General features: G+C 30.6%; 112 protein-coding genes (2 of these 112 cut by a window edge). 91 read left to right on the top strand and 21 right to left on the bottom strand.

Annotated elements, in window-relative coordinates:
• The 3 genes from C820_RS00865 to C820_RS00855 form a co-directional block, all read left to right on the top strand.
• Positions 1-1,925: the 3' portion of a SpoIID/LytB domain-containing protein gene (locus tag C820_RS00865; RefSeq protein WP_004036186.1), read on the top strand. 517 nt of this gene lie to the left of the window's left edge; the window shows 1,925 of its 2,442 coding nt (coding positions 518-2,442); its start codon lies beyond the left edge, outside the window; the stop codon is at positions 1,923-1,925.
• Positions 1,926-2,075: 150 nt separating this feature from the next.
• Positions 2,076-2,345, top strand: coding sequence for an ACT domain-containing protein (locus C820_RS00860; protein WP_004036187.1), 270 nt, complete (start codon positions 2,076-2,078; stop codon positions 2,343-2,345).
• Positions 2,346-2,360: 15 nt separating this feature from the next.
• Entirely contained in the window at positions 2,361-3,719 is a 1,359-nt protein-coding gene (locus C820_RS00855; protein ID WP_004036188.1) for a PFL family protein, read from the top strand.
• Between the two features lie 80 nt (positions 3,720-3,799).
• Here the strand turns inward: C820_RS00855 and C820_RS00850 are convergent, their stop codons facing one another.
• Entirely contained in the window at positions 3,800-4,303 is a 504-nt protein-coding gene (locus C820_RS00850) for a helix-turn-helix domain-containing protein (RefSeq protein ID WP_004036190.1), read from the bottom strand.
• A 161-nt stretch (positions 4,304-4,464) separates the two neighbouring features.
• Here C820_RS00850 and C820_RS00845 point away from each other — a divergent pair, with 161 nt between their 5' ends.
• Positions 4,465-4,779, top strand: a complete 315-nt coding sequence (locus C820_RS00845) for a helix-turn-helix domain-containing protein (protein WP_004036192.1) — start codon at positions 4,465-4,467, stop codon at positions 4,777-4,779.
• 34 nt (positions 4,780-4,813) lie between these two features.
• Here C820_RS00845 and gpr read toward each other — a convergent pair whose 3' ends face one another.
• The gene (gene gpr / locus C820_RS00840) at positions 4,814-5,815 is read right to left on the bottom strand and encodes a GPR endopeptidase (RefSeq protein ID WP_004036193.1); all 1,002 of its coding nucleotides are present in this window, start codon (positions 5,813-5,815) and stop codon (positions 4,814-4,816) included.
• 230 nt (positions 5,816-6,045) lie between these two features.
• Between gpr and rpsT the strand changes: the two genes are divergently transcribed.
• Entirely contained in the window at positions 6,046-6,306 is a 261-nt protein-coding gene (gene rpsT / locus C820_RS00835) for a 30S ribosomal protein S20 (RefSeq protein WP_004036194.1), read from the top strand.
• 148 nt (positions 6,307-6,454) lie between these two features.
• Here the strand turns inward: rpsT and C820_RS00830 are convergent, their stop codons facing one another.
• Genes C820_RS00830 through C820_RS00810 form a run of 5 tightly spaced genes read right to left on the bottom strand, consistent with a single transcriptional unit; the run spans position 6,455 to position 9,032 of the window.
• Positions 6,455-6,754, bottom strand: a complete 300-nt coding sequence (locus C820_RS00830) for a helix-turn-helix domain-containing protein (RefSeq protein ID WP_004036195.1) — start codon at positions 6,752-6,754, stop codon at positions 6,455-6,457.
• Positions 6,755-6,780: 26 nt separating this feature from the next.
• Positions 6,781-7,260 (bottom strand): Cys-tRNA(Pro) deacylase, encoded by a 480-nt coding sequence (gene ybaK / locus C820_RS00825; RefSeq protein ID WP_004036197.1) that lies wholly within the window; start codon positions 7,258-7,260, stop codon positions 6,781-6,783.
• A gap of 14 nt (positions 7,261-7,274) precedes the next feature.
• A complete protein-coding gene (locus C820_RS00820) occupies positions 7,275-8,324 on the bottom strand; it encodes a hypothetical protein (protein ID WP_251855619.1) in 1,050 nt (349 codons plus the stop codon).
• Complete coding sequence (locus tag C820_RS00815) at positions 8,255-8,623, bottom strand: hypothetical protein (RefSeq protein ID WP_251855618.1); 369 nt, start codon at positions 8,621-8,623, stop codon at positions 8,255-8,257. Before C820_RS00815 ends, C820_RS00820 begins: the two co-directional genes overlap by 70 nt.
• On the bottom strand, positions 8,616-9,032 hold the full coding sequence (locus C820_RS00810) for a DUF6762 family protein (protein ID WP_004036199.1): 417 nt from the start codon (positions 9,030-9,032) through the stop codon (positions 8,616-8,618). Before C820_RS00810 ends, C820_RS00815 begins: the two co-directional genes overlap by 8 nt.
• Before the next feature lie 265 nt (positions 9,033-9,297).
• Between C820_RS00810 and C820_RS00805 the strand changes: the two genes are divergently transcribed.
• Together C820_RS00805 and C820_RS00800 are read left to right on the top strand one after the other, a co-directional pair.
• Complete coding sequence (locus tag C820_RS00805; protein ID WP_004036200.1) at positions 9,298-10,017, top strand: lysophospholipid acyltransferase family protein; 720 nt, start codon at positions 9,298-9,300, stop codon at positions 10,015-10,017.
• 1 nt (position 10,018) lies between these two features.
• Positions 10,019-11,152 carry a TlpA family protein disulfide reductase gene (locus C820_RS00800; protein WP_004036201.1) on the top strand — a complete coding sequence of 378 codons (1,134 nt, stop codon included), beginning with the start codon at positions 10,019-10,021 and terminating at the stop codon, positions 11,150-11,152.
• 142 nt (positions 11,153-11,294) lie between these two features.
• Here C820_RS00800 and spoIVA read toward each other — a convergent pair whose 3' ends face one another.
• Positions 11,295-12,776 (bottom strand): stage IV sporulation protein A, encoded by a 1,482-nt coding sequence (gene spoIVA, locus C820_RS00795; RefSeq protein WP_004036202.1) that lies wholly within the window; start codon positions 12,774-12,776, stop codon positions 11,295-11,297.
• A gap of 293 nt (positions 12,777-13,069) precedes the next feature.
• Here spoIVA and C820_RS00790 point away from each other — a divergent pair, with 293 nt between their 5' ends.
• The 15 genes from C820_RS00790 (at position 13,070) to C820_RS00720 (ending at position 29,952) form a co-directional block, all read left to right on the top strand.
• Positions 13,070-14,710: a biotin/lipoyl attachment domain-containing protein gene (locus C820_RS00790; RefSeq protein ID WP_004036204.1), complete on the top strand. Its 1,641-nt coding sequence runs from the start codon at positions 13,070-13,072 to the stop codon at positions 14,708-14,710.
• 26 nt (positions 14,711-14,736) lie between these two features.
• Entirely contained in the window at positions 14,737-15,438 is a 702-nt protein-coding gene (locus C820_RS00785) for a YggS family pyridoxal phosphate-dependent enzyme (RefSeq protein ID WP_004036208.1), read from the top strand.
• A 55-nt stretch (positions 15,439-15,493) separates the two neighbouring features.
• Complete coding sequence (locus C820_RS00780) at positions 15,494-16,030, top strand: cell division protein SepF (protein WP_004036210.1); 537 nt, start codon at positions 15,494-15,496, stop codon at positions 16,028-16,030.
• A 22-nt stretch (positions 16,031-16,052) separates the two neighbouring features.
• The gene (locus C820_RS00775) at positions 16,053-16,331 is read left to right on the top strand and encodes a YggT family protein (RefSeq protein ID WP_004036211.1); all 279 of its coding nucleotides are present in this window, start codon (positions 16,053-16,055) and stop codon (positions 16,329-16,331) included.
• Between the two features lie 20 nt (positions 16,332-16,351).
• Complete coding sequence (locus C820_RS00770) at positions 16,352-17,137, top strand: YlmH family RNA-binding protein (protein WP_004036212.1); 786 nt, start codon at positions 16,352-16,354, stop codon at positions 17,135-17,137.
• 35 nt (positions 17,138-17,172) lie between these two features.
• A complete protein-coding gene (locus C820_RS00765) occupies positions 17,173-17,757 on the top strand; it encodes a DivIVA domain-containing protein (protein ID WP_004036217.1) in 585 nt (194 codons plus the stop codon).
• Between the two features lie 78 nt (positions 17,758-17,835).
• Positions 17,836-18,921 (top strand): 3-dehydroquinate synthase, encoded by a 1,086-nt coding sequence (gene aroB, locus C820_RS00760; protein WP_004036219.1) that lies wholly within the window; start codon positions 17,836-17,838, stop codon positions 18,919-18,921.
• A complete protein-coding gene (lspA, locus tag C820_RS00755; protein ID WP_004036220.1) occupies positions 18,921-19,418 on the top strand; it encodes a signal peptidase II in 498 nt (165 codons plus the stop codon). Before aroB ends, lspA begins: the two co-directional genes overlap by 1 nt.
• Before the next feature lie 16 nt (positions 19,419-19,434).
• Positions 19,435-20,367 (top strand): RluA family pseudouridine synthase, encoded by a 933-nt coding sequence (locus C820_RS00750; RefSeq protein WP_004036221.1) that lies wholly within the window; start codon positions 19,435-19,437, stop codon positions 20,365-20,367.
• Between the two features lie 37 nt (positions 20,368-20,404).
• Complete coding sequence (locus C820_RS00745) at positions 20,405-21,331, top strand: aspartate carbamoyltransferase catalytic subunit (RefSeq protein ID WP_004036223.1); 927 nt, start codon at positions 20,405-20,407, stop codon at positions 21,329-21,331.
• Positions 21,328-22,599, top strand: a complete 1,272-nt coding sequence (locus C820_RS00740; protein ID WP_004036225.1) for a dihydroorotase — start codon at positions 21,328-21,330, stop codon at positions 22,597-22,599. Before C820_RS00745 ends, C820_RS00740 begins: the two co-directional genes overlap by 4 nt.
• Positions 22,600-22,625: 26 nt before the next feature.
• Positions 22,626-26,201: a chromosome segregation protein SMC gene (gene smc, locus C820_RS00735; RefSeq protein ID WP_004036227.1), complete on the top strand. Its 3,576-nt coding sequence runs from the start codon at positions 22,626-22,628 to the stop codon at positions 26,199-26,201.
• Between the two features lie 470 nt (positions 26,202-26,671).
• Positions 26,672-27,634: a signal recognition particle-docking protein FtsY gene (ftsY, locus tag C820_RS00730; RefSeq protein WP_035296520.1), complete on the top strand. Its 963-nt coding sequence runs from the start codon at positions 26,672-26,674 to the stop codon at positions 27,632-27,634.
• 168 nt (positions 27,635-27,802) lie between these two features.
• On the top strand, positions 27,803-28,528 hold the full coding sequence (locus tag C820_RS00725; protein WP_004036238.1) for a hypothetical protein: 726 nt from the start codon (positions 27,803-27,805) through the stop codon (positions 28,526-28,528).
• A gap of 32 nt (positions 28,529-28,560) precedes the next feature.
• Positions 28,561-29,952, top strand: coding sequence for a hypothetical protein (locus C820_RS00720; RefSeq protein WP_004036240.1), 1,392 nt, complete (start codon positions 28,561-28,563; stop codon positions 29,950-29,952).
• A 50-nt stretch (positions 29,953-30,002) separates the two neighbouring features.
• Here C820_RS00720 and C820_RS00715 read toward each other — a convergent pair whose 3' ends face one another.
• Positions 30,003-30,503 (bottom strand): hypothetical protein, encoded by a 501-nt coding sequence (locus C820_RS00715; RefSeq protein ID WP_004036242.1) that lies wholly within the window; start codon positions 30,501-30,503, stop codon positions 30,003-30,005.
• A 171-nt stretch (positions 30,504-30,674) separates the two neighbouring features.
• Here C820_RS00715 and ylxM point away from each other — a divergent pair, with 171 nt between their 5' ends.
• The 10 genes from ylxM (at position 30,675) to spoIVB (ending at position 37,411) form a co-directional block, all read left to right on the top strand.
• Positions 30,675-31,028 carry a YlxM family DNA-binding protein gene (gene ylxM / locus C820_RS00710; RefSeq protein ID WP_004036243.1) on the top strand — a complete coding sequence of 118 codons (354 nt, stop codon included), beginning with the start codon at positions 30,675-30,677 and terminating at the stop codon, positions 31,026-31,028.
• A 16-nt stretch (positions 31,029-31,044) separates the two neighbouring features.
• Complete coding sequence (gene ffh, locus C820_RS00705; protein ID WP_004036245.1) at positions 31,045-32,388, top strand: signal recognition particle protein; 1,344 nt, start codon at positions 31,045-31,047, stop codon at positions 32,386-32,388.
• A gap of 31 nt (positions 32,389-32,419) precedes the next feature.
• On the top strand, positions 32,420-32,668 hold the full coding sequence (gene rpsP, locus C820_RS00700) for a 30S ribosomal protein S16 (protein WP_004036247.1): 249 nt from the start codon (positions 32,420-32,422) through the stop codon (positions 32,666-32,668).
• Between the two features lie 16 nt (positions 32,669-32,684).
• Positions 32,685-32,912, top strand: a complete 228-nt coding sequence (locus tag C820_RS00695; protein WP_004036248.1) for a KH domain-containing protein — start codon at positions 32,685-32,687, stop codon at positions 32,910-32,912.
• A 186-nt stretch (positions 32,913-33,098) separates the two neighbouring features.
• Positions 33,099-33,605: a ribosome maturation factor RimM gene (rimM, locus tag C820_RS00690; RefSeq protein WP_004036250.1), complete on the top strand. Its 507-nt coding sequence runs from the start codon at positions 33,099-33,101 to the stop codon at positions 33,603-33,605.
• On the top strand, positions 33,605-34,279 hold the full coding sequence (gene trmD / locus C820_RS00685; protein ID WP_004036252.1) for a tRNA (guanosine(37)-N1)-methyltransferase TrmD: 675 nt from the start codon (positions 33,605-33,607) through the stop codon (positions 34,277-34,279). The genes rimM and trmD overlap by 1 nt, the downstream gene beginning before the upstream one ends.
• A gap of 37 nt (positions 34,280-34,316) precedes the next feature.
• The gene (locus C820_RS00680; protein WP_004036254.1) at positions 34,317-34,805 is read left to right on the top strand and encodes a ribonuclease FAU-1 family protein; all 489 of its coding nucleotides are present in this window, start codon (positions 34,317-34,319) and stop codon (positions 34,803-34,805) included.
• Positions 34,802-35,512, top strand: coding sequence for a JAB domain-containing protein (locus C820_RS00675; protein ID WP_004036256.1), 711 nt, complete (start codon positions 34,802-34,804; stop codon positions 35,510-35,512). The genes C820_RS00680 and C820_RS00675 overlap by 4 nt, the downstream gene beginning before the upstream one ends.
• A 19-nt stretch (positions 35,513-35,531) precedes the next feature.
• On the top strand, positions 35,532-35,759 hold the full coding sequence (locus C820_RS00670) for a PspC domain-containing protein (RefSeq protein WP_004036260.1): 228 nt from the start codon (positions 35,532-35,534) through the stop codon (positions 35,757-35,759).
• Between the two features lie 365 nt (positions 35,760-36,124).
• On the top strand, positions 36,125-37,411 hold the full coding sequence (gene spoIVB, locus C820_RS00665) for a SpoIVB peptidase (protein ID WP_004036262.1): 1,287 nt from the start codon (positions 36,125-36,127) through the stop codon (positions 37,409-37,411).
• A gap of 52 nt (positions 37,412-37,463) precedes the next feature.
• On the opposite strand, the gene C820_RS00660 is transcribed toward spoIVB, so the two are convergent.
• Both C820_RS00660 and C820_RS00655 read right to left on the bottom strand, forming a co-directional pair.
• On the bottom strand, positions 37,464-39,149 hold the full coding sequence (locus tag C820_RS00660; RefSeq protein ID WP_004036264.1) for a methyl-accepting chemotaxis protein: 1,686 nt from the start codon (positions 39,147-39,149) through the stop codon (positions 37,464-37,466).
• 753 nt (positions 39,150-39,902) lie between these two features.
• Positions 39,903-41,180, bottom strand: coding sequence for an amidohydrolase (locus C820_RS00655; protein ID WP_004036266.1), 1,278 nt, complete (start codon positions 41,178-41,180; stop codon positions 39,903-39,905).
• 562 nt (positions 41,181-41,742) lie between these two features.
• Here C820_RS00655 and spo0A point away from each other — a divergent pair.
• Positions 41,743-42,534 (top strand): sporulation transcription factor Spo0A, encoded by a 792-nt coding sequence (gene spo0A, locus C820_RS00650; protein ID WP_004036268.1) that lies wholly within the window; start codon positions 41,743-41,745, stop codon positions 42,532-42,534.
• A gap of 76 nt (positions 42,535-42,610) precedes the next feature.
• Here the strand turns inward: spo0A and C820_RS00645 are convergent, their stop codons facing one another.
• Entirely contained in the window at positions 42,611-44,377 is a 1,767-nt protein-coding gene (locus C820_RS00645) for an Rqc2 family fibronectin-binding protein (RefSeq protein WP_004036270.1), read from the bottom strand.
• Positions 44,378-44,661: 284 nt separating this feature from the next.
• Here C820_RS00645 and C820_RS00640 point away from each other — a divergent pair, with 284 nt between their 5' ends.
• The 17 genes from C820_RS00640 to C820_RS00560 all read left to right on the top strand — a co-directional run bounded on the left by C820_RS00640 (position 44,662) and on the right by C820_RS00560 (position 60,166).
• The gene (locus C820_RS00640; protein ID WP_004036272.1) at positions 44,662-45,540 is read left to right on the top strand and encodes a YicC/YloC family endoribonuclease; all 879 of its coding nucleotides are present in this window, start codon (positions 44,662-44,664) and stop codon (positions 45,538-45,540) included.
• An 11-nt stretch (positions 45,541-45,551) separates the two neighbouring features.
• Entirely contained in the window at positions 45,552-45,839 is a 288-nt protein-coding gene (locus C820_RS00635) for a DUF370 domain-containing protein (RefSeq protein ID WP_004036274.1), read from the top strand.
• Positions 45,836-46,435: a guanylate kinase gene (gmk, locus tag C820_RS00630; protein WP_004036276.1), complete on the top strand. Its 600-nt coding sequence runs from the start codon at positions 45,836-45,838 to the stop codon at positions 46,433-46,435. Before C820_RS00635 ends, gmk begins: the two co-directional genes overlap by 4 nt.
• A gap of 15 nt (positions 46,436-46,450) precedes the next feature.
• Positions 46,451-46,723, top strand: a complete 273-nt coding sequence (gene rpoZ, locus C820_RS00625; protein WP_004036278.1) for a DNA-directed RNA polymerase subunit omega — start codon at positions 46,451-46,453, stop codon at positions 46,721-46,723.
• 161 nt (positions 46,724-46,884) lie between these two features.
• Complete coding sequence (gene priA / locus C820_RS00620; protein ID WP_004036280.1) at positions 46,885-49,332, top strand: primosomal protein N'; 2,448 nt, start codon at positions 46,885-46,887, stop codon at positions 49,330-49,332.
• A gap of 28 nt (positions 49,333-49,360) precedes the next feature.
• Positions 49,361-49,720: a hypothetical protein gene (locus C820_RS00615; RefSeq protein WP_004036281.1), complete on the top strand. Its 360-nt coding sequence runs from the start codon at positions 49,361-49,363 to the stop codon at positions 49,718-49,720.
• Positions 49,721-49,744: 24 nt separating this feature from the next.
• A complete protein-coding gene (gene def, locus C820_RS00610; RefSeq protein WP_004036283.1) occupies positions 49,745-50,215 on the top strand; it encodes a peptide deformylase in 471 nt (156 codons plus the stop codon).
• Positions 50,212-51,135, top strand: coding sequence for a methionyl-tRNA formyltransferase (gene fmt, locus C820_RS00605; protein ID WP_004036284.1), 924 nt, complete (start codon positions 50,212-50,214; stop codon positions 51,133-51,135). The genes def and fmt overlap by 4 nt, the downstream gene beginning before the upstream one ends.
• Positions 51,136-51,204: 69 nt before the next feature.
• The gene (locus C820_RS00600; RefSeq protein ID WP_004036286.1) at positions 51,205-51,915 is read left to right on the top strand and encodes a zinc metallopeptidase; all 711 of its coding nucleotides are present in this window, start codon (positions 51,205-51,207) and stop codon (positions 51,913-51,915) included.
• Between the two features lie 189 nt (positions 51,916-52,104).
• Positions 52,105-53,460, top strand: coding sequence for a 16S rRNA (cytosine(967)-C(5))-methyltransferase RsmB (gene rsmB / locus C820_RS00595; RefSeq protein WP_004036288.1), 1,356 nt, complete (start codon positions 52,105-52,107; stop codon positions 53,458-53,460).
• 5 nt (positions 53,461-53,465) lie between these two features.
• Positions 53,466-54,509, top strand: coding sequence for a dual-specificity RNA methyltransferase RlmN (gene rlmN, locus C820_RS00590; RefSeq protein WP_004036290.1), 1,044 nt, complete (start codon positions 53,466-53,468; stop codon positions 54,507-54,509).
• A 50-nt stretch (positions 54,510-54,559) separates the two neighbouring features.
• Positions 54,560-55,267: a Stp1/IreP family PP2C-type Ser/Thr phosphatase gene (locus tag C820_RS00585; RefSeq protein ID WP_004036293.1), complete on the top strand. Its 708-nt coding sequence runs from the start codon at positions 54,560-54,562 to the stop codon at positions 55,265-55,267.
• Positions 55,268-55,281: 14 nt separating this feature from the next.
• Entirely contained in the window at positions 55,282-57,522 is a 2,241-nt protein-coding gene (gene pknB / locus C820_RS00580; RefSeq protein WP_004036295.1) for a Stk1 family PASTA domain-containing Ser/Thr kinase, read from the top strand.
• A 169-nt stretch (positions 57,523-57,691) separates the two neighbouring features.
• Positions 57,692-58,570 (top strand): ribosome small subunit-dependent GTPase A, encoded by an 879-nt coding sequence (gene rsgA / locus C820_RS00575; RefSeq protein WP_004036297.1) that lies wholly within the window; start codon positions 57,692-57,694, stop codon positions 58,568-58,570.
• A 1-nt stretch (position 58,571) separates the two neighbouring features.
• Positions 58,572-59,240 carry a ribulose-phosphate 3-epimerase gene (gene rpe, locus C820_RS00570; RefSeq protein ID WP_004036298.1) on the top strand — a complete coding sequence of 223 codons (669 nt, stop codon included), beginning with the start codon at positions 58,572-58,574 and terminating at the stop codon, positions 59,238-59,240.
• Positions 59,237-59,875: a thiamine diphosphokinase gene (locus C820_RS00565; protein WP_004036299.1), complete on the top strand. Its 639-nt coding sequence runs from the start codon at positions 59,237-59,239 to the stop codon at positions 59,873-59,875. The genes rpe and C820_RS00565 overlap by 4 nt, the downstream gene beginning before the upstream one ends.
• Before the next feature lie 126 nt (positions 59,876-60,001).
• Positions 60,002-60,166 carry a hypothetical protein gene (locus C820_RS00560; protein ID WP_004036300.1) on the top strand — a complete coding sequence of 55 codons (165 nt, stop codon included), beginning with the start codon at positions 60,002-60,004 and terminating at the stop codon, positions 60,164-60,166.
• Positions 60,167-60,215: 49 nt separating this feature from the next.
• Here the strand turns inward: C820_RS00560 and rpmB are convergent, their stop codons facing one another.
• Positions 60,216-60,416, bottom strand: coding sequence for a 50S ribosomal protein L28 (rpmB, locus tag C820_RS00555; RefSeq protein ID WP_004036301.1), 201 nt, complete (start codon positions 60,414-60,416; stop codon positions 60,216-60,218).
• A 260-nt stretch (positions 60,417-60,676) separates the two neighbouring features.
• Between rpmB and C820_RS00550 the strand changes: the two genes are divergently transcribed.
• The 6 genes from C820_RS00550 to C820_RS00525 all read left to right on the top strand — a co-directional run bounded on the left by C820_RS00550 (position 60,677) and on the right by C820_RS00525 (position 66,537).
• Complete coding sequence (locus C820_RS00550) at positions 60,677-61,033, top strand: Asp23/Gls24 family envelope stress response protein (protein ID WP_004036302.1); 357 nt, start codon at positions 60,677-60,679, stop codon at positions 61,031-61,033.
• Between the two features lie 18 nt (positions 61,034-61,051).
• Positions 61,052-62,710, top strand: a complete 1,659-nt coding sequence (locus C820_RS00545) for a DAK2 domain-containing protein (protein WP_004036304.1) — start codon at positions 61,052-61,054, stop codon at positions 62,708-62,710.
• 79 nt (positions 62,711-62,789) lie between these two features.
• Positions 62,790-64,829 (top strand): ATP-dependent DNA helicase RecG, encoded by a 2,040-nt coding sequence (recG, locus tag C820_RS00540; RefSeq protein WP_004036306.1) that lies wholly within the window; start codon positions 62,790-62,792, stop codon positions 64,827-64,829.
• Positions 64,830-64,985: 156 nt separating this feature from the next.
• Positions 64,986-65,546 (top strand): 16S rRNA (guanine(966)-N(2))-methyltransferase RsmD, encoded by a 561-nt coding sequence (rsmD, locus tag C820_RS00535; protein ID WP_004036308.1) that lies wholly within the window; start codon positions 64,986-64,988, stop codon positions 65,544-65,546.
• Positions 65,543-66,022 (top strand): pantetheine-phosphate adenylyltransferase, encoded by a 480-nt coding sequence (coaD, locus tag C820_RS00530; RefSeq protein ID WP_004036314.1) that lies wholly within the window; start codon positions 65,543-65,545, stop codon positions 66,020-66,022. The genes rsmD and coaD overlap by 4 nt, the downstream gene beginning before the upstream one ends.
• Before the next feature lie 11 nt (positions 66,023-66,033).
• On the top strand, positions 66,034-66,537 hold the full coding sequence (locus C820_RS00525; RefSeq protein WP_004036315.1) for a hypothetical protein: 504 nt from the start codon (positions 66,034-66,036) through the stop codon (positions 66,535-66,537).
• Positions 66,538-66,540: 3 nt separating this feature from the next.
• Here the strand turns inward: C820_RS00525 and C820_RS00520 are convergent, their stop codons facing one another.
• Both C820_RS00520 and C820_RS00515 read right to left on the bottom strand, forming a co-directional pair.
• Positions 66,541-67,668 carry a nucleoside recognition domain-containing protein gene (locus C820_RS00520; protein ID WP_004036316.1) on the bottom strand — a complete coding sequence of 376 codons (1,128 nt, stop codon included), beginning with the start codon at positions 67,666-67,668 and terminating at the stop codon, positions 66,541-66,543.
• Positions 67,669-67,714: 46 nt separating this feature from the next.
• The gene (locus tag C820_RS00515; protein ID WP_004036317.1) at positions 67,715-68,959 is read right to left on the bottom strand and encodes a nucleotidyltransferase; all 1,245 of its coding nucleotides are present in this window, start codon (positions 68,957-68,959) and stop codon (positions 67,715-67,717) included.
• A 352-nt stretch (positions 68,960-69,311) separates the two neighbouring features.
• Here C820_RS00515 and C820_RS00510 point away from each other — a divergent pair, with 352 nt between their 5' ends.
• From C820_RS00510 to C820_RS00400, 23 genes are all read left to right on the top strand, one after another.
• Positions 69,312-70,355 (top strand): ATP-binding protein, encoded by a 1,044-nt coding sequence (locus tag C820_RS00510; protein ID WP_004036318.1) that lies wholly within the window; start codon positions 69,312-69,314, stop codon positions 70,353-70,355.
• A gap of 217 nt (positions 70,356-70,572) precedes the next feature.
• Complete coding sequence (pta, locus tag C820_RS00505; protein ID WP_004036320.1) at positions 70,573-71,568, top strand: phosphate acetyltransferase; 996 nt, start codon at positions 70,573-70,575, stop codon at positions 71,566-71,568.
• A gap of 46 nt (positions 71,569-71,614) precedes the next feature.
• Positions 71,615-72,811: an acetate kinase gene (locus C820_RS00500; protein WP_035296188.1), complete on the top strand. Its 1,197-nt coding sequence runs from the start codon at positions 71,615-71,617 to the stop codon at positions 72,809-72,811.
• A 45-nt stretch (positions 72,812-72,856) separates the two neighbouring features.
• Entirely contained in the window at positions 72,857-73,375 is a 519-nt protein-coding gene (locus C820_RS00495) for a YceD family protein (protein ID WP_051057755.1), read from the top strand.
• Between the two features lie 2 nt (positions 73,376-73,377).
• Positions 73,378-73,557 carry a 50S ribosomal protein L32 gene (gene rpmF, locus C820_RS00490; protein ID WP_004036323.1) on the top strand — a complete coding sequence of 60 codons (180 nt, stop codon included), beginning with the start codon at positions 73,378-73,380 and terminating at the stop codon, positions 73,555-73,557.
• An 82-nt stretch (positions 73,558-73,639) separates the two neighbouring features.
• A complete protein-coding gene (gene plsX, locus C820_RS00485) occupies positions 73,640-74,617 on the top strand; it encodes a phosphate acyltransferase PlsX (protein ID WP_180313411.1) in 978 nt (325 codons plus the stop codon).
• Between the two features lie 332 nt (positions 74,618-74,949).
• Positions 74,950-75,180, top strand: a complete 231-nt coding sequence (gene acpP / locus C820_RS00480) for an acyl carrier protein (RefSeq protein WP_004036325.1) — start codon at positions 74,950-74,952, stop codon at positions 75,178-75,180.
• Position 75,181: 1 nt separating this feature from the next.
• The gene (rnc, locus tag C820_RS00475; RefSeq protein WP_004036327.1) at positions 75,182-75,877 is read left to right on the top strand and encodes a ribonuclease III; all 696 of its coding nucleotides are present in this window, start codon (positions 75,182-75,184) and stop codon (positions 75,875-75,877) included.
• Between the two features lie 706 nt (positions 75,878-76,583).
• Positions 76,584-80,684 carry an S-layer homology domain-containing protein gene (locus tag C820_RS00470; protein WP_251855617.1) on the top strand — a complete coding sequence of 1,367 codons (4,101 nt, stop codon included), beginning with the start codon at positions 76,584-76,586 and terminating at the stop codon, positions 80,682-80,684.
• A 662-nt stretch (positions 80,685-81,346) separates the two neighbouring features.
• The gene (uvrB, locus tag C820_RS00465; protein WP_004036333.1) at positions 81,347-83,323 is read left to right on the top strand and encodes an excinuclease ABC subunit UvrB; all 1,977 of its coding nucleotides are present in this window, start codon (positions 81,347-81,349) and stop codon (positions 83,321-83,323) included.
• A gap of 25 nt (positions 83,324-83,348) precedes the next feature.
• The gene (uvrA, locus tag C820_RS00460; protein ID WP_004036334.1) at positions 83,349-86,192 is read left to right on the top strand and encodes an excinuclease ABC subunit UvrA; all 2,844 of its coding nucleotides are present in this window, start codon (positions 83,349-83,351) and stop codon (positions 86,190-86,192) included.
• A 219-nt stretch (positions 86,193-86,411) separates the two neighbouring features.
• On the top strand, positions 86,412-86,717 hold the full coding sequence (locus C820_RS00455; RefSeq protein WP_004036336.1) for a hypothetical protein: 306 nt from the start codon (positions 86,412-86,414) through the stop codon (positions 86,715-86,717).
• A 221-nt stretch (positions 86,718-86,938) separates the two neighbouring features.
• Positions 86,939-87,553, top strand: a complete 615-nt coding sequence (locus C820_RS00450) for a UDP-N-acetylmuramoyl-tripeptide--D-alanyl-D-alanine ligase (protein ID WP_004036337.1) — start codon at positions 86,939-86,941, stop codon at positions 87,551-87,553.
• A gap of 199 nt (positions 87,554-87,752) precedes the next feature.
• Positions 87,753-88,418 carry a single-stranded DNA-binding protein gene (locus C820_RS00445; protein ID WP_004036339.1) on the top strand — a complete coding sequence of 222 codons (666 nt, stop codon included), beginning with the start codon at positions 87,753-87,755 and terminating at the stop codon, positions 88,416-88,418.
• A gap of 79 nt (positions 88,419-88,497) precedes the next feature.
• Positions 88,498-88,704, top strand: a complete 207-nt coding sequence (locus C820_RS00440) for a DUF6465 family protein (protein WP_004036341.1) — start codon at positions 88,498-88,500, stop codon at positions 88,702-88,704.
• 59 nt (positions 88,705-88,763) lie between these two features.
• A complete protein-coding gene (locus C820_RS00435; RefSeq protein WP_004036343.1) occupies positions 88,764-89,258 on the top strand; it encodes a cob(I)yrinic acid a,c-diamide adenosyltransferase in 495 nt (164 codons plus the stop codon).
• Between the two features lie 157 nt (positions 89,259-89,415).
• Positions 89,416-90,390, top strand: coding sequence for a serine hydrolase family protein (locus C820_RS00430; RefSeq protein ID WP_004036345.1), 975 nt, complete (start codon positions 89,416-89,418; stop codon positions 90,388-90,390).
• Between the two features lie 218 nt (positions 90,391-90,608).
• Positions 90,609-92,450, top strand: coding sequence for a TIGR03960 family B12-binding radical SAM protein (locus C820_RS00425; RefSeq protein ID WP_004036346.1), 1,842 nt, complete (start codon positions 90,609-90,611; stop codon positions 92,448-92,450).
• Positions 92,443-93,216, top strand: coding sequence for a TIGR03936 family radical SAM-associated protein (locus tag C820_RS00420; RefSeq protein WP_004036348.1), 774 nt, complete (start codon positions 92,443-92,445; stop codon positions 93,214-93,216). Before C820_RS00425 ends, C820_RS00420 begins: the two co-directional genes overlap by 8 nt.
• Before the next feature lies 1 nt (position 93,217).
• Complete coding sequence (locus C820_RS00415; protein ID WP_004036350.1) at positions 93,218-94,669, top strand: Rne/Rng family ribonuclease; 1,452 nt, start codon at positions 93,218-93,220, stop codon at positions 94,667-94,669.
• Positions 94,666-95,247, top strand: coding sequence for an SUKH-3 domain-containing protein (locus C820_RS00410; protein WP_004036352.1), 582 nt, complete (start codon positions 94,666-94,668; stop codon positions 95,245-95,247). The genes C820_RS00415 and C820_RS00410 overlap by 4 nt, the downstream gene beginning before the upstream one ends.
• A gap of 225 nt (positions 95,248-95,472) precedes the next feature.
• Positions 95,473-97,047 (top strand): ribonuclease Y, encoded by a 1,575-nt coding sequence (gene rny / locus C820_RS00405; RefSeq protein ID WP_051057756.1) that lies wholly within the window; start codon positions 95,473-95,475, stop codon positions 97,045-97,047.
• 74 nt (positions 97,048-97,121) lie between these two features.
• Positions 97,122-97,643, top strand: coding sequence for a hypothetical protein (locus C820_RS00400; RefSeq protein WP_004036356.1), 522 nt, complete (start codon positions 97,122-97,124; stop codon positions 97,641-97,643).
• A 61-nt stretch (positions 97,644-97,704) separates the two neighbouring features.
• Here the strand turns inward: C820_RS00400 and C820_RS00395 are convergent, their stop codons facing one another.
• On the bottom strand, positions 97,705-99,954 hold the full coding sequence (locus C820_RS00395) for an alpha-galactosidase (protein ID WP_004036357.1): 2,250 nt from the start codon (positions 99,952-99,954) through the stop codon (positions 97,705-97,707).
• A gap of 316 nt (positions 99,955-100,270) precedes the next feature.
• On the opposite strand from C820_RS00395, the gene C820_RS00390 reads away from it, so the two are divergent.
• The 4 genes from C820_RS00390 (at position 100,271) to xerD (ending at position 103,736) form a co-directional block, all read left to right on the top strand.
• Positions 100,271-101,467: a pyridoxal phosphate-dependent aminotransferase gene (locus tag C820_RS00390; RefSeq protein ID WP_004036359.1), complete on the top strand. Its 1,197-nt coding sequence runs from the start codon at positions 100,271-100,273 to the stop codon at positions 101,465-101,467.
• Positions 101,468-101,483: 16 nt separating this feature from the next.
• Complete coding sequence (locus C820_RS00385; RefSeq protein ID WP_004036361.1) at positions 101,484-102,014, top strand: NUDIX domain-containing protein; 531 nt, start codon at positions 101,484-101,486, stop codon at positions 102,012-102,014.
• Between the two features lie 104 nt (positions 102,015-102,118).
• A complete protein-coding gene (locus tag C820_RS00380) occupies positions 102,119-102,730 on the top strand; it encodes a stage II sporulation protein M (RefSeq protein WP_004036362.1) in 612 nt (203 codons plus the stop codon).
• Between the two features lie 97 nt (positions 102,731-102,827).
• Positions 102,828-103,736 (top strand): site-specific tyrosine recombinase XerD, encoded by a 909-nt coding sequence (gene xerD / locus C820_RS00375; protein ID WP_004036364.1) that lies wholly within the window; start codon positions 102,828-102,830, stop codon positions 103,734-103,736.
• 49 nt (positions 103,737-103,785) lie between these two features.
• Here xerD and C820_RS00370 read toward each other — a convergent pair whose 3' ends face one another.
• Genes C820_RS00370 through C820_RS00360 form a run of 3 tightly spaced genes read right to left on the bottom strand, consistent with a single transcriptional unit; the run spans position 103,786 to position 106,058 of the window.
• Positions 103,786-104,148 carry a hypothetical protein gene (locus tag C820_RS00370; protein WP_004036366.1) on the bottom strand — a complete coding sequence of 121 codons (363 nt, stop codon included), beginning with the start codon at positions 104,146-104,148 and terminating at the stop codon, positions 103,786-103,788.
• A 27-nt stretch (positions 104,149-104,175) separates the two neighbouring features.
• Positions 104,176-105,198, bottom strand: a complete 1,023-nt coding sequence (locus C820_RS00365; RefSeq protein ID WP_004036367.1) for a glycosyltransferase family 2 protein — start codon at positions 105,196-105,198, stop codon at positions 104,176-104,178.
• 47 nt (positions 105,199-105,245) lie between these two features.
• A complete protein-coding gene (locus C820_RS00360; RefSeq protein ID WP_004036369.1) occupies positions 105,246-106,058 on the bottom strand; it encodes a purine-nucleoside phosphorylase in 813 nt (270 codons plus the stop codon).
• Positions 106,059-106,249: 191 nt separating this feature from the next.
• On the opposite strand from C820_RS00360, the gene C820_RS00355 reads away from it, so the two are divergent.
• Positions 106,250-106,825 (top strand): DJ-1/PfpI family protein, encoded by a 576-nt coding sequence (locus tag C820_RS00355; protein WP_004036376.1) that lies wholly within the window; start codon positions 106,250-106,252, stop codon positions 106,823-106,825.
• A 42-nt stretch (positions 106,826-106,867) separates the two neighbouring features.
• On the opposite strand, the gene C820_RS00350 is transcribed toward C820_RS00355, so the two are convergent.
• Entirely contained in the window at positions 106,868-107,356 is a 489-nt protein-coding gene (locus C820_RS00350; protein ID WP_004036377.1) for a helix-turn-helix domain-containing protein, read from the bottom strand.
• Positions 107,357-107,550: 194 nt separating this feature from the next.
• Between C820_RS00350 and C820_RS00345 the strand changes: the two genes are divergently transcribed.
• The 5 genes from C820_RS00345 (at position 107,551) to C820_RS00325 (ending at position 109,303) form a co-directional block, all read left to right on the top strand.
• Positions 107,551-107,871: a helix-turn-helix domain-containing protein gene (locus C820_RS00345; protein ID WP_004036378.1), complete on the top strand. Its 321-nt coding sequence runs from the start codon at positions 107,551-107,553 to the stop codon at positions 107,869-107,871.
• Positions 107,864-108,238 carry a helix-turn-helix domain-containing protein gene (locus tag C820_RS00340; RefSeq protein ID WP_004036379.1) on the top strand — a complete coding sequence of 125 codons (375 nt, stop codon included), beginning with the start codon at positions 107,864-107,866 and terminating at the stop codon, positions 108,236-108,238. Before C820_RS00345 ends, C820_RS00340 begins: the two co-directional genes overlap by 8 nt.
• 29 nt (positions 108,239-108,267) lie before the next feature.
• Positions 108,268-108,594 (top strand): helix-turn-helix domain-containing protein, encoded by a 327-nt coding sequence (locus tag C820_RS00335; RefSeq protein ID WP_004036380.1) that lies wholly within the window; start codon positions 108,268-108,270, stop codon positions 108,592-108,594.
• A 2-nt stretch (positions 108,595-108,596) separates the two neighbouring features.
• Positions 108,597-108,965, top strand: a complete 369-nt coding sequence (locus C820_RS00330) for a helix-turn-helix domain-containing protein (RefSeq protein ID WP_004036382.1) — start codon at positions 108,597-108,599, stop codon at positions 108,963-108,965.
• Positions 108,966-109,054: 89 nt separating this feature from the next.
• On the top strand, positions 109,055-109,303 hold the full coding sequence (locus tag C820_RS00325) for a helix-turn-helix domain-containing protein (protein ID WP_004036384.1): 249 nt from the start codon (positions 109,055-109,057) through the stop codon (positions 109,301-109,303).
• A gap of 43 nt (positions 109,304-109,346) precedes the next feature.
• Here C820_RS00325 and C820_RS00320 read toward each other — a convergent pair whose 3' ends face one another.
• Complete coding sequence (locus C820_RS00320) at positions 109,347-110,351, bottom strand: ABC transporter substrate-binding protein (RefSeq protein ID WP_004036386.1); 1,005 nt, start codon at positions 110,349-110,351, stop codon at positions 109,347-109,349.
• A gap of 1,323 nt (positions 110,352-111,674) precedes the next feature.
• Between C820_RS00320 and C820_RS00315 the strand changes: the two genes are divergently transcribed.
• Both C820_RS00315 and C820_RS00310 read left to right on the top strand, forming a co-directional pair.
• Positions 111,675-114,425, top strand: a complete 2,751-nt coding sequence (locus C820_RS00315; RefSeq protein ID WP_004036388.1) for a hypothetical protein — start codon at positions 111,675-111,677, stop codon at positions 114,423-114,425.
• Positions 114,426-114,430: 5 nt separating this feature from the next.
• Positions 114,431-115,343, top strand: the 5' portion of a protein-coding gene (locus tag C820_RS00310; RefSeq protein ID WP_004036390.1) for a hypothetical protein. It continues 854 nt past the right edge of the window; the window shows 913 of its 1,767 coding nt (coding positions 1-913); it begins with the start codon at positions 114,431-114,433; the stop codon falls past the right edge of the window.

Below are 115,343 nucleotides of genomic sequence, written 5' to 3'. Positions count from 1 at the left end.
CTTATGGTATACAACCTAGAGAGCAAGTTTTATTAGATACAGCAGATAATGGTACAATATTGTTAATGGAAGATGGCATATTTACAGCAACAGGAAGAGATTTAAAACCTTTAAGAAATAAAAAAATAAAAATATTAGAAAAAGATAGAGAAGTTGTTGCAATAGAAGAAATATTAGAAGAAAGTCCAATCATACAAAATGCTTATTTTACCACTACAAAAGATGGTGTGGAAATTGATACAGGAGATGGCATAAAATTATATGAATATGCAGATATAGAAAATTTGCCACAAAGTGGTATAGCAGATATACAAATAGAAGGAGATAGTGTTGTTTCTATCACACCATTAGAAAATGGTGGAAGTGATATAATTAAAAAGGCAACAAATAGTAGTATAGAATTGCAAAATCATGGTGTTTTAGAATGGGCAGAAAATGCAAAAATATATGAAGAAAATGATGGTGTTGTAACAAGAAGACCTATAACACGTTTGATTAGTGGTACAGATATAGCAGATTATTATTATAAAGATGGAAAAGTCGCAGCAGCTGTAATAACAAGAGAGGCAGTTCCAAATAATATTAGAGTACTTTTGAGCAATACAGGTTATACAGGTTATAATCAAAAAAATATTATATTGACAGCCGACAGGCCTTTTACATTGCAAGGAGGAGATGTTATAAAAACATTTCAAGCAGGAGAAGAAGTTACATTGACACCAGAGAATGATATGGGACTTTTTGAAAATAATAGAGTGTATGTTACAACAGAAGATGATGGACAATTTACAATAAAAAGTATTTCAAGAAATGGTGTTTCTCCACAATATAGGGGAACTTTAGAGTTAGAAAAAACAGCAGATGGATTTACAATAATAAATGAAGTACCTTTTGAAACTTATTTGAAGGGAGTAGTACCTTTTGAAATGCCTGTTAGTTTTGGATTAGAACCTTTAAAAGTACAAGCTGTTTCTGCAAGAAGTTATGCTTTTAATCAATTTTTTGCTAATCGCTATAGTGATTATGGTGCTCATGTAGATGACTCTACAAATAGCCAAGTGTATAATGGCAGTCAAACACAACAAATTTCAGATAGAGCTGTAGAAGAAACGGAAGGTATGGGAGTAACATATGGAGATAAAGTAGTAAATGCGAATTTTTATTCTACATCAGCGGGTGTTACAGCAAATTCGGGAGAAGTTTGGGCAGCAGATAATGGAAAAACATTTCCCTCTGAAAATAAAGGGTATTTAATTAGTAAAAAACAAGGATTAACAGAAGAAATAGGAGATTTAACAAAACAAGAAAATGCAGAGGCATTTTTTAAAAATTGGGAAGTGCAAAGTTATGACAGTGCTTCACCATGGTTTCGCTGGAAAACAACATTGCCAAAAGAGGTAATTGATGATATTAATGCAAGAATACAACAAGTATACCAGTCTAATCATAATTTGGTGGAAGTATTGCAACAAGATGGTACATGGAAAGTAGCAGACCCTTCTAATTTAGGAAAAATAAAAGATATTACTGTTTCACAAAGAGGAGAAGGAGGAAATGCTATGTTTTTGACAGTAACAGGCGAAAATGGTACTGCACGTATTAAAACAGAGTATGCTATTAGGAATATATTAAAGCCTGTAAAAGCAGGTGAAAATGATGTGATATTGCAGTTAAAAGATGGTAGTGAAAAAATAAACTATGCCATATTGCCAAGTGCTTTTATTGCTATAGAACAACAGAAAACACCAGAGAATGAATTAGAAAGTATTACAATATATGGTGCTGGTAATGGACATGGTGCAGGTATGAGCCAGTATGGTGCTATGGGTATGGCAGAACAAGGATTTGATTATAAACAGATATTAGAACATTATTTTGATGGTGCAAAAGTGCAAAGAATTATTAATGCAGAACAAGATTTGTAAAAAAAGGCCTTGAAAGTGTATACTTTCAAGGCTTTTTTAGAATTTTTATAAAAATAAAAAATCTTTTTTTGACTTTCTATTGCAAAAAAGTGATTTTATGTATACAATTATTTTGTAAAACTGATGTGATAAAAATAAAGGAGGATATACATGAAGGGTATTATTACAGTGTTAGGAAAAGACCATGTAGGCATTATAGGAACTGTTTGTACATATTTATCACGAAATAGTATTAATATTTTAGATATTTCTCAAACCATTGTAGGTGGTTATTTGAATATGATGATGATTGTAGATTTATCTGCGGCAAAAAAAGAATTTACTGTTTTATCAGATGAACTTGTAGAATTAGGCAAGGACATGAATGTTATAGCAAAAATGCAGCATGAAGACATTTTTAATTGTATGCATCGTGTTTAAGGAGGGAAATCTTTTGTGATTACAAGAAGTGAAGTTTTAGAAACAAATCAAATGATAGAAGAAGCAAATTTAGATGTGCGTACTATTACTATGGGTATTAATCTTATGGATTGTGCTGATGCTGATATTGATAAGTTTAATGAAAAAGTGTATCAAAAAATTACCACTTGTGCAAAAGACTTAGTAAAAGTAGGAGATGAATTAGCGAAACAATTTGGTATACCTGTAGTACATAAAAGAATTTCTGTGACACCAATTGCTATTGCAGCAGCAGGTTGTAAAACAGATAGTTATGTTAGTATAGCACATACTTTAGATAGAGCAGCAAAAGCAGTAGGAGTAAATTTTATAGGTGGATTTTCTGCATTAGTACAAAAAGGTTGTACAAAGTCAGATGAAATTTTAATTAATTCTATACCACAAGCATTAAAAGAAACAGATGTTGTTTGTTCTTCTATAAACATTGGTACTTCTAGAAATGGTTTAAATATGGATACTGTAAAAAAAATGGGAGAAATTATACTGCAAACAGCAGAATTGACAAAAGAACAGGACTGTTTAGGCTGTGCAAAATTGGTAGTATTTTGTAATGCAGTAGAGGATAATCCATTCATGGCAGGTGCTTTTCATGGAGTAGGAGAAAAAGATTGTGTCATTAATGTAGGAGTAAGTGGTCCTGGTGTAGTAAAAAAAGCATTAGAAGAAGTAAGAGAAGCTGATTTTGAAACACTTTGTGAAACAATAAAAAGAACAGCATTTAAAATTACAAGAGTAGGACAACTTATTGCACAAGAGGCAGCAAAAAGATTGAATGTACCTTTTGGTATTATAGATTTATCACTTGCACCAACACCATTAATTGGAGATAGTATTGCAGAAATTTTTCAAGAAATGGGATTACAAGAAGCAGGTGCACCAGGTACAACAGCAGCACTTGCTATATTAAATGATAATGTAAAAAAAGGTGGTGTTATGGCATCATCTTATGTAGGTGGATTAAGCGGTGCTTTTATTCCTGTCAGTGAAGATCATGGCATGATTGTTGCAGCAGAAAAAGGTGCCTTAACATTAGAGAAGTTAGAAGCTATGACTTGTGTTTGTTCTGTTGGTTTAGATATGATTGCTATACCAGGTGATACTTCAGCAGCAACGATTTCAGGTATTATTGCAGATGAAGCAGCCATTGGTATGATAAATAATAAAACGACAGCAGTGAGATTGATACCAGTAATAGGAAAAAAAGTAGGAGAAAAAGTAGAGTTTGGTGGACTTTTGGGTTATGCACCAATTATGCCTGTAAATACTTATAGCTGTGAAGGATTTATAAAAAGAGGCGGAAGAATACCAGCACCAATACACAGTTTTAAAAATTGATGTTATTATTTTAGCCTTGAGAGTATAACTTTCAAGGCTATTTTATATCACAATATATTTGACTAGATATTGATAAGTTACTATTGTAAATAAAATTGTTTTAATTCGTTTTGAATTTGTGTTAGTATAATTTTTCTGAAAGAATTATCTTTTAAAAAAATATAAAATCTTTTTGAAAATTCAACATAACATTGTTGTTCTGCATTGAGTAGTATTTTATTAATTTGTTCTTGATTTAGGTTTTTTGTGTGTAATGAACTTTTTGATGTATTATATAAAAAACAAATAATTAATTTGTCCATAAGTGTTAGCTCCATACCTTTTTCATACGTTTTTTTTGCAATATTTTCTTGTAGTATAGTATCTTGTGTCATGTAATGTTTTACATCAGAAATGCCTACTAAATAATCTAAAGATACACCAAAGATATTTGCTAAACGTATTAAATCATTTATTCTGGGTTGATTTCTGCCATTTTCATAATTTGCAATAGCAGTATAACCATAATGAAGTATAGAAGCAAGTTCTATTTGTGTTAAATTTTTTTCTTTTCTTAAGTTTTTTAATCTGTCTTTAAATTCCAAAATAATCACCCTTTCTGGTATAGATTTAGGAATGACTGTTATTTAATTTTATTATAAAATAAATAGATAAGAAACACAACTATAATTTAGTAAAAACTAAAACTTTAATTAGATTATAATTTGATGTAGTATATAGCATAATATTTATAGGGGTATATACTATGAATATTGCAAAAAGATTTCAAACAATAAGAGAACAAAAAAAGATTAGTGTTTACAGATTATCAATTCTTTCTGATATTTCAGAAACTCATATTCACAAAATAGAAAAAGGTATCAGTCAGCCAAGTATTTATATTCTAGAAAGACTTTTGAGCTGCATGGGAGTAACTTTAGTTGAATTTTTCAATAATGATACAGAAGTTTTTTATCTGAATGATATTGAAAAAGAACTTGTATACCATTTTCGTACATTAACAGAAAAACAAAGTTATATTGTATTAGAACTAATAAAACAAATGAATATTTCTAAATAATATTTTTTGTTTGTGTTTGTGTAATGTAAAATATTTAGTAAGTAAAGCGATTTATATCTTCCATAGTGATACCAGGTTGTAGTGCTATATTAATAGCATTTGCTATGATGTTTGCAAGACGGTCTACTACAGCGTCTACTTCTTTTGGTGTAACAAACATATTGCCTACGTATGGGTTTAATATTTCTACAATAAGTTTATATTTTTCATCTGTATCCATAGACTGAAGCATTTGATAAAAAGCACTGCCTTTTTCTGTTTGAATAATCATTTCTTCTAACATTCTGTCCATGGTATCGTTTATTAGTGTTGCAGCATCTACAACAGTAGGTACACCTAATGCTAAAACAGGAACACCAAGTGTCTGCTTGTTCAATGTCATTCGTTTATTTCCTACACCAGCACCAGGTGCGACACCAGTGTCAGACATTTGTATTGTGCTATTGATTCTGCTAAATTTACGAGCAGCTAAAGCATCTATAGCAATAACTAAATCAGGTTTTAATTTTTCAACAACACCTTTTATAATTTCACCTGTTTCAATTCCTGTAATGCCCATAACTCCTGGACTAAGTGCTGCAACACTTCTGACAGATTGTTGCAGTTCTTCTGGAAGTACACCTTCTAAATGACGTGTAACAAGTATTTTGTCAATTACTTTGGGCCCTAGTGCATCAGGAGTAATATTCCAATTTCCTAAACCAACAACAAGTATAGTAGATTTTTCATTTAGATTTGTTAAATCGTTGATATGGTTTGCAACAACTTTCATCATTTCTTCGTGACTTGTAATGTCATTTTCTTTTAATAATTCTGATTCTATTGTAATATAATTTCCTATAGGTTTTCCCATTGTTTCACTGCCTGTTTCATTTAGTATTTGAACATGAGTAATTTGACAGATGTCTGTCTGTTTTGTTTTTACTTTCACACCATCTATTTCTTGTGTATTTTGTTGTTCTTGCTGTGCAAGTTCTCTTGCTTCAATTGCTAAGTCTGTTCTAGGACTAAAATTCCATGCTATATTTTTTTCCATAATGCTGCCTCCTATATTAATTCCTTTTTGCCATTATTTTTACCTTGAATTTTAAATATATACATTGACTTATGGATTGCTTTGGGTTAAAATAGATGGTGTTGAATTAATCACAGATGTGTCGGAGCATAAAAAATTGCTTTTGTGGTTAATAGAAGTGTAAAAAGTGATATTCCCCAAAATATCCAAATTATTAAAAAAAAAATTATAAAAAATAGGAGGAACAAAAATTGGCAAATATTAAATCTGCGAAAAAAAGAATTAAAGTCATCACAAAAAAGACATTAAGAAATAAAATGATTAAATCTCAAACAAAAACAGCAATTAAAAAAGTATTAGTGGCTGTGAATGCAGGAGATAAAGAAACAGCAACAGCAACATTAAAAGGTGCTGTATCTGCTATTGATAAAGCATATTCAAAAGGTGTTTATCATAAAAATACAGCAGCTAGAAAAAAATCTAGTTTAACAAGAATGGTAAATGGATTGTAATATTAATAACACAATAATAAAAAAAGAATATCAAAAGATATTCTTTTTTTATTTAAAAATATAGTAAAAGTAATACTTTGTAATATTTCTATTATTGTGTGTTTTTTTCATACAAAAATACGTGTCAACAAAGCTGACACGTTGTTATTTAAAAATCAATTTGTTTTTGCAATGTAAATATATTTCTAACACCACCATCAGAACGTTTTTCTTGCTGCAATGATATATAACCACATTTTACAAGAAGCTGAAAGTGAGTGCGATAAACCTCTTCTGTCATATTTAAGTCTGCAATAATTTTGTCTTGAGGAGGAAAAAGAGAAGCTTTCCCTTCAGAAAAACTACAGAAATAGGCATAAATTGATTTTGAAAGGGCAGAAAGCCTTCTGTCTTCCATAATCAAACGAGGAATGTATCCATATCCCTTTTCATAAATATTGTGACGCATTATCAGCCCTCCTTTTTCATGAAATATTAATTTGTATCTTTTGTAATATCTGCTTGTTTTGCCTGTATAAAAGTAATTAATGTTTCTGGAGAAATCAGTATTTGCTGACCTCTAATGCCTGCACTAACTGCAATTTGTTCAAAAAGTATTGCAGTTTCATCAATATAGGTAATGTACTTTTTTTTCATACCAATAGGAGAACAGCCTCCTCTTATGTATCCTGTGAGTGGTAATAATTCTTTCATATGTGTCATTTCAACTTTTTTGTTACCTGAAACAGAAGCTGCTTTTTTTAAATCCAATTCTAAATGTACAGGTATGCAAAAAATAAGTATACCTGTTTTATCTCCTTTTGTAACAAGTGTTTTAAAAACTTGTTCCGGAGGTAATCCAATAGCTTTTGCAGCATGAACACCAGAGAGATTATTTTCATCGTATTCATATTTTGCTGTATCATAAGAGATATGATATTGCTCTAATAAACGCATAGCATTTGTTTTTGTCATAAATATTACTTCCTTTATTCATCTAATACAATAAATGTAGGTGCATTTTTGTTATTTAGCTGCATAGATTGTATAGCATCTGAAGCAGATTGTACTTTTTTAATGTCCCAATCATCATTTATTTTTTTGCCTAAATAATGTTCGTTGCCATAAAGTATAATATAACAATAATTAGTAGTGCCACAAATATAACGCACTTGACTTTGTTGCTCTATCATTTCATAAAAAACCATATTTTTTAATACATCTGAAAAATCTGCTTTCATATCGTTTTTATAAAAATATACATTATAAGGTGGTAATAAAGATAAATTAAAATCAGGTAATATACTGTTGACAGCAAAATATAAATTAGATTGTTTATCTAAATTATTAATTGCTACTTCCCAAAAACCATCTTTGTTAACTAATACATATTGTTTGATATTATTAGGAGCATTTTGAGTAGAGAATGTAACAACAGCATATTTTTTATCCATTCTAATATCTCTAACATAATATTTATCATAATTTCCTTCATAAACACGTATAAAATTTAATATTCTTTCGTATTCCTCCATTTCAGGAGAAAGTACATTTACACTACCATGATAAGCGTCATATTGCTTTAAAAGTCTGGAATAATCTTCTTCTGAAATACTTGCTATTTTGTCTGTGGAAGAAGAAAGCATTATTTTGTTTCCAGAAGGTTGTTTGATTGCTGTAAAAATGCCTATGTTTAGTGAAGAAGAAGGCATATCAATATCAATATAATTTGCAATATCACAACCATTTATTAAAAGAATGTCACATAAAAATTCAGAAAAATCTTGTTCTAAAAAACCGTTATTTTTTAAATAGTTAGTAGTAATATAACAGTCATTACTACTGCTATAAAGTTTTCCGCCTTTGCTAAGTAATGTAAAACGGTTTCCATTATTTTGATAAAAAGTTGTTGCAGCCTCTGCTACTGTTTTTAATTTTGTCCAATATTGATTATTTGTTTCTCCCCAATTTAAAAAAGGGGGAGATTTCGTTTTTTCTGTTGGAGCAGAAGAAGCTTGGTATTCTGTTTTTTCTGGCATTTCTGCAGTTTGTTCTTCATTTTGATTTTGATTTTGTTGCTGCTGTTGTACTTCTGTTTGGTACTGGTTTTGTTGTTGTGTTTGCTGTTGTGTTTGTTCTGTATTTGGTTTTGTTGTTGTGTTTGCTGTTGTGTTTGTTCTGTATTTGGTTTTGAAGGAGTACTTTCTTCAATAATCACCTGTTGAGATTGTTTAGGTGATTTTGGTTGTACAGAGGAAGTTTCTACTATAGTATCACAACCAGTAAAACCCATAAGAAGTACAATAAAAGCAGAGAAAAATTTAAAAATTTTATTCAATATAATCATCCTTTTTGTCTGCTATAACTTCATATACAGAATTTAATTCTTTTTGATGTGCTTGTAATATCAAATGTAATTTTTGTTCCATTTGGTGCTGTTGCTGTAAAAAAGGAAATGATACAAGCCAAACAGGATTATATTCTTGTTCCAATTCTTCTATTGTATCTACAAAAGGCTTTACCGTTTCTGTATCATAATAATCTAATATGGCATTATATTCCCAATCTGATACATCTTTTTCACAGGTTAGTTTTAAAAAAACAGTAATACTGTTTTGCTCGTCTTCTTCAGCATAGATGTTTAACATAATATTGTGCTGTTCTCCTAAATGATAACAGCCTAATTCTTTTTCTAAAAAGCCAGTTTTTTTATCTTTCAGCATAATAACAATAACAGTTTCGTCCATTGTAACCCTCCTTATTAAAAAACAGCTCAAATTGATAGACTGTTTTGTGCTGCATTATTAATGTAAATTGATACATTAATGTATTTTTTTATTATAATACGGAATGAACAGAAATGCAAATAAAAGGCAGATAGCTTTATAAAATTGAAAGTATTTGCTGTAAAATAATTTGGCAAAAAGTGCTTTTTTTTCGTAGTGTTTCTGTATATAATAGTAATGTTGTTTATTGCTTGAATAATAAAAAAAAGAGAGAGGACTGTATAATATGTTGCGTACAATAAAGTGGTATTTTAAATTTGTTTTTTGTCTTATGTGGAAATCTATTGATGCAAAAAAAGCAGACAAGATATTAAAACAAAAAGGAGAAAAAGCTTATAATGAATATGTTTATAATGTTGTTTCCCGCTGGGCTATGGCAAGAGTAAAAGATAGTGGTGCAGAAATTAAAGTATATGGAAAAGAAAATATTCCAAAAGATAAAACAGTGCTATTTGTAAGTAATCATCAAAGTGATTTTGATATTGCGATATTTTTGGCTATGCTTCCAGAAAAAAAAGAGGGATTTGTGGCAAAAGTAGAATTGGAAAAAATACCTTTTTTAAGTGATTGGATGAAAAGAATACATTGCATTTTTTTAGATAGAAAAGACATAAAACAATCTGCAAAAACAATATTAGAGGGTGTGAAACTATTAAAAAGTGGGCATTCTATGGTAGTTTTTCCAGAAGGTACAAGAAGTAAAGGAGAACAAATAGGAGAATTTAAAGCAGGTAGTTTTAAATTGGCAACGAAATCAAAAGTGCCTATTGTGCCTGTTACAATAGATGGTTCTTATAAAATAATGGAAGGAAATCGTTATCGCATTTGTCCTGCAAAAGTCAATGTGTATGTTCATAAACCCATTGAAACAGCAGAAATAACAAAACAAGAAGAAGGAAAACTACCAGAAATAGTTGAAAAAATAATTAGAGAGGGAAAAAAGTAATATGAAACAATTATTAAATAAAATAATAATATTTTGTATATTGATAGGAGGAGTAATAGGCTGTAGCACTACACAACAAACACAGCCACAAGTTTCTAAAACACAAGAAAAAACAGAAAATTATAAATTGTCTGCTTTTTCTATGCCAATACAAACAGAATATGTGTATGATTATTTGGGTATGCGTTTTCAATTAGGAGAAGAAGTTAATAAAGCATTAGAAGAAGGAAAACTGTTTATGTATCTTGATGCAGGATATGAGCAAAATACACAAGAATTAGCATATGCTCGCCAAGCAGTACTGTATGTACCAAAAGAAGATAGAGAAAAAATATGGGAAAATGATGCACAACAAATAAAAAATTGGAGAGAACAAGCACAAAAACTTGGTTATATTGGTGTATATAAAAGAAGTGTTTTGGAACAAACAGATATTTCTGAATTAACGAATTGTACAGAAAATAAAAATATAGGAGAAACACCTGACGGTACATGGCAATATTATATTAGTAGTAATAACATAGCAGAAGTACACATAGCAGCAGAAAGATTTAGTAGAACACTTGTAACAATATATGATATGGTACCATTTACACAAGGAGTAAGTATATTTGCAGAACAAAGAAAAATAGAGCAAAATATGGGAAATTTTCAAACAACAGATATTTATGGAAATACTGTTACAAAAGATATTTTTGCAAATTATGATTTAACATTAGTAAGTGTATTTACAACACAATCTACACCATGTTTACATGAAATGGTAGAACTAGAAAAAGTTTTTACAGATGAAATAGTGAAAACACAATCTGTTAATGTTATTGGTATTTTGTATGATGCTTCAGAACAAAAAAAGGAAGAAGTAATAGAACTAGCAAAAACGATACAAGAGGAATTAAATATCACATATAATATTATTGTGCCAGATAGCGTTTTGATGGAAGGAAGATTAAAAGGGGTAACTGCTTTTCCTGAAACATTTTTTGTAGATAGACAAGGAAATATTATAGGAGAATATTATTTAGGTGCAAGACCTAAAGAAAATTTGATTGAAATCATTCAAAAAGAATTAGAATTTTTAAGGGGAGAAAATAGTGGTGCATCGGAAGAACAAGCAACAACAGGGGCTAACTAAAAAAGAAAAGATAGGAATATTTTTAATAATAATAGGAATAGTACTTTTGTTGTATAGCATTTATTGTATAAAATGGAGAGTAATATTTTAAAAATTTTTAATATTAAAACAAAGGACAATGCTTTTGCATTGTCCTTTTATACTATAGTATGATACAAATTAAGCCGCCACTACCTTCATTGACAATTTTTTGTAATGTTTCTTGTAATTTTAGCTGAGCCTCTTCAGGCATTCTATAAATTTTGTTTTGCATACCATCACTTACCATAGATTGTAATGTTCTTCCAAATATATTTAAGTCCCATATTTTTTGAGGGTTAACATCATAATCTTGTATTAAACTGTCTATAAATTCCTTAGATTGTTCTTCATTTCCTATAATAGGAGATACTTCTGTTTCAATATCTGCTTTAATCATATGAATAGACTCACCTTTTGCTTTTAATTTAATACCAAAACGAGAACCTTGTTTAAATACTTCAGGTTGTTCTAATTTAATTTCTTCAAATACAGGAGATACTACACCGTAACCTTTTCTTTTTACGTCATGAAGTGCACACTCTATTTTATCATATTTCTTTTTAATATCAGAAAGCATTTTGATGGTAGAAATTAGTTGGGAGTCATTTTCAATAGGCATATCAATGGTTTCACTTAATATTTTATAAAATAAACTGTCATCTACTGACAGTGCAATGTCAATAGCACCTTCTCCTAACATAATACCATCAGTATATGCTTTTTTTATGTATTCATTTTGTTCTAAAGTGTTTAGATTTTCTTTTACATCTGTCAACTTTTCAACAGCATTCATTAAATTTTTTAAACTTGTTATAATACTTTGTTTTAGCCAATGATTTTCTTCTAATGTTTCAATCCATGTAGGAAAATGAAGGCGTATCTCTTTCATAGGAAATTCGTAAAGTACCTTTTCTAATATTGTTTTAATATCTTCATTTTTTAATTGAGCACAGTTAACAGGCAATACAGGAACAGAATATTTTTCTGCTAATTCTTGTTGTAATGAAATAGTATCATCGTTATAAGGTCTTGCAGTGTTTAGTAGTACAACAAAAGGCTTTCCAATTTGTTTTAATTCGTTAATTACCCTTTGTTCTGCATCTTCGTAATTATCACGAGATAAATCTGTTACAGAACCGTCTGTTGTAATAACAATACCTATAGTAGAATGGTCAGTAATTACTTTTTTTGTTCCTAATTCTGCTGCTTCTAAAAAAGGAATAGCATCTTGTGACCAGGGAGTGTATACCATACGAGGGACATTTTCTTCTTCCATATGTCCCTCTGCTTCTGGTACAATATAGCCTACACAATCAATCAAACGTACTTTTAAATTGACATCATCACCTACTGTAATAGCAACTGCTTCATTTGGTACAAATTTTGGCTCTGTTGTCATGATATTTTTACCTGATGCAGATTGAGGTAATTCATCTTGTGCTCTTTCTCTTGCATAGCTGTTTTCTATATTAGGTAATACAAGTAAATCCATAAAACGCTTTATAAAAGTAGATTTTCCAGTACGAACAGGACCTACAATTCCTAGATAGACACAACCGTCTGTACGTTCTGCAATGTCTTTATAAATATCAAATTGTTCCATAAAATAAACCTCCTTATTATATTAAAATAATGTATCCATACAATGCAGTATATGAAAAATAATGGAATGATATGCTTTAGTGGTATCATTATTTGTAATTTTAATGTAGAATTTTGTTTACAATAGATGTTGATTTGTGATGTTAATACTAATTTATTATAATAAGAAAGTGAAATAATATAAATACATTATAAATTAAGTTATAGTATTTCTATAATTTTGGGTTTACCTATGACAAAAAATATATTATAATGATACAATGCCTAAATGCGTAACGTTAAAGGAGGGTGTTTATGGCAGGGAATACTTCAAATAAAAAAAGAACTACAATACCGAAAAGAACAAGTACTCGAAAAAAATTATCATCAGTACAAAAGCAACAAAAAAATACAACACCAAAAAAAGTACAAAAATCGCAAAAGACAAATAAAGTAAAAGTGTCAACACAAAAGAATAAACAACACATTGCAAGAAAAATGCCAGCACCAAAAGGAAGTTATAAAGTATTTACTGTTATGATATTTTTATTTTTTACAATATATCTTTGTGGTTATATATGGGCATTTTTGAATAAACCATCTGTACCAGTAGAGATGGTGACATATGGAAGCATAGAAAGTGCTTCTAGTTTAAAGGGATTGATTGTAAGAGAAGAATATATTGTAACAAGTGATAGAGCAGGTATGCCAGTATATAATTTTTCTGAAAATGAAAAAGTGCCAAAAGGAAAAACGATATGTGTAATAAAAGATGAAGAAACTTCTTCTGCAATAGAAGATAAAATTGATAATATAGATAAAGATATTTTAAAAAGTTTACAAAAGCGAAGTGACCTTTCTATATTTCAAGAAGATGTTTCTCGTATTGAAAATAATATTACACAACTAATTAGTACTTATAATGGAAAATTTATGAATGAAAACATTATGGATATTGCTTCTTTAAAAAATCAAATTGCGGCAGAAATGGACCAAAGAACAGAAATTTGGTTAACAGAAAATATAGAAGGAGTATCTAATCTTTCTGAAGAAAAAAATCAATATGAACAGCAACTAGCTGATAGTATTTCTACAATAAAAGCAGAAAAAAGTGGATTACTTTCTTTTCAAATTGATGGTCAAGAAGATGTTTTAACACCAGAAAATTTAGATGCCATAGAAGAAAAACAAGTTTCTACACAAGTAACACCAAAATATCTTTCTAAAACAGGTGCTGTAGAACAAAATGAAGTGATGTTTAAAATTGTAACAAATAATAAATGGTATATCGTTTCCTATTTACCTCCAGAAGTAGTAAGTGGCTGGAATGAGGGAGAATTAAAATATTTATATACAACAATTAATGAAGAAGAAAAAAGATTTCCAGTTATAATAGAAACACTTTCTATTAATGAAAAAGAAGCTAGAGTAGTATTTAGTGCTACACAAGACATATTGAGTGTTATTGGGCTAAGAAATATTTCTTTCCGTGTACAAAGTACATCAGTAGAGGGCATTAAAATACCAAATAATGCAATTACAGAAAAAACAGTGTTAAAAATACCAATTAATTATATTGTTGAAAATGAAGGAGAGCAGGGAGTGTTTAAAGTAGTAAATGGAAAAAAAGAATTTATTACTTTACAGTTAACACGATATAGTATTATAGAAGGCTTTGGCTATGTGGTACAAGATTTTAGCAATTTAAAAGTTGGGGATACTGTAATAGAACCAGTAGAAGAAAATCCAAATACATATGCTATTAGTGAAGTAGAAACAATGAAAGGCGTTTTTGTAGGAAATAGTTCTATTGCAAAATTTACAGCAATTACAATTATAGGACAAAATGAAGAATATACTATTGTAAGTCCTGGTAGCAGTTCTTATGAATTACAGGCTTATGATACCATTGTTTCAGATGCGAAAAATATTGGAGAAAATCAAACATTGTATTAAAAGAGTTTCAGAAGGGAATGTAAAAAATGGACGAAATAAAACAAAATATAGCAGAAATTGAAAAAAGAATTGCAACAGCAGTACAAAAAAGTGGTAGAAAAAGAGAAGATGTTTTATTGTTGGCAGTAAGTAAAACAATTGATGTAGAACATATTAAACAAGCTGTAGATTGTGGACTAAAAGAACTTGGAGAAAATAGAGTACAGGAGATTTTAGAAAAATATGAACCTATGGGAAAAGAAGTTTGTTGGCATTTAATTGGACATTTGCAAACAAATAAGGTAAAATATATAATTGATAAAGTAAAAATGATACATTCTGTGGATAGTATTAAATTAGCAGAAGAAATTAGCAAGCGTGCAAAGCAAGCAAATGTAAATATGGATATTTTGGTAGAAGTGAATATGGCTGGAGAGGAAAGTAAGTTTGGTGTTTCACCAGAACAAACACTTTCTTTCATACAAAATATTGCTTTTTTAGACAATATTTCCGTGAAAGGTCTTATGACAGTAGCACCTTTTGTCGATAATCCAGAAGAAAACAGGGATTGTTTCAGAAGAATGAAACAATTATTGGTTGACATTAACAGTGAAAAAATTGATAATGTACATATGAACGTTTTATCAATGGGCATGTCTAATGACTTTGAGGTGGCCATTGAAGAAGGAGCAACTATTGTTAGAGTTGGAACCAATATTTTCGGCAAAAGAGTTTATCCTCAGAAATAAATAAAAAAAGAGGATAGTGACCAAAGTCAAATAAGATATGGGAGGAATTTGTAACGTGGCAAAAGTATTTGATAAATTAAGGGACTTGATGTTTGGCGAATATGATGACCCAGATTATGATGACCCAGATGATGACGAATATGAAGAGGAAGAAGAATATGAAGAACCACCTGCAAAACGTCGTACACCTTTAAGAGATGTAAATAGAAATAGAGAACCAGAATATAGTTCACCAAGCAGAAGAACTTCCTCAAGTAGCAGAACAAATCCTAATGTATATAGTATTAACACAAATGTACAAATGCAGGTAGTTGTGATACAGCCTACTTGTTATGAAGATGCACAACAAATTTGTGACCAAGTAAAAGCAAAAAAACCTGTTGTAGTAAATTTAGAACAAGTAGAATATCCTGTAGCACAGAGGATTATGGATTTTTTGAGTGGAACTTGTTATTCATTAGAGGGTAGCATACAAAGAGTAGCAAATAATATTTTTGTAATTGCTCCTGAAAATGTAGAAATTTCTGGTGAATTTAAAGAGGAAATCAAAAGCAGAAGTAGTGTCGTATTTCCTTGGGCAAGTAATAAATAATTAAGAAAGAAAGGCAGAATATATGCAGATACTATTAATACAAACAGTGAATACTTTTTTTAAATTACTAGAGTTTTTAATATTGGCTCGAGTGATATTATCATGGCTTCCTATTGGAAGAAACAATTCATTGGTACAACTTTTGTATACACTGACAGAGCCTATACTTTCTCCTATTAGGTCATTGTTAGATAAATCACCTTTAGGAGGTATGATGTTAGATTTTTCTGCATGGTTTGCAGTAATATTGCTGTATTTTGTTCAAATGCTCATAATTAGTCTATTAATGGAACTATTTTGACAAAAAAGGGGGAGTATTCTTTGCAAAAAGAACAATGGCTTAAAAAAATGCAACCCCAACAAAGACTTTTATTTGCTAAAGTATTAGATGCAGCACAAAGTAGTATGATACATCATAAAAAAACAACAACAGACTTCATAGATAGAGAAAAGAGTAGTATTTTTTTTGAAGAAGTAAAACAAATACAATATTTACAGGCAATGACTTTTGGAGGAAGTTCAGAAAGTGAAAGACGCATGATAGCATTTGCACCTGATAATATGGAATTAACAGAAAAAGATTTTCCTATAAAAGCATTGCACATTACTAAAAATAATAAATTTGGACAAGCAAATTTAAGTCATAGGGATTATTTAGGTTCTATATTAGGTTTAGGTATAGATAGAGCAAAAGTAGGGGATATTATTGTTTTAGAAGAGGAAACAATATGTTATATTCATGAGGATTTAGCAGAATATGTACAGATGACATTAGAATTTGTTTCTCGTACAAAAGTAAAGGTGTCTGTAAGTGATATTTTTGTTGTAACTTTACCTGAAAAAGTATGGAAATATCATGCTATGACAGTAGCATCATTGCGATTAGATGCTGTAGCAAGTGCAGCTTTTCATATATCAAGAGCAAAAGTGCAGCAGCATATTAAAAAAGAAATTGTCCAAGTAAATTGGAATACTGTAATAAATCCTTCTTTACTACTAAAAGAGGGAGATATGATTTCTATAAGAGGTTTTGGACGTGCAAAACTTTTTGAAATAGGTAATGTAACAAAAAAAGATAGAATTTTTGTAACAATAGGGCGGGAATGATACTGCTTTTTGTTGTAGCGAGGGGGATTTATTTCATGATTAGACCATCTGATATTGAAGATAAGGAGTTTAAAAAAGTTGCAGTTGGATATTCTCCAGAAGAAGTTGACCGTTTTTTAGATGAAATTTGTGTAGACTATGAACAGTTGTTTAGAGAAAATAGAGAAATGAAAATGAAATTAAACAATATGTCAAATAGTAATACTTCTCAAATGACAGCACCAGTACCAAAGGTACAACAACAGACAGCACCAATACCAGCAGCACCAGTTTTACCACAGCAAACAAGTCAATCTATTGAGAAAGCATTAGCGAAAACATTGACATTAGCAGAAAGAGTAGCAGAAGAAACTAAAGAAAATGCAAGAGCAGCAGCAGCACAAATTACAGAGAGTGCTGTTGCAAAAGCAGAAGAAATTATTGGCAGTGCAAGAACACGAGCATTTGAATTAGAACAAGATATACATAGATTAGAAAGCCGTTATGAGCTTATGAAAACTCGTGTAAAACTGTTGTTATATGCAGAAATTGAATTGTTGGATAAAAACGAAATTATTTCTCAGAAAGAAGCCAACTATCAACAAGGAGAAGAAGAATTTCAAAATCCACAACAATCCTAAGCGAAAAGCTGCGGTGAGTGCTGTTTTATCAGTATTTACAGCAGCTTTTGTAATAATAAAATGAGGTGAATAGAAGAAATGGAACGTATATTAGTAACAACACCAGCAAAAACATATCCTATTGTAATAGAACAATCTTTTAACAATTTGTCAGAATTAATACAAGAGCAAAAACTTTCAAATAGAAAAATGTGTATTGTGGCAGATGAAAATACAGATAAATTGTATAGACAAGCTATAACAGAACAATTAAAAAAAGTAACAGATGATGTGTATTATTATTGTTTTAAAGCAGGAGAGCAATATAAAAATTTAGAAACAATATACGATTTTTATAAATTTTTTCAACAAAATCGTTTTGATAGAAAAACAGTTGTTGTAGCATTAGGCGGCGGCGTATGTGGAGATATGGCTGGTTTTTCAGCAGCTACTTATTTGAGAGGAATACCTTTTATACAAATACCAACTACATTATTAGCACAAGTAGACAGTAGTGTAGGAGGAAAAACAGGTGTTGATTTTAATGGAGCCAAAAATAGTATAGGAGCATTTTATCAGCCAGAATTTGTATATATCAATACAGCTACATTAGAAACATTACCTAAAAGAGAATTTTCAGCAGGCATGGCAGAAGTTATAAAATATGGCTGTATACTTTCGGAACAATTTTTTCAATTTCTAATAGAACAAAAACAATCTATAAAATCTATGGAGCATACTGTTTTGTGTGATATGATAAAACAATGTTGTTTAATGAAAGCAGATGTTGTTTCTAAAGATGAAAAAGAAAATGGTTTAAGAGAAATATTAAATTTTGGTCATACTATTGGCCATGCAATTGAAACAAAGTTAGAATTTGAGCTACTTCATGGAGAATGTGTAGCATTAGGAATAATTGCAATATTAGAATTAGCAAGAAAAAGAAAAGAAATAACACAACAACAATTACAACAAGTGAAACAACTTTTGCAATATTTTGATTTACCTATTTGTGTAAATAATGTATCACAAAAAAGTATTTATGAGCAAATGTTTTTAGATAAAAAAGTAAAACAAAATAAAATTCGCTTTGTATTGCCAAAAGGAATAGGAGAGGTTTATACTACAAGTGAAGTGTCAGAAAAAGAAATTATGGAAGCAATCAATTTCGTGGTGAAAATATAATGAAAAATAACAATGAAAAACAATTTTATATTATTTCTGCAATAACAGTAATTGTACTAGTATTATTAGACCAAATTACAAAATGGCAGGCATTGACAAAGCTAAAACCAATTAAAAATACAGTTGTAATAAAAGGATTTTTGGATTTTACATTTGTAGAAAATAGAGGAGCAGCATTTGGCATATTGTCAGGACAAAGAGTATTTTTTATTCTTTTGACAGTTGTTGTTACAGTAGGCATTATTTATAGTTTTTATAAATTACCTAAAACAAAAGAATATAGTTGGCTAAAATGTGGTTTAGTTCTTGTACTGTCGGGAGCGATAGGAAATGTCATTGATAGAGCTATAAGAGGATATGTAGTAGATTTTTTAGAAGTGACATTTATAAAATGGCCAGTATTTAATTTAGCCGATATTTATGTTGTAATAGGAGCTTGTTTTATATTGTTTTTAAGTCTTTTTGTAATAAAAGAAGAAGAAAAAAAAGAAACATAACATAAAAGGAGTAAAAATGGAAGTTTTAACATGGGTAGCAGAACAAGAAGATAAATCAAAAAGAATTGATGTATTTGTAACAGAACAAATAGAAGAATTAGAACAAACAATTTCTAGAAATAGAATACAAAAGTTAATAGAACAACAACATTTAAAAGTAAATGATAACAATGTAAAATCAAATTATAAATTAAGAGAAAAAGATGTTGTTGTATTGACAATACCAGATGTAGAGGCAGTAAAAATATTGCCAGAAAATATAGATATTAATATATTGTATGAAGATAAAGATATTATTGTTGTCAATAAACCGCAGGGTATGGTAGTGCACCCTGCGGCAGGACATATGACAGGGACGCTTGTTAATGCACTTTTGTATCACTGTAAAGACCAGCTTTCTGGTATCAATGGGGAGCAAAGACCAGGCATTGTACATAGAATTGATAAAGATACCTCTGGTGTATTGATGGTAGCAAAAAATGACAAAGCACATCAGTGTTTGGCATTGCAGTTAGCGGAACATAGTATTACAAGAAAATATCATGCTATTGTGTTTAATGGAATGAAAGAAGAACAAGGAACAATAAATAAACCTATTGGAAGAAGCACTCAAGATAGAAAAAAAATGGCTGTTACGCAAAAAAATAGTCGCCATGCAGTTACACATTATAAAGTATTAGAAAGATTAGGAAATTATACTTATATAGAGGCACAACTAGAAACAGGACGTACACATCAAATTAGAGTGCATATGACGTCAATAGGACATCCGCTTTTGGGCGATATGGTGTATAGTAGTAAAAAACAACCTTTTTCATTACAGGGACAAGTACTACACGCAAAAGTATTAGGCTTTGTACACCCTAGTACAAAGCAATATATGGAATTTGAAGCACCACTTCCAGAATATTTTTTAAAATTGATAGAAAAATTAAAAGTACGTTTATAAAATAGAATTGTATTTCTGATAGATAGGAGGCTAATATATGGTTTTTAAAAAGAAGGATTTTTTTGGTATGCGTGACTTAACAGCAGAAGAAATACGATATATATTAAGCACAGCAGAAACAATGAAATATATATTAAATCAAAAGAATAAAAAGTCGCCTCATTTACAGGGAAAATCTGTTATTATATTATTTTATGAACCAAGTGCCAGAGCAAAATTGTCCTATGAAATGGCAGCACAACATTTAAGTGCGAATGTAGTGGATATGACAATGGCAACAAATGATTATCAAGAAAAATTGCAAGATATGGGACAGTTGGTTGACCAAACAGGAGCAGATTTTATTATATTGCGTCACCCTATGGCAGGAGCAGCAAGATTATTAGCAAAAAATGTAAGTGCATCTGTTGTCAATGCAGGAGATGGATTTAATGAAAATCCAGGACAGTCTTTGTTGGATTTGATGACAATAAAAGAACAAAAAGGAGATTTTAAAGGACTCCGTGTAGCAATTATAGGAGATTTAATACATAGTCGCGTTTGTAAAAGCAATATATGGGCGTTGACGAAATTAGGGGCAAGTGTTTGTGTTTCAGGTCCTCCTACACTTTTGCCTTCAGACATTCAAAAATTTGGTGTAGATGTTTATTATGATGCTAAAAAAGCAGTAGCAGGGGCAGATGTCATATTGACAAGTAGAATGAAAAATGAAACAAAAAATAAAAATTTAGTGCCTTCTTTAACAGAATATAAACATTTTTTTAGAGTAGATGAAAATTTACTTCACTATGCAAAACCAGATACGATTATAATGCACCCAGGACCTATACAAAGGGGTATTGAAATTTCTGCTGATGTTATAGATAGTAAAAGATGTATTATTAATGACCAAATAGCCAATAGTGTGGCAGTACGTATGGCAATGCTGTATATTTTATCACAGATAGGAGGCGGATTAAAATGAAAAGTATTGTAAAAAATGGTCGTATTATAGGAAAAGATTTTAATCATCATAAACGCCTTGATATTTATATGGAAGATGGTATAATACGTAAAATTGGTGAAAATTTAGAAGAAAATGAAGCAGAAATATTAGATGCAGAAGGAAAATATATATTACCTGGATTTATTGATATGCATTGTAGCGTTTGTGACCCAGGATATGAATATATAGAAGATATTGAAACAGCTTCTTGTAGTGCAGCAAGAGGAGGATTTACGAGTATTACTTGTGAACCAAATACAAATCCAGCAATAGACAATAAAACAGTAGTAGAATATATTGTTTCAAAAAGTAAAGAATATTCTCTTGTGAATATATTTCCTTATGGTAGTATGTCAGTAGGGTGTTTAGGAGAACATATGTCAGAAATTGGAGAAATGCACGAAGCAGGTATTGTAGGGATTGCTGATGGTGGACGTTCTATTATGAACGCCTCTTTTTTAGCGAATGTATTTCGCTATTCTAAAATGTTTGATATGCCTGTGTTAACACACTGTGAGGACAAAAATCTTGCAGGAAAGGGTGTTATGAATGAGGGATATATGTCTTCTAGTTTGGGACTTTTGGGTATACCAAGAGAAGCAGAAGAAGTAATTGTGACAAGAAATATTATATTAGCAGAAGGTATGGGAGCAAAATTACATATTTCAAATGTTACAACAAAAGGCTCTGTACAGTTAATTAGAGAAGCCAAAAAAAGAGGAACACGTATTACTTGTGAAACAAGTCCTCATTATTTTTTATTAACAGAAGAAGCTGTTGAAAATTATAATACATTGGCAAAAGTAAAACCGCCACTGAGAACAAAAGAAGATGTAAAAGCAATTATTGAAGGGATATTAGATGGAACGATTGATGTTATTACATCAGGACATAGCCCTACAAAATTAACAGATAAAAATAAAGAATTTGATAATGCAGATTATGGTATTTCTGCATTTGAAACAGCATTTGCATTAAGTTATAGTAAATTAGTAGTACAACAAAAAGTGCCGTTAAGTAAACTGGTAGAATTGCTTTCTACAAAACCTGCAGAAATATTAGGATTACAAAAAAAAGGAAAAATTGCGGAAGGTATGGACGGGGATTTAGTAATAGTAGATTTAGAAGAAAGTTATACTATACAGCCTGAGAAATTTGTTTCAAAAGCAAAATTCTCACCTTTTGCAGGAAAAAGAGTAAAAGGTAAAGTAATATGTACTATAGTGGGTGGTAGAATATTGACATAATTATTTTATATCAAAGAGGTGTATCAATGTATTTAAAACAGTTAAGTGTACATGGTTTTAAATCTTTTTCAGATAAAGTAAAATTAGAATTTAATAAGGGTATTACAGCAGTAGTAGGACCAAATGGAAGCGGAAAAAGTAATGTATCTGATGCAGTAAGATGGGTACTAGGAGAACAAAAAGCGAAATCACTTCGTGGTGATAAAATGGAAGATGTTATATTTGCTGGTACAGAAACAAGAAAAGCATTGGGATTTGCAGAAGTAGCTATTACCATTGATAATCAAGACCAAAAAATGCCCATTGATTATACAGAAGTTACTGTAATACGTAGAGTATATCGTTCAGGAGAAAGTGAATATCAAATTAATGGCACAAACTGCCGATTAAAAGATATTCATGAGTTATTTATGGATACAGGAGTAGGACGAGAAGGATATTCTATAGTAGGACAAGGTCGCATTGATGAATTATTAAGTGCAAAGGCAGATGACAGAAGGCGTATATTTGAGGAAGCAGCAGGCATTGTAAAATATAAAGTGCGTAAAAATGAAGCAATTATAAAATTAGAAAAAGAACAGCAAAATTTAACAAGAGTAGAAGATATTATTGCAGAGTTAGAGGGACAAATGGAAGGTTTAGAAAAACAATCTAGCAAAGCAAAAATATATTTGGATTTAAAAGCAAAAGTAAAATATGCAATTTTGACTATGTTTTGTACAGATATAGATAATATAGAAAAAGAGTATATAAAACAGCAAAATAATAAAGACATTGCATTAGAAAATAGACAAAACTTTTTGAAAGAAAATAAACAAAAAGCAGAACAAAAACAAAATATACAACAACAATCAGAGCAATTAAAAAATGAAATACAAAAAACGCAACAACAAATAATTTCTTTTCGCTCTCAGCAAGAAAAAACAGAAAGTGATATTCGTTTAGCAAAAGAACAAATACAACATTTTTTGCAAAATATACAACGTTTAGAAAAAGAAAATACTTACTGTCAAGAACAACAACAGCAAAATAAAAAAGAGGAACAATTACTTTTAACAAAAATAACAGCTGTTGATATGACAACAAAGAGTGCAAAAGAAAAACTACAACAACAAGAAAAAGCTTTTGAAGAATTAAACACTAATCTTTCTGAGAATGAGAAAAATATGGAAGATTATAAAAGTGAAATGGTGGAACAAATACGCATTAGTACAGAAGCAAAGGGTGATATGAGTCAAAGACAGTCTTTATTGGAACAGTTTGAGCAAAGGCAAAAACAACTTTTTTCAGAAAAAGAATATTTAAAAGACCAAATTCATACACAGCAAATACATAATGAAGTACTTTTAAAACAAAAAAAAGATTTTGAAATACAACAAAAAGAAATAGATACAGTACTTTTACAGTTACAACAAGACATAAAAAAATTGTGTACTGAAAAAGAATATATTTCTAAAGAACAGAAGGAAAGAGAACAACAATTGACACAAAAACGTTCTCGCTTTTCTGTTCTTTCTGAAATGGAAAAAGAGCATGAAGGATACTATAAAAGTGTAAAAAGTATATTACATTTGAAATACTCTAAAAATGAAAAGTGGCAAGGAATTTGTGGCGTAGTGGGAGAACTGCTTCATGTAACTGAAAAATATGAAACGGCTATTGAAATTGCATTAGGAGGTAGTATACAAAATATTGTTACAAAAACAGAATATGATGCCAAAGAGGCAGTACAGTATTTAAAACAGTATCATTTAGGGCGTGCTACGTTTTTGCCTATTACTTCTGTAAAAGGAAAAAAATTAATAAAAGAGGAAATACTGTCAGAAAGTGGTGTATTAGGTGTAGCAAGTGATTTAGTAGAATATGATACAGTTTATGACAATGTAATGCAATCTCTTTTAGGTAGAACAGTGATAGTAGAAAATATTGATATTGCTGTTTTGCTGTCTAAAAAGTATCATAATCAATATCGTATGGTAACATTAGAAGGAGATTTATTTAATATAGGCGGTGCTATAACAGGTGGAAGTATAGCAAAAAAAACAACAAGTGTTTTTAGTAGAAGTAGAGAAATCAATGATTTGTCGGAAGATATAAAAAAAGAACAAATACTTTTACAAAATTGTCAAAAACATTTGCAGTCACTAGAACAACAATTAGAACAAACAAATCAGCTTTCTATGCAGAAACAAATGAAAAAGCAAGAAATACAATTATCTTTACAAAAAAATGAACAAGATAAACAAAATACAGAAAATTTGTTGTTAGAAAGACAACAAAAACAAAAACTATATGATTTGGAACAAAAACAGATAATAGAACAATGTGAATATGCTGAGAAAGAAATGATACAATTTAAAAAAATATTAGAACAAGCAGAACAAAAAATGAATGATATTAATGAAAAACTTTCTACATTTCAATATAATATGACAGAAGAAAAACAACAAAGAGAAACTATTTTAAATATTATAACAGAATTAAAAGTAAACATTTCGACAGAACAACAAAATAAAAAAGCTATAAAAGATAATATACAACGTTTGAAACAGCAAAATGTTGTATTAGAAAAAGAACAACAACAAAAACAACAAGAAATTATTTCTTTTCAGGAATTGAAAGAACAAAAAGAATTAGAACAAAAAGAATTAGAACAAAAAAATATTTATTATAAACAACAAGAACAAAAACAGCAGTCTGTTTTTACAGTATTAACAGAAAAAAGAGAACAAAAAAAGAAAGAAATTACAATATTTGAACAACAACAAAAAGAAATGACAGAAACAATTTCTCGATTAGACAATGAAATATTTCGTATAGAAACAAAACAAGAAAAAATTACAGAAGAAAAACAAAGACTTTTTGATGAAATATGGGAAGAATATGAAATGACGTATCAGATGGTAAAACAACAATATGATACACAAGTGCAGTCAATTTCTTATCAAAAATTAAAATCTGACGCTAAGCAATGGAAAAACCAAATAAAAGAACTGGGTGCTGTAAATGTAGAAGCTATTGAAAATTATAAAGAAGTAAAACAGCGTTATAGTTTTTTGACAGCACAAAGAACAGATATATTAGAAGCGGAACAAAAATTACGTTTGCTTATTTCAGATTTATCTCAAATGATGGAAGATAGATTTCGAGAACAATTTGATGTCATATCTAAAAATTTCGGAGAGGTATTTCGTGAAATGTTTGGGGGAGGAAAAGCCTATTTAAAACTAAGTGATGAAACGAAAGTATTGGAGTCCTCTATAGAAATTATTGCACAACCACCAGGAAAAAGCCTTCAAAATATGTTGCTGCTATCAGGAGGAGAAAGAGCATTGACAGCGATTGCAATATTGTTTTCTATATTAAAAATGAAACCTTCTCCTTTTTGTATATTAGATGAAATTGAGGCAGCTTTAGATGATGCAAATGTAAAAAGGTATGCAGATTATTTGAAAAAATTTTCAAAAGATACACAATTTATAGTAATTACACATAGAAAGGGTACTATGGAAGCAGCAGATGTAATGTATGGTGTGACAATGCAAGAAAAAGGAGTATCTAAAATGATTTCTGTTAATTTTGAAGATAAAGCATATATATAAATAAAAATGAGGTGTATAAAAAAATGGGTTTATTTGATTTTTTAAAAGGAAAAAAGAAAGAAGAAACAAAAGAAATAGAAATTAAACAATATAGCGATAGCATAGAATTAAATGATATTGAAATAGAATTATCTTCTGCTGAAAAAAAAGAAAGTACAATAAAATTAGACTTAGTAGGAGAAGACAACACTACTGCTATCAATCAAGCAGTACACAAAGCCATTGATGGGGAAGAAATAGAACTCCATACTGCAACAGGAGGAAAACTTTATCAAGAAACAGCGGATTTAAAACAAGTGCCACCATTAACAGAGGAAGAAGCAAAAACAATACAACAAGCATTAACAAAAGCAGTAGAAATGTCTACATCAAAAACAGAGGAATTAGAACAAACAGAACAAATAGAACGAGCAGAAGAATTAGAACAAATAGAAAAAGTAGAACAGGAAGCAGAAGAAGTTTCACAACAAATACAGCAAGCAGAACAAGAACAAAACACAGAACAAACAAAAGAAAAGAAAAAAGGATTTTTTGCAAAATTATTTGCTGGTTTGGATAAAACAAGAAAGAACATATTAGGCGGTGTGGATAATGTTCTAGGAGCATTTACAAAAATAGATGAAGATTTATTTGAGGAATTAGAAGAAGTACTTATTATGGCAGACATAGGTGTTCAGACAACAATGAACATTATTGAGAATTTGCGTAAACGTGTCAAAAAAGAACATATTACTGACCCTCAAGCAATTAGAGGAATGTTGATAGAAGAAATTACAGCAATATTAGAAGAAGATACACAACAACAGGAAAATTTACCTTCTCCAACAGTTATGCTAGTAATAGGTGTAAATGGTGTAGGAAAAACAACTACAATAGGGAAATTATCTCATAATTTTAAAGAACAAGGAAAAAATGTGCTTTTAGGAGCAGCAGATACTTTTAGGGCAGCGGCTATTGACCAGTTAGAGGTTTGGGGACAAAGGGCAGGCATTGATGTGATTAAACATCAAGAAAATTCTGACCCAGCAGCAGTAGTGTTTGATGCAGTCAATGCAGCAAAAAATAGAAATGTAGATTTGCTGATATGTGATACTGCTGGTAGGCTTCATAACAAAAAAAATCTTATGGAGGAACTGAAAAAAATTGCAAAAGTAATTGAAAGAGAATATCCTCAAGCACATAAAGAAATTTATTTAGTGCTAGATGCTACCACAGGGCAAAATGCTATGCAACAGGCGAAACTGTTTCAAGAAGTAGCTGATATTACAGGAATTATATTGACAAAATTGGACGGCACTGCAAAAGGTGGTATTGTTATTGCAATTAAATCTGAATTGAAATTGCCAGTAAGATATATTGGTGTAGGAGAAGGTATAAAAGATTTGCAAAAATTTGATGCAAAAGAATTTGCAAAGGCACTATTTGGAGAATAATAATAAAAATAGGAAATCATAAAGTATATTTGTATATGGAGTGGTTTCTTATTTTTATGGAAAAGTGTAAAGTATTACCATATTTTGACGATATTATATTATAGTGGTATTGATACTATAATATTAGCATTTAGTATAGCAGGCGGTGTTATAAAGGAGGGCAAAAATATGGCAATTGTGGGAATGGGAAATTATAATAATGTATACGAAAATAAATATACTTCCTCAAAAAAAGAAACAACACAAAAGGGAGAAGTAATAGAAACAACAAATAGTAAATCAGAAAGCACAACAGATTATATAAACAAACTAAAAAAACTTGTCCCAAGTGTAGAATTTAAAGTTGGATATGGATTTTCAACAGCAAAAACAGGAAAAACACTTACAGTAAATCCAAAGCTAATAGAAAAAATGCAAAATAATCCAGAACAAGAAAAAGAAACTATGGAAATGATAAAAGGTGTTGAAACAATGACGAGGTTAGTAGATGGTATTAATAAGGCTACTGACAGAACAGTTGTATATCGTCATAGCTATATAGATGAAAATGGAAAATATTGTTCTATTTCTTTTACCAAAAAAGAAGATAAATTAAATGCTAAAATTCGAGAAAAAACAAAGAAAAATACCGAAAAATTTATAGAAAAATCCAAAGAAAAGGTTACAGAAAAAAAAGAAGAATTACAAAAAACATTAGAAAAAAAGAAAACAGAAAAAACAGATAACAAAAAAAGTAAAGTGGAAAAAATTGTAAATGAAAAAGTTGCTGCTTCTAAATATGGTATAGTCCATATAAATGACACAGATATGAAAAATATAATGAAGGCAATACAAGAAGATGCAGCACAACAATTTCATCATACTACAAATTCAATGTTAAATTTAAAAATATAAACATTTTAATATAGATATGGGGGCAAAAAAGTATGCAGACAGTGAGTGGAAATGTAAAATTTACAAATGCTAGTAAACCAGAAGTAACTACAGCAAAAACAGTAAAAGCAAATACAGTAAAATCGAATAATGTAGAGTTTGTAAATGTAAATATACCAAAAACAAACAAAAATTCTAAAAAAAATACAACAGAAAATACAACATTTAAAGATATGATAACAAAAACAAATAATCAAACAAAACCAAAAACACAGACAAAACCAAAAACACAGACAAAACCAAGTGTTCCTATAAAAACGAATGCAAAGACAAGTTCAAATACAACAACAAAGAGAGTAGATTTTTCAACAATACCAACAAAAAAACAAGATACAACAAAGACAAGTTCAAATACAACAACAAACAGAATAGATTTTTCAACAATACCAACAGCATCAACAAAACCAAAATATGATATAGAATTTGTTTTATCTCCAGATATGATTTCTTCTACACAAAATGTTCCATCAGCAGGAAATATTTCGTCAGTAGAAGATACTTCACAAGTACAACAAACAACATTAGAAGGTATGTTAAAAGCAAAATATCCAAATTTAAAATATCATGTTTTTGATGCAAGTAGTAGTTATTGGAGAACAAGAAACGACTATCCACATTATTTACTTTATCAAGATGATATTGATACAGAAGCATTAGAAAATTGGAAACCTACAGGAGAAAATCCTTTTTATGGTTCTATAGGTGGTGTATTTACTGCTCCAAAAGAAATAAAAGCTTTAAGTTCTGTGCCAGTAGGTACAACGGCGGTAGTAATTCACCCTAAAGTACAGGAACGTATGGAAAAAGAACCAGAATATGCAAAAGAAATATATGATAGGATTAATAAATGGTTTGAATTTGATGCAGCAAGAAATGAAGCAATCATGCCAGGAATTACTGCAAGAAGTTCTCGCTGTGTAGCAATAGGAGAAAATGGAGAAATTGTCAATGCACAATCACATAGTCAAGGAAGATTTTCTTATTCTGAAAGTAGTAGTGGTGTAGGTACTGATATGGCGTTAGATTTTTGGACAGAACGCTCTTTACGTCATAAATATTTCATGCAGCTGCAATTAGAGGGACAATTAAGACATGAAATGCTTTTGTATGGTTTAACAGGTACTCCAAATTCCTCTGGATTGTTTGATTTGGCTGGAGGTACATTGAGTGCAGCAAATTTGTCCGGAATAATGAAATTGTCACAATCACTTGATATGCCTACACTTTCTACTCAGCAATTACAACAAAAAACAGCAGTAAAAGCAAAATTAACTGCTATGCTTAACAGTGGAGAGTTAAATATTTTAGGAGATACTGTTATAGATATTTCTTTGAAAGAATTGATTTCTCGTACAAATCAAGAAGTATCAAAAAATTTATTTTAAATAATATAGAAAAGGGAAATTTTTCATAAATGAAAAGTTTCCCTAATTATTTATTCTGTTCTTCTTCTATGCCATTCTTTCCAAAATGTAATATATCCATTTCTATCAAATTCACATTTTGGTAGCTTTCTGGGAGGACTTGCTTTATAGAATGCTTCCACTTTATCCGCAAATTGAAATACTTCATTTTTGTATTCTTGTAGTGATACTATAGTTTCTGAGTCATCTTCTAAAATCAATTTTATATTTTCTCCTTCATGAATAATAGACCAATCAATACCATTATTACAACCAACTATTATTACATTTTCTGATTTATCATCAGCAATCAGAGAAAAGCCACAACAAGGTAACATTTGATTATCTTCATTTATAATGTGATTTTCTGTAAGAGATTTTAATAAATATAAAGCAGTTGCACTTACTGTAGCATCATATTCTAATTTTTTTGTGCCAATGAAAGTAGTAGCATGACCATGTAAACATAAATCTTCTTCTTTATTACTAAGCTCGTCTAACCAGTGCATATTATAAACATCTATTTTAAACATAAATTTTCTCCTATTATAATCAATTTATTTGAGTATAACATAAAAATAAAAAAGTATTAATAAAAAAATAATTGATGTAAAGTAAAAAAGCTTGACATAGTATTTAAAATATGATACCCTACTTGAGGTGAAGGTAAAATACTTTACAGCCTGATATGGAGGCAAGCAATTATGAAAGAGATTTTACAGTTAACACTACTTTATGATTTTTATGGAGAATTACTAACAGAAAAACAAAAATTAGTATATGAAATGTACTACCAGAATGATTTATCACTAAGTGAAATAGGAGAAGAACTTTCTATTAGCCGTCAAGCGGTTCGTGACCAATTAAAAAGAGCCGAAAATATATTATGTAACTATGAAAATAAATTACAGTTAGTAGAAAGATTTTTAAAACAAAAAATGGCTGTACAACAAATTAAAAATATCATAGAAGAAATGGAAAAAGAAGAAACTCTTTCTTGCAAGGCAAAAAATAATATTGAAGCTATTCAAAAAATAGCCGCTGAAATCATAGGCTGAGTAAAGGAGAAAGCATATGGCATTTGAAAGTCTTTCGAATAAATTACAAGAAGTATTTAAACAGCTTAGAAGTAAAGGAAAATTGACAGAAAATGATGTAAAGGCAGCAATGAGAGAAGTAAAAATTGCATTGTTGGAAGCAGATGTCAATTTCAAAATTGTAAAACAGTTTATAAAAAAAGTAACAGAACGTGCTGTTGGCACAGAAGTACTAGAAGGATTAAATCCAGGACAGCAAGTGATTAAAATTGTAAATGAAGAATTAATTGACTTAATGGGTACAACACAAAGTAAATTAACATTTGCAAATAGACCACCTACAATATATATGATGGTGGGACTGCAAGGTGCTGGTAAAACAACAAGTAGTGGAAAATTGGCAGGGCTTTTGAGAAAACAAGGAAAAAATCCTCTTTTGGTTGCTTGTGACGTATATCGTCCTGCAGCAATTAAACAATTGCAGGTAGTAGGAAAGACATATAATATACCTGTTTTTGATATGGGGGATAAAATAAGTCCTGTAGAAATTTCTAAAAAAGCTGTAGAATATGCTACAGAACAAAAACATGATGTAATATTGATTGATACCGCTGGACGTTTGCATATCAATGAGGAATTGATGGAAGAACTAAAAAATATTAAAACAGCAGTACGTCCTCAAGAAATACTTCTTGTAGTAGATGCTATGACAGGACAAGATGCTGTAACAGTTGCAGAAAGTTTTGATAGTCAATTAGGTGTTGATGGTATTATATTAACAAAATTAGATGGCGACGCCAGAGGTGGTGCTGCACTTTCCGTTAGAAGTGTAACAAGTAAACCTATTAAATATATTGGTATGGGTGAAAAAATGGAGGATTTAGAACCATTTCATCCAGATAGAATGGCTTCTCGTATATTAGGTATGGGAGATGTACTTTCTTTAATAGAGAAAGCACAGCAAAATTTTGACGAAAAGCAAGCAATGGAATTGCAAAAGAAAATGCGTGAAAATGATTTTACATTAGATGATTTTCTGGAGCAAATGCAGCAAGTCAAAAAAATGGGGCCTATTAAAGATTTAATTGGTATGATACCAGGTATGAACCAGTTAAATATAGATGCTTTAAATAATGTAGACCCTGCAAAAGAAATGAGTCGTACAGAGGCAATTATACAATCTATGACAAAAGAAGAAAGAGCAAATCCTTCTATATTAAATGGTCCTAGAAAAAAAAGAATTGCAAATGGTTGCGGCAGAAGTATTGCAGATGTCAATCGTTTGGTAAAACAGTTTGAAGAACTGAAAAAACTAATGAAACAAATGAGCGATATGCAAAAGGGCAAAAGAGGAAAAATGAAATTTCCTTTTTTTAGATAAATTTGCCAGAAAACTATGGGAGGTGAAACAAATGGCAGTTAGAATTAGATTAAAAAGATTAGGTGCAAAAAAGGCTCCATTTTATAGAATTGTTGTTGCAGATTCCAGAACATCAAGAAATGGTAAGTCTATCGCAGAGATTGGTTATTTTGACCCTACAAAAGAACCAAATGTGTTAAAAGTAGACGCTGAAGAAGCAAAAAAATGGTTGTCTACAGGTGCACAACCTTCTGACACAGCAAAAGCTCTGTTGAAAAAAGCTGGTGTAATTAGCGAGTAAGCAAGGGGGCTTTCATATGAAAGACTTATTGGAAGTAATTGCAAAAAATCTTGTGGATTATCCTGAAAAAGTGGAAGTAAAAGAGATACAAGGAGAACATTCATTAGTGCTAGAACTTCATGTAGCACCGGAGGATATGGGAAAAGTCATTGGAAAACAAGGAAGGATTGCCAAAGCAATTCGTACTGTTGTAAAAGCATCTGCAATTCATGAAGATAAAAGAGTTGTAATTGAAATTATGTAATAAAATTTCAATGGCTTTAAAAATCGGTAGTTCACATTGTACAATAAGTATGATAAAATAAGCATAGGGAACTATCTTGTGTGGAGTATGCCAAATAGTTTGGTATATAAAATTAAAAATAGTTTTGGCACAGGGAGTTTCCCTGTGCTATTTTGCATTTTTAAGAAAAAAGAGGTGTATTATAGTATGGAACGTTATTTTGAAATAGGTAAAATTGCAGGAACACATGGCTTAAAAGGAACATTACGTGTATTTCCTACAACAGAAGACCCATCTCGTTTTGAATTATTAAAACAATTTATAGTAGAAAATAAAGGAAAAAAAGAAACCTTTCATATAGAGAAAATTGCATATCATAAAAAATTTGTATTAGTAACAGTAAAAGAATTAAAAGATATTAATGAGGCAGAATATTATAAGGGTGCAACAATTTATATACCAGAGCAAGAAGCATTACCATTAGAAGAAAATGAGTATTATATGCGTGACTTATATGGCTTAGCTGTTATAACACAAGAGGGAGAAGAATTAGGCATATTGGCAGATATTTATGAAACAGGAGCAAATGATGTATATGCTGTTAGAAAAGAAGGGCAAAAAGATTTGCTTATTCCTGCTATAAAACAATGTATTTTGTCAGTAGATATTGTAAATAAAAAAATGATTGTAAAATTGTTGGAAGGGTTGAGATAATGAAACAGTATACAGTTTTAACATTATTTCCTGAAATGATTATACAAGCATTTTCACATAGTATATTAGCAAGAGCACAAAAAGAAAATTATATTAGTATTGAAGCAATAGATATTAGAGCATTTTCTAAAAATAAGCAAAAGCATATTGATGACTATCCCTATGGAGGTGGTGTAGGTATGGTGATGCAGGCACAACCTATTTATGATGCTTATCAAAGTATACCAGAGCAAAAAAGAGGTCGTGTGATTTATCTATCTCCTCAGGGAAAAACATTTACACAAAAAATTGCACAACAATTAGCTAAAGAAGAAAATATAGTATTTCTTTGTGGTCATTATGAAGGAGTAGATGAAAGAGTATTAGAGCAATTAGAGGTAGAGGAAATTTCAATAGGAGATTTTATACTAACAGGGGGAGAAATTGCAGCAATTACAGTTATTGATGCTGTGGCTAGATTAGTGCCTGGTGTTTTGGGAAAAGAAGCTTCTTTTCAAGAAGAGAGTTTTTCTGACGGGCTTTTAGAGTATCCTCAATATACAAGACCATCGGTGTTTATGGGTAGAACAGTACCTGAGGTACTTCTATCAGGACATCATGGCAATATACAAAAATGGCGTAAAGAACAGTCTATATTAAGAACAAAACAAAAGCGACCTGATTTATTAAAATAAAAGTATTTAAAAAATATACTGGGGGAAGAAGTAGCAAATGGAAAAGGATTTGATATTATATCGTAAGCGTTTTATTCCAATGGAAACGATTTTATTAAAAGATGATGTTGTATTATTTCAAGATGAAAATGTAATTGTAACAAAATGGAATGTATTAAAGCCTAGAGAGGACTTTACAAGGGGCATTTCTTGTTATTTTATTAAGGAAGGTTATAAAATTAGTTGTTTTATTAATAAATATGACAATATTGTTTATTATTATTGTGATATTATAGAAACGGAATTTATTGCAGAACAAAACACTTATATTTTCACAGATTTGTTAGCAGATGTACTGATATATGAAAATAATTTTGTAAAAGTAGTAGATATAGCAGAAATTGCAGAAGCATTAGAAAAAGATATATTGTCTGTAGCATTAGCAAAAAAAGCACTTTATAGATTAGACGCATTACTCTGTATGATATATGATGGTACGTGGAAACAGAAAACAGAAAAATATTTTGAAATGGGGTTAAATAAATGAGTGAAAAAAAGAAACCCAATCCTCATGCTGGTCATAGAAATAGAATGAGAGAGCGTTTTTTGAAAGAAGGTGCTGACTCTTTTGAAACACATGAATTATTAGAATTAGCATTATATAATACAATTCCTATGCAAAATACAAATGTAATTGCTCATAGATTATTAAATAGTTTTAATAATTCTTTGGCAATGTTAATAGATGGTGACCATAGAGATATTGTGGAAAAAGGGAATGTTTCAACGAATACAGCAATTTTTTTAAATATCATAGGAGATTTAGCAAAAAGATACCAAAGAGAAAAATTACAACAAAAAGTCGTTTTAAATGAAATGGAAAAAGGCGGACAATATGCAGTTGATTGGTTAAAATATGAAACAACAGAAAAATTTTATATGTTTTGTTTAGATGCAGGAGCTAATTTGATAAAAGTAGTGAATGTTGCAGAAGGTTCTCAGTCAAGAGTACAAGTAGAACTGACAACTGTGGTAAGAGAAGCTTTGTTTTGTAAAGCAACTAGTGTAATATTTGCGCATAATCATCCTGGAGGAACTTTGCACCCTTCTAGTTCAGATATTGAATTAACCATTAGATTGATAGAGGGCTTAAATACTGTAAATATTTATGTAACAGACCATGTTATTGTAGCAAAAGACCAGTATTTTAGCTTTGTGAAAGAAGGCATTATGAAACAATTAAAACAAAAATAAAAAAAAGGAGAAATTATAAATGAAAAGAAAATTATATCGTTCTGCAAAAGATGTAAAATTAGCTGGAGTATGTGGTGGTTTAGCAGAATATTTTGATATTGATGTAACAATAGTAAGATTACTTTGGATTGTGGGTTCTTTTATGACAGCATTTATGACAGGCATATTGCTATATATTATTTGTGCTTGTATTATTCCAATAGATGATGGCTGTATTGATGCAGAATATAAAGAAAAAGAAATATAATAAATAAGTTTTTATATTGTATTTGGTAATTACTGTTAATTTATAAAATATACTTTGCTTGAAAAAAATAAATTTTTTACTGGCTTAGTATAATATAGTGTAAAAAAACCTGCTAATTTTTAATAGCAGGTTTTTTTTATAAAAGAGAAGAAAACATAAATAAATAATAATTTTGTAGTAGATAATACAAAAGTTTAAATATACAGTAGATTTTTTGAAAAGTATTGGTTGTATAACTCCATTGTAATCGGGTTATTTTAATATGTGTAGGATTTAAAAATTCAATAAAATATATATTGTTATGGTATTAATAGTATAACAAATTTACAAAATTTTATACCCTTTTACAGTCAGGAGTTGAAAAAATGTTTATAAAACCTAAAAAAAAATATTTAAGAAAAATATTGCCAGTAGGCTGTATATTGGCAGTAATTGTATCATGGTGCAGTGTTGCCTATTCTATTCCTGATGAAATTAGAATTATGAAGGGAAAAGAAGTAGTATTTGATGGAAATTTGCCTTTACAAGCAGAAATAGTAGAAGAAGATATTGGAGTGTTAAATGTAAATAATAAAGCTGTTTCAGAAAATATTCATTTTAATTTGGCAAAGCCATTTACAGTAAAATCAGAAAAAGAAGGAACAGCAAAATTAGAAGTGTCTGTAATGGGAATATTGCCTGTAAAGACAGTAGAAGCAAAAGTAATACCAAATATGCAGGTAGTTGCAGGGGGCATTGCAGTAGGGGTATCTATGGATACAAGAGGCATTATGGTACTTGGTACAGGATATGTTAATGGTATAGGAAATAAAGTGTATGAACCTGCGAAAGGAATATTACAATCGGGAGATATGATATTGCAAGCAGGCGGAAAAAGTTTAAAAAATAAAGAAGATTTAATGAAAGCTGTAGAAGAAAATGGGGAGAAAAGTATGGATTTTTTGGTAGATAGAAATGGGGTACAACAAAAAGTAGAAATTACACCTGTGTTTAGTCAAGAGGATAATAGCTGTAAAATAGGTATTTGGGTAAGGGACTCCACACAAGGAATTGGAACAATTACCTATTTTAATACTGATACGAATAATTTTGGTGCTTTGGGTCATGGTGTTTATGATGTAGATACACAAGAATTAATGCAAATAAAAAATGGACAGATTACGCAATCTTCTATTATTGATGTAAAAAAAGGAGAAAAGGGAGAACCTGGTGCTTTAACAGGAAATGTAGGAAGAGATTTAGTTTTAGGTAGTATTTCTATTAATACAGAAGTTGGTATTTATGGAAAAGTGGAAAAAGGCAAAGAGAGCTATTTTACAGGTCAGAAATTGCCTATTGCATTACAACAGGATATTCATGAAGGAAAAGCCACTATATTGTCTAATATAGAAGGAGAAGAGGTAAAAGAATATGAAATTGAAATAGAAAGTGTTAATCGTTATAGCAAAAATGAAAGTAAAGGTATGGTAATTAAAATTGTAGATAAAGAATTGCTTTCAAAAACGGGAGGTATTGTACAAGGAATGTCTGGTTCTCCTATATTGCAAGAGGGAAAAATTGTAGGAGCAGTTACTCATGTATTTGTAAATGAACCTACAAAAGGATATGGAATATTTATTGAAAATATGTTAAAACAAGAAAGTGCAATATAATAAAATAGATAAAAGGCATTGAAATAAGTAATTTCAATGCCTTTTTATATAATTAGTGATGTTTTTTAAGTTGAAATTTTTGTACAGAATTTTTTAATTCTTCTGCCTGATGTTCTAAATTTTTAGCAAATAATGCAGACTCTTCTGCTGTTGTAGCGTTTGTTTGTACTACATTAGAAATTTGTTCCATACCATAAGTTATTTGTTGTAAAGCCTGTGCTTGGCTTGTGGCGGAGGCTGCAATGCGTTCTACAATATTTGCTGTTTGTTCCGCACTGGATATAACGGAGTCAAGTGCAGAGGTAGTTTGCTCAGATAAAGATGTTCCATAAGATACTAAATGTACAGACTCCTCAATTAATTTTGTAATATTTTTAGCAGATTCTGAACTTTTGCTTGCTAAAGTTTGGACTTCGTTTGCTACTACAACAAATCCTTTTCCTGCTTCTCCTGCACGTGCTGCTTCTACAGCAGCATTTAATGCTAAAAGATTTGTTTGTAAGGCAATATCTTCAATTGTCTTGATAATTCCTGCAATTTGATGAGAAGATTTTAATATATCTTCTATTGCATTAGTTAAATCTTTCATTTTTTGCTCACAAATTTCTAGTTGTATTGTAGAATTAGCAGAATATTCTTTTGCATTGTCTGCATCAGAAGAAGTTTGATTAACTTGCTGCGAAATTGTTTGAATATTATTAGATAATTTGTCTACAGTAGAAGCTTGTTGTACAGCACCGTCAGATAATATTTCTGCACTGGAAGCCATTTTTTTAGATTGTTCTGATACTTTTTCCGCTGTTAAATTAATATGAGAAAGTGCTTCATTTAAAGAAACTAAAATTTGTGCCATAGCTTTTTGAATAGGTAAAAATTCTCCTCTATAATCAGTATCTACTGTCAAAGACATATTTCCTTGAGCCATTTGTGCTAATTTAGAATTAATATCGTTAATATATTTTTTTAGTTCTTGTTTGGTTTCATGAATAGATGCAATTAACATTCCAATTTCTGATGTATCTGCTTCTAAAGGAAATTCCATAGAAAGATTACCTTGAGAAATCTTTGTCATTTGGTCTTTTACTGTAATAATAGGATATAATATACGCTTTCTAATAATAATCATATTAAAGAATTGAATGATACCTACTAAAATTAATGTAAAAATCATAAAAATTTGAATGATATTTTTTTCTAAAGCAATTTGTTTTACTTCTTGTGCTGTTCTGGTGTTAAGTGTTTCTAAAAATTTTTCTTTTAAAGCATTAATTTGTGAAATAGAGGTATTATATTCTGTTCCATAAACATAATCAATAGCTTCCTGCATTTGTCCTTGTTCAACTTTTTTCATAGCTTGTTCTTCAAGAGGTACTAACTCATTAGAAAGAGAAGACATATCATCAATCATGCGTTGTTCTTCACTAGTAATACCAATTTCCTGCATAGCAGCAACACCTAAATCACGATTTTTTAAGTTGTTTACTTCGTTCCAATAGTTGTCATAGTGTTCTTTATTTCCTGTGGAAGCAAATGCTCTCACTTCATTCGTTAAATAAGAAGAACCATTCATGAAACGATTGGCATTATAAGTTAAATTAAAACGTGCTTCCATAGCATGATCAAATTGCTTATTTACATTGTGGTAAATAAACAGTGAAAATGCCATTAATAATAGTACAAATATGCAAATTCCATTTAATATGAGTGTAATAGTAGATTGGTTCATTGCTTTTTTCATATTATTCCCCCCAGAATAAGAAATCTTTCATAGAAATGACACAGTTTTTTTATGATTAGGAATTTGCTTTTGTAAGCCATTAGATAGTTTATATTTTGCAATTTATATTTTGTGTCAGTATCAATTTATGCAAATTCTGTTTTAGTTGTGTAATTTTAACAAAAAATTCTTATTTTAAAATATGTATTAATTTAGTGATAAGTGATAAATATTACTCTATGAAAATTATATAACACTGACAGAAATTTTGCAATTATTACTTTCGTAAAGAAACAAACAATATAAAATAAAAAAATAATAACAACATGATATGATTTCTGATGTTGTGTCAAAATATATTTTTATATTTTATGTTATTAAAAAAGAAAAGTGTTGGAAAAACTTTTCAGCGTGTCGATAAAGTCGACACGCTAAGTCGAAAACAGGTTTTCGACTTGTTTAAATAGAAGTATAAACAGCTTGTTCCATAGGCTTAAAAGCCTTGAAACTCGCTGTTTTCCTCAGGCGGACAAAGCTCGCCTTGCGGATTAGAATGGGGAGTTGCACTCCCCATACTACTTGCTTTTTACGGCAAAATGAGGTTTTTTGACAGACTGAAAACTTTTTTACTTTATGAAAAGTTTTTCCAAACCTCTTTTAAAATACAATTAGAAATATAAAAATGGCACTTTAAATAATATAAACTTTAAAAAAGTTTGTGTAAATTTTATAAATAGTCTGAAAAAGAACGATGCTATATATTAATATTAGTGGCTAGTAAAGTTTTTTACCAATACGACTAACTTCATGCATTACTTTTTCGATGTCAATGGTATGAAATTGACCATTTTCATAAAGTATTTTACCATTTACCATAGTCATTTTAATATCAGAGGGTAGTGTAGCATAAACAAGAGAAGATATAACATCAATGCAAGGTAAAAGATTAATAGAGTGATAATCAATAGCAATAATATCTGCTTGATTACCTAGTTTTAAAGCACCTGTTTGAGTACGATTTTGTGATAAAGCACCATTATAAGATGCCATTTTAAGCACTGTTTCTGCTGAGAAAAGAGCAGGATTGTTGTGAATACCCTTTTGAAGTAGTGCTGTTAATTTCATGTCTTCTAAAAAATTCAAATTATCATTGCTTGCAACGCCATCTGTACCAATAGAAATATTAATGCCTTTTTCTAATAATGATGACATATCAGCTAAACCACTTCCTAATTTTAAATTACTAATAGGACAATGAGAAACAAATACTTTTTTATCAGCTAAAATTTGTCTGTCTTCTGGAGTTAACCAAACACAGTGAGCAGCAGTAACATGATTGTCAAAAAGACCTAAATCATTAAAATAAGCAACAGGAGTTTTACCATGACGTGCAATACATTCATCAGTTTCTTTTTTTGTTTCAGAGAGGTGTATATGCATATTAGCACCAATTTCTTTAGCATATTCAGAAGCTGCTTTTGCTATAGTAGGATTAGAAGTATATTCTGCATGAAGACCTATATCTACTTTTAGTTGTCCACTATTTGCATTATGATAAGCTTGAAATAAATCTTTACTTTCTTGTACCATAGGTGCTTTTTCAAAAGGACTGTCGTCAAGACATAATATACCCATAGAAAGATTGGCATTAATACCTGTTTCTAAAACAGCATTTGCACGAGCTTCTCCAAAAAAATACATATCTGAAAAAGAAGTAACACCACTACGTAACATTTCAGCAATGCCTAATAATGTACCAGAAAAAGCCCAGTCTTTATTCAATTTATCTTCTAAGGGAAAAATTTTTTCAGAGAGCCAACGGTCGAGAGGTAAATCTGCACCAATACTGCGAAGTAATGTCATAGGCACATGACAATGAGTATTAACAAAACCAGGTAAGAGTAATTTATTTGTATAATCATAAATAGTACCTGTATGTCTGGTGGGTTTTTTTGTGCCAATATAAGTGATTTTGTCATCTGTTACTTGCAAATATGCATTTTCTAGTATTTCCCCACTAGGACGTAAAATACTGCAATTTGAGAAAAGCATAAAAAAGTATCCTCCTTTGTAATAGTTTAAAATGTAATTTGTTATAAATAATATTATACGAGTAATAGCAATAAAGTCAAGAAAGAGTAATAAAACATAGTTTATAAAGAAATGATATGTGCAGTATTTATTAGACTTGCTATAATGTACTAATATGAATAATAAATAATTGAAGCGAAAAAATTTGTTTATTTCAAGGTTTTGTAAGTATTTAATATAGTAAAAAGAGATATGGTTTAATTAGTAATAGTAATTTTTAAATAATAATATTATGGGTAAAATGATAAATGTTTTTTGTATTAATTAAAGATATAAAAATTATTTTACAATTAAAAAAATATCACAATTTGAAATGAAATACATAAAAATGTACTTTTCGAGAAGAAAAACGAACTTTTCGTGCAATTTTGTAGAAAAAACTTGTAACGAGTTGTATAATAATATCATGCATAAAAAAATGAGAAAGGGAATACTTTCTTAACTACAATTTTATGAAAGTACTCATTTTGTTGCATTTTTTACTGAAGAAGTTAAAAATACGATAAAAGGAGGAAACGATGTTATGCTGAATACTTTGAAAAAAACAATACTTTTAGCAGACAGAGATGTAAATTACATGAGAAGTATAAAACAATATTTAGAAGAAGATGAAAAAGTAGAAGTAGTGGATATGGTCGACAATGGGGAAAAAGCTTTAGAGAGGGCAGAAGAAAAAAGACCAGATATGATATTAATGGACGTTCTTTTAGGGGAAAAAGACGGTCTATGGGTATTAGAGGAGTTAAGCAAAAAAAGGATTAACAGTAATTGTATTATTTTATCTGTTATTGGTACAGATGATGTAGTAAGACAAGCTATAGATTTAGGTGCTATGTATTATATGGTAAAGCCTGTAGAGTCTAATATATTGCTCAAAAGAGTTACACAAATTTTAAATACGCAGAAAAGAGCACAAAATACTAATTTATTACAGCAAGAATATTTACAAAAAAAGATAAATTTAAATTTTGAAGAACAAAAAAGAAATGAATTGGAAACTGTCATATCAAAATTACTAAATAAAATGGGAATTACAGCAAGTATAAAAGGCTATCATTTTATTAGAAAAGGTGTTATGATGGTAATAGAAAATGAAGATGCTATTCTTTCTATGACAAAAGGGTTGTATCCAGATATTGCAAAAGAATATAATACAACAGCAGGGAAGGTAGAAAGAGCAATGCGTCATGCTATAGAAACAGCATGGAAAAGAACAGGAAAAGAAATTTATAGTGAACTAGCAGGATATTCTCCTATAGAAAAACCAACAAATAGCCAATTCATTGCAATTATGTCAGAATATTTAAGAGTATAAAAATGAATGAAATTTCATTATTTATAATAAACCCAAGCAATAGCTTGGGTTTGTTTGCATTATCAGTAAAATAGAATTATTTGTTTTCTAAATTTTTTACCATAGTTTCATCTGGTGTAATATATATTGTTTTGTATTTTTCGTATATAACCATACCTGGTTTTGCACCATTAGGCTTTTTTACAAATTTTTTAAAAGTATAATCCACAGGTACTTGAGAGCTGTTTTGACTTTTACTGAAATATGCAGAAATATTAGCTGCTTCTAAAAGTGTTTGATTTGGTATGTCTGTACCATTTGTTTTGATAATAACATGAGAACCGGGAATTTCTTTTGTGTGAAGCCATATGTCATTACTTTGTGCAAAACGTAATGTTAGTTCATCATTTTGTATATTACTTTTTCCTACATAAATATCAAAACCATCAGAAGAAATATAATGTAATGGTTTTGCTTTTTTTGGTTTTTGTGATTTATTTTTTTTAGCTGTTTTTCGTTTCATATAGCCTTGTTCAGCTAATTCTGTACGAATTTCATCTAAATCAGCCTCTTCTTTGGCAGTTTCTAGAGAATTTAGTACACTTTCTAAATAAATCATTTCCTCATCATTTTGTTTTTTTTGTATTTCTAATGCAGCTAGCGTTCTTTTTGCTTTATTATATTTGCTAAAATATTTTTGAGCATTTTCTGCTGGTGTTTTGGTAGGGTCAATGGCAATATCAATTTCTTTTAATTCTGTATCATAGAAGTTAACAGTACGAAATGTAGTAACACCTTTAGGAATAGAATGTATATTAGCAGTTAATAGTTCACCTTTTACTTTCCATGTATCTTTTGCTGCTACTTCTCTTTCCGTCCTTTTTTGTATTTCTTTCTTTTTAGCACAACGTTCTATATTTGTATTTAATATGCGTCGCATATCATGAGATTTCTGACGTACATGGTAGATATTGTCTTTTTCAGCATAAAATTGTTCTAAAAGTGCTGAAATTGTTTGATATTTTTGTTTTGAAAATGATTGAAATTGCTTCATGTCTATCACACTAAAATCTAACAATTTTTGTTTTTCTAATTCGTAATAAATATAAGGAGAAAATGTCTGATTTTTAATTTGCTCCAATATATCATAAAAAACAGTAAAAAGTGCTTGTTTGTTTTGTTGAGTAAGCTGCTCACAAAAACAATAAGGGTCTACACCTGCCCTAAAACAAATTTCACTAGCAAATATAGGGCTAATTCCTGTATAACTTTTGTAAAGTATTTCTTGTACTTTTGCACCAGATTGTTTTTCTAGCTGTTTTAAAATGTGTTCTTTTGTCATAAAAAGAGGATTTTGTTTGTCCTGTGAGGGAGGCATACAATATTGTTTTCCAGGAAGTACTTCTCTGACAGAACTTTTTTCATAAGAAACTCTTTTGATAGCATCAAGTATTTTGTTATTTTCATCTGTAACAATAAAGTTACTATATTTTCCCATAATTTCTAGTATAAGTTTTTTGGCTGTAATATCTCCTAATTCGTTCATAGACTCTACTTCTAAAATAATAATTCTTTCAAAATCAGGCTGATATATTTTAGTGATTTTTCCTCCTGCAATATATTTTCTCATTACCATACAGAATATAGGGGGAGAAATAGGATTTTCTTTTTGTATTTGTGTCATATGAATACGAGGGTGATTAGAATTAGCAGAAACAAGAACTTTAAAATTTTCTCCTATGCTTCTTACTGTAAAAAGAATTTCGTCTGATAAAGGCTGATAAATTTTGTCAATTCTGCCACCAATTAATTTTTGATTTAATTCAGATACAATGCCTGCAACAGTAATGCCGTCAAGTGCCATAATATCTCTCCTTTCTTATATATAGAAGATATATTTCAAAAAATATATCATTTGTGTTTTAATAGTTTAAAAATTAGTATAACATAAAAAACAATAATTTGCAGTTTAAAATTAGGGAATTTATTTTGATTTTACTTGATAAAAAGTGCTATAGTATTATATAATAGGAAAGATTACAAAAAGGCACTCTGTATAAAAGCAGACAATAAAATAAATTGACCTATTTTTGACCATACAAAAAGAGTCTGTTTTTGTAGGTGTTTTGAAGGAAAGAGGTATGAAGTATGGTAAGAAGCATGACAGGTTATGGTAGAGGGGAACATATGGCAGAGAATTGCCATTTTGTAGTAGAAATTAAATCTGTAAATCATAGATATAATGACATATCTATAAAACTGCCACGTTTTATGAATGGCATGGAAGATGCAATTCGCAAAAAAATTATGAAAGAAATTGCAAGAGGAAAGACAGATGTATATATTACATTTGAAACGTTTTCTGCCGATAATGTTGTTGTAAAAATAAATGAGCCTTTGGCGATGGCATATATAGAAAAATTACATCAATTAGAACAAAAATTTGATTTATCTTCTCAAAATAAATTAGATTTAGTAGCACGTTTTACAGATGTTATTACAGTAGAAAAAACAGAAGGACAAGAAGATGTTTTATGGGAAATACTTCTGCCTGCACTGGAGCAAGCCATTTCAAAATTTATAGAAATGAGAGAAAAAGAAGGGACAGCACTTGTAAATGATATTTTGAATAAAAGAGAACAAATACAAAAAATGTTAGAAATAATAAAACTGAGATGTCCTTTTATAGTAAATGAATATAAGGAAAAACTCCAAAACAGAATAAAAGAACTTTTGTCTACAGTAGAAATAGACGAACAACGTATTGCTATAGAAACAGCATTATTTGCTGACCGTAGCTGTATAGATGAAGAAGTAACAAGATTAGAAAGTCATATTGTGCAACTAAATGAAATATTACAAAAAGGAGGACAAATTGGCAGAAAATTAGATTTTTTGGTGCAAGAAATGAACAGAGAAGTTAATACAATTGCTTCAAAAGCGAATGATATTGAAATTACAAATGTTACAATAGAAATGAAAAGTGAAATTGAGAAAATACGAGAACAAATACAGAATATAGAATAATGGAGAAAAATATGGATTGTATACAATTTTTAAATATAGGGTATGGCAATATGGTTTGTGCAAATCATATTATTGCTATATTAAGTCCAGACTCCGCACCAATTAAAAGAATTGTGCAGGAAACCAAAGACAAAGGAATACTTGTTGATGCTACTTATGGTAGAAAAACAAGAAGCGTTATTATAATGGATACAGGACAAGTTGTACTTTCACCTAATGTACCAGTAACAATAGGGGGAAGGTTAGACTCGGTAAAACAGATAGAGAAGGCTGCCGAAGGGAGAATGCAAGAAGAATGAAAAAGGAAGGAATGTTAGTAATTATTTCTGGACCTTCTGGCTCAGGAAAGGGAACTGTTGTAAAAGAATTAGTACAAAAAGAAGATTTTGCTTTGTCTATTTCAGCAACTACTCGTACTCCAAGAACTGGAGAAATAGATGGTGTACATTATTATTTTTATAGCAAAGAAACATTTGAAGAAATGAAAAATCAAAATGAATTGTTAGAATGGGCAGAATTTTGTGGTAATTATTATGGTACACCTAGAAAATATGTGGAGCAGCAAATGTCACAAGGCAAAAATGTCATATTGGAAATAGAAGTGCAAGGTGCTTTACAAATAAAAAAACTATATTCTGATTGTATATTAGTGTTTTTGGTACCACCTAATATAAAAGAACTCCAAAAGAGATTAACACAAAGAGGTACAGAAGATAAACAAACAATAGACCGACGTATGAATAGAGCGGTAGAAGAAATGGAATTTGTACCACAGTATGATTATATTGTAATAAATGATACAATAACAGAAACAGCAGAAGCAATTTGTGCTATTGTGAAAGCAGAAGGTATGAAAAGCAGTAGAAATATAAATATAAAAGAACAATTTATTTAAAGGAGAGATTGCGTTATGTTAAGACCATCTTATTCTGATTTATTAGAAGTATTAAATAAAGATGCTGATACAGAAAATGTAATAGGTAGTAGATACACTATAGTAATTGCAGCAGCAAAAAGAGCAAGACAATTAGTAGACCATGCAGAACCTATGACAACAAGAACACAAGTGGACCGTTCTGTTTCTATTGCGGTAAATGAGTTGTGGGAAGGAAAAATTAAAATTATACAAAATGACTCTTCAAGAAAAGAGGAAGATATTTGGCAGGAAGACACAGAAGAATAAAAAAGTATATTATAAAAAATATACGAAGTGTAAAAATTGTTTTTTGACAGTATGGGGGAAACTGATAGGAATTGGTTTCCCTTTATTTGATAAAATATAACAATTTATTTTTACAGAATATATATTGTGAAAAATTGTAGAATAGAAAGAGGGCAAATATTATGTATGCAAAAGTCATATTAAGTCTAAAAAATAAAGAAGTAGATAAAGTATTTGATTATTTTGTACCACAACAATATTGTCCTCTTTGTGTAGGTGTTCGTGTGATTGTCCCTTTTGGTAAAGGAAATAAAAGTACAGAAGGCTATGTTGTAGATATAGCAGAACAGACAGAAGTACCATCACAAAAATTAAAATCCATTATAAAAGTGTTGGATAAAGGAAACCCAATTTTTACAAAAGAAAGTATACTTCTTGCAAAATGGATGCAAAAGAAATATTTTTGTACATTAAGTCAGTGCCTTCAAACAATGATGCCTGCAGGAATTAAAACAAAATTTCAGTGGCAGATTGTTTTAAAAAAGGAAGTAGAAGAAGATGTTTTCATTTCTTCTATTGAAAAAACTTTAATAAATTTTTTAAAACAAAAGCAAGGAATTGCTTCTATAGAAGAAGTAGAAGAAGAACTTGGAAAAAATACACAAAATGCGATACAATGTTTAAAAGAAAAAGAAGTAATTGTTTTAAGACAAAAAATAAATCAAAAAAGCTATGAAAAACAAGTTATATTGTATACATTGAGTGACAATGACATCGCTATAAAAGAAACATGGGAAAAAGTACAAAATAAAGCAAATATGTTAGCACAAAAAAGAATAATGGAATATTTGGCAGATGGTAAAGAGGTAACAGCAAAACAATTAAAACAAGAGCTGTTTTTGACAGACTCCCCTATTAAAACATTGCTAAAAAAAGATGTTTTAAAACAAATAAAAAGGGTAGAAAAAAGACAAGTAACAAAAAATAATATATTACCTACAGAGGCATTTATACCAACACAAGAACAAAAACAAGCACTTACTATTTTAACCGATATGTTAGAACAGAAACAAAAAAAACCTGTGTTACTACATGGCATTACAGGCAGCGGAAAAACAGAAATTTATATGCAAATGATTGAAAAAGTACTTCAAAAAGGACAGCAGGCGATTGTATTAGTACCTGAAATTTCATTAACGCCTCTTATGGTAGAAAGATTTTTATCTCGTTTTGGTGAAAAAGTTTCTGTAACTCATAGTAGATTGAACTATGGTGAAAGATATGACCAATGGAAAAAAGCAAGAGAAAAAGAAATTTCTATTATTATTGGACCACGTTCTGCACTTTTTATGCCTTTTGACAATTTAGGAATGATTATAATAGATGAAGAACATGAAAGTAGTTATCGTTCTGATACCACACCAAAATATGATGCAAGAGAAGTAGCAATGCAAATGAGCCATATGACAGGGTGTTTACTTTTGATGGGGAGTGCTACACCAGATTTAGTCACATATCATAAAGCAATTACAGGAGAATATATACTTTTAACACTAAAAAACAGAACAAAAGGAAGTCATTTACCTCATGTTACTGTAACAGATATGCGTCAGGAATTGGAAGAAGGAAATCGTTCTGTGTTTGGTAGACAGCTTTTGGAAGCAATGAAACAAAATATACAAAATAAAAAACAAACAATACTTTTTTTAAATAGGAGAGGATATGCGACATTTGTGTCTTGTAGACAGTGTGGACACGTTATGAAATGTGAACAATGTGATATTGCATATACATATCACTATTCGGAACAAGAACTTGTGTGTCATTACTGTGGTGAAAGAGTACAAAATCCTTCTATTTGTCCTGTATGTGGTTCAAAATATATTAAATATTTTGGAACAGGAACACAAAAAATAGAACAAGAAATTAAAAAAATATTTCCTGAAACAACTGTGTTGCGTATGGACTTGGATACAACCACATCTAAAAATAGTCATCAAAAAATATTAGAACAGTTTGGAAAAGGAAAAGCAGATATATTGATAGGTACACAAATGATTGCAAAAGGACATGATTTTCCTAATGTAACATTGGTAGGTATATTGGCGGCAGATTTGTCATTACATATGGCAAGTTATAGAGCAAGTGAAATTAGTTTTCAGCTTATTACACAAGCAGCAGGGAGAGCAGGACGTGATGAATTGCGTGGAGAGGTGTTTATACAAACATATTCACCAGAACACTATAGTATTGTATTAGCAGCAAGACAAGACTATGAAGCATTTTATGAACAAGAAATACAAATTCGAAAAATGATGAATTACCCTCCTTATTGTCATATATTTACTGTTGTATTTTCTGGAAAAAATGAAAAGGAAGTAATAGAAAGTGCTAGGTATTTAGCAGATATTATGTTATATTATAATCGTAAAAAACAATTTGAAATATTAGGCCCTACCCCTGCAATACTTTCTAAATTTCGTCAAGAGTATCGCTGGAGAATATTAATAAAATGTCAACAAGAGGAACTTCTACGTCAGTTTGTAATATATTGCTGTGAAAAGTGGTATTCTCTTAAAAAATGGGACGTGCTTTTAAATTTAACAATGAACCCAATAAATGTTATATAATGAAAGTAATAGCTTCAAGGAGAAAAATATGGATTATAGAAGTAAAGCAATAAATTGTGTAAAAGATACTGTTTTACCAATGATGTTAAAACAATTTAAGCAATGCGGCTGTAGTTTAGACGAGCAGTATAAAAAATATGGAAATACAGAATATTTTTTTGCAAAAATAATACAACCAGAGCATATTTATGAAATTGGTTATCCTAAATGTTTTTGTCCAGAGGTATTATGTGGAGAAAATAAAGATATTTCTATTTGTGAATGTTCTAGACAAAGCATTATATATGTACTTGAAAATTTAATACCAAATAAAAAAATTACAGTAGAAACCATTGAAACAGTATTAAACGGCTCTGAAAAATGTCGTTTTCGTGTAATAGTAGAATAATAATATTGGAAGGAGAAAAAAATAATGGCTATTAGAGAAATTCGCTTAAAAGGTGATGAAGTATTAAGAAAAAAATGCAAAGAGGTAAAACAAATTACACCAAAAATCACTACATTGTTAGATGATATGGCAGATACTATGTATCAAGCTAATGGTGTTGGACTTGCTGCACCTCAAGTTGGTATATTGAAAAGAGTGGTTGTAATTGATGTAGGGGAGGGACTGATGGAGTTAATCAATCCTGTGATAGTAGAAACAAGAGGGGCAGTAGTAGGAGATGAGGCTTGTTTGAGCTTACCTAGAAAAAGTGCTCATGTAGAACGTCCAGAATATGTTAAAGTAGAAGCATTAAACAGAGAAGGAGAAAAAATTGTAGTAGAAGGTACAGAACTATTAGCAGTAGCACTTTGTCATGAAACAGACCACTTAGATGGTATACTTTATACAGATAAAGCAATACCTGATACAGAAACAGTATGGGAGGACGAAGAATGAGAATTATTTTTATGGGTACACCAGAATTTGCTGTACCTTCATTAGAAATACTTTTACAGCATCATGATGTAGTTGCTGTTGTAACACAACCGGATAAACCGAAAGGTAGAGGGAAAAAAATGGCTTTTTCTGCTGTAAAAGAAAAAGCATTGCAATCAGATATTGAAGTACTTCAACCAGCAAAAGTAAGAGAAAAAGAATTTATAGAGAAATTAAAAACATACAATGCAGAACTGATTGCAGTGACAGCATTTGGTCAGATACTACCAGAAGAAATATTAAATATGCCAAAATATGGTTGTATCAATGTACATGGTTCTTTGCTACCAAAATATAGAGGCGCAGCACCTTTGCAATGGTCTATTATCAATGGCGAAAAAGAAACAGGTGTTACAACGATGTATATGGCAAAAGGAATGGACACAGGAGATATGCTTTTAAAACAAAGTATTGCTGTGTCACAACAAGATACTTATGGTAGTATTCATGACAAATTATCTGTAATAGGAGCCAATATTCTTTTAAAAACAATAGAAGGGTTGGAAAATGGCACATTGCAAAGAATACCTCAAAAAGAACAAGAAGCTACTTATGCTCCTATGATTACAAAAGAAACAGGTCATATAGATTGGTCAAAAAAATGTGATGAAATTATTTGTTTGATACATGGTTTAGACCCAGCACCAACAGCATATACTATTTATAATGGGGAAGTACTGAAAATATGGCAAGCAGAAAAAATAGAACAAACTGCTTCAAAAATAGGAGAAGTAACAGCAGTGACAAAAAAAGGATTTGTTGTAACTGCTGGAGATGGTAGTATTGTTGTGACAGAGGTACAAGCAAAAGGCAAAAAAAGAATGGGAGCAGATGCTTATTTGAGAGGACACAACATAGAAATAGGAACAATTTTAATTTAAAAACAGACAAAATAGAACTATATGTCGTAAATAAAATAAAAAATAGTAATAAAGTAGTTTGGAAATGGAGTGATTATTATTTTTTGGGGATATAACACATCTTATTTAGGGTTATTTTTTATTGTAATGATATTTAGTGTTGTAGCACAAATTGGCGTAAGCAGTACATTTCAAAGGTATTCAAGTGTAGCCAATAGTAAAGGACTGACAGGAGCAGAAGTAGCAAGGCAAATGTTAGAGCATGCAGGTATTAGAGATGTTAGAATTGAAAGTATTGCAGGAAGTTTAACAGACCATTATGACCCTGTTCACAAAGTACTAAGGCTATCCTCTACTGTATATGGCAGTCCATCTGTAGCAGCATTAGGTGTTGCAGCACATGAAACAGGCCATGCTATACAGCACGCAGAAAATTATAGCTTTTTGTGGATAAGAAGTGCCATGGTTCATTTTACAAATATAGGCTCTAAGTGGTCTATTCCTTTGGTTATAATAGGATTAGCTATTAACAGTAGTTGGAGTTACTATTTAATGGTAGCAGGTGTAGTGCTATTTTTATTTGTAGTGTTATTTTCATTGGTAACATTGCCAGTAGAATTTGATGCTTCCAGAAGGGCATTAAATATGTTGGAAGATAGAAACTATTTATATGGCTCAGAATTGAGCGGTGCAAGAAAAGTATTAAAAGCAGCAGCTATGACTTATGTTGCAGCGGCAGCAACAGCGATTGTAAACTTGTTAAGATTGTTGTCATTAATATCTAGTCGTAACAGAGATTAAAAAATGGTAAAATAGAGTAATAAATTGGGAAAGATACTGTAAAGTGTCTTTCCCCTTTCTATTTCAAAAAACAGAAAAATAAAAACAGTTGCGACAATAAAATATATCATGTAAAATATTGTTTTATAAGAGTAATCGTTATAATAATTTTAAAGTTTAATATGGTATGAAAATTTAGGAGAAAAAAGAATGACAATACAAATTAATCCAAGAGAAATAGCAACACAGGCTCTTGTAGAAATTTTAAAAGAAGGAAAGTATAATACTATAGTGCTTAGAAAGCTACTTCGTCAAAATGGAGCAATGCCTCAAAAAGACAGAGCATTTGTTACAGAAATTGTGAATGGTTCTTTACGCAATTTATATTACATTGATTTTGTAATTGATAGTGTTTCTACTGTAAAAATTCAAAAAATAAAACCATATTTGTTAGCTGTGTTAAGAACAGCAGTATATCAAATATATTTTATGAATGTGCCAGAAAATGCAGTATGTGATGAGGCAGTAAAATTAGCAAAGAAAAGAGGTTTAGGTAGTTTAGCAGGTTTTGTAAATGGTGTTTTAAGGAATATTATAAGACAAAAAGAAAGTATTGTTTTGCCAGAAGAAAAGCAATGTCCTGTAGAGTATATTAGTTTAAAATATTCTCACCCTGTATGGCTTTTAAAAATGTGGTTACATCAGTATGACTATGATTTTGTAAAACAACTTTGCAAATATAATAATATTTCACCAGATGTAACAGTTGTTGTAAATACGCTATGTAATACTACAGAGCAGCTAAAAAAAGAATTAGAACAAAAAGGAATTTTAGTAAAACAAGGAAATTATTATAAAAATGTGTTACACTTATCTAAAACAGCGGACATGAGAAAATTAGAAGCATTTTATGAAGGAAAATTTCATGTACAAGATGAAAGTTCTGTTACTGCAGTAGAAGTACTTTCTCCCCAGTCAGGAGAAAAGATATTAGATATTTGTGCTGCTCCTGGAGGAAAAAGCTTTTTGATGGCAGAAAAAATGAATAATAAAGGACAAATTTACTGCTGTGATATTTATGAAAATAAATTAGAATTACTAAAAGAAGGAGCAGAAAGGTTAGGCATTACTATTATTACTACAAAACAGCAAGATGGTAGTGTATTTGAACAAAGCTATAAAGAAGCATTTGATAGGGTTTTAGTAGATGCTCCTTGTTCTGGACTAGGATTGATAAGAAAAAAACCAGATATAAGATTAAAAAAGAATGGAAATGATATTGACAGTATATTGTTGTTGCAAAAAGATATATTAAAACAATCCGCAAAATATGTGAAAAAAAATGGGATACTTGTATATAGCACTTGTACACTATGTAAAAAAGAAAATGAGAAAAATGTGGAATGGTTTTTACAGCAACATAAAAATTTTGAATTAGAAGATATTAGCCCATTTTTATCTTCTAAAATGGAAACAGAAACAGCAAAAAAGGGATATATTTCATTATATCCTCATATACATCATACGGACGGGTTTTTTATTGCTCGCTTTAGGCGAAAGGAGTAACAAATATGCAAAATATGGATATGCTTTCTATAACACTAAAAGAATGGGAAGAAATACTCATACAATGGGAAGAACCTACATTTCGAGCAAAACAAATATTTGATTGGCTGCATAAAAAGCACATAACAGAAATAGAAGATATGACAAATATTTCTAAAAATCTAAGAGAAAAATTAAAAAAATATGGTACTATTTCTGGTGTAAAACAAGTAAAAAAATTAGTTTCACAAATAGATGGCACTATAAAATATTTGTTTGAAATAGAGGGCGGTTTAGTAATAGAAAGTGTTTTAATGAGATATCATTATGGAAATACAGCTTGTATTTCTACACAAGCTGGTTGTCGTATGGGCTGCCGTTTTTGTGCTTCTACAATAAATGGTGTAGAAAGAAATTTGACAGCAGGAGAAATGCTTTCACAAATTTATGAAATACAAAAAGATATAGGAGAACGTATTTCAAGTGTGGTACTTATGGGAAGCGGTGAACCTTTGGATAATTATGATAATGTGTTACGCTTTATTCGTCTAGCAAATGATGAAAAAGGACTTTGTTTAGGACAAAGACATATTACACTTTCTACTTGTGCTTTGGTAGAAAAAATATATAATTTATTGGAGGAAGATTTGCAAATTACATTAGCAGTATCTCTTCATGCACCTAATGATACTATAAGACAAAGTATTATGCCTGTTGCAAAAAAATATAGTATAGAAGAAGTTTTAAAAGTTTGTAAAGAATATAGTGATAAAACAAAAAGACGTATTACATTTGAATATGCTTTGATAAAAGGTGTAAATGATAGTGATAGTTGTGCAGAAGAATTAGCTTTTAAATTACATAATATGCTTTGCCATGTTAATTTGATACCTGTGAATACTGTAAAAGAAAGAGAATATATAAAAAGTAGTGAGCAAAGAGTGCAAAGATTTGCTCAAATAATAGAAAAAAAAGGTGTTGAAGTAACAATTAGAAGAAAATTGGGAAGTGATATTGATGCAGCTTGTGGACAACTTAGAAGAAGTTATCAAAAAGGTAAAAAAACGTAATACCAAATAGAAATAATTTGGTATACCATGATGTTTTAGGAGGTGTTAGTATGAAAGCAGTTGGTAATAGTGTAATTGGTATGAGAAGGACAAATAATGAAGATGCAATATATATCAATGAACAAAAAAATTTATATTTAGTAGCTGATGGTATGGGAGGGTGTAATGCTGGAGAAGTAGCAAGCAGTACGGCAATTACTGCATTTGTAGAAGCAATGGAAAATGCAGTAAATGGAGAAACATTAGATAAAATGATAAATGCAGTAGCACAATGTAACAAAAAAGTATACAAAAAATCCAAAGAAAATATAGAATTTTTGGATATGGGTACAACACTAGTTGCAGTAACAATAGAAAACGAAAAAATGTTTGTTGTTCATGTAGGAGATAGTAGAGTATATTTGTTTAGAGAAAATAATTTACAACAAATAACGACAGATCACTCTTATGTTATGGAATTAGTAAAAATTGGAAGTATCACAAGAGAAGAGGCAGAAGTACACCCCAAAAGAAATATTATTACAAGAGCAATAGGCATTCGTGAAGAAGTAGAAGCAGATACAATAATAGAAGAAATTAAACAGGGAAATAAAATACTTCTCTGTACAGATGGCTTAAGTAATATGGTATCAAAAAAAGAAATAACGAAAATTTTAATAGAACAATGTTCTACAGAAGAAAAAGTAAAAAAATTGGTTGCTTTAGCAAATGAAAAAGGTGGCTTGGATAATATTTCATTAATATTAATTGAAATATAAAGAGGTGAATAACAATGTTACAAATAGGTACTGTATTATCAGATAGATATGAATTACTGGAAAAAATAGGCTCTGGCGGTATGGCAATCGTGTTTCGAGCAAAAGATAGAACACTTCAAAGATATGTTACTGTAAAAATATTGAGAGAAGAATTTATTGGAGATGAAGAGTTCAAAACACGTTTTCGTTCAGAGGCATTAGCAGCTGCAAAACTTTCACATACTAATATTGTACGTGTATATGATGTAGGACAAGAGGGTAATGTTTATTTTATTGTAATGGAATATGTTCATGGAGATACATTAAAACAAGCAATTAGAGAGAAAGCTCCTTTTGATACAAAATCAACTATTAATGTTGCAATACAAATTGCATCGGGAATTGAACAAGCACATAAAAACCATATCATACATAGAGATATTAAACCACAAAATGTATTGGTAGGTACAGATGGTATTGTCAAAGTAACAGACTTTGGTATTGCAAGAGCAGCAAATGGTGCAACTGTGACAACAAGTAATACAGCAATGGGTTCTGTGCACTATTTTTCACCAGAACAAGCGAGAGGCGGTTATGTAGATGAAAAAAGTGATATTTATTCATTAGGCATTACAATGTTTGAAATGGTAACAGGACAACTACCTTTTCAGGCAAATACATCTGTTGCTGTTGCTATGAAACAAATTAATGAAGAATTGCCAGATATTCGTCAGTTTAATCCTAAAGTGTCCACAAGTTTGGAAATGATTATTAGAAAAGCGACAAGAAAAAAAGCAGATGAAAGATATTTGACAATAGATGCAATGATACAAGACTTGATAAAAGCAAGAAATGAGGTAAATGGAAATTTTGTACAGCAATCACCACAAAGGCCATCATCTCCTCCTCCTGAAATACAATATCTTTCTGCTGTAGATAACAATAGAAAACAAGCGGAGGCAGAAGCAAGACGTGCGGAGCAGATAAGACAACAAGAAGAATTAGCTGCTGCAGAGGAAATGATGTCAAGACAAGAAAAACAGCCTATCAAAAATATTAGAATTTCAAAAGATGATGATTTCGAAAAAGAATACGAACAGGTAGAACCAGTTAGAAGAAGTAGACGCCCTAAATTGGATATGCAAAACAGAAGAAATCCTAGACAGGAAGAAGGATATGAACAAAGCTATGACAGAGGAAAAGAAACAAAAGTTGTTGTAGCAGCAGTAGCAACAGCACTTATTATTATTGCGTTAATTAGTGCAATAGGAGTAAAAGCATTTGGAACAAAAGCAGGACTTTTTGGTGATAGTTCTGATAATATAAAAGTAAAATCTTTTGTAGGAATGGAATTAAATGCAGCACAAGAATTAGCAGAAAAAGAAGGCTATCGTGTGGTACAAGAAAAATCAGTTTATAATGAAAAATATGCACAAGGCATTATTGTAGAACAATCTACACCAGAAAACAGTGAAATTAAAAAGGGAATAGAGGTAGGTGTTACAGTCAGCTTAGGTTCAGAAGTAGTAGAAGAAGTAATGCCTGATTTGTTGGGAGATAAAGGCGATGTTGCAATAGAAAAAATAAAAAATCTCATAGGAAAAGAACCGAAAGTATCTTATGAATATGATGAAGATGCTGAAATGGATACTGTTATGGAACAAAATCCTGTTTCTGGTACAAAAATCACAGCAGATACTACAGTTAGAATAGTGGTTTCAAGGGGAGAAGAAACCAAAACAACAATTGTACCAAAAGTAGAAGGATTGACACAATCTAGAGCAGAAAAAGCATTGAAATCTTCTAAATTGAATGTAGGAGATATTACAACAGTAGAAAGTGATACAGTTGAACAAGGTGTTGTTATTACACAAACAAAAGAAACAGGAGAAGAAGTACCAGAAGGAACAGAAGTAGGATTAGTAATTAGTTTGGGTAAAAAAGACACACAACAATCAGAAAAACCAGAAGATACTGAAAATACAGATAATACAACACCACCAGAACAGACACCAGATAATACAGATGATGAAACACAACAGACAGAACAAACACAGCCACCACAAAAAACGAAAACAAAAACATATACTGTTAATCCACCAGCAGCAGGCATTACAAATGCTCACATTAAAATAGTGAAGACAGATGATAATGGTGAAACAGTCGTGTTAGATGAACAAAGGGCATTGCCATTTTCTGTACCAATTTCAGGTTCAGGAGAGGGACAAATCACTTGTTATATAGATGGTGTTCAAATGTGGAGTGACGCATTTTAATAGATTTTTAGTAAATTTTCCGCCTGAGTGGCGGAAAATATTTACTAATGTTGTTTAGCGATATAATTTTTTATTGTATAACAATGTATTGTCAAATGTTGTCTGTTATAAATAAATTGATAGCGTAAATTTAATAATGCCTTATTTGACTGAATAAGAAAGGAGAATTATGTTAAAAGGAACAATTATAAAAGGAATTGGTGGTTTTTACTATGTAGACACAGAAACAGGTGTTTATGAATGTCGTGCAAGAGGAATATTCCGAAAAGAGGGAATTAAACCTACTGTAGGAGATAATGTTGAAATATCTATATTAGATGAAAAAAATAAAGAGGGAAGTTTGGACGTCATTCAGCAAAGAAAAACGTTACTAATTCGTCCTAGAGTAGCAAATGTTGACCAAGCAGTGATTGTATTTGCAGCAAAAAGTCCTAATTTGAATTTAGATTTATTAGACCGATTTTTACTTTTAGTAGAAGAACAAAAGCTTGATATTGTAATTTGTATTAATAAAATTGATAAAGATAAAACAAAACAATATGAAAATATAGCAGAATTGTATCGTGCCGTAGGATATACTGTGCTTTGTGTCAGTGCAGAAAAGGAGATTGGTATAGAAGAATTAAAACAAACGCTTCAAAATAAAATATCTGTATTTGCTGGCCCGTCAGGCGTGGGAAAATCTAGTTTAATCAATATAGCATTTCCTCATGCTAAAATGGAAACAGGTGAAATCAGTAAAAAGATACAAAGAGGACGTCATACTACACGTCATGCAGAATTAATACAAATAGGACAACAAAGTTATATAGTAGACTCACCCGGATTTACTTCATTGTATTTAGAAGGGATTACAACAGAAACACTACAATATTATTTTAAAGAATTTCAAGATTATGTACACAAATGCTATTATACAAGTTGTAGCCATACACATGAACCAGATTGTGCTGTAAAAAAACAGTTAAATAAAGATATTAGTGAAATAAGATACCGCAGATATGTAACAATTTATGAAGAATTAGAGGAAAAAGAAAGGAAAAAATAATATGAAAAATATACTCTCCCCATCATTATTAGCAGCAGATTTTACAAAACTTGGACAACAATTGCAACAAATAGAAAAAGGAGGTGCAGAATATATCCATTTAGATGTTATGGACGGTATATTTGTGCCTAATATATCATTTGGCATTCCTGTGATACAAAGTATAAGAAAAAATTCGAATTTAATATTTGATGTACATTTAATGATTGTAGAACCAGAGCGTTATGTGGAAGCATTTCGTAAAGCAGGAGCAGACATTATTAATTTTCATGTAGAGGCAACAAAAAATGTAGCTTCTACACTTTCCAAAATAAAAAGTTTAGGAGCAAAAACAGGCATTACAATAAAACCTAACACACCTGTATCAGAAATTGTACCTTATTTAGAAGATGTGGATATGGTGCTTATTATGACAGTAGAACCAGGATTTGGTGGACAGAAATTTATGGCAGATAAAATGAAAAAAGTAACAGAGTTGGTAAAAATAAGAGAGCAAAAAAATCTTTCTTTTGATATTGAAATAGATGGCGGTGTAAATAAAGATAATGTAAGAGAGATACTTGATACAGGAGTAAATGTTGTTGTAGCAGGTTCTGCTGTTTTTGGAACGGAAGATGTGGAGAATAGAACAAAAGAATTTTTAAATATATTACAGGAGAAACAAAAATGAAAGTAATATTATTTGCAGGTGCAGAAATAAAGGAATATGACTTTTGTAAAAAATATATAGAAAATACAGATATAATTGTGTGTTGTGATGGTGGTATAGGGCATACAAGAGCATTAGCATTAACACCAGACTATATATTAGGAGATTTTGACTCTTGTAAAAAAGAAGATTTACAATATTATAAAAATTTGAATATTCCTATTAAAACAGTTCCAACACATAAAGATGAAACAGATATGGAATTAGGATTAGATTTTGCTATAGAATTGGGAGCAAATGATATTGTAATATTTGGAGGTATAGGCAGCCGATTTGACCATACATTAGCAAATGCACATTTACTTTTAAGAGTTTTAAAAAAGAGAGTAAGAGCAAGACTTGTTGATGAAAAAAATTGTGTAGAATTGATTGATAGTAGTATTGTGATAGAAGGAGAAAAAGGCGATTTGGTTTCTACTATTCCGCTTTCTATGGAAGTAACAGGAATTACATTAGAAGGATTTGCCTATCCATTAACAAACCATACTTTAACAATAGATGATGACATTGTAGCAGTAAGTAATGTTATGCTACAGAAACAATGTAAAATTTCTATTAAAACAGGATATTTGTTTGTAATACAATCAAAAGACTGATAAAAAATAAAAAAGTTCTGCTAAAAATAAAATGAGCAGAGCTTTTTTTATATTTATTTTGTAATATAAATTTATGAATAGGGAGTATAATATAATAATAAAATAAAAAAAATGAGGTGGCTATGTATGGGCAGACGGTTTGGTGGTGTGCCTCAAAAGCGTCTGTTAGGTTTAGCATTGTTTTCTGGCGGGTGCGGTATGTTAGTTGTGTTAATTATACCTTGGTGGGGATTTATAGTAGCAGTAATATTAGTAGCAACAGGAGGATTTTTATTATTTTCTGATTGTTAAAGAAATATAAAAAAATAATACCCACTATTATTTTAGTGGGTATTATTTATTATATTGCACGTGTTACTTTATTGGAACGTAAACATCTTGTGCAGATGTAAATTGATTTTACTGTTCCGCTATCAATGATTTTTACCTTTTTTACATTAGGTTTCCATTTTCTGTTTGCACGTCTACTAACCTGACTACGGTTAATACTAATTCTGTGGCCTTTCATTTGACCTTTTTCACAAATCTCACATTTAGCCATTATAAAGCACCTCCTTGCTTGCTTATGTGACACAACAAAAGTATTTTATCAGAAAACAATATTTTTTGCAATACAGTATTTTGTTTTTTACTATATTATTTCTGATAAAATAAATGGATAAATGGTTGGTATTGTCAAAAAAATGAAAATATGTTATTGTTAATAAAGTTTTTTTATATTTTCCATTTAAAAAAGTAGTGTTTAATGGTATACTGAAACAAAATCATAATATAAGACTATTTTTGGGAGGTTGAAACATTATGACGGCAAAATTAGAAAACGAATATGGCGTTATTACAATAGATTATGAAGTAATTGCAAGAATTGCAGGTTATGCAGCTTTGGATTGTTATGGCATTGTAGGCATGGCAGCAAAAAATGTAAAAGATGGACTAGTACAGCTTTTAAAATTGGAAAGTTTGACAAAAGGAATTAAAATGACAATTAATGAAAATAAAATCAATTTAGAATTTCATATTATAGTAGAATATGGAACAAATATTTCTGTTATTGCAAATAATATTATTAGCACTGTAAAATATAAAGTAGAAGAATATGCTGGATTGCAGGTAGAGGGTATTAATATTTTTGTAGATGGCGTTCGTGTAGATAACTAATTGAGGAGGAAAAACAAAGTGGCATTAACAAAATTAAATGGTTTGATACTGAAAAAAATGATGATTGCAGGAGCAAACCGTCTAAATGAAAAAAAACATATTGTAGATGCACTCAATGTATTTCCTGTACCAGATGGTGACACAGGTACAAATATGTCATTAACGGCACTGGCAGCAGCAAAAGAGGCAGAAAAAATAAATTCTCTTTCTATAAGCGAAGTAGCAAAAGCTATATCAAATGGTGCATTGCGTGGAGCAAGGGGAAATTCTGGAGTAATTACTTCTCAAATATTGAGAGGCTTTTCAAAAGGCTTACAGGACTTAGAGGAAGCTGATACAAAAGAATTAGCACAAGCACTCCAACAGGCAGTAAAAACGGCATATAAGGCAGTTATGAAGCCAAAAGAGGGTACGATATTGACGGTAGCAAAAGCTTGTGCAGATAGTGCTTCTAAAATAGCAGAAACAACACAGGATATTGATGTATTTTTTCAAAAAATAATAGAAGATGGAAATGCTATGCTTTTGCAAACAACAGAAATGTTGCCTGTATTAAAACAAGCAGGTGTTGTAGATGCAGGTGGAAAAGGCTTACTTTATTTGCTAGAGGGAGCTTTTGAAAGTAGGAATAGTATAGAAGTGCTAAAAATAGCAGAACCTTCACAAAATCAATCAGAAAATTTTGAAGCATTGGCTTCTGTAGAAAATGTTAGTATTACATTTGGATATTGTACAGAATTTTTTATATTAGTAAATAATGTGGAAGAAAAAGTAGTACAAAATTTGAAAACATATCTTGCTACAATAGGGGACTCTATTGTTTGTGTAAGCGATGAGGAATTAATTAAAATACACGTGCATACAGACCACCCTGGACTTGCATTAGAAAAAGCGTTGTTAATAGGACAATTAAGTGGATTAAAAATTGATAATATGAGGCAACAACATACTAATCGCATTGATTTTTCTTCTTCTCAAAAATATAAAACAGAACAAATAGAACAAAAAACATTAGAACAAAAAGAAATTGGATTTGTTGCAGTTTCTCCAGGAGATGGTTTAAATAAAATATTTAAAAATTTAGGTGTAGATGAAGTGATACAAGGGGGACAAACGATGAACCCTAGTACAGAAGATATATTAAATGCTGTAGAAAAAGTAAATGCAAAAACAGTTTTTGTATTACCTAATAATAAAAATATTATATTGGCAGGAGAACAAGCAGCGAAATTAGTGAAGGATAAAACGATTATAGTAATACCTTCTAAAACAGTACCTCAAGGTATTGCAGCAATGTTGAATGTAATGGAACAAGATGTGCAGCAAATGCAGCAAACTATGATAGAAAGTATGGAAACTGTTTCATCGGCAAGTGTCACATATGCAGTAAGAGAAACCGTATTTGATGGAAAACAAATACAAGAAGGAGATATCATAGGTATGCAGGAAGATAGCATTGCTATCATATCAAAAAGTGCTGAAAAAGGTGCAAAAGATTTGCTTGAAAAAGTAGTAACAGAACAATCAGAAATGATTAGTATTTATTATGGAGAAGATGTGACACAAAAAGAAGCAGAAAATGTAAAAAAATATGCAGAAAAGAATTTTCCAAATTGTGATGTAGAATTGCAAAGAGGAGGACAACCATTATATTATTATATTATTTCTGTAGAATAAAATTTGTAGAATAATAAAAGAGCGTTATGAAAGAACGATTACGTTTTTTTATGACGTTTTTTTATAGGAGTGTAAAAATATGGATTTGAACTGTACTGTTTCAGAGCTACCCAATATAGGAGAGCAGAGAGCAAAAAAATTAAATCGTATTGGTATTTATACCACAAAAGATTTATTGACACATTTTCCAAGAGAATATAATGATAGAAGTAATGTGTGTAAAATAAAAGATTTGGTATTAAATGAAGAAAATACATTTATTGCTTGTGTAAAGGGACAAGGGGAAAGTATACGTGTCAAAAATATTACATTTACTCGTTTAAAATTGTATGATGAAACAGGGAGTGTTTTTGCTGTTTGGTATAATCAGATATATATGAAAAAAGCGTTTGATGAAAAAACACAATATTTGTTTACGGGCAAATTGCAAAAAAAATATGGTAAATTAGAAGTAGCTTCTCCAGAATATGAAAAAGCAGAAATTGCTATAGATAAAATTGTACCAATATACCCTTCTGTAAATGGCTTGTCACAAAAAATATGGAGAAAGCTAATAGGGGAAGTGCTGGAGCAGTTGAAAGGACAGTTACAGGAATGCTTGCCTTATTGGATAAGGAAAGAATATTTGCTTTGTGAGTGTAATTTTGCAATAGAGAATATACATTTTCCTCAAACACAAGAGAGGTTTTTTCAAGCAAAAAGAAGACTTGTATTTGAAGAATTTTTTTTGTTGCAGTTGGGGTTGCTTTTGATGAAACAAACATTGCAGGAAGGAAAAAAAGGTATTGTATTACAAAAAGAATATGCTGTAGAAGAATTTGAAAATATGCTGCCCTTTACTATGACCAATGCACAAAAAAAAGTATTAGAAGAAATCAAAAAAGATATGATAAAAGGAAAAGTAATGAATAGACTTGTACAGGGAGATGTAGGAAGTGGTAAAACTGCTATAGCTATGACAGCAGCATATTGGATAATACAAAATGGCTATCAAGTGGCGTTGATGGTGCCTACAGAAGTTTTAGCGGAACAACATTATCAATCTTTTTGTGAAATATTTGAGCATTTGGGTATAAAAACAGTATTGTTGTCAGGTTCTTTGACAGCGAAACAAAAAAAGATAATATTAGAACAAATTTCTACAGGCGAAGCACAAATGATATTAGGTACACACGCTGTTATACAAAAAAGTGTAATATTTTATAAATTAGGATTGGTTATAACAGATGAACAACATCGTTTTGGTGTAAGGCAAAGAAGTGCATTGTCTGAAAAAGGAAACAATCCTCATGTACTTGTTATGACAGCGACACCGATACCTAGAACATTAGCATTGATATTGTATGGAGATTTGGATATTTCTATTATTGACGAATTGCCTCCAGGAAGGAAAAAAATTGATACTATTGCTGTAACACCTGCTTATAGAGAAAGGATATACCATTTTATAAAAAAGTATGCTGATATGGGTTTGCAATGTTATATTATCTGTCCTATGATAGAAGAAAATGAAAAAATGGAAGTACAAGCAGTACTTTCTTATACAGAGGCATTGCAAGAAGGGACATTAAAAGGGTATAAAGTAACTTGTGTGCATGGTAAAATGAAAGCAAAAGAAAAGCAAAGTATTATGCAACAGTTTTCAAAAGGGGAAATTGATGTATTGGTTTCTACAACAGTAATTGAAGTAGGCATTAATGTACCAAATGCAGTAATTATGCTTATTGAAAATGCAGAACGTTTTGGATTGGCACAACTACATCAGTTGAGGGGTAGAGTAGGACGAGGAAGCGAAAAGTCTTATTGTATACTGATAAATGAAGGAAAGAATAAAATAGCGAAACAAAGAATGAATGTGATGTCAAAGTCTAGTGATGGCTTTGTCATATCAGAAATGGATTTAAAATTAAGAGGGCCAGGAGAATTTTTTGGAACGAAACAACATGGTTTACCAGAATTAAAAATCGGTAATTTATATAAAGATATGTCTATATTAAAAGAGGCACAACAAGCAGCAGAAACATTGCTTGAAAAAGATAAACTGTTGCAGTTAGAAATACATCAACAACTAAAACAACAAGTAACAGCGTTGTGGAAAGATGCACAGTTGTCTATATAATTAGGAAAAATATCATAATAGTAAGTTTTTTGTAAAAGATTTATTATTGTTTTTTTATATATTATTTGCTATACTCTAAAAGATGTAGAAAATAGAAAAAAAGTTTGTTCATTTGACGAAATAAGAAATATTTTGTAAAAAAAGGTGTGACAAAATATGCGTGTCATTTCAGGAAAGGCAAAAGGACATAAATTAAAAACAATAGAAGGTTTTCAGACAAGACCTACAACAGACCGTATTAAAGAAACATTATTTAATATGATTGCATTTGATTTGCCTCAGTGTCAATTTTTAGATTTGTTTTCAGGTAGTGGTGCAATAGGTATTGAGGCACTTAGTAGAGGGGCACAGCAATGTATTTTTGTAGAGAAGTCAAAAAAAGCCTGTGAAATAATAATAGAGAATTTAGAACATACAAAATTACAACAATATGCTGTTTTGTTGCAAAAAGATGTAGAAGAAGCACTTTCTTTATTGAAACTACAGCAGAAAAAGTTTGACATTATATTTTTAGACCCGCCTTATCAGTCAGTATTGGCAGAAGAGGTTTGTAGTAAAATTGTGGAATATGGATTGTTGAAACAGCAAGGCTATATTATATGGGAAAGAAGTGCACAAATACAGAGAAAAGAAATTTGTGGTTTAAATATGGTAAAAGAAAAGAACTATAAAACGACAGTGATGACATTTCTGGCGTTGGAGGAAAAAGAAGTATGATAAAAGCAATTTATGCAGGGAGTTTTGACCCTGTTACATTAGGACACCTTGACATTATAAAAAGGGCAGCAGAGATTACAGACCATTTAGTAGTAGCGATATTGGAAAACCCCAATAAAAAGGCACTATTTACAGTACAAGAGAGAAAACATCATTTAGAATTGGTTACAAAAGAGATTAAAAATGTAGAAATTGCGTCTTTTCAAGGGCTTTTTGTAGATTTTGCGAAAGAAATTGGAGCAACAGTTGCCATTAGGGGATTGCGTAATAGTATAGATTTTGCAGCCGAATTTCAAATGTATTTGATTAACAGAAAATTGTATGGAGCAATCGAAACAATTTTTTTAGCAGCAGATGAGGAACATTTGGCATTGAGTTCTACAAATGTAAAAGAAGTTGCAGTGTTTGGAGGAAATATTGATTTTATGGTGCCAAAAGAAATCAGGAAGTTTATAGCAGAAAAATATAAGAAGTGAGGGAATGCAATATGGAAACAGTTTTAGATTTGTTAAACGAATTGGAAGAAACATTAGATAATAGCCGTGCAGTACCCTTTAGTAATAGAGTATCTGTTGACAAAGAAGAACTGTATGAGATTATTACAGAAATTCGTATGAAACTTCCTAACGAATTAAAGCAATCAAAATGGGTGATTGAAGAAAGAAATAAGATACTAATTGATGCTCAAAAAGAAGCAGATGAAATTGTAAAAAATGCAGAAGAACGTGTCAAACGTATGGTAGATGAAAATGAGGTCACAAAATTGGCATATGAGCAAGCAGCGGAGATTGTAGACAATGCGAAAAAGACATCAAAAGAACTGCGTATTGGTGCTATGGAATATGCAGAAGAAGTGCTTGGTACAGCACAGGAGAGATTAAGAGAACTTAAAAATGTAGTGTATGATGAAAGTATGAAAACAGACCAATACTTTGGTGATACACTGTCAGTATTGTCTGAAAACATACAAGAATTACGTTTAGGAAGATAAAAATTATTTTTGATGCAAACGATAAAGAGAAAGTAATAATAATGCGAACAATAAAAAACACAAATAAAAAACAAAAAAAGTATTGTAAATGGGAGCAGTTTTTGTAGTAAAGGAACTTACAGAAACTGCTTTTATTAATTTATTTTGAAAAAGAGGATAACAAAAAAAACATATTATAGCTGAAAAAATGCTGTTGAGGCATTTTGAAAAAAAATACTTTGCACTGGATATAGCAATAGGGGATAATATGCCTAATGTTTGTGCTAATATAGATAATCCACCAAATGAAAGTATTGCAGTAATCGCTGTAAGTTGTGTATGTATTTGTTCTGGTGACTGACTTAAAAGAAAAGCACCGTTTGTCATTTCTAATATGCCGCCTAATATTGCTGCAATGGCAGCATGAGAGAGAGAAAATATATTAGAAAGATATTTTGCAAAAAATGTAATAATGCCTGTCTGATAAAATGCTTCTATTATAACACCAAAAAGAATAATAAAACCACCAATTTGAGTCACTGTTTCCATAGCATCAGCAACAGAATTTGCTAATATTTTTCCTATAGGTTCTATGTTAGAAGGAGTAGTAATAGTATAACAAGAATTTAGACTAATATTATTTTCTGTTTTATAAAAAAAGCGAAGAAATATTCCTGTAGTAATTGCTCCAGCAAATATACAAAAAAGCATAAAATATCCCATTGCTGGATTTTTTAAAAAGGCAGTGCCTGCTGTGCCTACTACAAAAAGAGGGCCAGGATTGTTACAAAAGGCAAGTATTGCTTGAGCTTCTTTTTGAGAAAGAGCTTTATTTTGATAAAGTGTAACAGTTATTTTTGCACCAGAAGGATAGCCAGAAATCATACCTAATATAAGGGGGAAAGCACAAATACCAGAAAGCCCAAATATAGGTTTCATAATAGGCTGAAAAATAGAACCTAATTTGTGAGCAATGCCTAAACGGATTAAAATGCCTGTTGCTGTTAAAAAAGGAAATAAAGAAGGCAGCACTGTATGAAACCATAAATCTACACTTTCTATTGATTTTTGTAAAAGTGCTTGAGGAAAGCATAAAAGACAAAAGAGTAAAAAAAGTGTAGCTATTGTTAAAAAAAAATTTTGTGATTTCATGGCTTATTCTCCTTTGTGTAATATAATATTTTTTTAATAATTAATATTATGTTTGAGTAGAAGAAATCATAACCATAGGGCGTATAAAATCTTGACGCATACAACGGTATATTTTATTAGGAGATGCCATAAAATAAATGTCAGTAGATTTTGTTTCGATGGATACTAAGTATTGCCCTTTTTTATCTAAAATAGTTTGGTATTGCTTTAAATTGGTAAGTAAGGGTAGTGAAGAGTGTTTTTTAAGCAATGATAATATTTGTTGTTTTTGCCTATGAAATCCTAATACACGAATATAAGGGCAGTATGTTGTGTCATTAAAATAAAGTATATCTTCTTTTTTTATTTGTAGTAATATGTGTAAAAGTATTCTTTGTATGTGTGTTTGAGTGTATCGCTTTGTTTTAATAAAAGAAATAATGTCTTTGAGTTCGTATTGTGTATTAAATGCTTTGTATATACGGTTTTCTAATCCTTCTGTTACTTCAAATATATTTTTGATTTCATCAGGGGTTTTGTTACGAATACAATAATGTAAAGCTGAAGTAAATTGTTCTAAAAATATAGGTGATTTTGCTTGTGAAATACTTTCACATAAAATATTGTAACATTCTGAAGGAATGTATTGACTGATTTGTTTGATATTATTTTGTGCTATAGCATTTCTTAAAGCAGAAGCAGAAGCCATATTTTTATGAGATAAATAAATACTATTATAGTCAGAATTTTTTCTAGTAATGGTGTGAGGAGAAATATGGCTATTTAGTTTAAGTAAAGCTTTAATGTATTCTATAGCAAGTATATTGTTGGGTTGAGAAAGTATTGCTTCACTGTCTGGATAGTATTGTGAAAGAGCAGTACAACGAGCAGAAGCGTAAGAAACACCTTGTTGTAATTTTTGTTTTAATATTTTGCGAAATGGTTCTGGTTCTTTTAAAAGTAATTTAGCAATTTGTTGTAGAGGAGTGATTTCTCCTAATTCTGAGCCAAAACAAATATCGGTAATAATACCCATATCATGAAATAATTTTACAGAGGCATGAGCAAAATATTCTGCACTGGCAGTAGCATAAATCACAGGTAATTCTATTACAATATCTGCACCGCTGCAAAGTGCCATGTGTGTTCTTGTCCATTTGTCTAAAATAGCAGGTTCTCCTCTTTGTACAAAATTTCCGCTCATTATCACAACAACAGCATCAGCATTTGTTATTTGTTTTGCTTTTTGTATTTGATAGCTGTGACCATTATGAAAAGGATTGTATTCTGCAATAATACCAAGTATTTTCATGTTTATTTTATAGGCATAAAATAATATGCCTTTCTCCTTTCTGAAATTATTGTATTATTTAATACTGTATTATAATTTAAAAAATTATGAACAAAAAAAGTAAAAATATAAAAAAAGTATAACAATTTTTAAAAAAACAAAAAATAGAATAAAAAAAGCTTTATAATAGTATATATCATAAAGTTATCATGGTATTTAAACAGTAAAAGTGTAACAAATTTATTACAATTTATTAAATTTTACTATGGTATTGTTTGTAATTTCGATATATACTTAATATATTAAAAAAAATGTGAATGACGTCTGTTATATTGTATTTTTAGAAATGACTTTAGTCAAGAGGAATGATACTTTGGATACGAAAAACCTGAACTTTGATTTTTTGCAAGACATATTTATAGAAGAAGCTTGGAAAAGCATAGATAAAATTGATGCTTTTTTAGAAAGCAAATATATAGACCAAAAAGAGATTTTTATTACAAAAGAAGAGAGCAAACAGATGTTTCGTACACTGCATAGTTTTAAAGGTTCTGCGTTTATGATGGGACACCAAACAATTGCAGAAATGATACATGGAGCAGAGGATTTATTTTCCTATTTGCAAGAAGAAGATAATATTAATCAACAAGATTTAAAAACATTGCTTCGCTTAACAAAAACAGTTTCCAGCTGTGTAAAAAGAGAATTAAAGCGTATGGAAACAGGAGAGGAGATTACAGATTTTGGCTGGGCAATTGTGAAAAGAATAAAAAATTTTTTAGAACATATTGATGGAGAAGAAATAGACCCTAATGCAGAAAATATGCAATATACTAGAAAGGGAAGAAAGATAATTCCTTTTGAGAATTTTGATGGTTTATTGCAAAAAGCAGAAAGAATGGTAACTGTAATGGGTAGAGAATTGAATAAAAAGGTACAAATACAAATGATTGGAAAAGAAACGGAAGTACCAAAAGATATTTATGAAAAAATTTCTATGGCAGTAATGCAAATGGTAAAAAATAGTATGGACCATGGTATTGAAGCCAAAGAAGAAAGGCAAATGTTGGGAAAAAGTGATATAGGAAGAATACGAATTGAAATTAAAAGAGTAGGGCAAAAAGTTTCTGTAGCATTTTATGATGATGGTAGAGGATTAGATAAACAAAATATATTGCAAATTGCAGAAAAAAGAGGTGTACTCAAAAAAGAAAAAGAATGTTATACAGACCAAGAAATATATAACTTTTTGTTAAAACCAGGTTTTACAACGAAAAGTATGGTAAGTTTATTTTCAGGTAGAGGGGTAGGATTAGATGTAGTCAATGCAGGAGTAGCAGCATTAGGGGGTACAATAGAAATTGAAAGTAGACAACATGGAGGAACAACTTTTTTAATGGAATTTCCATTAGTATAATAAAAAAAAGTTTTGTATTAATGAAAAAATTGAATTTTTTTGAATTAGCTATTGTATACAACTAATAGATTGTTTATAATAATAACAAAAGGTGCAAATTACCAATTTGTTACTGTATATTTTACTAATAAAAAGTAAAAGCAAATAATAAAAAAAACTATTATTTTTTATTAGACAGCAAAATAACTATTTTTTTATGGAGCAGGAGGTTTTAGTTGTGGACTTTATAACAAAAATCAAAGAAAGAGCAAAAAAAGACAAAAAAGCGATTGTATTGCCAGAATCCTATGAAATTAGAAATTTAAAAGCAGCAGATGCAGCACTAAAAGAAGGATTAGCTGATATTATTTTGGTAGGTAATAAAGACAAAATATTAGAGGTAGCACCAGAGTGTGATTTATCAAAAGCAACATTTATTGACCCAGATAATTATGAAAGAATGGATGAAGTAGTAAATACATTAGTAGAAATTAGAAAAAGTAAAGGCATTACAGCAGATGAGGCAAGAAAAATGTTGGAAGACCCATTATTTTTCGGTGTTATGCTTGTAAAATTAGGTGTTGCAGATGGTATGGTGTCTGGAGCAATTCATGCAACAGCAAATGTATTGCGTCCAGCATTGCAGATATTAAAAACAGACCCAAGTGCAGATTTAGTTTCCGCATTTTTTATGATGGTATGCCCAGATAAAACATATGGAGCAGATGGTGTATTTTTGTTTGCAGACTGTGGATTAAATCAGAACCCAACTTCTGCGGAATTAGCAGGTATTGCAGCAAGTTCTGCAAAATCATTTGAAACATTTGTTGATGCAGAAGCAAGAATTGCTATGCTTTCCCATTCTTCAAAAGGTAGTGCAAAACACGCTGATGTAGATAAAGTAGTAGAAGGCGTTCGTATTGCAAAAGAAAAATATCCAGAATTAAAAGTAGATGGTGAATTACAGTTAGACGCAGCAATTGTGCCAGAAATAGGCTCACAAAAAGCACCAGACAGTTCTGTTGCAGGAAAAGCAAATGTATTAGTATTCCCTGATTTAGATGCAGGAAATATTGGTTATAAATTAGTACAAAGATTAGCAGGTGCAGAAGCTTATGGTCCAATACTGCAAGGTATTGCAAAACCAGTAAATGACCTTTCTAGAGGTTGCTCTGCAGAAGATATTGTTGGTGTAATTGCGATTACAGCAATTCAGGCACAAATGCAAAAATAAAAAAGTGTAAATGTATTGAGTTGTAATGAATGAAGGAGAGAAAAAAATGAAAATTCTTGTTTTAAACTGTGGTAGTTCCTCTTTAAAATATCAGTTAATTGATAGTGATACAGAAGCTGTTTTAGCAAAAGGCCTTTGTGAAAGAATTGGTATTGAAGGTTCTAAATTAAAACATCAGCCTGCAGGAAAAGATGATGTAATATTTAATGATTATATGCAAGACCATACAGTAGCAGTAAAAATGGTAATAGATGCTCTTTTAGATAGCAATCATGGTGTAGTGTCTAATGTAAAAGAGATTAATGCAGTAGGACACAGAGTAGTACATGGTGGAGAATATTTTGCAAATTCTGTTGTTATTACTCCAGAAGTAAAACAAGCAATACAAAAATGCTGTGAATTAGCACCTTTGCATAATCCAGCGAATTTAATTGGTATAGATGCTTGTGAAAAAATTATGCCTGGTGTGCCACAGGTAGCAGTATTTGATACAGCATTCCATCAAACAATGCCAGAAAGAGCATATCTTTATGCTTTGCCATATGAATACTATGAAAAATATAAAATTAGAAGATATGGTTTCCATGGTACAAGCCATAAATTTGTAGCACAAGAAGCAGCAAAAATGATAAACAGACCAATAGAGGAGTCTAAAATTATTACTTGCCATTTAGGAAATGGTGGTAGTATCTGTGCAGTAAGAAATGGTAAATCTATTGATACCTCTATGGGCTTTACACCATTGGAAGGGCTTGTAATGGGTACTCGTGCTGGTGACGTTGATGCAGCAGTAATTACGTTTTTGATGGAAAAAGAAAATTTAACTCCAGCAGAAATGGATAATGTATTGAATAAAAAATCTGGTGTACTTGGTATTTCTGGTGTATCTAGTGACTTTAGAGATATTGAAGGTGCAAAAGATGAAGGAAATGTTAGAGCGGAAGCAGCACTTGATATATTTGCATATCGTGTAGCGAAATATATTGGAGAATATGCAGCATCTATGAATGGTGTAGATGCCATTGTATTTACAGCAGGATTAGGAGAAAATTCAGGTTCCATTAGACGTTTAATTTGTGACTATTTAGCATTTTTAGGTGTTCATATTGACTCTTATAATAATAGTTTAAGAGGAAAAGCAATTGAAATTTCTGCACCAGACTCTCGCATTAGAGTTCTTGTTATACCAACAAATGAAGAGCTTATGATTGCAAGAGATACAAAAGACTTGCTTGACAAATAATAGGCCTTTTTGTATAATACTTTAGGTACGACTGGGGTGATGTGAGTGATACTGACTATTTCTCAGATAATAGGCAAGACAGGCGAAAGCATGGAAGTGTCTTTTTCTGAAAATATAGAAAATACTACAGGTTATCCTGATGTTGTGTGTTTTTCAGAGCCTGTTAAGGTGAAAGGTACTTTGACAAATACCAAAAAGGGAATGCTGTTAGAAGCAGAAGGCAATACAGAAGCAGAATTTTTGTGTAGCCGTTGTTTAGAAACAGTAAAAATACCTATTTCATTTGATATAAATGAAATGTTTTATCAAGCAGGCAGTATAGAGCGAGAAAATGAAAAAGAAGCGGAAACTTTTTGTGACGACCAAATTGATTTTACGGATATAATACAACGAAGTATATTGGCAAATTTGCCTATGAAAGTTGTTTGTAAAGAAGATTGTAAAGGATTATGTTCAAAATGTGGTAAAAACTTGAATGAAGGACAGTGTAACTGTAATCATACAGAATTTGACCCAAGGTTAGAAAGTTTGCGTACTCTTTTCAATATTGATGAGGAGGTGTAGAAATGGCTGTACCAAAGGGACGTGTGTCTAAATCCAAAAGAGATAAAAGAAAAGCCCAATCATGGAAAATTGCGACACCAAATTTAGTAAAATGTAGTAAATGTGGTGAATTAATGGTACCACACCGTGTTTGCAAAGCTTGCGGTTCTTATAATAAAAAAGTTGTTATAAACGTAGACTAATAAACAAAAAGAAAAGACAGCAGACAGCTGTCTTTTCTTTTTAGAAACTGTTTTATATAACATAAAAGAGGTGTTTTATTTGATTAAAATTGCAGTAGATGCTATGGGTGGTGACAATGCACCAGCGGAAATTGTAAAGGGTGTTGTAGATAGTGTAAAACAATATAATGCTCATGTCATACTGGTAGGACAAAAACAATCTATTGAAACAGAACTAAATAAATATAGCTATGATAGTGATAGTATAGAAATAGTGGAAGCGGAAGAAGTAATAACAACTGAGGAGTCCCCTACAAAAGCAATTAGAGAGAAAAAAAATTCTTCTATGGTGGTAGGATTGAATTTAGTAAAACAAAAACAAGCAGATGCTTTTGTTTCGGCAGGAAGTACAGGAGCATTATTAACAGGAGCATTGTTTATAGTAGGACGTATAAAAGGGATAGAACGTCCTGTATTGGGTACTTGTTTACCAAATAAAAAAGGATTTACATTTTTAGTAGATAGTGGTGCAAATGTAGACTGTAAAGCAAAATATTTGCAACAATTTGCAAAAATGGCTTCTGTGTATGTAGAAAATATGTTTGATATAAAAAATCCTAAAGTAGCACTTGTAAATATAGGAGCAGAAAAAGAAAAAGGAAATGCACTGACAAAAGAAACATATGAATTGCTGGAAGAAACAGATTTGAATTTTATAGGAAATATAGAGCCGAGAGAAATTCCTTTTGGAGAAGCAGATATTGTTGTGTGTGATGGATTTTTAGGAAATACCATATTAAAATTGTCAGAGGGTTTGAGTATGGCACTTTTGGGCATTATAAAAGAGGAAATTACAGTAGGACACTATAAAATTGCTGCGGCTGCACTCAAAAAACCATTTGGAAATATTAAAAAGAAATTAGATGCTGACGAAATAGGAGGAGCACCGTTTTTAGGTTTAAAATCCCTTGTAGTAAAAGCACATGGCAGTTCTAATGCAAAGGCAATAAAAAATGCCATTAAACAATGTATGTTATTTATAGAAGCGGATATTGTTTCTAAAATAGGGGAAAACATATAGTGTGAAACTTTTTAGAATATAAATTTTTTGAATTTATATCAAATTTATCAAATTAATGCTGACAAAATCTTTGTTTTGGAGTATATTATAAAAAATAGTAAATTTGCAGTACAATTTTATTAATTGTTGTATGTATCATAAAAATTAAAAGTAACATATATTGTGTTATGTTTTTTCATTTTGTGCTGCTTGTAGCTATAAAAAAATAATACCATACATACATTAATAAAAAATGTATTTGGTATAAGAAATCAGTTTATGTTGATAATCAATATACTGATTTCATTCGCAAGTATAAAAATGATTATTCTATCGTTTGGGAGGTAATAAGTATGGAAGAGGCCAAAGTAATTGAAATTATTGGAGAGCAATTAGGTATTTCAACATCAGAATTAGAGGAGGATACTGTGTTAGCGGATTTAGGAGCAGACTCGTTAGATTTGTTCCAAATTATATCAGCATTGGAAGAAGAATTTGAAATTGAATTTGACAATGATGAAGCAGAAAAATTAAAAACAGTTGGAGATGCAATAGAATATATCAAAATGGCAGTGGAGAAATAATATGGATACACAACAAATGCTAGAGTTTGAAAACAAAATAAAATACACATTTTCAGATAAAGAAATATTGTTTTTGGCATTTATGCACAGTTCTTTTGCGAATGAACAAAAAAAAGGAAAACATGAAAACAATGAACGATTGGAATTTTTAGGAGATGCTGTATTAGATATGGTAGTGAGTGAATATATGTATCGAATGTATCCACAAATGCCAGAAGGAGAACTCACAAAACTGAGAGCGAGTGTGGTTTGTGAAGGTTCTTTAGCAAAGTTAGCAAGACAGTTAGAATTTGGAAAATATCTTTTTTTAGGTAAAGGAGAAGAAACTACAGGAGGAAGAAATAGAGATTCTATATTGGCTGATACTTTCGAGGCTGTCATTGGAGCAATTTGTATTGATGGTGGTATGGAAAGTGTAACGAAATACATTTTAAGCTTTATGGAAAAAGAAATACAACAAACAAAAGATAGCTTTAAAATGAAAGATTATAAAACACATTTACAGGAAGTAATACAAAAAACAAGTAGATACCCTGTAAAATATGTTATTGTGTCGGAAACAGGCCCAGACCACAGCAAATCATTTGTGGCAGAAGTACATCATATCAATAAAGTGTTAGGAAAAGGAGCAGGAAAAAGTAAAAAAGAAGCAGAGCAGGCAGCAGCACAAAATGCACTCAAAAAAATGGAAGAATAATATTCTGTTTTATTTAAAAAAATAGCAAAATTTGTTATTCAAATAGATAGTGTTTTATAGAAAATTATGTTGTTTATAAAACGATATTGATGAAGTATTTTCTGCTGAAAATATAAACGTTTTACTTGTGTTTAATATCATTAATTTTTAAGGTTCAATATTGTACTATATTGAACCTTTTTTGTTTGGAAAAATTAAGAATGTTTGTTCTATTTTTATATGTACTTTTTTAAATTTATTATGATAAAATAAAACACTTGTTGTGTAGTTATATAATGAATTTAAAAAAATTGTTTCCAAATAATATAGTAAAGTATTTTGTGTGGTTAATAAGAAGTTCTTTGATAAAGAAGGGAAAATACTTAAATTTTTGATTAGCATTTTTTTATATATGAATTTGCTATAATAAGGTAGATTAATTATATATCAATATAAATTCAAAAGGTATACTTTTTGAAAAAATAGCTTTTTTTCATATTTTGTAAATTTTTAAAAATTTTCTTAGACATTTTAAATAAATTGTGTTATAGTATAGGCATAAAAATTTATAACAAATGTATCTTTTTGGAAATGTGGCAAATTTCTCAAAAAGTATACTTTTTGGGACAATGTAAATTTTTATAATTACATAAAGAGAGGAGGGCAAACTCTCTGTTACAACAATATTAACAAAGTTTATTTTTATTAAAAAGGAGGAATTTTAGAAATGAAGAAGTATCAAGCAGTAGCATTTTTGCTGTCAACAGCAATGACAGTAAGCAGTGTAGCTCCTGTATTTGGAGCATCTAATGACATTTTTGGCCACTGGGCAGAATTTACAATTACAAAATGGCAAAATGAAGGTAGAATTGGCGGTTATGAAGACGGCACATTCAAACCAGACAGAGCAATTACAAGAGCAGAATTTGTAAGACTGTTAAATAGTGCAGCACCAACAGCATTTACTTCTAGTGCATCTATTAACTTTAGTGATGTAAAAGAAAGTGACTGGTTCTATGCTGATGTAGCAAAAGCAGTAGGTGGTAGAGTAGCAAGTGGTTTCGAAGATGGTACATTCAGACCAGGCGAAACAGTAACAAGAATGCAAGCAGCAGTATTTATTTGCAATGCAAAAGGTTTAACACCAAATGAAGCAGCAGCAAATAACTTTACAGATGCAGCACAAATTCCAGCATGGGCAAAAGGTGCAGTAGGAGCAGCAGTTGCAGCAGGTTATTTAAGTGGTTACCCTGATGGTAGCTTTGGTGGTAGCAAAGGCATGACAAGAGCAGAAGCTGTTTCTACATTAGATAGAGTATTAGGCGGCGGAAGCACAAACACACCATCAGGTGAAATTGACACAACTGATAGAGATAACACTAGCACAGAAGACAACAGAACAGCTGAAGCTGGTAACATGGTATGGACTAGCGGCGGTGGCGGCGGCGGAAGCAGCAAAGGTTCTAGCTCTTCCAGCTCTAGCGACAAAGACAAAAAAACACACAATGTAACTATTCGTTCTCAATCTGATGCAGATGACTACGAAGGTAAAACATTGACAGGTACTACAACAATTTATCCAGACAACGGCTTGAAATTAAATGACATTAGATTTAAAGGTGATGTTGATATTAAAGTACAAAGCGATGCAGTAGTAGCAAGTGCTTATGCTGATAGTGATGTGGCAGTAGCTGCAGCATATACTGCAAAAATCAACATTTTCTTTGAAGGAAAAACAAGTGTAAGTGGTATTATTACAGTAATAGAAAACAATGTCCCAGGTTCTCAAGTAGTAATCACAACAAGCACTCCAAGAAAATTAGCTGCAACTGTTGTAGCAAAAGTTGCAACTGCAATCAAAAACTTTACTATAGACAGTGCTGAAGCAACTGCTCCATTGGAAGTAGCAGAAGGTGCAAGTGTAGGCACAGTAGAATTAGGTAAAGAGGCAAGCCTTGAAGTTGCAGAAAATGCAGATGGCGTTAACAAAGTGAATGTAACAGGCGATGCAAAAGACATCGTATTGAATGGCGAAGGTAGCACAGATATCGCTGTAAGAAACGGTGCAAGTGTTGAAAATGTAGCAGTAAATGGTAGTGTAGAAGCAAGTGTTGCTGTAAACGGAAACGCTACAGTGGACAATGTAAAAGTAAGCGATAGTGCAAGTGCTGACGTTGCTGTAAAAGATAGTGCTACAGTAGGCAAAGTAGAACTTTCTGACACAGCTACAGCTAAAGTAGATGTAGCTGCAGATGCAAAAGTAGATACAATTACATCTACGTCTACAGCTAAAGGCTCAGAAGTTACAGGTGAAGGTACTGTAAATAAAATTGAAGCTACAGATAAGAGTACTATAGATACTTCTGACTCTGGAGATAATATCCCTGATGTATCTGATAAACCAGTTGAACCTACACCAGATCCTACACCAGACCCAGAACCACCAGTAGAAGAAACAGCAAAAATTACGCCAGAAACAAAAGAAATTACAGCAAGTGAACAAGATCAAACAGTTGCATTTACAGCAACAGGATTTGCAGCAGACGCTACAATAGAATGGTCTGCAACTGCAGGTGAAACAGGTGCTACTATAGCAGCTAATGAAGATGATAGCACAAAAGCTACATTAACAATACCTGCAAATGCACCAGCAGGAACAATTACAGTAACAGCTAAAACAGGTGATGTAACAGCTACAGCAACTGTAACAGTAAAAGCAGCAGATGAAACACCAGGAGTAGATAAAACAGAGTTAACTGCTGCAATTACAGCTGCAACAGAAGCAAAAGCTACTGCAATAACAACTGACGCTGATGATGGTTCTGATGTAGCACCAAACCAATACTGGGTAACAAAAGCTGTTATGGCTGATTTTGAAGCAGCAATTACTGCAGCACAAGCTGTAGCTAGTGACGATACTGCAACACAAGATGATGTAGATGCAGCAGTATCTGACTTAACAGCAGCACAAGAAATTTTTGAAAGTGCAAAAAAACTTGGTACACTAGCAGGCTTAGACGCATTAAAAGCAATGGTTCCTACTGCAAAAACATTACATGACAATACACAACTAAGTACAAGTGGAGATGGTAAAGATGTAGCAGTAGGTACAAAATGGGCAACAACAGCACAAAAAACTGATTTTAAAGCTGTAATTGATGCGGCACAAACTTTAATAGACAATAACAGTACAGACGATACAGCAATAAATGAAGCAATAGAAAATTTAACAACAGCACAAGAAACTTTTGAAACTGCTGTAGCAGCACAAGATGGTAAGAAAGTAATAGCGATAGGTGTAACAGGCCTTCCAGAAGCAGCAGATGTAAAAGCAGGTACAGCACCTACAGTTACTGTAACACCTGGAGAACCTACTCAATATACAGTAACTGCTAAATGGCAAGATGATAGCGGTAATCCAGCAACTGATCTTACAGAAGGTGAAACAGTTAACTTAGTACTTGAATTTGCACCAACAGATGGTTATGCTCTTGATGATACTATTGCTACTGTAGGTGGAGTAACTGGAACTGTTAATAAAGGTACAAGTGAAACAGCTGGTAATTTGGTATTTGAAGTACCATATGAAGTACAACCAGCAGCACCAACACAAGCAGCAGTAGAGAAAAAAGGAGTAACAACAGCAGCAGGAAATGATACAATTACACTTACAATAACAGGCAGTGGAAAATTTGTAACAGGTGTAACAGCTGACAAATTTACACTTAGCAGCGGAACAGTAAGTAGTGTAGCATTATCCAATAATAATACAGTAGCTACATTAACACTTGCTGCTGCAGCAAGTGCAGGAACAGTAGATGTAACAATAGCAGCTGACGCATTTACAGAAGATGCAGTTGTAACTGCAACTAACGTGACTGCAGAAGCAAGTACAGCAGATGATGCAGGCACACAAGCAGCAGTAGAGAAAAAAGGAGTAACAACAGCAGCAGGAAATGATACAATTACACTTACAATAGCAGGCGGTGGAAAATTTGTAACAGGAGTAGCAGCTAGCAAATTTACACTTAGCAGCGGAACAGTAAGTAGTGTAGAATTATCCAACAATGATACAGTAGCTACATTAACACTTGCTGCTGCAGCAAGTGCAGGAACAGTAGATGTAACAATAGCAGCTGACGCATTTACAGAAGATGCAGTTGTAACTGCAACTAACGTGACTGCAGAAGCAAGTACAGCAGATGATGCAGGCACACAAGCAGCAGTAGAGAAAAAAGGAGTAACAACAGCAGCAGGAAATGATACAATTACACTTACAATAGCAGGCGGTGGAAAATTTGTAACAGGAGTAGCAGCTAGCAAATTTACACTTAGCAGCGGAACAGTAAGTAGTGTAGCATTATCCAGCAACGACACAGTAGCTACATTAACGCTTGCAGCAGGAGCAAGTGCAGGAACAGTAGATGTAACAATAGCAGCAGATGCATTTACATCAGATGCAGTTGTAACAGCAGATAATGTAACAGCAGAAGCAAGTACAGAAGAAGCACCAACAGAACAACAAGATGTAACGGCATCTGTAGATAGTACAGTATCAGGAGATAATACAATTACAATTGTATTATCAAAAGGAACATTTGATGCAACGCAAGGAGCAGTAGCTACAAACTATGCAATTAATGGTAAAACAATAAGTACTGCTGTGTTGTCTAACAGTAATAAGACAGTAACATTAACACTTGATAGTGGTTCAGAATTAGATGGAAGTGCTATAACTGTTAAAATACTTATAGCAGCATTTGATAGTGCTGAAGTTGTAACTGCTGCTGACGTTGATAGTGCAACAGCAAGTACAGTAAGTGAATAATAAAGCCATACTGTAATGGCTCGTGTCCAAACGGTAAAACATTGATACAAAATCCTTAAAAAATTAAAACATTGATGCGGTAATAGCTTTGCCCTATAATATAAAATGATCGAAAAAGCATTTATAATTGTCCCGAAAGTAAATGCTACATAAAAAATAAATATATTGCCCTATTGCTGCTCCCTTACAGGGAGAGGTCATGTATATTGTTTTTTGGCTCTGTTTCTATGACTTAGAAACAGAGCATTTTTATTGTTTTAGCATAAAAGAGCTTCAACATTAGTAATGTAAATAATTTGCACTAAAGTATAGCAAACAAGTCATATACAGAAAATGAAAAGTAAATATAGTAGTATGGTTGATTTGCTCTAAAAAAGAGAAATACTTAATGAAGCTAATCAAATAAAATCCATTATTTGATTTCTATACTATTGAAAGTACAAATGATTTATTCGAATAAATGTTCTGTACTTTTTTTATTTTTATGGTAAAATATAAAAATAAGTATGATAGAAATATATTTTGTGTGAAATAATTTGTAAAATAGTTTTTGTGACCTAAATTCGTAATGAGTGTGTTTTTTAGGTAAATATTGTAAAAAATGACAATATAAAAAATTATTTTAAATTAAAAAAAGGTCAAAAATGGGAGGTTAAAAAAGCATGGATTTTAAAATAAGTTCACAATATAAACCTACAGGCGACCAGCCTCAAGCAATAGAAAAATTAGCGGAAGGTTTTCAAAAAGGGTTGAAATATCAGACTTTATTGGGAGTAACAGGTTCTGGAAAAACGTTTACTATGGCGAATGTTATTGAGAAATTACAAAAACCTACACTTGTCATTGCACACAATAAAACACTAGCAGCACAGTTGTATAATGAATTTAAAGAATTATTTCCAGACAATGCAGTAGAATATTTTGTCAGTTATTATGACTATTATCAACCTGAGGCATATGTACCTAGTACAGATACTTATATTGAAAAAGACTCTGCTATAAATGATGAAATTGATAAATTACGACATTCTGCAACAGCGGCTTTGTTGGAAAGAAAAGATGTGCTTATTGTAGCAAGTGTTTCATGTATATATGGTTTAGGTGACCCTAAAAGTTATAAAGAAATGATGCTTTCTCTCCGCCCTAATATGATAAAAGATAGAGATGATGTATTAAGAAAACTCATTGAAATACAATATAACAGAAATGATGTCAATTTTGAGAGAGGAACATTCCGAGTAAGAGGAGATGTTGTAGAGATATTTCCTGTAGCAAGTAATGAACACGCTATCAGAGTAGAATTTTTTGGAGATGAAATTGATAGAATTACAGAAATTGATGTATTGACAGGTAAAGTATTAGGAGAAAGAAACCATGTTGCTATATTTCCTGCTTCTCACTATGTAACGCCTGCGGATAAATTGCAAATAGCAATTACAAGAATAGAGCAAGAATTAAGCGAAAGTGTAAAACAGTTTACAAAAGAATATAAATTATTAGAAGCACAACGTTTAGAACAAAGAACACATTATGATATAGAAATGATGAAAGAAATAGGATTTTGTTCTGGCATAGAAAACTATTCACGACATTTATCATTAAGAGAAGCAGGAGCAACACCCTATACATTACTTGACTTTTTTCCAGATGATTTTTTAATCATAGCAGATGAGTCCCATGTATCTATACCACAGATTAGGGGAATGTATGAGGGAGATAAATCTAGAAAAACAACACTTGTAGAATATGGTTTTAGACTGCCTTCTGCATTAGACAATAGACCTTTACGATTTGAAGAGTTTGAAAAGCACATTAATCAATTACTTTTTGTATCAGCAACACCTTCCGTATATGAGCAAAAACATTCACAGCAAATATCAGAACAGCTTATTAGGCCTACAGGGCTGTTAGACCCAGAAGTAGTAGTAAAACCCATTACAGGGCAAATAGACGATTTAATTGTAGAAATACAGAAAACAACAGCGAAAAAACAAAAGGTGTTGATTACAACACTTACTAAAAAAATGGCAGAACGTTTGACAGAATATTTAAAAGAGGCTGATATAAGAGTGCGTTATTTACATTCTGATATTGATACATTAGAAAGATTAGAAATTATAAAAGATTTAAGAACAGATGTGTTTGATGTGCTTGTAGGTATCAATTTATTAAGAGAAGGCTTGGATATACCAGAAGTATCTCTTGTAGCAATATTAGATGCAGATAAAGAGGGATTTTTGCGTTCTGAAACTGCTCTGATACAAACAATAGGTAGAGCAGCAAGAAATGCTGAAGGTAGAGTAATACTTTATGCTGATATTATAACAGAAAGTATGAAAAAAGCTATTACAGAAACACAAAGAAGAAGAGAAATACAAAAAAAATATAATGAACAACATGGCATTATACCAAAAACAATTATAAAAAAAGTACATGATGTAATATATGCAACAAAAGCAGTAGAAAAGAAAAATAAATTTGATTTTGAAAAAGACCCTCAATCTATGAGTATAGAACAACTGCAAAAAGAAATAAATAAATTAGAAAAAGAAATGAAAAGGGCAGCAATAAATTTAGAATTTGAAACAGCAGCAGAATTAAGGGATAAAATACTAGAATTAAAAAAGGCTATGGACTAAGTACTTTGAGAAAGGAAGAAGGGCAATGTCTAAAAATGATATTATAATAAGAGGAGCGAAAGAACACAATTTAAAAAATATTAATTTAAAAATACCTAGAGATAAATTTGTAGTATTTACAGGAGTAAGTGGTTCAGGAAAAACATCTCTTGCTTTTGATACTATTTATGCAGAAGGACAAAGAAGATATGTGGAGTCATTGTCTTCTTATGCAAGGCAGTTTTTAGGACAAATGGAAAAGCCAGATGTAGAATATATAGAAGGACTTTCTCCTGCTATATCTATTGACCAAAAAACAACAAGCCACAATCCTCGTTCTACAGTGGGAACTGTAACAGAAATATATGATTATTTGAGATTGCTTTTTGCTAGAATTGGTATACCACATTGTCCAAAATGTGGCAAAGAAATCAAAAAACAAACAATAGACCAAATAGCAGACCAAATTATGGCGTTATCACAGCGTTCTAAATTGCAGTTATTAGCACCAGTGGTTAGGGCAAGAAAAGGACAACATACAAAGCTGTTAGAAGACGCTAGAAAAAGTGGTTATGTAAGGGCGAGAATAGATGGTATATTGTATGAATTATCAGAAGAAATAGAACTAGAAAAAAATAAAAAACATAATATTGAAATTGTAGTAGATAGATTGATAGTAAAAGAAGATATGCAAAAAAGATTGACAGAGTCATTAGAAACAGTTTCTGCACTTTCTGGAGGAACTATAGTAGTAGATGTTAATATGGGAGAGCAGGAATTAATATTTAGTCAAAATTTTAGTTGTACGGATTGTGGTATCAATATTTCAGAAATAGAACCAAGATTATTTTCATTTAATAATCCAGCGGGTGCTTGTACCGTTTGTACAGGATTAGGAAGACAAATGAAATTTGATATAGATTTGATAGTACCTAATCAACAATTAAGTATATTGCAGGGAGCAATAGCTGCACCAGGGTATCAATCTATAGGAAATAATAAAGAAAGTATGAGTCGTTTACTTTTTGATGCTCTGGCTGAAAAATATCATTTTTCGTTGAATACCCCTTTTAAAGAGTTGAGTGAACAGATAAAAGAAATTATATTTTATGGTACAAAAGGGGAAAAAGTAAATATTACTTATACTAATTTTAGAGGAACTGGAACATATGAATATCAATTTGATGGAATTATAAATAATTTACAAAAAAGATATGAAGAAACATCAGAAACAATGAGAATAGAATATGAAGAATATATGACAAATATTACCTGTCCTAGTTGTAATGGAAAAAGGCTTCGTTCTGAAGTACTTGCAGTTACAGTAGGAGATAAAAATATATCAGAAGTAACAGAAATGTCTGTAAATGCAATACAGCAGTTTTTTAAAGAATTGGTATTAACAGAAAAACAGTCTAAAATTGCCAAACAAATATTAAAAGAAATCAATGCACGTATACAATTTTTAATAGATGTAGGATTAGAATATTTGACATTATCTAGACCTGCTGGTACACTTTCAGGAGGAGAAGCACAAAGGATACGCCTTGCGACACAAATAGGTTCTGGATTGGTAGGGGTTGTGTATATATTAGATGAGCCAAGTATAGGACTGCATCAAAGAGATAATGATAAATTGCTTAGTACATTAAAACATTTAAGAGATATAGGAAATTCTCTTATTGTAGTAGAACATGATGAAGATACTATGTTAGCATCAGATTTTATAGTAGATGTTGGACCTGGTGCTGGAAAAGCGGGAGGAGAAATTGTATTTGCTGGTGATGTGCAAGATTTGATAAAATGCCCAAATTCTATTACAGGAGATTATATTAGTGGTAAAAAGAAAATAGAAATTCCTTCTCAAAGAAAAGAAATACAAAAAGATGCTGTATTAAAAATAATAGGAGCAACACAAAATAATTTAAAAAATATTGATGTTACTATTCCCTTAGGGTTGTTCACTTGTGTTACGGGAGTAAGCGGTTCTGGAAAAAGTTCTCTTGTAAATGAAATATTGTATAAAAGATTAGCAAAAGACTTAAATAGAGCAAGAGTAAAAGCAGGAGAACATAAAGATATTTTGGGAATAGAAAAATTAGATAAAGTCATCAATATTGACCAATCACCTATAGGAAGGACACCTAGAAGCAATCCAGCAACTTATACAGGGCTTTTTGATATGATAAGGGAATTATTTGCCCAAACGACAGAGGCGAATATGAGAGGCTATCAAAAGGGTAGATTTAGTTTTAATGTAAAAGGGGGTAGATGTGAGGCGTGTGCAGGAGATGGTATATTAAAAATAGAAATGCACTTTTTGCCTGATGTGTATGTACCTTGTGATGTTTGTCATGGTAAGAGATATAATAGAGAAACATTGGAGGTACATTATAAAGGAAAGACAATATCTGATGTATTGGAAATGACAGTAGAGGAGGCATTGATATTTTTTGAAAATATACCAAAAATAAAAAATAAATTACAAACATTGTATGATGTTGGACTAAGTTATGTGCAGTTGGGACAGTCTTCTACAACATTGTCAGGAGGAGAAGCACAAAGAGTAAAATTAGCAACAGAATTAAGTAAAAAAAGCACAGGAAAAACGATGTATATATTAGATGAACCTACAACAGGATTGCATACAGCAGATGTGCATAAATTAGTAAAAATCATACAAAGATTAACAGAGGGAGGAAATACCGTTGTAGTGATAGAACATAATTTAGATGTAATAAAAACAGCAGATTATATTATAGATTTAGGGCCAGAAGGAGGTAATAAAGGAGGAACAATGATAGCTTCAGGCACACCAGAACAAATTTGTGAAGTAGAAAATTCTTATACAGGAATTTATTTAAAAAAAGTTTTACAGAAATATGAGTAAAAAAAGAAGAAAATATGATTGGCATTTGATAAAATTGTTTAAAAATGAAATAAAAACAATTAAAAAAGAAAGTTTTTAAAATTAAAATGTTAGTATTATTTTATGACTTGTTGCATAAAAAAATGAAAAAAAATGTTGTATTTTTTTAGGTATTGACAAAACCAGAACAAGATTGTACCATATAATTAGCTAGGTTTTAGTAGATTTTGGAGGATTCAAATGACAAAAGATGGAGATGCGGTACAACAATTTATACAGACGCAAAAAAAGGTGTTAGATTTTTTTCAATGTGAAGGAGATTTTTTTATAAAACCGCTCATGGAATATGAATGGACAGTTTGTAGCACAGAAGACTTTTATTTCCTTTCTTATTGGATAAAACCAAACAAGAGAATAAATGCTGTCATAGTAAAAAGAAATGGAGTACCTATGGTTTATCAAAAAAGGGAATATACAATGGTTGTTGCTATTGATTGCGTAAAGATTGCTTTTGTTTTTCGTAACAACCGACGAATTGATGAGTAAAAAAACAAATGAAAGTTTTAAATATCCCATCATGTTAAAAATAGTAGAGCAGTATTAAAAATATCATTTTACTATGAATAAAAAGTCTTGCACTGCTTTACAAGTGTAAGACTTTTTGTAATTGAAAAAAGCATAAGTTTAATATTGGCACTGCATATTTTTACAGAAATGGACAAAATATAAATATGGCTTCACATAAAAAGAAAAGGGAGGCTGTATTTATGTTGTGCATTGGTATATTGGGGGAGAATTTAAAAGAACAAACGATAGAACAAATAGTATATTTTGTAAAACAATATGGCAAAGACTATATATGTTTTTGTGGAACAAAAAAAGAAAAAGAATTTGAACAAGCATATCAAAAGGCAAGAAACAGTAAAAATTCGCTTTTTTTAGTACCTGTGTATGCAAAAACAGTAAAGTATTGTAAAGATAGAAATTTAGCATTTTCTATTTTTATCCATTTAGGAAGTACAAAAAACTATGAATATACCAAAGAGGACATTGCTTGTTTGGTAAAAAATACTATACTAGTAGTTAATACAGATGACAGAAGAGTTTTTCCTCTAAAATTAAAAACAGGAAATAGGCTGATTACTTGTGGCGTAAATCATAGAGCAAGTGTAACGCTTTCTAGCTATTTGGAGCCTATGGGAGATGAGAAAAGCAGTAAAATACAATGTTGTATACAGAGAAATATACCTACTGTTTCAGGCAAAATTTTTGAACCTCAAGAATTTTCGTTGATATTGAAGCAGGGACAAAAAAGCGTTTCTGGTGCATTGGCAGCCATTACCACATTGATTGCCGCTGATGTAGAAATTGGTGAAATTTGAAATAAAAAAGAGAATGGTTTTTTTATGGTATATAAAGATGAAATAAAATGCTTCTAAAGATAAAAGAAATAGAATATGATACTATACAGAATGAAAAAAGAACCGTTTGTTAATTTCAAAAAAAGGTTGTAAAAAAGGACAGATGTTTTTTTAAGAGCATAAAAAAGCGGTCTAATAAACAATGAGGGGAGATTTGGATATGCATACAGAAGGATTATTAGAAAATAATAGCATTTATATTTCAGGTAAGATAATAGAAGAATGTGAATTTAGCCATGAAGTATATGGAGAAGGATTTTACTTGTTTAAAATTTCTTCTGAAAGACTCAGTGATAACGAAGATATATTGCCTATTACTATATCAGAAAGATTAATTGATAGACAAAGTTTAACAATAGATACTAGAGTAGAAGTGATAGGACAATTAAGAAGTTATAATAATTATGGCAATAAAAAGAATAAATTAGTTTTGACTATATTTGCCAGAGAGATTAATTTATTAGAAGAAAATACAGAGCAAAATCCAAATCAAATATTTTTGAATGGATTTATATGTAAACCTCCAGTATATAGAAAGACGCCTTTTGGTAGAGAAATTTCTGATATATTGGTAGCAGTAAATAGAGCATATAATAAATCTGATTATATTCCTTGTATTGCATGGGGAAGAAATGCGAGATATTTGTCTAATTTGTCAGTAGGAGAAAATATTAAAATATGGGGACGAGTACAAAGTAGAAAATATCAGAAAAAAGTGGAAGACGCTGTAGAAGAAAGAATAGCATATGAAGTTTCTATTTCAAAAATAGAAGTAGCATCTGAAAAAAGAGAAAAACAAAAATCAATAGGAAATCATTCGTTTTGAACATCAAACATTGACATTTTTATAAAAGTTTAGTATCATAACAAAAAGATTATGATATTAAACGAGGGAGGTTTTCAAAATGAAAGCGAATATAAATATAGAATTTTATGGAAAAACGATTTCAACAAAAGATTTAGAAGATGAGGCAAAATTGGTGTGGAAAGAAGAAGGAAGAAAAATCAAAGACATGAGAGAATTAGATTTATACTATAAACCAGAAGAAGGCAACTGTTATTATGTTGTAAATGGTACAGAAAAAGGAAGTTTCCATGTAGAAGCGAAATAAAAAAAAGCAGGTTTGTCTGCCTGCCTTTGTATTATTTTTTATATGGAGGCTGAATAAAAGTGAGAAAAGGCAATGTATTTGTTTATTATGGAAATGGAAAAGGAAAAACATCTCTTGCAATAGGACGAGGGATTAGGCAACTGGGTCAAGGTCATTCTGTGACAATGATACAGTTTATGGATAATGATAATAAAACAGAGATAACGCCATTAAAAAAATTAGAACCAGATTTTAGAATATTTTGTTTTGAAAAAGCAAGAGATTGCGTTGACGAAACAGATGAATGTATTAAAAAAGAAATTTCAAATGAAGTTAGAGTAGGTTTTACATTTGCAAAAAAAATATTAGAAACAGGCGAATGTGATATATTGATATTAAATGGTATATTAGATGCTTTGGAAAAAGAATACATTTCAGTAGAAGAAATACAATCTGCTTTATGTAAAAGAGCTTCTTATATGGACGTAATATTAACAGGAGAACACATTAATGCAGAAGTATATGAATGTGCGAATTTTGTATATACCATTTCTGCCGAAAAAAAAGAAGAATAAAAAAAGTATAATAACCTTTCAAACAGTAAGTGTATTGTTTGAAAGGTTTTTTAATTTATTATAAAAATAATATTGTAATTTGTATAAAAATGTAGTAATCTATAATTATAGTGTACTAAAAATATAGTTTTTTTTATAAAAGGAGGAATTATGTAATATGAAAAAATTAAAAAAACAAATTGCGATATTACTCATATTTTGCTTAGTATTGTTATGTGTTGGGTGCAACAATACAAATCAAACAAATAATAATGAAAATCAATCAGAAGAAAATGAAAATAATCAATATGAGTTAGATAGAAGTTATGATGAATATTTTGCTCAAATAGTTAGTGAAAATGCAGAAGATTTAGACTGGACAATATTGTTAATGGATTTAAAAAGTGGGGAAGTTTTAGGAAGTTATGGAGATGTTAATGATAACTTTGAACCAGGAAATATTTTAAAACCTATAGTGTATGCTTCTCTTATAGAAAATGGTGTTTTATTAGAAGAAAGTGTTGATGTTTCTGCTGCAGAATATAATGGAGAGTATTATCGCTCTAAAGAGAATTTTACACAAGGAGAAATAAAAACAGTATTAGAAAGTATGGAACTGTTAAATAATCCAGCAATTATTAATATATGGAAAGATTTTGATAAAAAACAACAAGTGTTGTATGATTTAAGTAGTATTGGTGTGATGTTAAGTGATAATGTAATGCCTTTAATAGGATATGATACCATTATAAATAGTACAGATATTGCACAAGTATATCGTGAATTAGCAAATAAAGAGGAACAAAGTGATGAGCCTTTTATTATTTCAGCACAAACAAAACAAATAGTAAATGATATTATGAAAAAGACATTTGATAATGTATGTGAACTTAATACAGAGCTGTATACAACATATGGAGTATTTGGAACAGTAATTCATAAAGAAAATGAATATGATATAAATAATATAAATACAAACTTTGCAGGATATTTAAAAGAGAAAAAACAACAAAATGAAGGAGATATGTTAAAAGAAAATGGAGAGGGTGTAGTATTGGTGGTGAATGTGACATCTTCTGAAGAAGCATATACCATTGAAAAACTTACTGAAATAGTAAATAATATTTTTGCTGACTATGCATTAAATAATTAAGGGGCATTAAATGAAAATGGAAAAAATGTTGTGTTAGTAGTAGATAATAATGATTGAAAAAATTACTAAAATAATAAATAATATTTTTGTTTTAAACTGTAAAAAAGGCTGTTTTAATATAGATAGCCTTTTTTTATAGTTATATTATATTTTTCGTGCAATTTTTGATAAAATGGGGTATTATGAATATACTGTGTAAAATTTTAGGAGGAAAAAGCATGAAAAATTGTATACCAGATGAAATACTATTACAAGTAGAAAAGCCAGCAAGATATACAGGAAATGAAATAAATATAGTGATAAAAGACCCTAGTAAAGTAGAGATACGTTTTGGATTTTGCTTTCCAGATGTGTATGAAGTAGGTATGTCACATTTAGGCTTACAAATATTATATTATTTTTTAAATAGGAGAGAAGATACTTATTGTGAGAGAGTATTTGCACCATGGATAGATATGGAGCAAAAAATGAGAGAAAATAACATTGCTCTTTTTTCAATAGAAACGCAACAATGTGTAAAAGAGTTTGATTTTTTAGGTTTTACATTGCAGTATGAAATGAGCTATACAAATGTGTTAAATATGCTTGATTTAGCAGGAATACCTCTTTTTTCTAAAGATAGAACAGAAAAAGACCCTATTATAGTGTGTGGAGGCTCTTGTGCCTATAATCCAGAGCCTTTAGCAGAATTTGTAGATTTTTTCTATTTGGGAGAGGGCGAAGTATTATATAATGATATATTAGAATTATATAAACAAAATAAAAAAGCAGGTGGAACAAAACAACAATTTTTAGAAAAACTTTTACAATTTGATAGTATATACATTCCAAAATATTATGATGTTACTTATAAAGAAAATGGAGAAATTGCCTCTTTTTTGCCTAATCATAAAAATGCTAGAAAAGTCATTCAAAAAGCAGTTGTGTTAGATATGGATAGTGTGTATTATCCTGAAAAACAGCTTGTACCACTGATAGATGTTGTACATGATAGGGTAACATTAGAACTTTTTAGGGGCTGTATTAGAGGTTGTAGATTTTGTCAAGCAGGATTTGTATATCGTCCCGTAAGAGAAAAAACAGCAAAAACATTGCTCAAACAAGCAGAGCAATTAGTAAAAAATTCTGGACATGAAGAAATATCGTTGATTTCATTGAGCACAAGTGATTTTACTTGTTTTGAAGAATTAGCGAATGGATTGCTGGAAGAATTTTCAAAACAAGAGGTTAGTCTGTCATTGCCTTCATTGAGAATAGATGCTTTTTCATTGGAATTGATGGAAAAAATACAAGAAGTAAGAAAAAGTTCATTAACATTTGCACCAGAAGCAGGTACACAAAGATTAAGAAATGTCATAAATAAAAATTTGACAGAGGAGGAAATATTGAGGGGTTGTGCATTGGCTTTTTCTGGAGGTTGGACAAGAGTAAAACTGTATTTTATGATAGGACTACCTACAGAAACAGAAGAAGATATAAAAGGTATTGCAGAACTTTCGGAAAAAATTGTAGAAAAGTATTATGAATTGCCTAAAGAAAAACGCCCTAGACCAGTACAAGTAGTAGCGAGTAGTTCCTGTTTTGTACCAAAACCATTTACACCATTTCAGTGGGACGCACAAAATACATTTGATGAATTTTTGCAAAAAGCGAAAACAGTCAAAAAACAAATTACAAAAAAACAGTTAAAATATCAATACCATGATGTAAAATTGAGTTTTCTGGAAGGTGTTATAGCGAGAGGGGATAGAAAAGTAGCAAAAGCAATTTATAGGGCGTGGCAGCTAGGCTGTAAATTTGATGGTTGGAATGATTTGTTTCAGTATGATAAATGGATACAGGCATTTGAAGAAGTAGGCATTGACCCAGCTTTTTATGCTAATAGAGAAAGAAGTTATGATGAGATATTGCCATGGGAACATATTTCTGTGGGTGTGTCAAAACAGTTTTTAATAAATGAAAGAGAAAAGGCAATGCGAGAAGAAGTGACACCAAATTGTAGACAAGAGTGTTCTCACTGTGGTGCAAAGTGTTTCGGAAAGGGTGTTTGTTATGAATGAGCAAAAACAGATAGACTATAGTCAAAAGGGATATACAAAGCCCAAAGAACATTATATATATAGAGTAAAATTTACAAAAGGGGAGGAAGTAAAATTTATAGGACATTTGGACATTATGAGATTGTTTCAAAGAGCAATTAAAAGAGCAAAGCTGCCTGTAGCATATTCACAAGGATTTAATCCACATCAGTTATTGTCATTTGCGAACCCTTTGACATTGGGTACAACAAGCGAGGGAGAATATGGAGATTTTGAAATGGCAGAAAAAATAGAACCTGCATTTGTAATGAATGAATTAAATAAAACATTGCCAAAAGGAGTAAAAGTGCTGGATAGTGTTTTGATAACACAAAATGTATCAAGTGCTATGGCTTCTATTGATGGAGCAAAATATATTGTTTATGCAGATAAAAAATTGACAAGGGAATTACTAGAAAATAATATAAATCAATTTTTAGCACAAAAAGAAATACTGGTTATGAAAAAGACTAAAAATAATGAAAAAATAACAGATATTAGAAAAGACATATTTGATATGAAAAATATATCTGATGAAAAAGATGTAAAAATTTATTTGTATTTGGCAGCAGGTAGTAGAAAAAATTTAAAACCGGAGCCTGTAATGAAAAGCTTTTATGAATATTTGGGATTAGAATTTGAAAAATATTGTATGAAATATCATAGGCTGGATTTGATGAGAAAACAGCAAGGAAAGGGCTGGCTGGCATTAGCAGAAGAAATAGGTGTTCGATGTATTGGAGGATAATATGAATAGAATACTTGTGGATTGTTCTGCACATCAAATTAATATAGGTGTTGTAGAGCAAGGACAGTTAGTAGAATATTTTGTTGAGAACAAACAAAATAAGAGTATTGTAGGCAATATTTATGCTGCTAGAGTAGAGGCGGTGCTGTCTGGTATGCAGTCAGCATTTGTCAATATAGGAGAACAAAAAAATGCGTATTATTATTATGGCAATAACAGAGCAGAAACAGACAAACCAGAACAAAAAAGTAAAAAGCCTAAAGTGGGGGATACTGTAATAGTACAAGTGCAAAAAGATGCTGTAGCTAAAAAAGGGGCTGTTGTAACAGACCATATTTCATTAGCAGGAAAATTTGTTGTGTTGTTACCTGATGAAGCAGGTGAAATAGGTATATCTAAAAAAATAGAACAAAAACAACAAAAAATACGTATTGAAAAATGTATAAAAAATATATTGCCTGATAATTATAGCGTCATTGTAAGAACAAATGGAGAAACAAAAACAGAAAGTGAATTTCAATTAGAAATAGATATGCTTGTAAAAAGAGCAGAAAAAATAAAACAACAAGGGCAATATGTAAAACCTCCTGCATTATTGTATGAATATGGTAATGTAGTACTAAAACAGTTAAGAGATATTTATACAGCAAATATAGATGAAATTGTAGTAAATGATAAAAATATTTTTAATGAAATTAGTAAAGAATATAACAATGTAGTACTATCAGAAAAAAAGAGTTCTCTTTTTGCACAATATTATGTACAAAAGCAGTCACAAAAAGCATTAGAAAAAAAAGTATGGCTTAAAAGTGGCGGATTTATAATAATAGAACAAACAGAGGCTTGCGTTGTAATTGATGTCAATACAGGAAAATATACAGGAAAAAAGAATTTAGAAAAAACAATATTGAAAACAAATTTGGAAGCAGCAGAAGAAATTGCAAAACAGCTTAGATTAAGAAATTTATCAGGCATAATTATTGTTGACTTTATAGATATGACAGAACAGCAATATAAAGAAACAGTAATAAAAGCAGTAAAACAGGCAGTTAAAAAAGATACTATGAAAACAGCAGTAGTAGGTATGACAGAACTGGGACTGTTACAAATGACAAGAAAAAAAGCAAGACCTTCTTTACAACAGACAATGATGGTAAAATGTAAATGTTGTGATGGTATAGGACAAGTACCTTCTCTATATACTGTTGTGGCACAAATAAGACAGGAAGTTGTTGCATTGTTTGAAAATACAATTTATAAAAGTGTTGTAGTAGAAGCGAATAAAACAGTTTTAAATACATTTTGTGGAGAAAAGCAAATATTTCAAAAAGAATTAGAAAAAGAGTTCAATAAAAAAATAATTTGTGTAGAGAATGAAAATATGATGTTTGGAATGTTTGATGTAAGAAAGTGTGAAAATATAGATTTGATAAATCAGAACATGAAGGAGTGAGTCGTATAAATATCTCATTGATAGACGAATATGTGTATTTAGTTTTGATAGATAACGGCTGGACAGAAAAAAGGAATTTTCTTTTAGCGGATAGTTGGATAGAAAAAATAGAACAAGAAAGTGACATGAAATGCTTTGAGTATGCAAGTAAAATTTTACATTTATTTGGAGGCATGAAGTTTCGAGAGTACTCACCGAAATGTGGACAATATTTTTTAGAAAAATGCGATGGTGATGTCAATCGTTTGGAGAAAGAGTATCTGCGTCCTTTGGAACGATTAAATAGTCTAAGCGGAAAGAAATCTATTGATACCTACAACGGAGCAACATTTACTTTTGATGCGTGGGCTGCTTTTTTAGACATTGACATTGTAATTGATTTGAAAACGGCAGAGCAGGTGATAGGTGAAGAACTATTTCTCATAGGGACTGTTGCACCAGATGGAATAAGCTGTGTTGCTAAAAGCAAAAAAATTTATACGTTATTTGATGACAGTATTTTCTTATCAGCTGATTGTATAGAAAATTATTTGAATATGTTGTTTATACACGGGCAAAAACCGAAGCAGTTAATGTAAAATAACAATTACAATTTATCAGCTAATAAGCTATATTAAATTACTACCTATCTCATCATTTTGATGATGGAAAAATTTTATAAGCGTTTTTCAATACAAAAGAGAAAAGGAGCTTTTAAGTTCTGTCTTGACAGGCGTATAGAAACGTTCTAAAATAGAAGGGGTGTATCTTGCACAAAATGTAAATCTTTTCAGAAAAAAATACCATTTTTTTGATACAATACAATGAAAAAAATAAAAATAGGGGAGGTGTTTTTCATAGACGGGCTAATCACTATAGTAGGCATTATTGTGGGAATACTATTTGGAGCTATAATGGGCTTTCACTATAGAAAACGCATCGCAGAGGCAAAAGTTGGCGTAGCAGAAGAAAGAGCAGATAAAATAGTAGATGAAGCAACGAGAAATGCAGAAGCGAAAAAGAAAGAAATATTATTAGAGGCAAAAGAAAAAAGTATTCGTATGAAAAACGAAGTAGAAAAAGAGTCACGTGACAGACGAAATGAATTGCAAAGAAATGAAAGACGTTTGTTGCAAAAAGAAGACGCTTTAGATAGAAAAGTAGAGTCTTATGAAAAAAAAGAGGAACAAATGTCTAAAAAAATGGAAGAGCTGGAAAGGCAAAAAGAAGAAATAAATCAGTTACAGCAAAAGCGATTGCAGGAACTGGAAAGAATATCAGGTTTAACACTGGAAGAAGCCAAAAGCTATATATTGGCAAGTGTTGAAAATGAAGTAAAACATGAAGCAACTGTAATGATTAAAGAAATGGAAAGCAAAGCAAAATTGGAGGCAGATAGACGTTCTAGAGAAATTGTAGCAAATGCTATACAAAAATGTGCTGTAGACCATGTTGCAGAAACAACTGTATCTGTAGTACAGCTACCAAATGATGAAATGAAAGGTAGAATAATAGGGCGTGAAGGAAGAAATATACGAGCACTGGAAACATTAACAGGTATTGACTTGATTATTGACGACACACCAGAGGCAGTAATATTGTCTGGATTTGACCCAATACGTAGAGAAATTGCAAGAATTGCACTTGAAAAGTTAATTGTAGATGGACGTGTACACCCATCACGCATTGAAGAAATGGTCGAAAAAGCAAAAAAAGAAGTAGATGTCATTATAAGAGATGAAGGAGAAGCAGCTACATTTGAAACAGGTGTCAATGGACTTCACCCAGAATTGATACGCCTTTTAGGAAAACTGAAATATCGTACAAGCTATGGTCAAAATGTGTTAAAACATTCTATAGAGGTAGCACATTTGACGGGATTGATGGCATCAGAGTTAGGAATAGATGCAAGCATAGCAAAGCGTGCAGGTTTGCTGCATGATATAGGAAAAAGTGTTGACCATGAAATGGAAGGCTCTCACGTAAATATAGGAGTGGGACTTTGTAAAAAATATAAAGAGTCCGCAGTTGTTATCAATGCAGTAGAAGCACATCATGGTGATGTAGAGCCTGAGAGTATTATTGCGGTGTTGGTACAAGCAGCAGATGCTATTTCTGCGGCAAGACCAGGAGCAAGACGAGAAACATTAGAGTCCTATATTAAAAGGCTTGAAAAACTGGAAGAAATTGCAGATAATTTTAAAGGTGTCGAAAAATCATTTGCAATACAAGCAGGCCGAGAATTGCGTATTGTTATTGTACCAGAAGATGTTGGAGATGATGATATGACATTATTGGCAAGAGATATTGCAAAAAAAATAGAAGAAGAATTAGAATACCCAGGACAAATCAAAGTAAATTTGATAAGGGAAACAAGAGCTGTAGAATATGCAAAATAAAAACAGTTTGAAGCTTGAGGAGAAATATTGCCTCAAGCTTTTTTATGAAAAAGAATACTATTTTGAGGTGAAATATGATAAATAAAATAAATCGTATTATTACAATGTTTTTTTTCATTATAGCAGTTGTATTAGTGATGTTTTTTTTAAATGGAATGACAATACATACTGTAGCAGAAAAGAATATTGAAAGTCATTTTTTAAATGAGATTTCTCAAAGAGGAATGGCAGAAGGCTCTGTAATAGAAGAATATAATTATAATAATAGTAAAACGATTTTTTTTGAAAATAAAAAAGGACAGCAGGCAGTTGCAACTTATGTAAAAAGTTTATATTGTAATCAATGGAAACTATATTATTTTTTACAGTTACAAGAAGGACAACAAATACAATATGACGGTAGTCGTATTATAATAGATGACCACATTTTTCAGTATGAAATGAAATATCAGCTAAATGAAAAATCAAAATTATTTGTACAGCCTATAGAACAATCAAAACCATTGCTTGCGATACGACTTTTTGGAATTGGTGTTATTGTTGCGGCAGCAGTAATTGGTAGAATAGTAGGAATTTATATGCAGAGAAAGAAATAAAAGTGTAATAACAATATACTCAATAGAAAAAGGCAGAACAAAACTGTTCTACCTTTTTTTATTAACATTGTTTGATATAAATTTGCCATGATTGAAAATCAATTATTGCACTTGGTATTACAAAACCGACTTGTCTTAATGAAGCACCACTAATCAATTCTCCAGAACGAAAGCCATAAGGAAGCTGTTTTTGAGGGCACTGTTCTGTAAAATATTCATTTAATGAAAGCTGATACATTTGAGTATCTTTTAAACCATAAACTTTAGCTCTAACGGGTGTAGCATTTGCCTGCACATGATGATAAACTGCATTGACTAATGCTTCTGTACCATCTGTATTTACAAATTCCCATATAGTGCAACTGCCTTCTAATGGAGTAGATATTCTGTAGTAGTCACCATATTGTATAAGAGCATAATATTTTTGAAATGCAGCAATATGCTTTTTAATTTGTTGTTTTTCTGTATCTGTCAATTTTGCAATATCAAGTTCATAACCAAATGTACCAGACATAGCCATGCAGGCTCTTGTAGAAAGAGGTGTAACACGTGCAGTTTGGTGATTAGGAACAGCAGAAACATGAGTACCCATAACAGAAATAGGATAGCCAAAAGAAGCACCGTATTGTATACTTAATCTTTCTATAGCATCTGTGTTGTCGCTGCCCCAAATTTGAGGGGTATAATAAAGCATTCCTGTGTCAAATCTTGCACCACCTCCGCCACAACTTTCAAATAATACTTCAGTAAATTTTGTTGTTAATTTTTCTAATACTCTATATAAACCGAGTATATATCTGTGAGAAAACTCTCCTTGTCTTTCTGGAGGAAGTAAGCAACTGAATTTGTCACAAATAGCTCTGTTAAAATCCCATTTGATATAGCTAACAGAAGCGTCTGTAATTAAATCAGATATAACTTGTATGATATAATCTTGTACATCTTTTCTTGAAAAGTCTAGTATTAGTTGATTTCTACTGAAACAAGGTTTTCTTTGAGGAATTTGTACAGCCCATTCTGGGTGAGCTCTATATAAATCGCTGTCTTGTGATATGCTTTCTGGTTCAATCCAAATACCAAATTGTATACCTTGTGCAGTAATACGCTTTGACAGTTCTTTTAATGTACAGCCAAGTTTTTTTTCATTAGCAAACCAATCTCCTAAACCACTGTTGTCATCTTGTCTTTTTCCAAACCAACCATCGTCCATAACAAACAATTCTATGCCTAATTTTGAAGCTTCTTTTGCAATGTTAACAAGTGTTTCTCCTGTAAAATCAAAATAGGCAGCTTCCCAGCTGTTTATTAAAATAGGTCTGCGTTTGTTTTTCCATATGCCTCTGCAAATATGTTCTCTTATAACTTTGTGTAAATTTCTGCTGACGCCACCCGTACCATATTGGCTATGTGTCATAATCACTTCTGGAAGGAAAAGAGTGTCATTACTATGTAATGTCCATTCAAAATTATCGCTATGAATACCACAAATCAATCTTGTTCTGTCAATTTGGTCTTTTTCTATTTCAATTGAAAATTCTCCGCTGTATACAAATGAAAAACCATAACAGCTACCCATTGTTTCATTAGCATTACTTTCACATAACATTACAAAAGGATTGTATTGGTGGCTGCTGATACCTCTAATACTTCCTATAGATTGTATACCATGATGAATTTTTGTTCTTTGTATGTTTTGTTCCATGCTGTGTCTGCCATAAAAAGAAATAAAATCAAAATCACTATATTCCCAATCTATATGACAGCTTGCTGCTTTTTGCAATGTAATATCTGTTGTTGATTTGTTTGTAATTTTAACAGCACGAGTAATAATGTCTAATTGTTCTAGTACGCCATAATAAAGAGAAACTTCTAAACCAGTGTAAATATCTTGAAGTTGAATAATAAGTGTTTCTGACTGTGTATCGTCTGCATATACCGCAGGTAATCCGTCAATGGTATATTTGCCCTTTTGAATACAATACCCTACATAACGTAGTTGTGTTGCTTGGCTGCCATCTGCATTTTTTGTTCTTAAAGCTGTAATTCTGTAATCTCCTATACCAAAGCCACTATATTCTTGTGAAAGAGAGTCTAATGAATATGTTCTATCATCTAATTTTGCAGCTTCGTAAATGTTACCAGAGAAACCTCTGTCTGCATGATAATATAAAAGAGATTTATCAGTATTGTCTGTTTTTTCACCATAGTAGCAATGAAGTAGAACACCATATTTGTCTACTTTCATTTGATAAGTAGAATTTTTTGTTTGTAATGTAAAAGTATTACATTGTTTGTTTACTATAATCGCCATATTTTTATACCTCATTATATTTTATTCGTAAAATCTCCTGTCTGTATAGACAGGAGATTATAACTATATTACAAAATTATTTTATTTCTGTCAATAAAGTCCAATTCTTTGTAAGACGTGACAACATTGCTTTATAAAACGATGATTTTTTATGTATATATTTATAACATATAAAAAAGTTGTTGCTAAAAAATGTTAAAATATAGCATTTGATATTTACAAGCAATGTGTTACAGTGCTAATATATACAATAAAGTAATTTGAAAGATAGTTTTAGTATAATATATAAATTGTAATAGCAAAAAGGAGAAAAAATATGGAATTATCAAAAAGAGCATTAAAAATCAAACCATCTTCTACATTAGCAATTTCAGCAAAAGCTGCACAATTAAAATCAGAGGGTATAGATGTTGTTACATTTGGAGTAGGAGAACCAGATTTTGATACTCCAAAACATATTTGTGATGCAGCAATAGAAGCGATAAAAAGTGGCGAAACAAGATATACTCCAGCATCAGGTACAATGGAATTAAGACAAGCGGTGTGTGAAAAACTAAAAAAAGATAATGACATACTATATCAGCCAGAACAAATTATTATTAGTAATGGTGCAAAACATTCTCTTATGAATACATTTATGGCTATACTCAATGAAGGAGATGAGGTGATTATACCTGCACCTTATTGGCTGAGTTATTCTGAAATGGTAAAAATTGCGGGAGGTGTTCCTGTAATGGTATATACCAAAAAAGAAAATCATTTTATGATGACAAAACAAGAAATGCTTGATGCCTATACAGCAAAAACAAAAGCAATTATTATTACAAGCCCATCTAATCCAACAGGAATGGTTTCTACAGTAGAAGATTTAAAAATAATAGCAGAATTTGCTTTAGAGAAAAATGTTTTTGTAATTTCAGATGAAATATATGAAAAGCTGATATATGAAAAAGATAAAAAACACATTAGCATTGCATCATTGGGAAAAGAAATTTATAATAAAACAATTGTAATCAATGGAGTATCAAAAAGCTATGCTATGACAGGTTGGAGAATTGGCTTTACAGCAGCACCAAAAGAAATAGCAAAATGTATTAGTGCTTTGCAATCTCATATGACATCAAACCCAAATTCTATAGCACAAAAGGCAACTGTAGCAGCTTTAAAAGGCTCTCAAAAGTGTGTAGAAGATATGACAGAAGAATTTAAAAAAAGGAGAGATTATATATTTGAGAGAGAACAAAATATCGCTATGCTTTCTGCACTCAAACCAGAAGGAGCATTTTATTTGTTTGTAGATGTTTCAAAAACATATGGTAAAAAAGCAGAAGGAAAACAAATACAATGTGCAGCAGATTTTGCACAAGCATTGCTAGAACAAAAATATGTAGCAGTAGTACCATGTGCAGATTTTGGTATGGAGGATTATATTCGTTTGTCATATGCTACTTCTATGGAACTAATACGAAAAGGTATGGATAGAATAGAACAATTTGTAAAAGAATTGCAATAAATAGGGAGGAAATAGCATGAATTATGAAGTAATAAAGAGCGAAACAGCATATAAAGGCAATTTTTTATCTGTAAAAAAAGATGAAATTGTGTTACCTGATGGAAATACTGCTTTTAGAGAAGTAGTGGAAAGAGGAGCAGCAACAGCAGTATTGCCTGTAGATAATATGGGGAATATCATACTTGTGCGTCAGTATAGACACCCTTTTAAAAAAATGCTTTTAGAAGTGCCAGCAGGCATTATGGAAGCAGATGAAAAAGCTTGTGATTGTGCTAAAAGGGAATTAGAAGAAGAAACGGGCTATAAAGCAAAAGAATTGCAGTTTGTATGTGAAATGTATCCTACACCAGGATTTTGTATGGAAGTGCTGTATTTGTATATTGCGGAAGGCTTGGAAAAAGGACATCAAAATTTTGATGAAGATGAATTTATAGAAGTAGAAAAATATACATTACAACAGGCACTTGATATGGTTTCAAAAGGAGAAATAAAAGATGCAAAAACAATATTACTTCTTTATGCTTATCAGTCCCAAAAAATAAAATAATTGTTTTAAATAAAAAATGATATAAAAAAACATAATATTATAAAGTTGTGCATATGATTTGAAATAGGACAAGAAAGCAGTGACTTGTCCAAAGGAGGAATTATATGCCAAAAGATGCAAACAAAGAACAAAAAAGGCAAATGATGGCTGTCATGATTTGCCTTTTGTTTTTACTTTCTACCATAGCAGGGGCATTACTAGCGAATGGCTTGTCTTTGGAACAAAGAGAGATGTTGCAGCAAAGTATAAATACAGTATTTCAAACAGAACAACAATATACGCTTACTGTTTGGAGTGTATTTTTAAAATATTTAAAATATGATATATTGATATGGTTGGGAGGTTGCTTTTATTATGGGGCAATACTTTCAGCGGGAGTATTAGCTTTTAGGGGCATTTCATTGGGATATACTGCGGCAGTACTTTTTATGACATATCAAGCAAAAGGAATATTTGCTATAATATGTGCTATGCTACCTCAAAATTTGATATTGTTGCCTATTTATTTTTTTATGACATGGCTTGCTTTTTGTTTTTGGTTAGAACAAAAAAAAGGGCAGTCTGGTAAAGGGGCATTAAAAAGAGAAGTAACAAGAATATGGACAGAATATGCTATATTGCTTTGGGGTTCTGTGTTGGCAATAGCAGCAGCTTCATTTGTGGAGGTATATCTGTCAAGTCGTTTTATTAATATGTTAGTTGTACTTTTAAAATGATGGTATATTTATGTAGACTTTTTTATAGAAATAAGGTATAATAAATAAAAAAAATCGGCATTATGTCATCTTATAATATAAAAAGGAGCATATTACTATGGAAGAAAAAGTAACATCATTTCTATCACATTTAAAAAATCAAAAAGACGCCTCTGCAAATACAATACTTTCCTATGGCAGAGATTTAAAAAACTTTATAAAATACTTAAATAAAATGGAAATACCTTATTTTAGTGTTGTAAATAAAACAACAATATTAGCTTATACTTATGAAATGAAAAAACAAAAAAAAGCTACTTCCACTATATCAAGAACAATTGCATCATTGAGAGTATTTTTTCAATATTTGAATGCGATAGGAGAAATGGGTGAAAATCCTGCAGCAGAAATAAAACTCCCTAAAATGAAAAGAACAATGCCTGAATATTTGCTTTTGGAGGAGGTAGAATTACTTTTAAAACAACCAGATAAAGAGGAAAAAGATGCCAGAACGATAAGAGATAAGGCAATGCTAGAACTGTTGTATGCTACAGGTATAAGAGTTTCTGAGTTGGTGTCATTAAAAGTAGAAGATGTAGATATTTATTTGAGCTGTATTAAATGTAAAGGAAGTAAAAAAGAAAGAATAGTACCTTTTGGTAGTAGAGCAAAACAAGCAATACAGGAGTATTTACAAGAAAGTAGACCGGTATTATTAGAGAGGGGACAATCCAGAACAAATAAAAATGATAATGAACTTTTTTTAAATTGTTCAGGAGGGTCTTTGTCTAGGCAAGGATTTTGGAAAATATTGAAAGCATATGCTGAAAAAGCGAATATTAAAAAAGAGATTACACCACATATGCTAAGACATTCTTTTGCAACACATTTGTTGCAAAATGGTGCAGATTTGCAGTCTGTAAAGGAAATGATGGGACATTCTGATATTTCTACTACACAAATATATGTTAAAAAAGAGAAAGAAACTTTAAAAGAAGTATATACAAAAGCACACCCAAGAGCATAGAAAATAAAAGGCAAATACAAATTGAAATAGTATTTGCCTTTTATGAATATTATCGAAATAAATTTACCCAAAAGGGAAAAAAGGGTATAATAGAACAACATAAACTTGTAAATATACCAAATAGCCCTCCCATAAGAGAAACAAAATACCATATAAATAGAGATGCTATATTAATACCAATCAATACTATTCTCAATAGTGTATTATTTCGAAATAGTATGATGTTGAAAATGATGGCATAAAATGCTATCCATAATAATTGATAAATAGGCATATCAATTATTCTAAATGCAGCAATAAAAAAAGTAACAAAGTTGATACAAGGAAATAGTATAGAAAATAATATTATAGCAATAAAAAATGATTTGTTGTTTAATATGGCTTGTTGAAATTGTTTACTATATTGCTTCATAATACTATCATTCCTTTCTTATTTATGTTAGTCTGACTGCTCGGGAGGTGTCCAGTTTTGAGCCATTTGTAACCAATATTGTGCTTGTTGTTGCTGTCCCAGTAATTCAAAGCATTTTGCTATAGCAAAAAGTGCTTTATCTCCGCAACAATGAATGTCTATACAAGGAAGTGTTTCTAGTGCATATTGATACCATGAAAGACCTTCTTGTATATCATTTTGATTATAAAAATATTCTCCTAATAAACAACAAATTTCACTTGTAATACCTTCTGCTTTTTGGCTGAGGCAGTGCTTTAAAAAACTGTGAGTATCATTTTCAATAAGTGCAATTTTAGATAATATAATTTGACAAAGCTGTCTTTTTTCTCCTAGTGCGTTGTTTTCAAAAACATTTAAAAAGTAATTTTTGTTTGTAATAAGCTGTTGTGTTGTACCAGCTTTAAATAATTCTCTGGCATACATATTAAAAAGCGTATCAGAGAATACTTTTCCCTGTTGTGCTAATTTTGTAAGTATGGTTAAATCTCTGTTAGTGTGTTCTCCTTCTGGCATATGTAGTATTTCAATGTCACTGTCGTATACAATAGGCTGTAAACGTACTCTTTCATGTATAGGGTCTATCCATTCAAATTCTCTCAATCTTTTAAATAATTTTGGTCTTAGTTCTTTTTGAAAATTGTAAACACTGTTTTCATTATGCACATTAACATAATACATTTGTACAATTTCAATTTCAGGGAGTATATTTTGTTTTAAGAGTAAAAATTTGTTTCTGTTTGTTTCGTTAAGCACTTCGTCTGCATCTACAGTATAAATATATTGTTGTGTGCATAAAGAAAAAGCAAAATTTCTAGCAGCTGAAAAGTCATCTATCCATATAAAATCATATATTTTGTTTGTATAAGCAGAAGCGATATTTTTAGTATTGTCTGTAGAACCTGTATCTACAATAATGAGTTCTTCGTAAAGTCCTTTTAAACTTTCTAAACAACGTTGTAATACTTTTTGTTCATTTTTTACAATCATGCAAATGCTTACTGTTGCCATAGTATCATTCCTTTCAAAAAAATAGGGGGAAAATCCCCCTACTATATTTACATTGAAAATTGCTCTACTAACTGTGCTACAAATTCTACAAATTTTGATTTTACTTTTTCTGTTGTTTCCATTACTTCAATATGAGAAAGAGGCTGCTCCATAACACCCGCTGCCATATTTGTAACACAGGAAATACCTAATACTTTAATACCGCAATGATTTGCAACAATTACTTCAGGTACAGTAGACATACCTACGGCGTCAGCACCTAATATAGCAGCAGCACGTACTTCAGCAGGTGTTTCAAAACTAGGGCCAGAAAAGTACATATAAATACCTTCTTTTAATGACAAATCAATATTTTTTGCAATTTGTTTTGCCTCATTTATAAGCTCTTTGGAATAAGCCTCTGACATATCTGGAAAACGAATACCAAAACTGTCTAAATTTTTGCCTATGAGAGGATTTTTTCCTAGCATATTGATGTGGTCTGTAATGAGCATTAAATCGCCAGAAGTAAATGATTTGTTCACACCGCCTGCAGCATTTGTTACAATAAGCTTTTCTACGCCTATTAGCTTCATTACTCTGATAGGGAATGTAACATCTAGCATATCGTATCCTTCATAATAATGAAATCTACCTTGCATACAAATTACATTTTCATTGATAGCAAATCTACCTGCATGGCCTTCTACTGTAGAGATAGGAAAATGAGGAATATCTTTGTAATAAATATAATCTGCATTTTTTAAACTGTCGCCATAACTTCCTAAACCAGAACCTAATATAATGCCTACTTTAGGACGAAAAGCAGTATGTTGTTTTAAATAATCTGCGGCTTGTTTTAAATTTTTTTCTAATTCCATAAGAGTACACTCCTTTTTGTCAATATCGTATCATATAAATAAAAAACATAGTTTTTTAGAATGAATTTTTTTACTATTTTATGATACCATTTTATAAAAAAATTTGCAATATTTTAGGAATTCCGTTATACTGTTATTAGAAAGGAATAAAAAGTAAATCAGTTTGGTCTATGTAAAAGGAGGACAATATCATGAAAAAAGTGTTAATGTTAGCAGGAGATTTTACAGAGGATTATGAAACAATGGTACCATTTCAGGCTTTGCAGGCAATAGGCTATCAAGTAGATGTTGTTTGTCCAGATAAAAAAGCGGGTGATATTATTACAACAGCGATACACGATTTTGAAGGCGAACAAACATATTCTGAAAAAAGAGGTCATAACTTTGCATTGACAGCAGATTTTGATAAAGTAAATACAGCAGATTATAATGGATTGTTTATCACAGGGGGACGTTCTCCAGAATATTTAAGATTGACACCAAGAGTAATTGAAATTGTAAAAGAATTTTTTGAAGCAAATAAACCAGTTGCAGCGATTTGTCATGGTCCACAAATATTAACAGCAGCAGGTGTGTTAAAAGGTAAAAAAGCAACAGCTTATCCAGCAGTAGGCCCTGATATTACATTAGCAGGTGGCACATATGTTGCAGTAGATGCAGATAAAACAGTTGTTGATGGTAATTTGGTAACTTCTCCAGCATGGCCTGGCGATGCTGCTATTGTAGCAGATTTTGTAAAATTGATGGGAACAGTAATTACATTGTAATATTGTATTAAAAAAGGGAGTGTAGTTTTACACTCCTTTTTTTTATATATTTAATTCATTTATAATGCTTCTTTTTATAATATTATAATATAACTTATTTTGAAATAACAACAATATTGTTTCTAATAAATATTGCGAACTTTCTTTTATAATTTTACTATATATTTCATTAAAATTTTGTTGTGTGATATTTTTTTGTAATGCTGTTTTTTTAGTATTAAAATAAATAAAATCAATGAATATCTGGTCTGCTTTTGTCAAACTAATATGACTTTTTTTCAGAATTTTATACACTTCTTCCAACCATAAACTATCTTCTTGTAAATATTTTATATCAGAATTTCCTAATAAATAATCTGTACTTACACCTAGTATATTCGCTAATTTTATAAAGTCGCTCATACGAGGCTCATTTCTTCCATTCTCATAATTTGCTATTGCAGTATAACTATAATTTAACAAACTAGAAAGTTGTGATTGTGTTAAATTTTGTTCTTTTCTTAATTCTCTAAGTCTTTGCGAAAATTGCATAATATCATCTTCCTTATTATATATTTTTTATAGTATACATATTATCAAAATTCATAATATTAAGTTAATTATATAATCTATGATTAAAAATGTCAATTTGAATTAAAACTTTTAATATTCGTTTTAAAATTATTTATATAAAAATACTTCTTTATGATTTTAATAAGAAAATTTTTTTATTTTGGTGATAATAGATGTTTGACTTACAAAAGTTTGGAAAAACAATCAGAGAATTGAGAAAAAAACAGCATATTAGAATACTTGATGTTTCACAAGAATTAAATTTAAGTGAGTCTTATTTAGGTGCAATAGAAAGAGGAACTGCAAAGCCATCTATAGAGGTAATCATTCTAATTGCAAATTATTGGAAAATTTCTTTAGAAAACTTTATGCCTATTCAAACAAATATAGATATAAAACAAACATTTTGTAATGATTTTACAGATTTAGATTATAAATTTCTTTATGAAATTTTATTAAATCATATTTCAAATAAAAAAATAGAGGGTGATTAAAATATTTAATTCTGTTGCATTAGGTAAAAGAGTAAAGCATTTTAGAAAGAGAAAGGGATTATCACAAGCTGCATTATCACGTATATGTAACACTTCTCAGACTAGAATATCTGAATTAGAAAGAGGAAATATTAGTTTGTTAAATATTTATAAATTGAGTTGTATTGCACAAGCATTAGACACTAATTTAGATGAACTTTTATGCGATAGTTTAGAAATATTTTCAAATAATAAAAATAATACTGTTTCTATATATCAAATGAAATTAGAAAAACTTTTAACGACATTAGAAAAGGAAGATGTTGATTTCTATATTAACACAGTTCAATCTCTTATAAAATATAAAAAACAAATAGAGCATTATTAAATAAGTATTTTAAAATATGGTGATGATTTATGTTCGACACTGTAAAATTTGGAAATGCAATTAAAAATCTTTGTAAAATGAACAATATAACAGCATATCGACTTGCACAGGAATTAAATGTAAGTGAAGATTATTTATATAAAATACAAAATGGTAAAAATATTCCTTCTATTGCTTTATTTGTTTTTATTATAAATTATTTTGGTATGACTTCAAATGACTACTCTAGTTTTAATATAGTATCTGATATAAACAACATACTATATGGAACAGCTATTTCTCTTTCAAATGAAGAATATAAATTTTTATATAATACAATATTGGATTATATCTATAGTAAAAAAGGAACGAATTAAAAATGTTTGACGCTGTCGCTTTAGGAAAAAGAATAAAAGAACACAGAAATCGTAAGAATTTATCTCAAAAAGAACTAGGTAATTTATGTAATATGTCACAATCAACGATTGCCAATATTGAAAAAGGTAATATTAGCACTTTTAATATTGCGAAATTAAATATAATCGCAGACGCATTAAATGTCACATTAGACGATATTCTTTGTGATAGTATTCATGCTTTAAAAAATAATTTTTCACCTCTATACTATGAAATAAAATTAAAACAGCTTTTGCTATCTTTAGATGAAACAGAAATAGAATTTTCTACACGCTTTATAAATAATTATATTACTTTAAAGCAATCAACTCAAATAAATAATAAATCATAATATTTACTTTTCATATTGTCAATAAAAGTAATATAAATCAAAAATTTTATTTCTCTTTTATCATAATCAATACAAAAGGACAGGTTTTTATGGCGAGAATAATAGAAGGCAAACAAAAAAATATGATAGGAAGTAAAATAAAAGAATTACGTATTAAAAAGGGATTAAGTCAGCAGACATTATCAGACAAACTTGAAACAATGGCGATTTATATTTGTAGAGGTTCTATTTCTAGAATAGAAGAAAAACAAAGAATGGTAACAGATATTGAATTGTATGGACTTTCTAAAGTGCTTGATGTATCTATAGAAAGTTTGTTTGAAAAAAGAGATATTTAAAAGGAGCGTAAAACTACGCTCCTTTTGTGTTGGGGGGAGTATTTTATTTTATGGCATTTTCAGAAAATTCTGTAACTATCATATCTTCATAAGGTATACGAGCAGAAAGTTCTCCGCCTTGCTCCATAATATCCTGTATAAGAGTAAAGCCATCTTTGTCGAAAATTGTATTTTCTTTCCAAGTGTTTTGCTGTTTATAGCGTTCAATAATTGTAGTAAGTGTTTCTATGTCAGTATCAGGAAATTGAGGAAGTATTACTTGAGCAATTTGTTCTGAAGTATGCTCTTTTACCCATGTTTGCCCTTTTTGAATGGCATTTGTAAATTTTTGTATTACGTCTGGATATTGTTGTATATAATCGCTTGTAGACATATATACTGTATAAGGTACATAACCGCTTGCTGTACCTAGTGAGGCAACAATATAACCGTTTCCTTGCTGCTCGAGTGCTGTGGCAGTAGGCTCAAATTCTACAGTATAATCTCCTATATCTCCCACAAATGCACCAGATGTAGAAGTGTATGAAATGTTGTTTATCAATTCCATATCTTCGTTAGGTGTAATACCGTTTTGTTTGAGTACATATTCAAGTACTAATTCTGGCATACCACCAATTCTGCCCCCTATAATGGATTTTCCTTTGACGTCGCTCCATTGAAAATTGGGTTCTGGCTCACGTGAAACAAGAAAATTACCAGCACGTTGTGTAAGTTGAGCAAATGCTAAAGGATAATCTTGTTTTCCTTCATTATAAACATAAATACCTGCCTCTGTACCAAGAAGGGCGATGTCAGCATTATTAGACAGAAGCGCAGTCATGGATTTATCCGCACCTTGCCCTATAGAAACAGAAACATCTAAACCTTCCTGTTCAAAAAAATCAAGTTCTTGAGCCACATATTGAGGAGCATAAAAAACGGAATGCACAACTTCATTTAATCGAACAGGTATTAAAGCAGTTTCTTGTTTTTGGGAGCAAGCGGTAAAAAGGGAAAAAGACAATATACCTGTTAAAAAAAGTGCTATTACAGATTTACTTTTTTTCATATAAAATACCTCCTGAAAATAGCTTGTAAAATAGTTATTACAATACTATGTAATAGAATGAAATATGGTACATTGTCCTTTGAAGTGTTATAAAAAAAATTCCCTATAATATAGATATTATAAGGAATAAAAGCATAAAAAATTAGATTTTCTGCAAACAAAACAGATATACTGTTATAACACTTTAGCACCATACGTACCGCGGACGGGTTAAACGCTAGTATACTGTTTTAACCCGTCCGCGGTGCCGTATGGTCGCGAGTGGCGTAGAACATTGTGATGAAAAAGTAATTGAAAAACAACTTTGAAGCAACTCCAAAGTAAATAGACCAGAAAATCTAACTTAAATAAATTACAAATATAAAATTTTAAAAAAAGGCTAGGTTTTCTGCAAACAAAACAAATATACTGTTCTGACACTTCAGCACATCCGTAAATATATTTAGTTTTCCGAAGGCTACTGTCATAACTGAATATATTTACATCGATGTGCGATGACGCAGAACATTGTGGTGAAATGGTAGTTTAAAAACAACTTTGAAGCAACTTCAAAGCAAACAGACCAGAAAACCTAAGCCAATAAATTACAAATATAAAATTTTAAAAAAAGGCTAGGTTTTCTGCAAACAAAACAAATATCCTGTTTTGACACTTTAGCCCTCCGTACACTAGATGAGGTAGTTCCAAAGGATACTTTAACCTACCTCATCTAGTGTCATGGAGGAGCGAGTGACGCAAAACATTGTGGTGAAATGGTAGTTTAAAAACAACTTTGAAGCAACTCCAAAGCAAACAGACCAGAAAACCTAAGCCAATGAATTACAAATATAAAATTTTAAAAACGAATAGGTTGAATTTTCTGCAAACAAAATAATATACTGTTTTGACACTTTAGCCACTGCACCGGTACTCTGGCTTTTACCGCAGGATACTGTTTAAAGCTAGAGTACCGGTCGCAGTGAGCGAGTGACGCAAAACATTGTGATGAAATGGTAGTTTAAAAACAACTTTGAAGCAACTCCAAAGTAAACAGACCAGAAAATTCAACCTTTATTGTAAAATATTATAACATAGTAATTTAAAATGTCAACTTTTTTTACATATTTTCATAATATTTTATAATATTACTTGAAAAATGAAATAAAAATCTGTATAATTATCATAGAAATATTTGTAAATTGTTCAATATAGTATTTCTATAAATAATGTAATGTTAATTTGTTTCACGGCTATAATGTAAATATGCTAATTATTTTGTTTGTTTTTGAAAAGTAATATTGTGCAGCAAAAAATATTATAGAGAGAAAGAAGGGATTTCTATTAATGGCACGAGAAAAATTTATACTAATGTCTGAATTGACAGAAGAACAAAAACAAAGACTTTATTATAATAACGACCCAATTCGTAAAATAATGCTGTGGGGAAAAGACAGCAAAGAAAATAATTGTTTGCTGGTATTATATGGTATACAAGGAGTTGAAATAGGAGTAAAAAAGTCTTCTAATCAATATTATATGAATGGTTATTTATTACAACCAGTAGTAAAGTATACACATTATGCAGTATTTCATGGCGAGAAGGAACATTTACCTTCTATTCCCAATACATATTATTATATAGAAGAAAAGTTGCTCTGTTATAAAAGAGGATATAAAACGGCAAAAGAAAAATGGGATTATAATAGAGAGCAACGTAGGTACATAAGACATCTCATTATTGACGACAACTATATTGTGAAAGAATTTTACGAATTAGAACAAAAGGCGGAGTTAGATTATTATAAACAAACAAAATATGAAGACTATGTGACATATTTCAAACAAAATAATATTACATTTGAAGATTTTGAGATAATAGAAGACCCAAGTACATTATTTGGTTTTGAAAAAAATAGTAAATATTATAACATTGTATATGATATGTTTTCAAAACAAAGATTGTATAGCAGAATTAAAAAAATGAAGGAATTTATCAAAAGTAGTCCTTCTGTAGAAGAATATGAAAAAGTATTTAAAGTTGCAAGTGTAGAACTGGCTTGTGGTATATTCGAACAGCTTACAATAGATAAAAACCCTATATTGCTTGAAAAAGCAAAAGAAATTGTAAAAAGTGAAACATGGTGGGCAAAAAAAGAATATCATAATGGATTGATACGTTTTGCTCAAAATTACATCAGTGTATTTGATGAAAAATTAATACAAAAGCAAAAAGAATTTATATACAAAACATTGCCTGAAATGGATTTTCATGTAAAAAGGTTAAAAGTTTATGGTAAAACATTGACAGGTAAAGAATTAGAGGAATATATAGAACAAAGTCGTGGTAATTATAGTGATATTTATAATAATTATTGGGTTATGCAGTATGGTAGCCAAAAATTGTATGATAAAAATACCTATACAGATGGCAAAAATATCAATAATATTGCATTTAAAAATACCATACAAATGGCAAGGGCATATGATATGGCTGATGCTATAGGAAAAATTACGTATTATATTGATTCACAAAGAACAAAAAATTATCTTAAAAACACCAATGAGGAGGCATATAAATATTATCAAAGATACCTCAGAAGAATATGGGATAATTATAAGGCAACAGATGAAAATAAATTTGTAGAGATGACGAGAGAATTTCTTGCAAGTAAGCAATATTATGATGTTATGTATGGTAGTTCTTTTTTCATTGATAAATATTTTGAAAAAAAAGAAGTATGGTATAGGCATATAGATGATATTATGTATATCGTAAAAAATTCTACACATAATGATGTGCTTTATTTTTGCTATGAAGTATTGCAAGAGGCACAAAAACAAAATTTGCTTCCTGAATTTGAACTAAAAGAATTGATACAACTTTCTCAAGTACCAAATCAGTCACTTTCGAAATTCTTTGAAGAATTGTTAATGCCAAAATTGAAAGCATTGACTGCATTTGATGCGGAAATTATGTTAACACTAATGAATATGAAATCTGAAGTATTGCAGAATGTGGCAAAAGAATATTTTGTAAAAACAAATGGCAAATTCAGTCCAGAAAATATAGCAAATATGTTGTGTATGGATACCATAGAAGACTGGTATGAAGTAGTAAAAACAAATATAGATGTATTTAATGCAGAAGAATATATAGCATTTATAAAAGAACTGACTTCTAATATAAATATAGAGTATCCAGAAAATATCATTGAATTGCTTCAAAACTCTGTAAAAAAATTAGATACTGCAACAATAACACAAAAACAAACACTTATGAAGCATTTTATTGTATTGCTGTTAAACAATAAAAAAATGCCAGAATTTATGACTGAAATTGCAGAAAATGTAATATTCTATTTACCATATGAACAACTAAAAGAAACATTACAAAATATTGAACTAAAACATAGTACAATATCAGAGAGAAATTATAATACAATTGCATTGTTAAAAGCGGTAAAAGAGGACAATATGCTTAAAGATGGCATAATACTGTCTATATTGGAAACAGGCACAGCAAAAGTAGTAAAAACACTTACAGAAATTGTAGACATTTTAAAAGATACATTAATAGAAAGAAATACAACAATGCTGTTGCTTATGGAGTGTAATGCAAGTACATTAAATAAAATCGCACAAAGTATATTTGAGAATATGGAAATAGAAAAAAGAGAAAAAATGCACATGATATTGTTGGACTCCCCAGTGGAAAGAGCATATCAATATGGTTTGCAAAAACTGGAAGAATGGTATGGGGATAAAACACCTCAGAAATTTGTTTTCCGTATGCTAGAACACCCTTGCATAGCAGTAAAATCTTATTTATCAGAAAAAATGGAAAAAGCGTTTGAACATTTAGAAAAAGTGCAGCCCGATTTGTATATTTATTATGTCAAAACATTGCTTTATTTACCAAATAAGGCAGCAAAAAGTAAAGATTATGTATATTCTACTATACCAACATTTGTAAAATATTGTCCACAAAAGAAAAAAGAAATAGAGAATATATTGCTTGATATAGGTAGTACAAATGTTAAAATAAATGCAGAAAAAGCACTTGTAACATTTGCTCAAATACAGAAGGAGGTGTAGTACTAATGCAAGTAAATTATAAATATGCAAGTCCTTCTCAGTGTAGACAAGTCAATAATCAAACAACATTAGGATTTAGTGCAGATTTGTCAAGAGATGAAAAAGTTTCTTTTTCAGGCAAATTAAAACACCCATTATTGTTTAGAGATGCTATGCTTATGTTAAGAGATATTGTTGTTTCAGATATGAGCCAAAAACAAAAAGAAAGACCTGAATATTTTGAGTGGCTAGACCAAGAAATTGAAAGACGTATTAAAACACATGAACAGTATGCACCTAAAATTAGAGAAGGATTAAAACAAAAAATGTCTGTTTGTGATGAAGAATTGTCACAGCAAAATGAAGAAATCAAAAAATTGCAGAATATACAAAGAAATTTGCAAAAACAAATTGACGCATATGATGCGTGGAAAGACTATTATAAAATAGAAAGAGATTTCTGGAAATTTATAAGAGATAGAGATTATAGTTTATGGTTTGTGTTAGACCCTGTCATTACGGTACACAAAGACCAAGTTTCATTTGAAGCTTTTTCAGTAGATGAGTCTACTTATGGTTGTTTGTCTGTAGCTATGGAAGAATTTGATTTGTTGCAAGAGCCAAAACTTGGTACAACCAATATTGATTTTTCTGCAAAGCTGGAAAAAGAAATGCAAAGATTTCGTAGTTATACTGATGTAACATTGTCTGTTAATCCAGATGGTTTTACAGTGGAAAATGATGTTGTACCAGAATATGTAGAAAAGAAAATTGATTTACCTGAAACGTGGATAAAAGGATTTAATCAAGTTTCCTCAGCGGCAGCATTAGATGGTATAGAGTTGGAATTAAGTCCTTCTGATATGTATGATATTTGTGCTTTTTTAAGAAAACATAAAGAGAAAAAAAGCCCTCGCTACATGAAATGGATATTAGAAC

This window comes from Clostridium sp. MD294, from assembly GCF_000364165.2.
Lineage (GTDB): Bacteria > Bacillota > Clostridia > Lachnospirales > Anaerotignaceae > Coprocola.
Note: the sequence above shows the minus strand (reverse complement) of the source record. Positions and strands in the feature narration are given on the sequence as shown.

Excerpts from the sequence above, each read along its gene's own strand:
- C820_RS00860 (WP_004036187.1), top strand. The coding sequence starts at position 2,076 with ATGAAGGGTATTATTACAGTGTTAGGAAAAGACCATGTAGGCATTATA.
- C820_RS00845 (WP_004036192.1), top strand. The coding sequence starts at position 4,465 with ATGAATATTGCAAAAAGATTTCAAACAATAAGAGAACAAAAAAAGATT.
- gpr (WP_004036193.1), bottom strand. The coding sequence starts at position 5,815 with ATGGAAAAAAATATAGCATGGAATTTTAGTCCTAGAACAGACTTAGCA.
- C820_RS00830 (WP_004036195.1), bottom strand. The coding sequence starts at position 6,754 with ATGCGTCACAATATTTATGAAAAGGGATATGGATACATTCCTCGTTTG.
- ybaK (WP_004036197.1), bottom strand. The coding sequence starts at position 7,260 with ATGACAAAAACAAATGCTATGCGTTTATTAGAGCAATATCATATCTCT.
- C820_RS00820 (WP_251855619.1), bottom strand. The coding sequence starts at position 8,324 with ATGCCAGAAAAAACAGAATACCAAGCTTCTTCTGCTCCAACAGAAAAA.
- C820_RS00810 (WP_004036199.1), bottom strand. The coding sequence starts at position 9,032 with ATGGACGAAACTGTTATTGTTATTATGCTGAAAGATAAAAAAACTGGC.
- C820_RS00805 (WP_004036200.1), top strand. The coding sequence starts at position 9,298 with ATGTTGCGTACAATAAAGTGGTATTTTAAATTTGTTTTTTGTCTTATG.
- C820_RS00800 (WP_004036201.1), top strand. The coding sequence starts at position 10,019 with ATGAAACAATTATTAAATAAAATAATAATATTTTGTATATTGATAGGA.
- spoIVA (WP_004036202.1), bottom strand. The coding sequence starts at position 12,776 with ATGGAACAATTTGATATTTATAAAGACATTGCAGAACGTACAGACGGT.
- C820_RS00790 (WP_004036204.1), top strand. The coding sequence starts at position 13,070 with ATGGCAGGGAATACTTCAAATAAAAAAAGAACTACAATACCGAAAAGA.
- C820_RS00785 (WP_004036208.1), top strand. The coding sequence starts at position 14,737 with ATGGACGAAATAAAACAAAATATAGCAGAAATTGAAAAAAGAATTGCA.
- C820_RS00775 (WP_004036211.1), top strand. The coding sequence starts at position 16,053 with ATGCAGATACTATTAATACAAACAGTGAATACTTTTTTTAAATTACTA.
- C820_RS00765 (WP_004036217.1), top strand. The coding sequence starts at position 17,173 with ATGATTAGACCATCTGATATTGAAGATAAGGAGTTTAAAAAAGTTGCA.
- aroB (WP_004036219.1), top strand. The coding sequence starts at position 17,836 with ATGGAACGTATATTAGTAACAACACCAGCAAAAACATATCCTATTGTA.
- lspA (WP_004036220.1), top strand. The coding sequence starts at position 18,921 with ATGAAAAATAACAATGAAAAACAATTTTATATTATTTCTGCAATAACA.
- C820_RS00750 (WP_004036221.1), top strand. The coding sequence starts at position 19,435 with ATGGAAGTTTTAACATGGGTAGCAGAACAAGAAGATAAATCAAAAAGA.
- C820_RS00745 (WP_004036223.1), top strand. The coding sequence starts at position 20,405 with ATGGTTTTTAAAAAGAAGGATTTTTTTGGTATGCGTGACTTAACAGCA.
- C820_RS00740 (WP_004036225.1), top strand. The coding sequence starts at position 21,328 with ATGAAAAGTATTGTAAAAAATGGTCGTATTATAGGAAAAGATTTTAAT.
- smc (WP_004036227.1), top strand. The coding sequence starts at position 22,626 with ATGTATTTAAAACAGTTAAGTGTACATGGTTTTAAATCTTTTTCAGAT.
- C820_RS00725 (WP_004036238.1), top strand. The coding sequence starts at position 27,803 with ATGGCAATTGTGGGAATGGGAAATTATAATAATGTATACGAAAATAAA.
- C820_RS00720 (WP_004036240.1), top strand. The coding sequence starts at position 28,561 with ATGCAGACAGTGAGTGGAAATGTAAAATTTACAAATGCTAGTAAACCA.
- C820_RS00715 (WP_004036242.1), bottom strand. The coding sequence starts at position 30,503 with ATGTTTAAAATAGATGTTTATAATATGCACTGGTTAGACGAGCTTAGT.
- ylxM (WP_004036243.1), top strand. The coding sequence starts at position 30,675 with ATGAAAGAGATTTTACAGTTAACACTACTTTATGATTTTTATGGAGAA.
- ffh (WP_004036245.1), top strand. The coding sequence starts at position 31,045 with ATGGCATTTGAAAGTCTTTCGAATAAATTACAAGAAGTATTTAAACAG.
- rpsP (WP_004036247.1), top strand. The coding sequence starts at position 32,420 with ATGGCAGTTAGAATTAGATTAAAAAGATTAGGTGCAAAAAAGGCTCCA.
- C820_RS00695 (WP_004036248.1), top strand. The coding sequence starts at position 32,685 with ATGAAAGACTTATTGGAAGTAATTGCAAAAAATCTTGTGGATTATCCT.
- rimM (WP_004036250.1), top strand. The coding sequence starts at position 33,099 with ATGGAACGTTATTTTGAAATAGGTAAAATTGCAGGAACACATGGCTTA.
- trmD (WP_004036252.1), top strand. The coding sequence starts at position 33,605 with ATGAAACAGTATACAGTTTTAACATTATTTCCTGAAATGATTATACAA.
- C820_RS00680 (WP_004036254.1), top strand. The coding sequence starts at position 34,317 with ATGGAAAAGGATTTGATATTATATCGTAAGCGTTTTATTCCAATGGAA.
- C820_RS00675 (WP_004036256.1), top strand. The coding sequence starts at position 34,802 with ATGAGTGAAAAAAAGAAACCCAATCCTCATGCTGGTCATAGAAATAGA.
- C820_RS00670 (WP_004036260.1), top strand. The coding sequence starts at position 35,532 with ATGAAAAGAAAATTATATCGTTCTGCAAAAGATGTAAAATTAGCTGGA.
- spoIVB (WP_004036262.1), top strand. The coding sequence starts at position 36,125 with ATGTTTATAAAACCTAAAAAAAAATATTTAAGAAAAATATTGCCAGTA.
- C820_RS00660 (WP_004036264.1), bottom strand. The coding sequence starts at position 39,149 with ATGAAAAAAGCAATGAACCAATCTACTATTACACTCATATTAAATGGA.
- C820_RS00655 (WP_004036266.1), bottom strand. The coding sequence starts at position 41,180 with ATGCTTTTCTCAAATTGCAGTATTTTACGTCCTAGTGGGGAAATACTA.
- spo0A (WP_004036268.1), top strand. The coding sequence starts at position 41,743 with ATGCTGAATACTTTGAAAAAAACAATACTTTTAGCAGACAGAGATGTA.
- C820_RS00645 (WP_004036270.1), bottom strand. The coding sequence starts at position 44,377 with ATGGCACTTGACGGCATTACTGTTGCAGGCATTGTATCTGAATTAAAT.
- C820_RS00640 (WP_004036272.1), top strand. The coding sequence starts at position 44,662 with ATGGTAAGAAGCATGACAGGTTATGGTAGAGGGGAACATATGGCAGAG.
- C820_RS00635 (WP_004036274.1), top strand. The coding sequence starts at position 45,552 with ATGGATTGTATACAATTTTTAAATATAGGGTATGGCAATATGGTTTGT.
- gmk (WP_004036276.1), top strand. The coding sequence starts at position 45,836 with ATGAAAAAGGAAGGAATGTTAGTAATTATTTCTGGACCTTCTGGCTCA.
- rpoZ (WP_004036278.1), top strand. The coding sequence starts at position 46,451 with ATGTTAAGACCATCTTATTCTGATTTATTAGAAGTATTAAATAAAGAT.
- priA (WP_004036280.1), top strand. The coding sequence starts at position 46,885 with ATGTATGCAAAAGTCATATTAAGTCTAAAAAATAAAGAAGTAGATAAA.
- C820_RS00615 (WP_004036281.1), top strand. The coding sequence starts at position 49,361 with ATGGATTATAGAAGTAAAGCAATAAATTGTGTAAAAGATACTGTTTTA.
- def (WP_004036283.1), top strand. The coding sequence starts at position 49,745 with ATGGCTATTAGAGAAATTCGCTTAAAAGGTGATGAAGTATTAAGAAAA.
- fmt (WP_004036284.1), top strand. The coding sequence starts at position 50,212 with ATGAGAATTATTTTTATGGGTACACCAGAATTTGCTGTACCTTCATTA.
- rsmB (WP_004036288.1), top strand. The coding sequence starts at position 52,105 with ATGACAATACAAATTAATCCAAGAGAAATAGCAACACAGGCTCTTGTA.
- rlmN (WP_004036290.1), top strand. The coding sequence starts at position 53,466 with ATGCAAAATATGGATATGCTTTCTATAACACTAAAAGAATGGGAAGAA.
- C820_RS00585 (WP_004036293.1), top strand. The coding sequence starts at position 54,560 with ATGAAAGCAGTTGGTAATAGTGTAATTGGTATGAGAAGGACAAATAAT.
- pknB (WP_004036295.1), top strand. The coding sequence starts at position 55,282 with ATGTTACAAATAGGTACTGTATTATCAGATAGATATGAATTACTGGAA.
- rsgA (WP_004036297.1), top strand. The coding sequence starts at position 57,692 with ATGTTAAAAGGAACAATTATAAAAGGAATTGGTGGTTTTTACTATGTA.
- rpe (WP_004036298.1), top strand. The coding sequence starts at position 58,572 with ATGAAAAATATACTCTCCCCATCATTATTAGCAGCAGATTTTACAAAA.
- C820_RS00565 (WP_004036299.1), top strand. The coding sequence starts at position 59,237 with ATGAAAGTAATATTATTTGCAGGTGCAGAAATAAAGGAATATGACTTT.
- C820_RS00560 (WP_004036300.1), top strand. The coding sequence starts at position 60,002 with ATGGGCAGACGGTTTGGTGGTGTGCCTCAAAAGCGTCTGTTAGGTTTA.
- rpmB (WP_004036301.1), bottom strand. The coding sequence starts at position 60,416 with ATGGCTAAATGTGAGATTTGTGAAAAAGGTCAAATGAAAGGCCACAGA.
- C820_RS00550 (WP_004036302.1), top strand. The coding sequence starts at position 60,677 with ATGACGGCAAAATTAGAAAACGAATATGGCGTTATTACAATAGATTAT.
- recG (WP_004036306.1), top strand. The coding sequence starts at position 62,790 with ATGGATTTGAACTGTACTGTTTCAGAGCTACCCAATATAGGAGAGCAG.
- rsmD (WP_004036308.1), top strand. The coding sequence starts at position 64,986 with ATGCGTGTCATTTCAGGAAAGGCAAAAGGACATAAATTAAAAACAATA.
- coaD (WP_004036314.1), top strand. The coding sequence starts at position 65,543 with ATGATAAAAGCAATTTATGCAGGGAGTTTTGACCCTGTTACATTAGGA.
- C820_RS00525 (WP_004036315.1), top strand. The coding sequence starts at position 66,034 with ATGGAAACAGTTTTAGATTTGTTAAACGAATTGGAAGAAACATTAGAT.
- C820_RS00520 (WP_004036316.1), bottom strand. The coding sequence starts at position 67,668 with ATGAAATCACAAAATTTTTTTTTAACAATAGCTACACTTTTTTTACTC.
- C820_RS00515 (WP_004036317.1), bottom strand. The coding sequence starts at position 68,959 with ATGAAAATACTTGGTATTATTGCAGAATACAATCCTTTTCATAATGGT.
- C820_RS00500 (WP_035296188.1), top strand. The coding sequence starts at position 71,615 with ATGAAAATTCTTGTTTTAAACTGTGGTAGTTCCTCTTTAAAATATCAG.
- rpmF (WP_004036323.1), top strand. The coding sequence starts at position 73,378 with ATGGCTGTACCAAAGGGACGTGTGTCTAAATCCAAAAGAGATAAAAGA.
- acpP (WP_004036325.1), top strand. The coding sequence starts at position 74,950 with ATGGAAGAGGCCAAAGTAATTGAAATTATTGGAGAGCAATTAGGTATT.
- rnc (WP_004036327.1), top strand. The coding sequence starts at position 75,182 with ATGGATACACAACAAATGCTAGAGTTTGAAAACAAAATAAAATACACA.
- C820_RS00470 (WP_251855617.1), top strand. The coding sequence starts at position 76,584 with ATGAAGAAGTATCAAGCAGTAGCATTTTTGCTGTCAACAGCAATGACA.
- uvrB (WP_004036333.1), top strand. The coding sequence starts at position 81,347 with ATGGATTTTAAAATAAGTTCACAATATAAACCTACAGGCGACCAGCCT.
- uvrA (WP_004036334.1), top strand. The coding sequence starts at position 83,349 with ATGTCTAAAAATGATATTATAATAAGAGGAGCGAAAGAACACAATTTA.
- C820_RS00455 (WP_004036336.1), top strand. The coding sequence starts at position 86,412 with ATGACAAAAGATGGAGATGCGGTACAACAATTTATACAGACGCAAAAA.
- C820_RS00450 (WP_004036337.1), top strand. The coding sequence starts at position 86,939 with ATGTTGTGCATTGGTATATTGGGGGAGAATTTAAAAGAACAAACGATA.
- C820_RS00445 (WP_004036339.1), top strand. The coding sequence starts at position 87,753 with ATGCATACAGAAGGATTATTAGAAAATAATAGCATTTATATTTCAGGT.
- C820_RS00440 (WP_004036341.1), top strand. The coding sequence starts at position 88,498 with ATGAAAGCGAATATAAATATAGAATTTTATGGAAAAACGATTTCAACA.
- C820_RS00430 (WP_004036345.1), top strand. The coding sequence starts at position 89,416 with ATGAAAAAATTAAAAAAACAAATTGCGATATTACTCATATTTTGCTTA.
- C820_RS00425 (WP_004036346.1), top strand. The coding sequence starts at position 90,609 with ATGAAAAATTGTATACCAGATGAAATACTATTACAAGTAGAAAAGCCA.
- C820_RS00420 (WP_004036348.1), top strand. The coding sequence starts at position 92,443 with ATGAATGAGCAAAAACAGATAGACTATAGTCAAAAGGGATATACAAAG.
- C820_RS00415 (WP_004036350.1), top strand. The coding sequence starts at position 93,218 with ATGAATAGAATACTTGTGGATTGTTCTGCACATCAAATTAATATAGGT.
- rny (WP_051057756.1), top strand. The coding sequence starts at position 95,473 with ATGAAAAAAATAAAAATAGGGGAGGTGTTTTTCATAGACGGGCTAATC.
- C820_RS00400 (WP_004036356.1), top strand. The coding sequence starts at position 97,122 with ATGATAAATAAAATAAATCGTATTATTACAATGTTTTTTTTCATTATA.
- C820_RS00395 (WP_004036357.1), bottom strand. The coding sequence starts at position 99,954 with ATGGCGATTATAGTAAACAAACAATGTAATACTTTTACATTACAAACA.
- C820_RS00390 (WP_004036359.1), top strand. The coding sequence starts at position 100,271 with ATGGAATTATCAAAAAGAGCATTAAAAATCAAACCATCTTCTACATTA.
- C820_RS00385 (WP_004036361.1), top strand. The coding sequence starts at position 101,484 with ATGAATTATGAAGTAATAAAGAGCGAAACAGCATATAAAGGCAATTTT.
- C820_RS00380 (WP_004036362.1), top strand. The coding sequence starts at position 102,119 with ATGCCAAAAGATGCAAACAAAGAACAAAAAAGGCAAATGATGGCTGTC.
- xerD (WP_004036364.1), top strand. The coding sequence starts at position 102,828 with ATGGAAGAAAAAGTAACATCATTTCTATCACATTTAAAAAATCAAAAA.
- C820_RS00370 (WP_004036366.1), bottom strand. The coding sequence starts at position 104,148 with ATGAAGCAATATAGTAAACAATTTCAACAAGCCATATTAAACAACAAA.
- C820_RS00365 (WP_004036367.1), bottom strand. The coding sequence starts at position 105,198 with ATGGCAACAGTAAGCATTTGCATGATTGTAAAAAATGAACAAAAAGTA.
- C820_RS00360 (WP_004036369.1), bottom strand. The coding sequence starts at position 106,058 with ATGGAATTAGAAAAAAATTTAAAACAAGCCGCAGATTATTTAAAACAA.
- C820_RS00355 (WP_004036376.1), top strand. The coding sequence starts at position 106,250 with ATGAAAAAAGTGTTAATGTTAGCAGGAGATTTTACAGAGGATTATGAA.
- C820_RS00350 (WP_004036377.1), bottom strand. The coding sequence starts at position 107,356 with ATGCAATTTTCGCAAAGACTTAGAGAATTAAGAAAAGAACAAAATTTA.
- C820_RS00345 (WP_004036378.1), top strand. The coding sequence starts at position 107,551 with ATGTTTGACTTACAAAAGTTTGGAAAAACAATCAGAGAATTGAGAAAA.
- C820_RS00335 (WP_004036380.1), top strand. The coding sequence starts at position 108,268 with ATGTTCGACACTGTAAAATTTGGAAATGCAATTAAAAATCTTTGTAAA.
- C820_RS00330 (WP_004036382.1), top strand. The coding sequence starts at position 108,597 with ATGTTTGACGCTGTCGCTTTAGGAAAAAGAATAAAAGAACACAGAAAT.
- C820_RS00325 (WP_004036384.1), top strand. The coding sequence starts at position 109,055 with ATGGCGAGAATAATAGAAGGCAAACAAAAAAATATGATAGGAAGTAAA.
- C820_RS00320 (WP_004036386.1), bottom strand. The coding sequence starts at position 110,351 with ATGAAAAAAAGTAAATCTGTAATAGCACTTTTTTTAACAGGTATATTG.
- C820_RS00315 (WP_004036388.1), top strand. The coding sequence starts at position 111,675 with ATGGCACGAGAAAAATTTATACTAATGTCTGAATTGACAGAAGAACAA.